Source organism: Enterobacter cloacae complex sp. EB5 (assembly GCF_031432835.1).
Lineage (GTDB): Bacteria > Pseudomonadota > Gammaproteobacteria > Enterobacterales > Enterobacteriaceae > Enterobacter > Enterobacter hormaechei_C.
In genome coordinates, this window is record NZ_CP133860.1 from 4061796 (window position 1) to 4177138 (window position 115343).

The following is a 115343-nucleotide window of genomic DNA, read 5'->3' on the forward strand; positions in this document are numbered from 1 at the left end:
TCAACATCTGACAGAAGGCGCATCTGCCATACTGGATATCGGCTGCGGCGAAGGCTACTACACCGCCACGTTTGCTGACGTGGCGGCTGAGAAGGGTGCCGAAACATACGGGCTGGACGTGTCGAAAGTGGCTATCCGTGCGGCAGCCAAACGCTACTCAGCGGTAACGTTCTGCGTGGCCTCCAGCCACCGCCTGCCGTTTGAGGAAGCGAGTATGGACGCCGTGGTGCGTATCTATGCGCCGTGCAAGGCAGAGGAGCTGGCGCGCGTCGTTAAGCCCGGCGGCTGGGTTATCACCGTCACGCCAGGGCCGCGTCATCTGCTGGAGCTAAAAGGACTGATCTATGATGAAGTTCACCTGCATGCGCCGCACTCTGAACAGCTGGCGGGCTTTGCGTTGAAGCAGGCGCAGTCGGTCGCGTATGAAATGACGTTGCAGGGAAGTGAAGCGGTGGCGTTACTGCAAATGACGCCGTTTGCGTGGCGGGCAAAACCAGAGGTGTGGGAAACGCTGGCAGCGCAGACAGAATTTCGCTGCCAGACGGATTTCAGCATCCATTGCTGGCAGCGCGAAGGTTAACCCGCGAAGTGTGCCCAAAGGATTTGGGCACCAATCCCGATCAACACGATACCGCCCAGAATTTCGGCGCGTTTGCCTAACAGCGGGCCAATGAACCGACCCACCATCATCCCCAGCGTTGACATGATCAGCGTGGCGCAGCCAATCGCCAACGCGGTGGCGATAATATTGACCTGCAAAAATGCCAGACCGACACCCACGGCCATTGCATCCAGGCTGGTTGCGATGGCGGTTGTCACCAGAAGCCAGAAGCCGTGGCGTTGCAGCGGCGCATCGTCTTCATCGCCGTTGCCTCGAAAACCTTCAATCACCATGCGTCCGCCGAGGAACACCAGCAGCACGAAAGCAATCCAGTGATTCCACTCCAGCACAAACTGGCTGGCGAGCATCCCCAGACCCCAGCCGATAAGCGGCGTCAGCGTTTCGATAGCGCCAAAGATGAGACCGGTACGCAGGGCTTCGGAAAATTTAGGTTTATGGAGGGTGGCGCCTTTACCAATAGAGGCGGCAAATGCGTCCATGGACATGCCAAAAGCCAGAAGGATCGTAGCGGAGATATTCATAAGAGCGTCCAGACCGGGGATATCCATATGACACATCACTGCCCCCAGTAAACAGCAGTTGATGTATCTATGGTCTCGCCTGATCGCTTTCGCACAGTAAGTGTGCTGAAAACGATCCGTACGCGCCACGTTTTTCAACGAGTATGTTGACACGTACATTTCCCGCAGGCAGGAAATCGGCTACTCCCCAACGACGGGCGCAACCTTAACATATTTTGAGAATATAAAACAACAACGAAGATGGCTTTATATAGCCACTATATTGATAACGATTTTCATTTAGATTTATGCGTGAAAATATCGTTAATAAATATAAGTTAATTAACAGAGGAGATATAGCACCGGCTATATTGCTGGTTCAAGAATAATGCAATATATAGCCGATGCTATAATGATAACTCATTGAGTTTTGACGAGTAATTTGTATATCTTTTCCAGGTCATCAATATTTTTGACCTGGATGAGCAGGCGGCGTTGTTCTAATTGCATCACCAGAACGCCGTCTTCGGATAAATTCATCTCTTTAATGCGGTTATATTCTATCCAGACATTGGCGAAGAAGAATCCGTGTTTTTTAAAAATGAGTTTTGGCGAGCGGATCCAGAACAGGTAAATCGCCATTAATGCCAGCGCACATAATAACCATGTGGTTAATATTGCGCCTTGGCTGGTCACATTATTGTAAATCAGGATGACTACCAGACCGGCGAAGATAAACGCATCAATGCGTCCACGGCGTAAGAGGGGAAGGGTCAGCAGCGTCTCGCCGTGGCGGCGAGGCATAATGAACTCGTCATAGATCGCGTAAGCCAGAAGGGCAACAATAAACAAAACCAGTACGGTGTCCGTGACAGTCATTCATCCTCCAGATAAAAAGACCGGGGGCAAGCCCCCGGTCGGTAACGCAGTTTATTACAGACCCAGCAGACCGACGGCGTAGCCCGCGATACCGATGACGAAGAAGCCAACGATGATCCACAGCGGGTTGACTTTCTTACGCAGCAGCCACATACAGGCGAAGGTTAACAGCAGCGGTACCAGGCCCGGCATCAGCTGGTCCAGAATGGTCTGCACGGTGGTAACGCGCGTCTGACCATCCTGACCGGTGATCGTCGATACCACCAGCGGGATGTTCACGTGCGTCCACTTGTTAACCAGCGCCCCCATTACAAACAGGCCGAGGATTGACGCCCCCTCAGTCAGTTTTTGCAGGAAGCCGCCGCCCATATCCTTAACGATATCCACCCCTTTACGGTAACCGTACGCCACGCCGTAGTAACGGGTCAGCAGACGCACCGCGTTGAACAGGATGAAGAACAGCAGAGGACCGAGCAGGCTGCCGCTCATCGCGATCCCGGCGCCCAGCGCCGCAAAGACCGGACGCACGGTACCCCAGAAGATCGGGTCGCCCACGCCTGCCAGCGGCCCCATCAGACCAACTTTGATACCGTTGATGGCACCATCGTCGATCTCAGCCCCGTTCGCACGCTGCTCTTCCATCGCCAGCGTCACGCCCAGAACCGGCGCCGCAACATAAGGATGGGTGTTGAAGAATTCCAGGTGACGCTTAATTGCCTGACGGCGTGCTTCGTTGTTTTCCGGATACAGGCGTTTAATGGCCGGCACCATGGAGAAGCAGAAGCCGAGCGCCTGCATACGTTCGAAGTTCCATGAACCCTGAAACAGGTTAGAACGGATGAACACGCCACGAATATCACCCGGAGTGAGTTTTTTCTCAGTGGTAGTTTTTGTCATATCAACCATTTCGCTCACCTGTTAGTCCAGTTCGTTATCGAGATCGTTGTTACCAGCAGCCTGCGCAGGGGCACCCGCGACACGGTTGTATTTCGGGCTGAGCTGGATATAAAGAATCGCCATCACCGCACCAATCACACCCAGCGCAACCAGGTTGAAGTTGGTGAACGCAGCGGTAACGAAGCCGAGGTAGAAAAACGGCATCAGGTAGCCCGCGCGCATCATGTTGATGACCATCGCATAACCGACCACCACGATCATACCCCCGGCGATATTCAGACCGCTGGTGACCACTTCAGGGATCGCATTCAGCATGCCCTGAACTTCGCTGGTACCAACAGAGATCGCCACGATAACCGCAGGGATCGCGATACGCATCGCTTGCAGGAACAGGGAAGAAACGTGGATCCAGGAGAGCGCGGTGAGGTTGCCGTTTTCGGCCGCCTTATCCGCCGCGTGCTGGAAGGCAACGGTAATAGTACGGACGATAATGGTCAGCACCTGACCCGCTGCGGCCAGTGGGATGGCCAGCGCGATACCGGCACCAATACTCTGATGACCAGCGATAACCAGAACGGTTGAAATAATGGACGCCAGCGCGGCATCTGGCGCCACTGCCGCACCGATGTTCATCCAGCCGAGGGCGATCATTTCCAGGGTACCACCGATGATGATACCGGTTTTCATGTCACCGAGTACGGCGCCAATCAACGTACAGGCCACCAGAGGGCGGTGGAACTGAAATTCATCAAGTACGGACTCCATACCCGCAATACATGCGACGATGAACACCAGCACAATCTGAAGAGTAGTAATCTCCATTGCACTTCTCCTATTACATAAGCTCTATATGAAAAACCGGCCCGGGCTTATTTCCCCACTTTGCCGATCAAATCCATCATTTTCAGTTTCTGATCCGTGGAAACCTTACGGGCTTCCAGTTCGATACCGCGTGCATTCAGTTTGTTGAAGGCCTCGATATCTTTCGCATCCACTGAAATCGCGTTGTTGACCTGCGTTTTGCCCTGACGGAATGCCATACCGCCAATGTTAACGGAGGTGATTTTCACGCCGCCTTCAACAATGCGTTCGACGTCTGTCGGGTTGGTGAAGAGAAGCATCACGCGCTCACCCGCATATTTCGGGTTGTTGTAAACGCGGATCATTTTGGCGACATCCACGACGTGCGCGGTGACGCCCGGCGGTGCAACCTGGGTAAGAAGGGTTTTACGGACAGTGTCGGCGGCCACTTCGTCACTGACCACGATGATGCGTTGTACGTTGGTCTCTTTGGTCCAGCGTGTCGCCACCTGGCCGTGGATCAAACGGTCATCAATACGCGCAAGGCCGATAACCATGTAATCGTTCGGACCCATTGGCTTCGCCGGTGCTGCCGCCCTTGGCGCAGCAGGGGCGGGGGCAGGGGCAGGTTTTTCAACCGGCTGCGCTTTCAGCGCCTTCACGCCTTCGCGACCGGTTTCCACCGCCAGCGCCACCAGTTCATCAAAACCTGGATTGTCGTCACGCGCCATCAAGGTTTCCACCAACATCGGAATATTCACCCCGGCGACGACTTCATAATGCTCTTTATCGACGACAATGCGGCTGGCAGCGTTGAACGGGCTGCCGCCCCATGTATCCACGAGAAACAGCACGCCTTTGCTGGTATCCAGCTTCTCAAGCTGAGCAGTGTATTTTTCAATCAGCGTCTCGGCATTTTCACCGGGAACGAAATCGATCCAGCCGACGTTTTCCTGCTCGCCCAACAGCATTTCTGCCGTTTTGAGTAACTGCTCCGCAGCCCAACCATGTGTGCCTATGACAATAGCAATGGTCACTTGCTACCTCCTTTTATTATCATTTATACGTCTGCCAGGCAGGCGTACTGAGAATCGTATTGGCGAACCGAATCGATTCAGATAAGGGTTAGAGTTCAAAAAACTAAGACTTCCGCGAATTATTTTAGATAGTGAAAAAATAATTTATGTGATGAAGATCCGTAATTTAGCTACGCCTTACAGATTTTTCTCTAAGATAATCCGCGTGTGTTACAGAAGTTTGCAAAGGAACGTAAATCTTTGCTAAAAACCAATTGTCTCTGATATGTTTAGCGTCCGTTTAATTATTCAGGAGTATAGGGCTACAGCCCACTATATGGACCGTCACCGACGTCAGTCATCTTCCAGGCCATTCCGCGCCTTAATCACCGGCGATCTTCGCCACGCATCGACTCTCATTCCCTTTGAAATGCCCGACATTAGCGGGGCACCGTTTTGTCATTCCTTTAGCAGGAGCGTGTCATGGAATTCTTAATGGACCCGTCAATCTGGGTAGGCTTGCTTACGCTGGTCGTGCTGGAGATCGTTCTCGGTATTGATAACCTGGTGTTTATCGCCATCCTCGCGGATAAGCTGCCGCCGAAACAGCGTGATAAAGCCCGTCTGATCGGCCTCTCGCTGGCGCTGATCATGCGTCTGGGCTTACTGTCTGTGATCTCGTGGATGGTTACCCTGACGAAGCCCCTGTTCACCGTCATGGATTTCACCTTCTCCGGCCGCGATTTAATCATGCTGGTAGGGGGACTGTTCCTGCTGTTCAAAGCCACAACAGAGCTGCATGAACGGCTGGAAAACCGGCAGCACGATGATGGACACGGTAAGGGTTATGCCAGCTTCTGGGTGGTTGTTCTCCAGATTGTGGTGCTTGATGCGGTCTTCTCACTGGATGCGGTGATTACGGCGGTCGGCATGGTGAACCATCTGCCGGTGATGATGGCGGCGGTGGTGATTGCGATGGCGGTAATGCTGCTGGCGTCGAAACCGCTGACGCGTTTCGTCAACCAGCATCCGACGGTCGTTGTGCTGTGTCTGAGCTTCCTGCTGATGATTGGTCTGAGCCTGGTAGCAGAAGGGTTTGGTTTCCATATTCCGAAAGGCTACCTGTACGCCGCGATTGGCTTCTCGATTCTGATCGAGCTGTTTAACCAGATTGCGCGCCGTAACTTTATTAAGCAGCAGTCGAATCAGCCGCTGCGAGCCCGTACCGCAGATGCGATTCTTCGACTGATGGGCGGGCGTCGTCAGGTGAACGTGCAGGCTGATAACGAGAACCGCAACCCGGTTCCGGTGCCGGAAGGCGCGTTTGTGGAAGAAGAACGCTATATGATCAATGGCGTGCTTTCGCTGGCTTCCCGCTCCCTGCGCGGCATTATGACGCCGCGCGGCGAAATCAGCTGGGTGGACGCCAACCTGAGCGTCGACGAAATTCGTCAGCAGCTGCTCTCTTCGCCGCACAGCCTGTTCCCGGTCTGCCGGGGGGAGCTGGATGAGATCATCGGTGTGGTACGCGCGAAAGAGATGCTGGTGGCGCTGGAAGAGGGCGTTAACGTCGAGGCCGTTGCGGCCGCGTCGCCTGCCATCGTGGTGCCGGAGACGCTGGATCCGATTAACCTGCTGGGCGTGCTGCGCCGTGCCCGCGGGAGCTTTGTTATCGTCACCAACGAATTTGGTGTAGTACAGGGCCTGGTGACGCCGCTGGACGTGCTGGAAGCCATTGCCGGTGAATTCCCTGATGCGGATGAAACGCCGGAAATCGTTGCCGACGGTGACGGCTGGCTGGTGAAAGGCACCACCGACCTGCACGCGCTCTCGCACACGCTGGGCGTCGAAAACGTAGTCAATGATGATGAAGACATTGCCACCGTGGCGGGGCTGGTGATTGCCGTTAACGGGCAGATCCCGCGTATCGGTGATGTGCTGGAGCTGCCGCCGCTGCAAATTACCATCGTCGAAGCCAACGACTATCGCGTTGATATGGTGCGTATTGTTAAAGAGCACTCTGCACACGACGAAGAAGAGTAACGCTATCTAGCGTAACGGCAGTAAGGGCACGATGTGTCCGTTGTGACGGGCTGGCGGAGAGTGACTTTCCGCCAGCCATTTCGGAAACTCGCGCAGCGGCATTGGCCGCGCATACAAGTACCCCTGCAAAATATGTACGCTGTGACGCCGCAGGTAGCGTGACTGCTCCTCGGTTTCCACCCCCTCCGCAACCAGTTCAATATTCAGCCGCTGACCCAGCGCAATAATAATATCCGTTACCGTTGAGTTCACGGCGTCGGTGCCGATCGCGGTGGTGAAGGATTTATCGATTTTCAGCACATCCGGATGCAGTTTTTCTAGCCATGAAAGTGAACTGTTGCCGGTCCCAAAATCATCAATCGCAAGTTTCACCCCTTTGCGGTGCAGCTCACGCACGATGCGGTAATCCACATCCAGCAACGCATCGCGTTCGGTTAACTCGACGATCAACTGTTGTACAGGGTTGGCGTTAAACCAGATGCGGTTGAGATCCCGGATCAGCGTCGCGCGGCGAAAATGGCTGGCGGCCACGTTAATGCCGATATGGAAATCGCGCGAGGCCGGGAAATAGCCTATCTGCCGCACCGTTTCGCTGATGACGTAGCGGGTAAGCGGAACAATCAGGTTATGTTCTTCGGCCAGAGGGATAAAGACATCGGGCGAAATCCATCCCTGACGCGGGTTGTTCCAGCGCAGGAGGATCTCGACGCCGACACATTCCCGGGTGCGGGCATTCACCAGCGGCTGGCAGAAAAGCTCAAACTCCCGGGCCGCAATTCCCATATTGATTTCCCAGGTGAAACTGATGCGCCGCGCGGTGGCGAGCCAGGCGATATAGCCCATCAGTAAGCTGAGCATCAACGCCAGCGGCAGCTGGGTGGGCAGATTTTTCAACGCCATTTCGCCAGGCCCGGGGCCGCTCACCGTGACGCTGAAAGGGTAATGCTGTGACGATTGTTCCAGCAGGGAGGCGTTTTCATCGAAGGTCGGCGTAGTCGTCACCTGTTGCCCATCGCGCAGGAAGTTATCTCCCACTCTCAGGACAACGTCGGTGATCTGCGGCCGCTGCGGCTCGAGAATCATTTTAGTGATGAGATCGATATTCACCACCTCCATCACCCCGTCGTTGCCATCGCCCGCAACGGGAGACCACTGAATCAGTACCGGGCTGCCTTTTACCAGCCACCGGTCGGTCAACAGCAGCAGCCTGGATTCACTGACCGGCAGCTCCGGCACAAACTCACTGACGGGCACATTACGGCTGCCAAAGACGCTTGAGCAATACAGTATTCGGTCTTGAATGAGGGCGATGGAGCGTACGGTCTGGAGGATCGCCGCCTGTTTTCGCAGGATCAGATTTGCTTCGGAACAGGGTATGCCAACCAGTGAAAGAAGCGTTTCCCGCTGGGCCTCTAACGAAAGAAGCACCTTATCAAGCGCACGCACGGTGTGGTGGGTAAAGTCGTGGATCCGATCCTGATTTATGTTGCGCTGTGAAATAAAGCGAATACCCAGCGTCAGGACGAGCGTAACGAGCGCAACCGTGACACAGACGATAACGCGTTTTCGGCGATAGTCTTTAATGATCGTTTGTGCAGTTTGCATGAACGGTCGCCTGTTAAGCACCGGCCGGAAAAGCCAGACGCAACAGTGACAGTGTAGTGGGGAATACGTGAAGCGACGAGACGAGAGGGGAAAATTCGCCCATCCGTTGCAGATGGGCGAAAGGAAGGCTTAGTCGCACTGCACCTTAATGGCCAGACCGCCGCGCGAGGTCTCACGGTACTTCGCGTTCATGTCCTTGCCGGTTTCGTACATGGTTTCAATAACCTTATCCAGCGACACGCGTGGCTCGCTGGTACGGCGCATCGCCATACGGGAGGCGTTGATCGCTTTGACGGAGGCGATGGCGTTACGCTCAATGCACGGCACCTGCACCTGACCGGCAACCGGGTCACAGGTCAGACCGAGGTTGTGCTCCATACCGATTTCCGCCGCCACGCACACCTGCTCAGGGCTTGCGCCCAGCAGCTCCGCCAGGCCAGCCGCCGCCATGGAGCAGGCCACGCCCACTTCACCCTGACAGCCCACTTCAGCGCCGGAGATGGACGCATTCATTTTGTACAGTGCGCCGATAGCGCCTGCCGCGAGGAAATAACGGATATAGATGTCCGGCGTCACGGGCTCAATAAAGTGATCGTAATAGGCCAGCACCGCCGGAACGATACCGCACGCGCCGTTGGTTGGTGCGGTCACCACGCGACCACCCGCGGCGTTCTCTTCGTTAACCGCGAGGGCAAACATGTTCACCCAGTCGACCACGTTCATTGGGTCATTGGAGAACTTGTCGGTGGTGACCAGCATGCGGCGCAGCGCAGAGGCACGACGCGGTACGCGCAGTGGCCCAGGCAGAACGCCTTCGGTGTTCATCCCGCGGTCAATACAGGCGCGCATGGTTTGCCACACGTTAGCAAAATAGTCTTCGATCTCTTTCTTGCTGTGCAGCGCCAGTTCGTTCTGCATCACCATGCCGGACAGGGACAGACCGGTCTCTTTGCAGTAGCCCAGCATCTCGGTGGCCGATTTAAACGGATAGGGCACATTGACGTCGCCCACGCTCTCTTTACCAAAGTGTTCTTCGTCAACGATAAAGCCGCCGCCGATGGAGTAGTAAGTTTTGCTGTAGATCTCTTTTTCGCCACTCCAGGCGTGGATGGTCATGCCGTTTTCATGCAGCGGCAGGTTGTCGCTACGAAAACGCATTCCGTCATCCTGCGGGAAGTCCACTTCGTGCTGGCCGTTAGCCAGCAGCAGGCGACCGCGCGTTTCCACGTCGCGGATAAATGCCGGAATGGCATCAATATCAACAGTGTCCGGCATATTGCCTGCCAGACCCATAATAATGGCGATATCGGTGTGGTGGCCTTTACCCGTTAATGACAGTGAACCGTAAACGTCTACGGCGACACGGGTAACGCTTTCCAGTAATCCTTTTTCGACCAGATCATCGACGAACTGTTTACCGGCCTTCATCGGCCCTACAGTGTGGGAAGAGGAAGGACCAATCCCCACTTTGAACATGTCGAATATACTAATCACTTTCACACTCCTGACAGGGTTACTGGGGTTCCAGTAACGATGTTATAACTGCGCATAGTGTAAGAGGGAACACCAACCTCGGCTTAACTATTCACATGAATTAAACTAATGGTTAACGATGGTTTTGCTAATAGCGCGACGCCGATCGCAAACCTGCCAGAAAAGGGTGGAATGTAAAGTATAGTCAAGGCTTCAGGCCGATTTGCAGGGCCAGCTCACGAATGATGCCTGCCGTCATGCCCCAGACAAAATAATGCTGATACCACGACAGCCAGACCCGATGATCGTGTCCGCGGCGGTGAATATCCAGTGGGTGATAGCGGCCCAGACGGAGGGCCTCTTCCAGCGGCATTTCGAATACCGCTGAAACTTCATCGACGCTGGCGTGATACTGAAGATCGGGCGGAATAATGCCAACGACCGGCGTGACCTGAAAACCGGTTACGCTGTCCACTGGCGGCAGCACGCCGATCACCTCGACCGTCTCCGGGGGGATCGCCACTTCCTCATGCGCTTCGCGCAGCGCGGCGGCAATCAGGGATGCATCGGTGCTGTCCACCGCGCCGCCCGGGAACGCAACCTGACCGGCGTGTTTTCGCATATGCGGTGAGCGCTGGGTAAGCAACAGACCCGGCTGCTCACGACGCACGACCGGGATCAGCACCGCCGCCTGACGTTGATTCAGCGTGGCGCGGCTAACCTGGGGCCGCAGAAGCTGAAAGCGCGACAGAAAATCATCCAGCGTCAGGTTGTCTTTCTTCACCGTGAGTTCTCCAGTTGTTTCAGGATACGATTCACTTTATCAAAGGTTTCCTGATATTCCGCCTCCGCCTGGCTGTCGGCCACAATGCCACCGCCTGCGGAACAGTACAGGTTACCGTCGCAGGCCGTCAGGGTGCGAATAGTTATGCTGGTGTCCATGGTGCCGCACAGACTCACATAGCCGATGCTGCCGCACCAGGCGTTGCGGCGATGCGGTTCCAGTTCATCGATGATCTCCATCGCCCGGACCTTCGGCGCGCCGGTAATGGAGCCGCCCGGAAACGCGGCGCGGAGCAAATCGCAGGCGGTTCGCGAGGCCGGCAGACGTGCGGTGATGGTGCTGACCAGATGATGCACCGCCGGGAATGGCTCCACGACGAACAGCTCCGGCACGCGCACGCTGCCCGGCTCGGCGACGCGGCCAATATCATTGCGCATCAGATCGACAATCATCAGGTTTTCAGCGCGATCTTTCGGCGAGGCCGCCAGCGTCTCCGCCTGCTGGCGGTCGGCGTCGGCATCGGCAAGGCGCGGCAGGGTGCCCTTTATCGGGCGGGTCTGAATCATACCGTCAGCCAGGTGAATAAAACGCTCAGGCGAAAGGCTGAGGATGGCGCCGTGTTCAAGGCGTAAAAATGCGCTGAACGGGGCCTTATTGCTGGCATTGAGGCGGGTAAACGCCTGCCATTCGTCTCCCTCGTATGCAGCCTGGAAACGCTGGGCAAGGTTGACCTGATAACAGTCGCCGCTTTGAAGATACGCCTGCACGCGGGAGAATTTTTCCGCGTATTCCTCCGCGCTCATGTTCGAGCGCCAGCCGGAGGTCAGCATAAAGTGTTCCGGGGCGGCGGGCCGTTGCGCCTCAAGCCAGGCCAGACGCGCCTGCACGTCCCGGTGGCTCAGCAGGGAAACCGTCTGCTTACGGTGATCCACGATCAGCGCCCAGTCATACAGCCCCACCGCCATATCCGGCAGGGAAATATCCGCCTGCGCATGCTCGGGCAGCGTTTCGAAACGGCGACCCAGATCGTAACCAAACAGGCCCAGCGCGCCCCCCTGGAAAGGCAGATCCGGATCCGGTGTGGCAGATAAGCCCAGAGCCTGGATCTCGTTCTGAAGCCGCATCAGCGGATCGTCCGTTGGCGACAGCGCATCGGTCGTCAGCGATTTAACCGGGTCGGCCACCAGAATATCAAATCGGCTGTAGGGGTGATCCGCATGGCCGGAGTGCAGCAGCATGGCAAAAGGAAGGTGGCTCAGACGGGCAAACCAGAACTCGGCGGCGTCTGCACGCCAGGGCAAGGTCATAACAGTGGGGAAGCGCATGTTCATGTATGGCATACTACCGGGCAGCGTGAAATAATTAGCGCGAATAATTTAGCAGGAGTTAACGATGTTTGCAGGTTTACCTTCTCTCAGCCATGACCAACAGCAGAAAGCCGTTGAACGTATTCAGGAGCTGATGTCCCAGGGGATGAGCAGCGGACAGGCAATTTCCCAGGTCGCGGAAGAACTTCGCGCCACCCATACCGGCGAGCGGATCGTGGCGCGCTTTGAGGATGAAGATGAAGAATAACCGGCTTACACTGCCGCGATAATCTTGATCTCAACCTTATATTCCGGTTTCATCAGCGTGGCCTGTACGGTGCAGCGTACAGGCGCGTGACCCGCCACCACCCACGCATCCCAGGCTTTATTCATCGCCGCGAAGTCGTCTTTATTCGCCAGAAAAATTGTCGCATCCAGAATGCGGGATTTATCGCTGCCCTGTTTTTCCAGAACGGCGTCGATCTGCGCCAGGGTGTTCGCGGTCTGCTCGAAGGCGTCAGCGTCCAGATTGGCAGGGACGCCGGTGTAGTACAGCGTCTGGTTGTGGATCACCACATCAGACCAGCGGGCTTCGGCATCAATGCGCGTAATTGTCATAAACGTATCCTCGTTATCTTTCGTCGTCAGGCGGCAAGACTGCCATAATGTTCCGCCGTCGTCACTATTTGGGGTGGCACCGGAGAGAAGGGGCTGACATAATCCCTGTGCAAAAATACAGTGAGAGAACACCGTGGCAGACGATTTTTCCCCAGAAGGTCAGTTAGCACAGGCTATTCCCGGATTTAAACCGCGCGAACCCCAACGTCAGATGGCGCATGCCGTTGCGCACGCTATCGACAAGGCGCAGCCGCTGGTCGTGGAGGCCGGTACCGGTACGGGGAAAACCTACGCTTACCTCGCTCCTGCGCTGCGGGCAAAAAAGAAGGTGATCATCTCTACGGGATCAAAAGCGCTCCAGGATCAGCTCTACAGCCGCGACTTACCCACGGTGGCGAAAGCGCTGAAATACAAAGGGCGTCTGGCCTTGCTGAAAGGGCGTTCTAACTACCTGTGTCTGGAGCGTCTTGAACAGCAGGCGCTGGCGGGCGGCGACCTGCCGGTACAAACCCTGAGCGATGTGATCGTCCTGCGCGCCTGGGCCAACCAGACGGAGGAGGGAGACATCAGCACCTGCGCGAGCGTGCCGGAAGACTCCCCGGCCTGGCCGCTGGTGACCAGCACCAATGACAACTGCCTCGGCAGCGACTGCCCGCTGTATAAAGACTGTTTTGTGGTGAAAGCGCGTAAAACCGCGATGGACGCCGACGTGGTGGTGGTAAACCATCACCTGTTTCTTGCGGATATGGTGGTCAAGGACAGTGGTTTCGGCGAGCTGATCCCGGAGGCGGAGGTGATGATCTTCGATGAAGCCCATCAGCTACCGGACATCGCCAGCCAGTATTTTGGTCAGTCGCTCTCCAGCCGTCAGCTTCAGGATCTGGCGAAAGATATTACCATTGCCTATCGCACCGAACTCAAAGATACCCAGCAGTTGCAGAAATGCGCGGACCGCCTGGCGCAATGCGCACAGGATTTCCGCTTACAGCTTGGCGAGCCGGGGTATCGCGGCAACCTGCGCGAACTGCTCGCAGACAAAAATATCCAGCGCGCGCTGCTGCTGCTCGACGATGCCCTTGAACTCTGTTACGACGTAGCGAAGCTGTCCCTCGGACGTTCAGCGCTGCTGGACGCCGCCTTCGAGCGCGCCACGCTCTACCGTGGGCGGCTGAAGCGGCTGAAAGAGATCAACCAGCCGGGCTATAGCTACTGGTACGAATGTACCTCGCGCCACTTCACCCTGGCGCTCACGCCGCTGACCGTTGCTGATAAATTCAAAGAGGTGATGGCGCAAAAGCCCGGCACCTGGGTCTTTACCTCGGCCACGCTGTCGGTCAATGACGATCTGCACCACTTTACCGAGCGCCTCGGCATTGAGCAGGCGGAATCCCTGCTTCTGCCGAGCCCGTTCGACTATGAGAAACAGGCGCTGCTGTGCGTGCCGCGCAATCTGCCGCTGCCTAACCAGCCGGGTGCGGCGCGTCATCTGGCGGCCATGCTGAAGCCGATGATCGAGGCCAACAACGGGCGCTGCTTTATGCTCTGCACTTCACATGCCATGATGCGCGATCTGGCCGAGCAGTTCCGTGCCACCATGACGCTACCGGTGCTGTTGCAGGGGGAAACCAGCAAAGGCCAGCTGCTCCAGCAGTTTGTCAGCGCGGGTAATGCCCTGCTGGTGGCGACCAGCAGCTTCTGGGAAGGGGTGGACGTGCGCGGCGATACGCTCTCGCTGGTGATTATCGATAAGCTGCCGTTCACATCGCCGGACGACCCGCTCCTGAAAGCGCGCATGGAGGATTGCCGTCTGCGCGGGGGCGATCCGTTCGACGACGTCCAGCTGCCGGACGCGGTCATCACGCTTAAACAGGGAGTAGGGCGACTGATCCGCGACGTCACCGACCGCGGGGTGCTGGTGATCTGCGACAACCGCCTGGTGATGCGTCCCTACGGCGCCACCTTCCTCGCCAGCCTGCCGCCCGCGCCGCGCACGCGGGATATTAAACGCGCGGTCCGCTTCCTGGCGAACCCGACGGCGGAGTAATTCTTCCCGGAGTGTGTTAAGATGCGCGCCATTTTGTGACTGACCATTGCGAGAGCGCGACGACTGATGCGAATTCTGGCTATTGATACCGCGACAGAGGCCTGTTCCGTTGCCCTGTGGAACGACGGTACGACTTTTGCTCATTTCGAAGAGTGCCCACGGGAACACACCCAACGTATTCTGCCCCTGGTAAAAACCATTTTAACCGAGGGCAACACCGCCCTGACTGACCTCGACGCGCTGGCCTACGGCCGTGGCCCGGGCAGCTTTACGGGCGTACGTATCGGGATTGGCATTGCGCAGGGGCTGGCGCTGGGCGCTGACCTGCCGATGATCGGCGTCTCAACGCTTGCGACCATGGCCCAGGGCGCCTGGCGCATGACCGGCGCCACCCGCGTGCTGGCTGCGATTGATGCCCGCATGGGGGAAGTCTACTGGGCGGAGTACACCCGTGACGAAAACGGCGTCTGGCACGGCGAAGAGACGGAAGCGGTGCTTAAACCTGACGCCGTCACCGGGCGCCTGAAACAGCTCTCCGGTGAGTGGGCGACGGTCGGAACCGGCTGGCCGGCATGGCCGGAGATGGCGAAGGACACCGGCCTTACGCTGGTGGACGGTAACATGCTCCTGCCTGCCGCCGAAGATATGCTGCCGATTGCCTGTCAACTGCTTGCCGCAGGAAAAACCGTGGCGGTTGAACATGCTGAACCGGTTTATTTACGAAACACCGTCGCGTGGAAGAAACTTCCTGGCCGCGAGTGAATCTCAGTAACAGGAACTGAGAAAAAGGAGTCGCATCATGGCGGTTCAGACTAAAGTTGTACGCTTTTTTATGGCAGGCGCGGTTGCCATAGCACTGAGCGGGTGCGTCACCGTTCCTGATGCGATCAAGGGCACCAGCCCGACGCCACAGCAGGATCTGGTACGCGTGATGAATGCCCCGGAGCTGTATGTCGGGCAGGAAGCGCGGTTTGGCGGCAAGGTGGTTGAAGTGATAAACCAGCAGGGTAAAACCCGACTGGAGATTGCCACCGTTCCACTGGACGACGGCGCGCGGCCTGTTCTGGGTGAAGCCTCGCGCGGGCGGATCTACGCTGACGTCAGCGGCTTCCTCGATCCGGTAGATTTCCGCGGGCAGCTGGTGACCGTCGTCGGGCCGATTACCGGTTCGGTGGCGGGGAAAATCGGCAATACGCCATACAAATTTATGACCATGCAGGTGAACGGCTACAAACGCTGGCGTATCGCCCAGCAGGTGGTGATGCCGCCACAGCCAATCGATCCGTGGATGTGGGGTCCGCATCCGTATCGTTACGGCTACGGTGGCTGGGGTTGGTACAATCCAGGTCCTGCACAGGTTCAAACAATCGTAACTGAGTAACTTACTGTTATTGTTAGGAAAGAGACAGCGGCTCAGCCGCTGTCTCTGTTTTTTTACGGATAAAACGAAAAAAAAGAGTGACGCGCTTCGCAACCTGCAATCTGAACAATTAATAAACTGGTACGCTGAGTTAATATAATGTTAACAAACTGTTTATTATCGGGGCTGTGATGACGACGAACACTCATTTCAGAGGTGATGCATTGAAAAAGGTTTGGCTTAACCGTTATCCCGCGGATGTCCCTGCGGAGATCAATCCTGACCGTTATCAATCCCTGATTGAATTATTTGAACACTCGGTACGGCGCTACGCTGACCAGCCCGCATTTGTGAACATGGGCGAAGTGATGACCTTCCGTAAGCTGGAAGAGCGCAGCCGGGCGTTTGCGGCCTATTTACAGGAAGGGTTGGGCTTGCAGAAAGGGGATCGCGTCGCGCTGATGATGCCAAACCTGCTGCAATACCCGGTGGCGCTGTTCGGGATCCTCAGGGCAGGGATGATCGTGGTTAACGTTAACCCGCTCTATACCCCGCGCGAGCTGGAACATCAGTTGAATGACAGCGGTGCGGCAGCGATTGTGATTGTCTCCAACTTTGCCCACACGCTGGAAAAAGTGGTTGAAAAAACCCAGGTTAAGCACGTCATCCTGACGCGCATGGGCGACCAGCTCTCTACCGCGAAAGGTACGCTGGTCAACTTTGTCGTTAAATACGTTAAGCGGCTGGTGCCGAAATACCACCTGCCGGATGCCATCTCCTTCCGCCGCGCCCTGCATGCGGGCTACCGGATGCAGTATGTGAAGCCGGAGATCGTGTCTGAGGATCTGGCCTTCCTGCAATACACGGGCGGCACCACCGGCGTGGCGAAAGGGGCGATGCTGACCCACCGAAATATGCTGGCGAACCTTGAGCAGGTTAATGCCACCTACGGGCCGCTGCTGCATCCGGGCAAGGAGCTGGTGATCACCGCGCTTCCGCTGTATCACATTTTTGCGCTGACCATGAACTGCCTGCTGTTTATTGAGCTTGGCGGTCAAAACGTACTGATCACCAACCCGCGCGACATTCCGGGGCTGGTCAAAGAGCTGGCGAAATACCCGTTCACCGCCATGACCGGCGTGAACACCCTGTTTAACGCGCTGCTTAACAATAAAGAGTTCCAGCAGCTCGATTTCTCCACGCTGCACCTCTCTGCGGGCGGCGGGATGCCGGTTCAGCAGGCGGTGGCCGAGCGCTGGGTGAAACTCACCGGGCAGTATCTGCTGGAAGGCTATGGTCTGACGGAGTGCGCCCCGCTGGTCAGCGTTAACCCACATGATATCGACTACCACAGCGGCAGCATTGGTCTGCCGGTCCCGTCGACGGAAGCAAAACTGGTGGATGATGAGGATAACGAAGTGCCTCACGGCGAGCCAGGAGAGCTGTGCGTCAGAGGGCCGCAGGTGATGCTGGGCTACTGGCAACGTCCGGATGCCACGGATGAGATCATCAAAGACGGCTGGCTGCATACGGGCGACATCGCGGTGATGGATGACGAAGGCTTCCTGCGCATTGTCGATCGCAAGAAAGACATGATCCTGGTGTCAGGTTTCAACGTCTATCCGAACGAAATCGAAGACGTGGTGATGCAGCACAGCGGCGTGCTGGAAGTGGCGGCGGTGGGCGTTCCTTCCGGCAGCAGCGGTGAAGCGGTGAAGATATTTGTGGTCAAGAAAGATCCTTCTCTTACCGAGGATGCGCTGATAACGTTTTGTCGCCGTCAGCTGACGGGCTATAAAGTGCCGAAGCTGGTGGAATTTCGGGATGAGCTGCCGAAATCCAACGTCGGGAAGATATTACGACGAGAATTACGTGACGAAGCCCGTGCCAAAGTGGACAATAAGGCCTGAGCTTCACGTTAATCGCCCAGACGCCGGTTAAGCCGGCGTTTTTTATGGGCGCAAACAAAAGAGAGTCCGATTTGAATTACCAGATGATCACTACCAACGACGAGCTGGCTTCGCTGTGCGAGGTGACGCGTGAATTTCCCGCTATCGCCCTGGATACGGAATTTGTCCGCACCCGAACGTACTATCCGCAGCTGGGTCTGATTCAGATGTATGACGGCAAACACGTGTCGTTGATTGACCCCCTCGGCATTACCGACTGGGCGCCAATGCGCGAGCTGTTGCTGGATACCGCCGTGACCAAATATCTGCACGCGGGCAGTGAAGATCTGGAAGTCTTTCTCAACACCTTTGGCATCATGCCGCAGCCGCTGATTGATACCCAGATCCTCGCGGCGTTCAGCGGTCGTCCGCTCTCCTGGGGTTTTGCGGCGATGGTGGAAGAGTACACCGGTTTGACGCTGGATAAGAGCGAATCACGTACCGACTGGCTCGCGCGTCCGCTAACGGCGCGTCAGCTTGAATACGCCGCGGCAGACGTCTTTTACCTTCTTCCAATTGCCGGCCAGCTCATGAAAGAGGCTGAGGCGTCCGGTTGGCTGTCTGCCGCACTGGACGAGTGCCGCATGACGCAGCAGCGTCGCCAGGAAGTGGTTGATCCGAAAGAGGCCTGGCGTGACATCACCAACGCCTGGCAGCTGCGCACCCGCCAGCTGGCCTGTCTGCAACTGCTGGCTGACTGGCGTCTGCGTAAAGCGCGTGAGCGCGATCTGGCGGTTAACTTCGTGGTGCGTGAAGAACACCTGTGGGCGGTGGCGCGCTATATGCCGGGTAGCCTTGGCGAACTGGACAGCATTGGCCTTTCCGGGAGTGAGATCCGTTTCCACGGTAAAACGCTGCTCGCGCTGGTAGAGAAAGCGCAGCAGCTGCCGGAGGACGCACTGCCAGAACCACTGCTTAACCTGATGGATATGCCGGGCTACCGCAAGGCGTTCAAAGATATCAAAGCGCTGGTGCAGACGGTGGCGGGGGAAAGCAAACTGAGTGCCGAACTGCTGGCTTCACGTCGTCAGATTAACCAGCTGCTGAACTGGCACTGGAAGTTGAAACCGCAAAATAGTTTACCGGAGCTGGTCGCCGGATGGCGGGGGGAACTGATGGCCGAACGCCTGAATACCCTGCTGGAAGGGTATCCGCGCTAAAGAATTGTAGCCCCGGTAAGCGCAGCGCCACCGGGGGAATTGCCGGGCGGCGCGATGCTTACCCGGCCTACAAAACCACAAACGGATTAACGCGACTCTTCCGCTTCCGGAAGCGTCACGTTAAGCTCCAGAATCGAAATATCCCCGTCTTTTTGCTCCAGCTGAACGGTGACCATCTCCGGGTCAATCTGCACGTATTTGCAGATCACTTCCAGAATGTCTTTGCGCAGCTGCGGCAGGTAGTGCGGTTCGGCGTCGCTACGACGACGTTCCGCCACAATGATTTGCAGACGTTCTTTTGCGATGTTGGCGGTGCTTTTTTTCCGCGAGAGAAAAAAGTCCAGTAATGCCATAACTTATCCTCCGAACAGGCGTTTGAGGAAACCTTTCTTCTCTTCTTCAATGAAGCGGAAAGGACGTTCTTCTCCCAGCAGACGGTCAACGGTATCCGCATACGCTTTACCCGCGTCTGCCTGTGTATCCAGGATCACGGGCTCGCCCTGGTTAGAGGCGCGCAACACGGACTGATCTTCCGGGATCACGCCAACCAGTTTGATGCGCAGGATCTCCAGCACGTCTTCCATGCTCAGCATGTCACCTTTGTTCACCCGGCCCGGGTTGTAGCGGGTCAGCAGCAGGTGCTCTTTAATTGGCTCCTGGCCATTTTCCGCGCGACGGGATTTCGAGGCCAGAATGCCGAGAATACGGTCGGAGTCACGTACTGACGAGACTTCCGGGTTGGTGGTGATGATGGCTTCATCCGCGAAGTAGAGCGCCATCAGCGCGCCGGTTTCGATACCGGCCGGGGAGTCGCAGACCACGAAGTCGAACTCCATCTTTTTCAGATCGTCGAGCACCTTTTCCACGCCTTCGCGGGTCAGGGCGTCTTTATCACGGGTCTGGGACGCCGGAAGAATGTAGAGGTTCTCGGTACGCTTATCTTTAATCAGCGCCTGGTTAAGGGTGGCATCGCCCTGAATGACGTTCACGAAGTCATACACCACGCGACGCTCGCAACCCATGATCAGGTCCAGGTTACGCAGACCGATATCGAAGTCGATTACGACGGTTTTCTTTCCCTTCTGGGCCAAACCAGTAGCGATGGCCGCGCTGGAGGTGGTCTTGCCAACGCCTCCTTTACCCGAAGTCACAACAATAATGCGTGCCATAGAAATTCCTTGTTAAAAGGGATCAATTTAACGGTTGAACGGTCAAAGCGTTATCTGCCAGTTGCAGACGGGCCGCTTTGCCATAAAATTCGGCTGGGATTTTATCGCTCAGCCAATATTCACCTGCGATAGACACCAGTTCTGCCGTCAGGTGAGTACAAAAAATTTGTGCTTCTCGATCGCCGCTGGCGCCCGCTAGCGCACGCCCACGCATCATACCGTAAACGTGAATATTGCCGTCTGCAATCAGTTCAGCGCCCGCACTGACGTGGCTTGTAACAATCAGATCACAGTTTGGCGCATAAATGCGCTGACCGGAACGAACCGGCAGATCAATCAATCGCGTTTTTGTGACTGGGGCTACATTTTGCGCCGGAGGCGGGGGAGTGGGAACGGTTGCAGGCGTTGCACGCGGAGCTTTTTCTTTGCCCTCGTTTAACAAGGGCAAACCCGCGCGTTCAATTTCGGCTTTTAACTCTGCGTCTTTGCAGCCGCTAATGCCCACGATGCGCAACCCCGTGGAGGCGACGGCCTGCTGGAGCCGCTTCCAGTTAACCGGCCCCTCAAGGTCGCTTACATTGACGACAACAGGAGCATGCTTAAGGAAAGCGGGAGCCTGCGCGATTTTGTCTTCTAACGCCTGACGAATAACCTCGGGTTTTGCATCATGCAAATGAACCACTGATAAGGTGAAGCTACTGCCTTTAAGCTCGATGGGCGTATTTGACATCCTGGCCTTACTCAATTTGCTATTAACCGCAACACATCGCCGCGATATTCCGAAGAGTATCAGGCATGTTATAGTCAGGAGTATATTGAGGCAAGCAACCACCCGTTAATTCAGAGTAAAAACATGTTTTGTGTGATCTACAGAAGTACCAGCCGCGACCAGACCTACCTTTATGTCGAAAAGAAAGACGATTTTTCCCGCGTGCCTGAAGAATTAATGAAAAGCTTTGGCCGACCGCAGCTGGCGATGCTGCTGCCGCTGGACGGCCGTAAGAAGCTGGTGAACGCCGATCTGGAGAAAGTCAAAAAGGCGTTAACCGAGCAGGGCTATTATTTACAGCTTCCGCCGCCACCGGAGAATTTATTAAAACAGCATCTTGAGGTGAGCGGAAAGAAATAAGCCCGGGTCCTTCCGGGAACAACTCATCAACCGATTAGGGGTCGACCATGTATCAACATCATAACTGGCAAGGTGCATTACTGGATTATCCCGTCAGCAAAGTGGTCTGCGTGGGCAGCAACTATGCAAAACATATTCAGGAGATGGGCAGCGCCGTGCCGGAAGAGCCGGTTCTGTTTATTAAGCCAGAAACCGCACTGTGCGATATTCGCCAGCCGCTGGTTCTGCCGCAGGGACTAGGCTCGGTGCACCATGAAGTGGAGCTGGCGGTGCTGATCGGCGCGACGCTGCGCCAGGCAACCGAAGAGCATGTAGAGAAAGCGATTGCGGGTTACGGTGTCGCGCTCGACCTCACGCTGCGCGACGTCCAGGGCAAAATGAAGAAAGCGGGGCAGCCGTGGGAAAAAGCCAAGGGTTTTGATAATTCATGCCCGATTTCCGGTTTCGTTCCGGTGAGTGAATTTACCGACGATCCGCAGAACACGCCCCTCAGCCTGAAGGTCAACGGCGAGATCCGCCAGCAGGGAACGACCGCTGACATGATCCATAAGATCGTTCCGCTGATTGCTTACATGAGCCGTTTCTTCACCCTGAAACCCGGCGACGTCATCCTCACCGGCACCCCGGAAGGTGTGGGGCCGCTGCACAGTGGCGACGAGCTGGACGTCAGTTTTAACGGCCTGTCGCTGAAAACCCGCGTACTGTAAAAGCACCTTGCCGCCTGAAAAGGGCGGCAAAACTTGCATCAACGTGCCAGACTCGTTATAAGGTGCGCTCTATTTTGACGTGTGGACATCCCCGATGAACGACATTCCTTTCTGGCAAAGCAAAACTCTCGACGACATGACCGACGCGGAGTGGGAATCGTTGTGTGACGGCTGCGGGCAGTGCTGCCTGCATAAGCTGATGGATGAAGATTCGGACGAGATCTATTTCACCAACGTTGCCTGCAAGCAGTTAAACATCAAAACCTGCCAGTGCCGCAACTATGAGCGCCGGTTCGAATATGAGCCGGACTGCATCAAGTTAACCCGTGAAAATCTGCCGACCTTTGAGTGGCTGCCGCATACCTGCGCGTATCGCCTGCTGGCGGAAGGAAAAGATCTGCCGACATGGCATCCGCTGTTGACGGGGTCGAAAGCGGCAATGCACGGCGAACGTATTTCCGTGCGCCACATTGCGGTGAAAGAGTCCGAGGTGCGCGACTGGGAAGACCACATTATGAATCACCCTAATCGGTGACAATAAAAAACCCGCCGAGGCGGGTTTTTTATTATTCACAATTGTGTCGGGTGGCGCTGCGCTTACCCGACCTGCAAAACTGACGTTGCCGTTTTGCTTTTACCTTCCAAAAAGATCGCGTTTCTTTGGTTTGAACGGCTGGGCAATCAGCACCAGCAGCGCCACCACAAAGTAGGCGACAAAAATGCCCACCAGCCACTGAGGCATCTCCAGCGTCAGAAATTCCCACTGGCGTACAGAGCAGTCACCGGAAGCCACAAATACCTGCGGCAGCCATTTATCCAGCGGCAGCCAGCTCGGGAAGCGGGCGGCAAAATCGCAGGTCATAAACGGCGACGGGTGAAGCTGCATCTGGGTGTGCTCCCAGGCAAGCGCAATGCCTTTCCCGGCGCTGTACAGCCAGATGGCAATGGCCGCATAGCGTAACGGTGTTTTGGGTGCAATCGCACCTACCAGACCCGCGCCCATAATGCCGAACAGCGCACAACGCTCATAAATACACAGTACGCAAGGTTTCAGCCCCATCACATGCTGAAACCACAGCGCAACCATTTCCAGCGCAAAGGCGGTCAGGGCCATCAACAACCACGCTCCGCGACCGCGTGAGCACTGGTTCAAAAATCGCAACATAATCATTTCCCTGGAACATGCTTAGACAGCGCAGTGTAAACGAATTTTAATGCGCCGCAAGTATACCTGCTTGCAACAACCATTGCGTACAGGGAACGAGAGTAATTTTGATGCACAACAAACCAACCAGGGTAAGCACCAGCGTATACGGCAGCGCCATCCAGACCATTCTTCCATAAGAAAGTCGTATGAGTGGCGCCAGCGCTGAGGTCAGCAGGAAGAGGAATGCCGCCTGACCGTTCGGGGTTGCCACGGAGGGGAGGTTGGTTCCGGTGTTGATCGCCACCGCCAGCAGCTCGAACTGTTCACTGCTGACAATGCCTTGCTCCATCGCGGCTTTGGCCTCATTGATGTATACCGTCCCGACAAAGACGTTATCGGATATAGAGGACAACAGACCGTTAAACAAATAGAACAGCGTTAGCTGCGAATCTGGCGTGGCCTGAAGCACAAACGCGATGATCGGCGCGAACAGATGTTGGTCAATAATCACCGCCACGACGGCGAAAAACACCGCCAGCAGGGCGGTAAACGGCAGCGCTTCGGTAAAGGCTTTTCCGATAGCATGTTCGTCCGTAACGCCGCTCAGGCTGGTTGCAAGGATAATTACCGACAGGCCAATCAGCCCCACCTCGGCAAGGTGGAAGGCCAGCGCAGCGATAAGCCACACGCCGATGAAACCCTGTGCAATCAGGCGCAGCGTCTCCTGGCGCGTGCGCTGTTTGCGGCTCTGCTCGTCAAACTTATGCAGCTCCTGGCGGACCTGATCGGGCAGCTTCGCGCCATAGCCAAAGAGGTTGAATTTTTCGACCAGCACACAGGTGGCTAACCCGCAGACCAGCACGGGCACGCTGACCGGCGCCATGCGCAGGAAAAATTCGCCAAAATGCCACTCAGCCGCTTTGGCGATAATCAGGTTTTGCGGCTCCCCGACCATGGTCATCACGCCGCCCAGCGCCGTCCCCACGCCCGCATGCATCATCAGGCTGCGCAGAAACGCGCGGAACTGCTCGAGCACATCGCGGTTGTGCGCCTCAACGTGGCTGTCGTCCTGCAAGTTATCGCCAGGACGTGACGAGGCCACCCGGTGGTAAATCCCGTAAAAGCCGACGGCGACGCTGATCACCACCGCAACTACCGTCAGCGCATCCAGGAAGGCAGAGAGGAAGGCCGCGGCGAGGCAAAACGCCAGCGAGAGCAGCGTTTTCGACGGAATGCTCAGCAGCAAACGGGTGAAGATAAACAGCAGAAGCTGCTTCATAAAGTAGATCCCCGCCACCATGAAGATCAGCAGCAGCAGGACTTCAAGATTCGAGGCAATCTCGTTTTTAACATGCTCCGCGCTGGTCATGCCAATGACCACGGCTTCCAGCGCCAGCAGCCCGCCGGGCAACAGCGGATAGCACTTCAGCGCCATCGCCAGGGTAAAGATAAACTCGGCGACCAACATCCACCCGGCAACGAAGGGATCCAGCAAAAAGATAACGGGATTAACGACCAGGAATACCAGTAAAGTGAGTTTGTACCAGTCAGGTGACTGACCTAAAAAGTTGCGCCACAGCGCGCGCCCAAATGAAATTTCCACGACAGACGTCCTTTCCCCGTCAAATAAGACAAGACATCAGTATACGCAAAAATGGCGGCAGAGCGGGGGATTAAGCCATTTGTAAATTTCATAAAAATGAAACGGCGATCCCTCTTTTCTGTCTCTGCTGCGCTATCTGCCTCTGCACGCCTCTGGTATGATGAGTGCAATTTGCTAAAGCTGTGTAATGGAAATCTCACTATGGTCATTAAGGCGCAGAGCCCGGCGGGTTTCGCGGAAGAGTACATCATTGAAAGCATCTGGAATAATCGTTTCCCTGCGGGATCAATTCTACCTGCTGAACGCGAACTCTCTGAACTGATTGGCGTCACCCGTACCACGCTGCGAGAAGTGCTCCAGCGTCTGGCGCGCGATGGCTGGTTGACGATACAGCATGGCAAACCCACTAAAGTGAATAACTTCTGGGAAACGTCCGGGCTGAATATTCTGGAAACGCTGGCGCGCCTCGACCACGAAAGCGTACCGCAGCTGATTGATAATCTGCTTTCCGTGCGCACCAACATCGCCACCATTTTCATCCGCACCGCGTTTCGCCAGCACCCTGAAGATGCGCTGAAGGTGCTTGCCACCGCTAATGAGGTGGAAGACCACGCGGATGCCTTTGCGACCCTGGATTACAATGTGTTCCGCGGCCTAGCATTTGCTTCCGGCAATCCGGTTTACGGTCTCATCCTGAATGGAATGAAAGGGTTATATACGCGCATTGGTCGTCACTACTTTGCTAACCCTGAAGCCCGCAGCCTGGCGCTTGGCTTCTACCATAAACTGAGCAAACTCTGCACCGAAGGGCTGCACGATCAGGTCTATGAAACGGTGCGTCGTTACGGCCACGACTCCGGTGAAATCTGGCACCGGATGCAGAAAACGCTGCCGGGTGATTTAGCGATTCAGAGTCGCTGAAATAAAAAACCTCTCGATTGAGAGGTTTTTTTTCGCCCGGTGGCGCTTCGCTTACCGGGCCTACAAAACCCGTAGGCCGGGTAAGGCGTAGCCGCCACCCGGCAACAAACTACAGCGTATTCATCCGCGCCGGACACCGCTCCAGCAGCTCCACGCTGCCATCTTCGTTCTGCTGCTCCAGCAACACGTCAAATCCCCACAGACGATGCACATGCTTCAGCACTTCCTTACGCCCCTTATCCAGCGGCGCGCGGTTGTGCGGAATATAGCGCAACGTCAGGGAGCGATCGCCGCGCAGATCCACGTTCCAGACCTGAATGTTCGGTTCAAGATTACTCAGGTTGTACTGGGACGACAGGCGCGAGCGGATCTCGCGATAGCCCTCTTCGTTATGGATCGCGGAAATCTCCAGGTAGTTGTTGCGGTCATCATCCAGTACGGTAAAGAAGCGGAAATCACGCATGATCTTCGGCGACATGAACTGGCTGATAAAGCTCTCATCCTTAAAATCACGCATCGCGAAGTGCAGCGTTTCCAGCCAGTCGGAACCGGCAATATCCGGGAACCAGTATTTGTCCTCGTCGGTGGGCGACTGGCAAATACGCTTGATATCCTGAAACATGGCAAAGCCGAGCGCGTACGGGTTAATGCCGCTGTACCACGGGCTGTTATATGCCGGCTGGAACACCACGTTGGTGTGGCTGTGCAGAAACTCCATCATAAACCGCTCGGTGACTTTTCCTTCGTCGTACAGGTGGTTAAGAATGGTGTAGTGCCAGAAGGTCGCCCAGCCTTCGTTCATCACCTGGGTCTGCTTCTGCGGATAGAAATACTGGCTCACCTTGCGTACGATGCGCAGGATCTCACGCTGCCACGGCTCCAGCAGCGGGGCGTTTTTCTCCATAAAGTAGAGCAGGTTTTCCTGCGGCTCGGAAGGGTAGCGACGCGCCTCGGCGACGGTTTTCTCCTCTTCACGTTTTGGCAGGGTGCGCCACAGCATATTCACCTGGCTTTGCAGATACTCCTCGCGGCTCTTCTGCCGGGCTTTTTCTTCCTGCAATGAGATCTTCTGCGGACGCTTATAGCGGTCAACGCCGTAGTTCATCAGCGCGTGGCAGGAGTCCAGCAGCTTCTCCACCTCGTCCACGCCGTAGCGCTCTTCGCAGTCGGTAATGTATTTGCGGGCGAAGATCAGGTAATCGACGATGGAGCTGGCGTCCGTCCAGCTGCGGAACAGGTAGTTATTTTTGAAGAACGAGTTATGTCCATAGCAGGCGTGCGCCATCACCAGCGCCTGCATGGTAATGGTGTTCTCCTCCATCAGATAGGCAATACACGGGTTAGAGTTAATGACGATTTCATACGCCAGTCCCTGCTGCCCGTGCTTATACAGCCGCTCTGTCTCAATGAATTTTTTACCAAACGACCAGTGCGGATAGTTAATCGGCATCCCGACGCTGGAGTAAGCGTCCATCATCTGTTCCGAGGTGATGACTTCAATCTGATGGGGGTAGGTATCCAGACGATAGAGTTTGGCCACCCGGTCGATCTCCGCCAGGTAGACATCCAGCAACTCGAAGGTCCAGTCGGGTCCATCGCTCAGACGGGTGCTGTCCCTGGACATGGAATCTAGTGTAGCCATTAGCGCGCCCTCGTTGTTGGTCGCTCTCTCTGACTGGAGAGCCTCCTTTCAAGCATAGATCACCCCATTCAAATACGCGGGGCGCAGAAATTTTTTCTTTGCGATTTCGCGTTTTCGATACGGCAAAAAAAGCGGTGCTCACAGAATTTTCTACTGGTTAAAAATAACGCGCAGCAGGAGATCCCAAATAAGCGCCATCCCCTTATACAGCGGGATATGTGAGTTGAGTCACCATAAAAAAGTCATATGTTGAATAATATTTTCAACTAGGTTATCAATCTGTAATTAGATGATTGTTCTTTTGCTCATAATGGAGTGGCTATGCGTGTTGTCATACTGGGAAGTGGTGTCGTTGGCGTAACCAGCGCCTGGTATTTAAGTCAGGCGGGACATGAGGTTACCGTTATCGATCGCGAATCCGGTCCGGCGCTGGAAACCAGTGCGGCGAATGCGGGGCAAATCTCCCCGGGCTACGCTGCGCCGTGGGCGGCCCCGGGCGTTCCCCTGAAGGCGATTAAATGGATGTTTCAGCGACATGCGCCGCTGGCGATAAGCCTCGACGGCACGCAGTTCCAGCTTAAGTGGATGTGGCAGATGCTGCGCAACTGCGACACCCGCCACTATATGGAAAACAAAGGGCGCATGGTGCGGCTGGCGGAATACAGCCGCGACTGCCTGAAAGCGCTGCGTGCCTCGACGGGCATTGAATATGAAGGGCGTCAGGGCGGTACGCTTCAGCTGTTCCGTACCGCGCAACAGTACGAAAACGCGACCCGCGATATCGCCGTGCTTGAAGATGCGGGCGTACCGTATCAGCTGCTGGAAGCCAGCCAGCTGGCGCAGGTGGAGCCAGCGCTTGCCGAGGTCGCGCATAAGCTGACGGGCGGTCTGCGTTTACCGAACGATGAAACCGGCGACTGCCAGCTTTTCACCCAGCGTCTGGCGCGCATGTGTGAACAGGCCGGGGTGAAATTCCGCTTCAATACTTCTGTCGACAAACTGCTGTCGGAAGGGGAGAAGATTTACGGCGTGAAGTGTGGGGAAGAGGTAATCAAAGCCGATGCCTACGTGATGGCGTTTGGCTCCTACTCAACCGCGATGCTGAAAGGGATCCTGGATATCCCGGTCTATCCGCTGAAAGGCTACTCCCTGACCATTCCTGTGAAAGAGGACAGCGGCGCGCCGGTCTCGACCATTCTTGATGAAACCTACAAAATCGCCATCACCCGCTTCGATAACCGGATCCGCGTCGGCGGCATGGCGGAAATCGTGGGCTTCAATACCGAGCTGCTCAAACCGCGTCGTGAAACGCTGGAGATGGTCGTGGGCGATCTCTTCCCGCGCGGCGGCTTCATTGAGCAGGCAACGTTCTGGACCGGCCTGCGCCCAATGACCCCGGACGGCACGCCGATTGTGGGCCGTACGCCATACAAAAATCTGTGGACCAACACCGGCCACGGCACGCTTGGCTGGACCATGGCCTGCGGTTCGGGCCAGCTGCTGAGCGACCTGATCTCCGGGCGGACGCCGGCAATTCCGTTTGACGATTTGAGCGCCGCACGCTATCAATCAGGGTTTACCCCATCGCGTCCACAACACCTGCACGGCGCGCATAATTAAGGAGTCGCAATGTCCCGTCCTATTCTGGCCCAGCTGGATTTGCAGGCGCTGAAGGATAACCTGCAAATTGTTCGCCGTGCTGCGCCGGGTTCTCGTGTCTGGTCGGTGGTGAAAGCCAACGCCTACGGCCATGGTATCGACCGTATCTGGAGTGCGCTCGGCGCCACCGATGGTTTTGCCTTGCTGAATCTGGAAGAGGCCATCCTGCTGCGCGAGCACGGCTGGAAAGGACCGATCCTGCTGCTGGAAGGATTCTTTCATGCGCAGGATCTGCCTCTGCTGGATAAGTACCGCCTGACGACCAGCGTTCACAGTAACTGGCAGATCAAGGCCATCCAGGACGCGAAGCTGCATGCCCCGCTGGATATCTATCTCAAAGTGAACAGCGGGATGAACCGTCTGGGCTTCCAGCCTGAACGGGTGCACACGGTCTGGCAGCAGCTTCGTGCGCTGAAAAATGTCGGTGAGATGACGCTGATGGCGCACTTCGCCGATGCGGAAAAGCCGGACGGCATTGCCGATGCCATGGTCCGCATTGAGCAGGCGGCAGAAGGTCTGGACTGTCCGCGCTCGCTGTCGAACTCAGCGGCAACGCTCTGGCATCCTGAAGCGCACTACAACTGGGTACGTCCGGGGATCGTTCTGTACGGCGCGTCACCCTCAGGTCAGTGGCAGGATATCGCCAACAGCGGCCTGAAGCCGGTGATGACGTTACGAAGCGAGATTATCGGCGTGCAGACGTTAAAAGCGGGCGATACGGTGGGCTATGGCAGCCGCTATCGGGCAGCGGGCGAGCAGCGCATCGGTATCGTGGCAGGGGGCTATGCAGATGGTTATCCGCGCATCGCCCCGAGCGGCACGCCGGTGTGGGTCGATGGCGTGCGCACCGGCACGGTAGGCACCGTCTCCATGGACATGCTGGCCATTGATTTAACGCCGTGTCCCCAGGCGGGTATCGGGTCACCGGTTGAGCTGTGGGGCAACGAGGTTAAAATTGATGATGTGGCCGCTGCGGCGGGCACCGTCGGGTATGAACTGATGTGCGCGCTGGCGCCAAGAGTGCCTGTTGTGACGGTGTAACTTGTGTGTGTGCCGGGTGGCGCTAACGCTTACCCGGCCTACGTTCGGGGTTTTGTAGGCCGGGTAAGGCGAAGCCGCCACCCGGCAAAAAAGCAGCTACTCCGCCTCCTCCTCCATCGGCCTGACGCCGACTTTACGCACCGCGTTATCTTCTTTCTCCGCTACCGTCCAGATCATCCCGGCAAACTCCACCTGGTCACCGACGACCGGCGCAGCCCCTAATAATTGCTGAATAATTTCACCCAGGGTTTGCTGGTTATCGCGATTCTCCAGTCCACCTTCCAGGCCATAAATCAGCGCCACATCCGCAAAGCGGGCGCTGGCTTCGAGGATAAAATCGCCGAAGAAACGCTGATCCAGCGCCACCGGGGGCGACTGGCTGAACAGCTTGCCGAGGGCAGGCAGGTCGCGCTCGCGGCCAATTACGCAGAGAATATCGTTCTCACGCAGCCGCGTGCTGCCGGTTGGGTGCAGCAGGGCGTTATCCCGGAACAGGGCGGCAATGCGCGTTTCAGCGGGCATATGCAGATCGCGCAGGGACGCGCCCACGCACCACTTATCGGCGCTTAGCTGGTAGACAAACTGTTCCCAGGGATTCTCAGGGTGAATATCCAGCCCCACGCGGGAGACCGGCCAGCCAATGGGCGGTACCACCACTTTGGCTTTTTTCGCCGCCCAGCCCAGCGACGTCCCCTGGAACAGCAGCGACACCAGCACCACGAAGAAGGCGACGTTGAAGAACAGACGGGCGTTGTCCAGCCCGGCCATCATCGGGAACACGGCCAGAATAATTGGCACCGCGCCGCGCAGCCCCACCCAACTGATAAATATCCGCTCACGCAGGTTAAACCCGCGGAACGGCAGCAGCCCGGCAAACACCGACAGCGGACGGGCGAAGAAGATCATCCAGGCCGACAAAAGCAGCGCCGGTACGGCGATAGGCAGCAGGTCCGACGGCGTCACCAGCAGGCCCAGCACCAGGAACATGGCGATCTGCGCCAGCCAGGCCAGACCGTCGAAGTTCTGCAAAATGGCGTGACGGTTGCGAATCGGTCGGTTGCCCAACAGGAAACCGCAAAGGTAAACCGCCAGAATACCGCTGCCGTCCAGCGCGGTGGTGACGGCAAAGATCAGGATCCCGCCGCTCAGGGCCAGCAGCGGGTAAAGGCCGGAAGGCAGCGTAATACGGTTGATCGTCTGCTGTAACAGGTAACCGCCGCCGAGACCAATGATAATCCCGAGGCCAAACTGCTGAAGGATGTGCCAGGCGAACATCCAGCTCAGGCCGGTTTCGTGCTGCTGGATCATCTCAATCAGGGTGATGGTCAGGAACACCGCCATCGGATCGTTGCTGCCGGATTCAATCTCCAGCGTGGAGCCAACGCGTTCGTTCAGCCCCTTGCCGCCGAGCAGGGAGAAAACCGCCGCCGCATCGGTAGAGCCGACAATCGCGCCAATCAGCAGGCCTTCCATTATATCGAGGTTAAACAGCCAGGCCGCCATCATACCGGTCAGGCCGGAAGTGATCAGCACGCCGACGGTCGCCAGAGATAGCGCCGGACCTAAGGCAACGCGAAACGAACTTGCCTGGGTGCGCATGCCGCCGTCCAGCAGAATCACCGCCAGCGCGAGGTTACTCACCATATAGGCGAAAGGGTAATTATCGAAGGGGATACCGCCGATACCGTCGATCCCGGCAAGCATGCCGATAGCCAGGAAAATGACAAGAATAGGTATGCCAAGACGCGATGAAAATGAACTTAATAAAATGCTGAAGGTTACCAGGATGGAACCCAGAATGAAAAGACTGATTATCGCTGTGGCACCCAATGTTGTCTTACTCCCACCTCAATGTGAACGCTGTTATTAAAACCCTAACATATTAACAACGTTAACAGCGTTTTATTGAGGGGGAATAACGGCTTTTTTATGCCTTTAAGACCGGATGACCGCTGATTGTTAAGCGACTGCCTGAATTATCGTGTACAAGGTGCGCCCGGGCACCCAGCGGCAGCGTAACGGTTTGCTGCTCATGGCCGAAATCCAGACCGGCGATCACCGGGATATCCAGGCGGGAACGAATGAAATCAATCATCGTCTCCAGGGAATAGCCCGCATCGTAATCGTTAGGGGCTGAACCGCTAAAACTGCCCAGCACAATGGCCGACTGCCGATCCAGGATCCCGGCGTGATACAGCTGCAACAGCATACGTTCGACGCGGAACGGGTGTTCGTTGATATCTTCCAGCACCAGTATGCCGTCCGCGATCTGCGGCAGCCACGGCGTGCCAATCAGCGACACCAGCATCGCGAGGTTGCCGCCCCACAGCTGTCCTTCACATTCCCAGTACGGTCCATTGCCTTGCCACTCGACGGTAAACGTCGGGTTTTGCAGGGCGCGCCAGAAATGGTCCTGCGTAAACGCATCCAGCTCCAGCGCACCAAAGTTGCCAGCCAGCATCGGGCCGCTAAAGGTAATGACGTTATGCAACGCCAGCAGGCCGAGCTGGATCGCCGTGAAATCGCTGTGTCCGCAGATTAACAGCGGATCCTGCTGCTGGCGCGCGGCCAGCCCGGCCCAGTCGATGCTCTCCAGCAACCGGCTTGCGCCATAGCCGCCGCGCACGGCCAGCACAATGGTGTTTTCACCTTCCAGCGTCGTCAGGCTGTTGATATCGCTCAGTCTCTGCGCCTCCGTACCGGCAAAACGCTGCATGCGGCGGGGGATAATTGTCTGATTTTCTACCTGATGGCCCATTTCCAGCAGGCGCTGAACGCCCCGCTGTGCCGCCTCCTGGTTGATGCAGTAGCCTGACGGTGCGATGAGATGAAACTGAGGCATGGCAATTCCTTGCTGAATGAGAATCTAATTGTCTATATCATGCCGCTTATACGCCGCCTGCTTCAAGGGGCGACGTACCGCGATGACCGGCTATAAGGATAGATGACGTGAAATTGAGATGGTTTGCTTTTTTGATTGTGCTGCTCGCTGGCTGTAGTTCAAAACATGATTATCAAAATCCCCCTTGGAACCCTGAAGTGCCGGTAAAGCGGGCCATGCAGTGGATGCCGATCAGCGAACAAGCCGGGAAGGCCTGGGGCGTGAGCCCGCGTCTGATCACGGCGATCATTGCCGTGGAGTCCGGCGGCAACCCGACGCTGGTGAGTAAATCGAATGCGGTGGGGCTGATGCAGTTAAAAGCCTCGACGGCGGGAAGAGAGGTCTATCGCTACATGGGCTGGAAGGGTCAGCCATCCACCAGCGAGCTGAAAAACCCGGAACGTAATATCTCTATGGGAACCGCTTACCTGAGCATTCTCGAGCATGGCATTCTGAAGGGGATCGACGATCCGGAAGTGATGCAATATGCGCTGGTGGTGTCGTACGTTAACGGAGCCGGCGCGCTGCTCCGAACCTTCTCATCCGATCGCAAAGAGGCGATAGAAGAGATTAACGATATGGATAAAGATGAATTCTTCGAGCACGTTGTGAAGAATCATCCGTCAGCACAGGCTCCACGTTATATCTGGAAAGTACAGAAAGCGATGGACGCCATGTAACGCCTTTGTCGGGCGGCAGCGCGCTGCCCGACGCCTTTCAGCGCACTTTATTCGCGCGTTCCCGCGCTTCACGCTCCAGTGAGAAGATGATGCGCTGTAATTCCCGTTCGGCGCCTGGCCCGACATTCAGAAAGCGAAAGCTCAGTCGCGGCGTGGTAATGGTTTCGTTTTTGCTGTCCACCACCTTGCGTTCGCTGATGGCAATCAGCTGGGCGTCAAACCAGAAGCGTCCCCATCCGCCCATATCCAGCTCAATCTGACTAAAACGCATGCCTTCCACCAGTCCTTCCGGCTTCGGCGTATCCATTAACGCGCCCATCCCGCCCAGTGACAGGTCGAAGAGACGAAAGCGGATCTCTTTTTTATCCGGCATTTTTGCCTTACAGAAATAGGCCGGGTGAAGCGGGGCGCTGATGCGAAAAAACTCGCGGCGTTGCACGAACCAGAGGTTAGCGGGCAGGGGAGCGATAAACGCAGGCAAACCCTGGTACGCGATCGTGGTCAGGCGAGGCAGGACAAACTCGACTTTCGCCCCCTGCGTTTCAGCCATCACCGAGAGGTTTTCTGCCTGTAGCGCGGCACGGTTTTCATCGCTCTGGCTACCCAGATCGACGATCAGGTGTTCTGCCGTCACGTCCAGGATCTTGCTGATAAACTGGCTGGTTGACCAGTTGATGCGCAGCGGCACCTCGCCTTTTTTCAGGTCGCGTAACACCCCTAATACAGCCAGCGGATTTTGTTTCAGGAACTGCTCACTGTAGCTACTCACGCCAGATGGCTCCTCGATAGATGACAGACTGTCTCTGGGTTATCGGCACGCTGGCATGAAACTTAATACAAACGATCTGTTTTTCTCCGCTGATATTGATTTGCTAATGGAAATGATAATAATTGTCGTTCCTAATACCATCTAATAACAAGACGACACTATGAGCACTTCACGTTTTGCGTTATGCGCGTTGGCAGGCGCCGTCACGCTGGCATTGCAAACACAGGCTTTCGCAGAAGAATCCACCATCGTGGTGACAGGCACAGAGCAGGGCAGCGCGCTCCCTGCCTGGACCAACAGCGCCACGAAATCAGCCGTCGCGGAAAGTAAAACGCCGCAGGTGATCAACACCATTGCCGCTAAAGAGATTGAGCAGCGGCACGCCAGTTCGGTAAACGAGATCCTGCGCTATGCGCCGGGCGTTTCCACGGAGGTGCGCGGGAGCACCTCTTACATGAGCGAGTACAAAATCCGCGGGTTCAACGTCGATCAGGAGTTCTACAACGGCCTGCAACTTCCCTATAACGTCACCGGGAACACCAAAGCGCGAATCGATCCGCTGCTGATTGAGAGCGTCGATATTCTGAAGGGGCCGTCATCCGTGCTGTATGGCGGCGGCTCCCCGGGCGGGCTGGTCAATATTCAGAGTAAAAAGCCGCAGAAAGAGGCGAAAACGGAACTGGGCTTTAACACCGGAAACCGCAATCTGAAAGAGGGATACCTGGACTCCACGGGGCAAATCGCGAACAGCGACTGGAACTATCGTCTGCTGGGCAAGGCGACGGAAAGTGACGAGCAGGCGCACACCACGCGCTATGAAAACTATCTGGTGGCCCCCTCCGTGACCTGGCAGCCGGATGACAAAACGCGCCTGACCATTGACGCGCTGGCGCAAAATACGCCGAGCCTGACGCCGTCTGATCCGATGCCGCTTAGCTATCTGCGGTCTAAATACGCCGATCGTCGTGACTATGCCGGGGATGAGTGGAGCGGCTTTAAGCAGCGCCAGTGGATGCTGGGCTACAGCTTTGAGCACGAGTTTGACAGTGGCTGGGGCTTTAACCAGAAAGCGCGCTACTTTGACGTGGACACCCACCAGCGCAGCGCCTATTCCACCGGGACGGGCAGCGAGGTCTACCAGCTAAACCGCTTTGCCTATACCACGGATGAAGATTTACAGAGCTTCAACATTGATAACCAGGTCACCCGAACCGTCGCGCTGGGTGACTGGAAGCATCATCTGCTGGCGGGCTTTGACTACCAGAAGCTGAACTCTCACTTCCATTATCGTTACGCCTCGTCCACACCGGGTATCGATATGCGTCATCCGGATCACTCGCAGATCGATAACGATGCGCTGGGGCTTGAAACCGCGCAGAAAAACCGTCTCAGCTATCAGCAGAATGGCTATTACCTCCAGGATCAGATTGCGTTTGGCGGGCTGAACGTGCTGGCCAGCCTGCGCTATGACGACTACCGTTCTGTCACCACCAACTATCTGCAAAACGGTGACAAAGCATGGGTATCGCAGGATCGCCTCACCAAGCGACTGGGCGCGCTTTATGCCTTCGACAATGGCCTCTCGCCGTTTATCAGCTATTCGGAAGGGTTCGCCCCGGTATCGCCGCAGGGCACGCTGACCGCGAAAGACGTCAAGCCCACCACCAGCAAGCAGGTGGAGGGTGGGGTGAAATACCTGCTGGCGGAATACGCAACCACCTTCACCGCCTCGGTGTTTAACATTCGTCAGAAAAATGTGGTGACCAGCGATCCGGGCTTCCTCAACTATCGCCAGACCGGGGAAGTGGAATCGAAAGGTGCGGAGCTTTCCGCGATGAGTCGTCCAACGGATAACCTGACGCTGATTGCCAACTATGCCTACACCCACGCCATCAATACCGAAGATGACAAGTACCAGGGCAAACGACCGACGCAGGTCCCTGAGAACGCCTTTAATCTGTGGGGGGATTACACCTTTGACAGCACGCCGCTGAGAGGGTTAACGCTGGGGGCAGGGGCACGCTACACCGGGCCGATGGAGATCTCGCCAGCCAACGATGCAGGCAAGCTGGGCGGTACGACGCAGTACGATCTGGCGGCATCCTACCGCATGGGCGAACTGGCGCCATCGCTGGAGGGGCTGACGCTGAAAGCGAGCGCGCAGAACGTCACCAACAAAGAGACGCTCACCTGCTATGACGCGACCAACTGCTGGATAGGCCGCGACCGGACGTTCCAGGTCGGGGCAAGCTACAGCTTCTGAAAAAAGCCCGGTGGCGCTTCGCTACCGGGCCAATCTATGTCACGGAACCGTCCCCTCGCCCCACCGGGGAGAGGGTAAGGGTGAGGGGCGCTACTGCGCCGCCTGTTTCGCAGGTGCAACATCATCGTTCGCCGCAGGCTGATTCTCCGGTACGCTGTCGCACGGCTTCTCTTTCGGACAAACCATGTCCAGCATCCTGAGCGTCACGCCGTTACTCCAGCCGAAACCGTCCTGCAACGGATACTCCCCGCCGCCACCGCCGGTACCGGTCGAAGAGACATCGTACTTCTCAACCAGTTTCTTCTCGCGATCGTAGGTATGCTGAACGTTTTTCAGGAAACGCCAGGTTACGTCCATCGCCACTTTCTGCTGACCATAGTTCTGCAACCCTTCCACCGCGACCCACTGCAACGGCGCCCAGCCGTTCGGCGCATCCCACTGCTGCCCGCTGTTGATGGTGGTGGTAGAAATACCGCCCGGTTTCAGCAGGCGTGACGACGCGGCTGCGGCCACTTTATCGGCGCGATCCTGTGATGCGGCCTTCACATACAGCGGGAAGAGGGCTGCGGCCGTCAGCTGATTACGTACCTTCCTGGTTTTCAGATCGTAATCCGCATACCAGCCCTCTTTATCGTTCCACAGGTGGCTCTCCATGGCTTTCTGGCGTGCGGAGGCCAGCGCATCGTATTTACTTGCGCTGGCGGTATCGCCGTCTTCCTGGCTGGTGCGGGCCAGCAGTTTTTCCATCTTAAACATCAGCGCATTCAGATCCACCGGCACGATGCTGGTGGTGCGGATGGTACCCAGCTTCTGTGGATCGTCCATCCAGCGGGAGCTGAAATCCCAGCCCGAGGCCGCGGCAGAGCGCAGATCGCGGTAAATCTCGGTGGCCGGACGGTTAGGGTTATTTTTGGCGGTGGTCACGTCATCCAGCCACGACTCAGGGCGCGGCGTGTCCCGATCGTCCCAGTAGCGGTTGAGGATCGAGCCATCATCCAGCTTCACCACGCGTTTGTTCGCCTGACCAGGCTGGAGCCCATCAGCCCCCTCCATCCAGTAAGCGTACTCTTTCTCCATCTGCGGACGGTATTTCTTCAACGCGTCGCTGTCATGCGTGGCCAGCAATTCCACCATCAGCGAGAAGAACGGCGGCTGAGAGCGGCTCAGGTAGTAGCTGCGGTTACCGTTAGGGATATGGCCCCAGGTATCAAGCTCGTAAGCGAAGTTGTCCACCATGTCGCCGATCTTGTCCCAGTGGCCGCTCTCGGCCAGCCCCAGCATGGTGAAATAGCTGTCCCAGTAATAGACTTCGCGGAAGCGTCCTCCCGGCACGACATAGGGTTTTGGCAGGGGCAGGAGGGAGTCCCATTTGTTCGCTTTGTCGGTGGTGCGGGTCAGAACAGGCCACAGATCGTCTATGTGTTCGCGCAGGCTCTGGCCCTCAGGGGGAACGTATTTTTCACCCTCCTTTGGCAGGATAAAGTTCATCTCCACGAAGTGGCGCAGGTCAAAACCGGACTGGGTATGCTGCATCCGGTAATCCGCCAGGATGGTTAGCGGGTCGCTTTTGGGAACGGCATCCGCAAAGGTTTTCTGATCCGGGAACAGTCTGGCGCTCTGTACTTCGTTAAAGAGGGGGCCAAGGAGAATATCAGGTGAGCTTTGCTGGCTCGTTGGCTGGTCTTCAGCATAACCAAATGCGGTAACACCGAGTAGTGCGCCTGCCAACGCAAGGGGTAAAAAAGCGGGGCGTCGTGCGCGAGGTCTTATCATCGGTTCGTCTCCTGTCTTCACTGAGCAGCGTGACCGCTGTTGTCAATTACCTGAAAACCTTAGACGAATATCGTTAACTTCGCGTGTTGTATATCCCATTTTTCGCATAACCAGATAATTCGGGTGCGCTTTAACGCTCTCTTTTGCTGTCGCAGGAAGGTCAGATCGCTTCCGGGGGCTGGCTGGCCTCCTTCAGCGCGCCCGGCGCATGCCCGACAATACGCTTAAACGCCCGACTAAACGCCGCCAGCGATCCATATCCCAGACGTAACGCCACCGTTTCAATCGCCTGATTTTCATGGCGAATATACTGTATGGCCAGGCGCATCCTCAGCTCAGTCAGGTACCTGGCTGGCGTGGTGCCCGTGGCAGACAGAAAACGTTCGGCGAAGACGGAACGTGATGTACCGGCTTCTTTTGCCAGATCCGCCACGCTCCAGTTCAGGCCCGGTTGCTGGTGCATGGCGTAAATTGCCCGGCTGAGTCGCGGGTCGCGCAGAACCTGTACCCAGCCCGTGGCTTTACCGCATCCCGCCTCCACCCAGCCGCGTACAATCAATGCGGCAACCACATCGGCAAGGCGAGCAAGGATCCCGGCGAACCCGACCTGGCGCGTCATTGACTCCCGTTCCATCGCCGCCAGCAGCGGATGGATCTCCGGCCAGGTTGACATCAGTCGGCTCACCATCATCACTTCCGGCATGGCCTTTATCAGGGGCTGCATGCCCCCCAGTTCAAAATCCATACATCCGCTGAAGATGATGGTGTTCTCTTTTTCCGGGCTGGGTTCGCAGGTAATGGCGCATACCGAATGGCAAAGGGGTTCGCTCGGGAAAGCGCTGACCGGGGTGATATCCGCGTGTTCATCTGAGAGCAGAACATGGGCATTACCGTTTGGGATAAACAGCGCATCGCCACCGTTCAGTTCGAACGTCGCGCCGCTCTCCATTCGCAGCAGGGCAGTGCCGTGGCTGACAAAGTGGAACTGCGCCTTGCCCGGCGCCTGATGAAAGGCCACGCCAAACGGCGCGCTGGCTTCAATCCGGCGGTATTTCACGCCCGACAGGCGCATACCGCGCAATAATTCGCTGATCAAATCAGGGGACTGAACGGACATGGCGCAACTCCGGACGAATAATCAATAAGTGGAGATTATATGTCATAGATCGTCCAGGGTGAACCCACTATGCTTTTGCGACATTAGTCACATTTATATAACAGGAGTCCAACAAATGAATACCTGTGTCACGGCGAGAGAGGCTGTCGCGCCTGCAAAGCCCGCCTGGCGGGCTGTCTATTCACTGGGGTTGGGAGTTTTCGGTTTGATTACGGCGGAGTTTCTCCCCGCCAGTCTGCTTACCCCGATGGCGGCGAGCCTGGGCGTCACCGAGGGGATGGCCGGACAAGCCGTGACCGCAACGGCGCTGGTGGCGCTGGTCACGGGCTTGCTCATCACCTCTGCCACGAAAAGTATCGACCGCCGCTGGGTACTGATGTTTTTCTCGGTGCTGCAAATCATTTCGAGCCTGCTGGTTGCGTTTGCGCCCACTTTGCACGTTTTGCTGATGGGTCGCCTGCTGCTGGGCATTGCTATCGGAGGATTTTGGGCGATGTCGACCGCCACGGCGATGCGTCTGGTCCCTGCCGATAAGGTCCCGAAAGCGCTGGCGGTGATCTTCTCCAGCGTATCGATTGCTACGGTGGTTGCGGCCCCGCTGGGGAGCTATCTCGGGAGTCTGATCGGCTGGCGTAACGTGTTTATTCTCTGCATTCTGCCGAGCATGCTGGCGCTGCTGTGGCAGCTCTGGGTCCTGCCATCCATGAAGCCGGAGAGTAGCGGTAGCCTGAGTACGTTGTTCCGCGTGCTGCGTCGTCCGGGGATGATTGGCGGGATGCTGGCGACGATCCTTATTTTCAGCGGTCATTTTGCTTTCTTCACCTATCTGCGTCCGTTCCTTGAAACGGTTGGGCAGGTGAGCGTGGAGAGCATCTCGCTGATCCTGCTGGGCTTCGGTATTGCCAACTTTATTGGCACTTCCGTCGCCGGACATCTGCTGGCGCGCAATCTGCGCCTGACGCTGGCGCTTGTCCCGTTCGCGATGGGGATGCTGGCACTCGCTATGGTGCTATTTGGGCATCTGGCGATGGTTGACGGATTGCTGGTAGCGATGTGGGGCTTTGCCTTTGGCCTGGTGCCGGTGGGCTGGTCAACGTGGCTTGCAACCACCGTCCCGGATGAAGCGGAAAGTGCAGGGGGATTGCTGGTGGCATCCATCCAGTTTGCTATCAGCGCGGGGGCGGCCGGTGGCGGGGCGGTATTTGATCTTAACGGTGCCAGCGGGGTCTTTGCCGGAAGTGGTTTCCTGCTGGTCACGGCGATGGTGATTGTGTTTATGGGGGTGAAGGTTAAAGCGGAGTGATGCACTGGCCGGGCGGACGCAAGCGCCACCCGGCTTAAGCCCTACAACCCTTTCTTATCCATCAGCACGGCCAGATCCACCAGACGGTTCGAGAAGCCCCATTCGTTGTCATACCACGACAGGATCTTCACCATATTCCCGCCAATCACCAGCGTTGAAAGCCCGTCGATGATGGATGAGCGCGGGTCGCCCTGATAATCACGGGAGACCAGCGGTTCATCGCTGTAGCCCAGAATGCCTTTCAGCGGCCCGCTGGCGGCAGCCTGACGGAACGCGTCATTCACCTCTTCGGCGGTCACGTTGCGGCTCAGCGTCACCGTCAGATCGACAATCGACACCACCGGAACCGGCACGCGCAGGGAATACCCGGTGAGTTTACCGTCAAGCTCGGGGATCACTTTCCCGAGCGCTTTTGCCGCGCCGCTGGAGTAAGGCACAATGGATAATGCTGCCGCGCGCGCGCCGCGCAGATCTTTTTTCCGGCTGGTCATGCAGCGCCTGGCTGTTGGTGTAGGCATGCGTGGTGTTCATCAGCCCGTGCTCAATGCCAAACTGCTGGTGCAGCACCTGCGCCGCTGGCGCCAGACCATTAGTGGTGCAACTCCCGTTGCTGACCACAAAATGCTGGGCCGGATCGTACAGCGTGTGGTTCACGCCCATCACCACCGTCAGATCGTCATTTTTAGCCGGGGCGGAAATAATGACGCGTTTTGCGCCGCCGCTCGTGATATGTACCGCCGCTTTTTCACGTTCGGTGAAGAAGCCGGTGGCTTCGATTACCACCTCAACGCCAGCGTCTTTCCACGCAATGTTTGCCGGGTCACGTTCACTGAATACGGTGATGCGTTGCCCGTCAACCTGTAGCGCGCCGTCCGCCGCTTCCACAGGCACCGGCAGCGTGCCGAGCAGAGAGTCATATTTCAGCAGATGGGCGAGGGTTTTACTGTCCGTCAGATCGTTAATGGCCACAATCTGGAGATCCGGGTTGCCCAGCGCCGCGCGCAGGACATTACGTCCGATACGGCCGAAACCGTTAATACCGACCTTAACCATGATGCACTCCTTATCTGTGTTGTCTGGAGTTACTGTAGGCGTCAGGTCGGATGGCGTAAATGACAAAAAAGGATCAGATTACGCCATTCTGCGGCAGTGGAAGCGCTGGCGATATTCGCCCGGCGTGAGATGAAGCTGCTTTTCAAAAACGCGGCGCAGGTTGATGCTGGTACCAAACCCGCTTTTTTCGGCAATGACCTCAAGCGGATCCTGGGTCTGCTCCAGAAGCTGCCGGGCGGCGGCCAGGCGCGCTTCGGTGACATAACGGGCCGGAGGCACGCCCACGTCACGCGTAAACACGCGGGTAAAATTGCGCGGGCTCATGGCGACCCGTTCGGCCAGCCTTTCGACGCACAAATCTGCGGTGAGGTTTTGCAGGATCCAGCTTTGCAGTTCGCTGACTGGTCCGGTCGCGCCGGACTGCTCCAGATTATAGCGGCTGAACTGTAGCTGGCCGCCAGGCCGGCGCAGGTACATCACCATATCCTGCGCCACATTGCGGGCGAGGGTGAAGCCGTAATCATCCTCCACCAGCGCCAGCGTCAGGTCAAACCCGGAGCTGACGCCGCCGGACGTCCAGACGGGTCCATCCTGAACATAGAGCGGGCCGCCCTCAACGTTGACCGCAGGATAGCGGGTTTTCAGGGTTTCCAGCAGCCGCCAGTGGGTCGTTGCCCGGCGCCCGTCGAGCAGCCCGGCCTGTGCCAGCAGCAGGGCCCCGCCGCAGACAGAGGCGACGCGGCGCGCATGGGGCGCGGCCAGGTGCAGCCAGTCCACCACGGCGGTACTCTCCTGCTCATTCATGCCGCGACCGGTAATGATGATCGTGTCCAGCGGCTCGCGCGGATCCAGCTCCGGCAGGCGATAGTCCGCCAGCAGGTTCAAGCCGGACTGGCCGTGGATCACCAGGTGAGGCTGGGTGGTGGCGATAATGATGCGATAGCGGGGCTGCTCAAGGCCGTCCGGGTGCAACCGGTTGGCCTGCATCAGAATGTCGGCGATACCGGCGGCCTCAAACAACATGCCACCGTCAGGTACGATAATCAGGATCTTCTTCATGTCCTGAAAAGTACCTTTATCACAAAATAAGTCAAGCGGCAGACGAACACCGTCGCAGAGATAAATGAGGCGTGCCGGGTGAAAGTGTGGAACGGCAAATGTTGGGAAGAAGTAAAAGAAATATGTAGTAACGGTAAAACTTCTTGCGTGTGGTTCACTGTCAACGCCGCTGAAACCCCCAGTTTATGGGCTGCAAGGGAGCGCGCTGAACAATAAAAGAACAAAAAGATGTAGTCAGGCTTAATTATTAAGGCGCAAAAAATAAACCCTGAGGATAATTTCGGGTAGGTTATTTCGGATCGCGAAATTAAATCCCTGCCATTTTCTTCGCCGCCATTTGTTAATGCGGGACGCTCATGCACAATAAAAGTTATCTTTTGAATGCAACAATGAAAATATCCCAGATATATCCCCCAGCGCACAGAAAAAATGAAATTCTACTAATTATGGTAGTGGCGATAATAAGGGGTTACGTTAATGATAGTGGTTCTCTTTTGCCTGTTTAGCCATTAATTTTCATACAGTTACGGACTTAATTCGTCTAAGAAAAAGACGATTTTAGCTAAGTGCGCATTTTTTATGAGATTAATCCTATAATGCATTGGGCGTATCATTAAACGTCATTAAGCAGGCGGGAAATATTGAATTGATGACAAGCTCATGTAAACTTGTCTACCGTTTGTCAAAATATGTCAGGAGCATGCTGGGCCCATTTCTGTCGGGCTCGTGCGGTAGCTATGCCTTAAAATAGTTACCTGCTGAAAATATCCCGACTATTTTAACAATAGCACCTAAGTCAAATTTTATCCCCTCTCTTCATCCTCTAAATATCGCTACGGAAAAGCATATGAAACTGCGCGTATTGTTATCACTTCTGTTTGTTATGGCGGTGGCGGGCTGTAAGGCGCCGCAGAAACCAGCGATCACCGATGATACGATTGTGACCAGCCAGGTGAATGGCATCACGCTGACCCACCGTCACGCTGTTACCCCTCCGGCGGAGTTCACTCAGGTGAATGAACCGTACCGTGCCATGTACCCGGCATCCCTGATGAGCCGTCCTGACTACGGCGGAAAAGTGATCCGTACGCTTGAGACCGGTAAAACTTACGTCGTGCTGGGGCAGGTTGAACATTTCTGGATGGCGCTGGCCGATGAAGGGAGTGAACAGCTGATTGGTTATGTGCCGATGCGTGCCGTAATCAAGGCTGACCAGTACGAAGCGACCGTACGTAAACAGGCACTGCGCCCGAAAGCGCGCAAGAAAACCACCTGTGTTGATGTCGATGGCAACAGCAAAGCCTGCAAAGACAGCGCGAACGGTACCTGGATCCTGAACTAAACGGGTTTCACGAGCATATTTTTATGAATAATAAAAATTTTCATCGGATGTGGTTCCCTTTTTTTGCGTTGATTTTCGCGCTGATCGGTGGTTGTACGTCGTCTTCACACAGCGACCCCTCCCGCTACAATCTTCAGTTTCAGGCTCATCCTCAAATCAATGATTCTGCGCCGCTTAAGGTCAGAGTGTTGCTGCTGAAATCCGATGCGGATTTCATGTCCAGTGACTTCTACTCCTTACAGAACAACGCGTCAGCCACGCTTGGCGCGAATCTGCTGAACAGCGATGTGTTCTTCCTGATGCCGGGCCAGCTTTCGAAAACCCTGAGCGGACAAAGCTCACCGGAAGCGCGCTATATCGGCGTGATGGCGGAATACCAGGCGCTGGACGGCAAAAAATGGCGCGTCTCACTTCCTTTGCCTGTTCCCGGCGAAAACGCGATTTACCAGTTCTGGAAATGGTCCGCAGATGAACTCCAGGCCAGCGTCTTTCTTGACGTAAATGGTATCCGGGTCATCAGCCAGTAACGCCCTTCATAACAGGAAAGAGATCATCATGACGAAAGCAGAAAAGGTCGTCTGGACCGAGGGCATGTTCCTGCGTCCCCACCATTTCCAGCGGACAGAAAGTTACCTCCTCAACCACGTTCGTGAGTGGGGGGCCTTGCAGCGATCGTATCTCTGGGGCTTTCTCGACCTTGAGCTGGATGAAGCGATGCTACGCCAGGGCTGTATTGCCCTCAGCTACTGTAGCGGTTTGCTGCCTGACAGCACCTTTTTCCAGGTTCGCAGCGACCGCAATGGTCCGGCCCCGCTAAAAATCCCCGATAATCTCACCAACGAAAAGGTGGTGCTTGCGCTGCCGGTTCGTCGCGGTGGCCGTGAAGAGGTGATTTTCAGCGAGGAGCCGTCTTCTCTGGCGCGTTTTATTACCTTTGAACAAGAGGTGGAAGACGACAACGCCATGTCGGTCGGGGAGGCGACGGTCCAGTTTGGCCGCCTGCGTCTGACCCTGATGCTGGAGAAAGATCTGACGGCAGAATGGACCGCCATCGGCGTGGCGTACGTTACCGAAAAGCGCAACGACAACCACGTGCGGCTGGATAACAGCTACATCCCGCCAATGCTGAACGCCAATAACAGCCCGCAGCTGTACGGCATGATCAACGACCTGCACGGCTTGCTGGTGCAGCGTAGCCAGCAGATCGGCGGGCGCCTGCGCCAGCCGGGGCGTTTCAATACGTCTGAGATGGTTGAGTTCACGCTTCTCTCGCTGATCAACCGCCACCTTGGCGACGTCTCACATTTAAAAACGCTGCCGCTGCTTCACCCGGAAGCGCTCTGGCGCAGCTGGCTGCCGTTTGCCACGGAGCTCGCCACCTGGACGCCGCAGCGTACCGCAGAGAGCATACTGCCGGTATACGACCATGACGATCTCGCCGTTTGCTTCAGCAAACTGATGCTGATGCTGCGTCAGGGGCTGTCGCTGGTCATGGAAGATCATGCCATCCAGCTGCCGCTGCACGAACGCTCCCACGGGCTGAACATCGCCACCGTGCCGGAGACCAGCATGGTCCGCGAATTTGGCTTCGTGCTGGCGGTAAAAGCCAATGTCCCCGGCGAACACCTGCAAACCCATTTCCCTGCCCAGATGAAGGTTGCGCCAGTGTCGAAAATTCGCGATCTGGTTCAGCTCCAGCTGCCGGGCATCATGCTTCGGGCAATGCCCGTCGCGCCGCCGCAGATCCCGTGGCATGCAGGCTACAGCTATTTCGAACTCGAGAGGGGCAGCGAACTGTGGCACGAGATGGACAAGTCCGGGGCATTCGCGCTGCATCTCGCAGGGGAATTCCCGGGTCTCGATATGGAGTTCTGGGCCATCCGTAGCCCGACAGAATAATAAAGCGAGCGCTTAATATGCAGGAACGACAGGATACCGGCAGTGATGCCGTGTTTACCGGAGCCAGTGGGAACAATCAGCTGGTGGCGGCCGCCAATCCGCTGCTCAATGCGATTCCGCAAATCCGTCATTCGGTTTCCCACGACGATCAGGTCGGGCTGCGCCAGCGCCTGATTGACGAAATTCGCCGTTTCGAGGTGCGATGCCAGCAGGCGGGCTTACCGTATGAAGTGATTGTCGGCGCGCGCTACTGCCTCTGCACGGCGCTGGACGAAGCCGCCGCGCTGACCCCGTGGGGAAGCAGCGGCGTCTGGTCAAGCAATGGTCTGCTGGTGACGTTTCATAACGAAACCTGGGGCGGTGAGAAGTTTTTCCAGCTGCTGGCGCGTCTGTCGCAGAATCCGCGCGAACACATTCTGCTGCTGGAGATGATCAACTACTGTCTGCTGCTCGGCTTTGAAGGTCGCTACCGCGTGCTGGACAATGGCCGGACCCAGCTTGAAACCATCAAACAGCGCCTGTGGCAGATGATCCGTGGCGTGCGCGGCAGCTACCCGCCGCCGCTCTCGCCGCACCCGGAAGATCGCCCCGTACTGCGCAAGCTCTGGCGGCCGATGATCCCACTCTGGGCGTGCGTGGCGCTGGTCGGCTTTATCGCCTGCCTGTTCTATATCGTGCTGAACTGGCGTCTGGGTGATAACACCAGCCCGGTGCTGGCGAAAATTTACCAGTCCCAACTGCCGGAAACCACCTTCCAGCAGCCTGCGCGTCAGCTGCCGGCGGTGCTGAACCTGCGCGGCTTCCTGAAGCCGGAAATTGATGCCGGTCTGGTGGCCGTTAAGGATGAGGCGGATCGCAGCGTGGTGATCCTGAAAGGGGACGGACTCTTTGCCTCGGCCTCAACGGTGGTGCGCGATCGCTATGAGCCGGTCATCGACCGCATCGCCCAGGCGATGAATAACGTCAGCGGCAAAATTCTGGTGGTGGGGTACAGCGACAACGTGCCGATCCGCAGCGCACGCTTCGCCTCTAACTATGAACTCTCGCTTGAGCGCGCCCGTTCGGTGCAAAAACAGCTCCAGGGCAGCCTCTCGCAGCCTGAGCGCGTCAAAGCCGAAGGGCGGGGCGAGATCAACCCGGTAGCGCCAAACACCACGCCTGAAAATCGCGCCCGTAACCGCCGCGTGGAAATTACGCTGCTGGTATCGCCTGACAATACCCAGGCCGAGCTGAACGGATTGCCGCAAGGAAACTAAGGATGCTGACTACTCTACTTTCTATACTGACCAATCGCATTCTGTGGAGCTTCCTGGGCGTAACGGCGCTCGCGGCGGTCATCTGGATGATTGGCCCGCTGTTGTCCATCGTGGATACCCGGCCCCTTGAATCAGAGCAGAACCGCGTCATCAGCATTGCGGTGGTCTACCTGATTTGGGCCCAGAGCCACATTCTGCCGCGGCTGTATAACGCCTGGCTGAACCGTAAGCTGATGGACAAGCTCAACGAAAATACCACCAGCCCGGAGACGGCCGATCCGCAGAAACGTCTGAACAGCGAGGAGCAGATCCTTGCCGGGCGTTTCGATGAAGCCGCCCAGATGCTGAAAAAAGCCCACTTCAGCAAAGCGGGACATGGCGCGCAGTGGACGCAGCGCTTCAGCACGCAGTACCTCTATCAGCTGCCGTGGTACGTCATTATTGGCGCGCCGGGTTCCGGTAAAACCACCGCGCTGGCCAACTCCGGGCTGCAATTCCCGCTGGCGGATCGCTTCGGTAAAACCGCGCTGCGCGGCATTGGCGGCACACGCAACTGCGACTGGTGGTTCACCAACGAGGCGGTTCTGCTGGATACCGCGGGGCGCTACACCACTCAGGAGAGCGAGCAGGTTCAGGACGCCGGGGAGTGGCTGGAATTTATCAACCTGCTGCGTAAATACCGCCGTCGCCAGCCCATTAACGGCGTGATTATCACCATCAGCATTTCCGACCTGCTTACGCAGTCCGCTGAGGCCTCGCGCCAGCAGGCGGTCAACCTGCGCCAGCGTCTCTCCGAGCTGCATGAACAGCTGGGTATTCGCTTCCCGGTGTATGTGATGGTGACCAAAGCGGACCTACTTAAAGGCTTCCGCGCCTGGTTTGCGGATTACGACAAAGCCCAGCGCGACCAGATCTGGGGCTTTACGCTGCCGTGGGAGCAGACCAAACACGCAGATTACGACCTGATGGGCAACTTCCAGCAGGAATTTTCCCTGCTGCAACAGCGTCTGGATGCTGGCCTTCCGGAAACCATGCTCAAAGAGCATGACGCCAAAACCCGTGCGGAAGCCTATCTCTTCCCGCAGGAGTTCGCCGCGCTGCGTCCGCTGCTGGCAGACTACCTGAGCACGGTCTTTGCCCGCTCAAACTTCGAAACCGAATTTTCGCCGCGCGGCATCTACTTTGCCAGCGGCACTCAGGAAGGGATGCCGTTTGACCGCGTGATGGGCGAGCTGAACCGCGCGCTCTCCTTGCCCGAAGGGGAAGAAAGCACGCGCTGGGATTCGGTGAGCAAAGAGGCGCCGATCCCAGGCGCGAAAGGCCAAAGCTTCTTCATTAAAAACCTGCTGCAAAACGTGATTTTCCAGGAAGCGGGCATCGCCGGGGAAAACCGCTGGTGGGAGCTGCGCAACCGCGCGGTGATGTGGTCCGGCTACGCGGCGCTGCTCGCCCTGCTGGTGATCCTGGGTGGCCTGTGGCTGACCAGCTACGCCAAAAATAAAGCCTATCTGGAAGAAGTGGACGCAAAAGTGCCGATGCTGGAGCAGCAGAGCAAGGCGCTGCAAAACCAGCCCCAGCGCGATCTGTTTGCGCTTCTGCCGCTGCTTAACAGCCTGGTGGATCTGCCGAAAAGCGATGCCTTCGACGTTAACGACCCGCCGGTTTCCCGCCGCATGGGGCTTTATCGCGGGGATGACGTCAGCGATGCCTCGCAGTCTCTGTATCAGAAGGCGCTGGATCAGATGCTGCTGCCCGCCGTGGCAATGCACATTACCACCTGGCTGCGCAACGACAACGGCAGCGACGTGGAGTACAGCTATGAGGCGCTGAAAGCCTATCAAATGCTCTACCAGCCGAAGCACTATGACGGCAAATTCCTGCACTCGTGGGTGATGCTCAACCTGCAACGCAACCTGCCGCAGAACGTGACGCAGGCGCAGCTTCAGGAGCTGGAATGGCACCTGACCCAGCTGCTGGAGCCAAAAATTCAGGCTTCACCGTATGCGCAGGATGAGGATCTGGTCGCACGTGAAAGGGCGCTCATCAACCAGCAGCCGCTCTCAACACGCGTATATGGCCGCCTGAAACGTCTGCTGGAGCATGATGAAAACCTGAAGCCGGTTTCGCTTTCAGATCTCGGCGGCCCGCAGAGCGAGCTGGTGTTTTCCCGTAAAAGCGGCAAGCCGGTGAGTGAGGGCGTACCGGGCCTCTATACGCCGGACGGCTACTGGAAGAGCTTCAACGACCAGATCGACAGCGTGACCACCGCCCTGCACGAGGACGACGCCTGGGTACTGGGAGCGACCACCGCCCAGGAAGATAAACAGCAGATCGACAACGCCGTGCGCCAGCTCTACATGCGCGACTTTATCGTCAACTGGGATCGCTTTCTCGCTGACATTCAGCTCAACAACAGCGCCGATCTTTCCCAGCGCATCAACACCGCGCGCCTGCTTTCAGGCACCAACTCGCCGCTGCGCCGTCTGGTGCTTAACCTGAGCAAGGTGCTGACCCTGTCGCGCACTGCGCCAGCGCCGGAAGATGCGCAGAAAGCGGAAGACCAAAGCAACCGCGCCACCCGCACGCTGGAAGCGCTGTTCAGCAACGGTGACAAAGCCCCGACGCAGGGCGCGGTTGTGACGCAGGCGCCTGAGCAACTGGTGACTGACCACTATGCGCCGATGATTGAGCTGGCGCAGCCGCTGGAGAAGGGTGGCAAGACCATCGTCTTTGACGATTTTCTTAAGCAGGTTGACGAGCTTTATCGTTACCTGACCGCCGTTCAGGATGCGGCAAACAGCGGTATGCCTGCGCCGGGCGGGGATGCAATCAGCCGCCTGCAAGCCAGCGCGGGCCGTCTGCCGGGCGGGCTGCAAACCATGTTCAGCAATATGGCCGTCGGCGCCAGCAGCGACACCCAGCGTCGCGATCTGGAGAACGTGCGTAAGCGCATCAACGTGGAAGTGGGTGGGTTCTGCCGTCAGGCGATTGCCGGGCGTTATCCGCTGGTGCGCAGCGCCAGCACCGAGGTGACGCCGGACGATCTCGCCCGCATGTTCGCGCCGGGCACCGGACTGATGGACACCTTTTTCCGCGACAACCTGACCAACAAGGTGGACACCACCCAGGCGAACTGGCGCTTTATGCCGGGCATCGACGGTAAAACGCTGCCGGGCAGCGAAGGGCTGTTGCGTCCGTTCCAGCAGGCGCAGTCTGTCCGCGATGCCTTCTTTGCCAACGGCGCGACCACGCCATCCTTTAAGGTCACGGTGCGCACCGTGCGGATGGACAACACCATTCTGAACCTGACGCTGGACGTGGACGGTCAGCTGCTGCGCTACAGCCACGGTCCGCAGGCGGTGCAGATCATGAACTGGCCGGGGCCGGGCGGGACGAACCAGGTGCGTATGCAGCTCGGTCTGGCCAATGGCAGCACCGCAACGCTGGTGACCAACGGTTCCTGGGCGCTCAACCGCTTTTTCGACAAGGCGCGCACCAGCCCTGGCGCGGGTAGCCTGAGCCGTCAGGCGACCTTCAACGTCGACGGACATCAGGTCACGCTGGAGTTTGCCCCGAACAGCATCCGTAACCCGTTCCAGCTTCCCCGTTTCTCATGCCCATAACCGCAAGGACAGCCGTATGACGAATACCCCTGCGATGAACCGTTATAGCTGGTATGGCAAATTACCCAGCGCCGGAGATTTTTTGCAGCGTCGCTTTCCGGATACCCTGCAACGCCAGTGGTCGCACTGGTTCCAGGTCGGCCTGCTGGCCTGGCAACAGGAAGAGCAGCGCAGCGGCGAGCGCCCGTTTTCTAAAGCCCCGGTGTGGAACTTTGTCGTCCCGCCGATGCTCGGTAGCCAGATGATTCAGATGGGCTGCCTGCTGCCGGGCCGTGACAGCGTAGGCCGCCACTATCCGGTATGCCTGCAACTGAGCTTCACCCCCGCCGAGTGGTCATCCCGCCTGCTCGGGCAGGCTGAAAGCTGGTACCTGCAGCTTGGCCGTCTGGGGCTGCACGCGGTGCGTAACAGCTATTCTGCCTCCCAGCTGGATGAAATGCTGATGACCATCCCGGCGCCCCAGCCGGTTGAGCCGCAAAAGCGTTCCGACATTCTCGACGTGATTGGTTATGACGACGATGGTCAGAGCACGCTGGGCTGGCCGCAGGCGGCGGAGTGTTTTGATCCGCTGCGCCAGACCAGCTACTGGTGGACAAACCGCTGCGACGGCTATCCGCTGTACACCCACGTCCACAGCGGTAACTTCACCGGGCAGCTCTTTACGCTGCTGTTCGATCCGGCAGGCGGCGCCCGTCCGGGCCGCCACGGTCTTTACCCGCCTATGTTTGAATAAGCAGGGATCTTATGAATATCGATGAATTTCTCGCGCCGATAAGCCCCGATAACCCCTGCGGTGAAAACCTGGAGTACGACGCTGATTTCCAGGCCATGGGGCAGGCCAGTCAGGGCAAAGCCGAGCAGCAGTTTGGCGACACCATCATTCCGGCAGAGCCTGCCGACTGGAACACGGTGGAAAAACTCGCCACCAGCCTGCTGGGTCGCACCAAAGATCTTCGCGTCATGCTGGCGTTAACCCATGCCTGGACGCGTCGTCGCGGGCTGGCAGGTTACGCCGACGGGCTACTGCTGGTGCAGGAAGCCCTGTCCCGTTACTGGGAGCAACTTTACCCGCTGCTGGAAGAGTATGGCGAAACCGATCCGTTCTACCGCATTAACGCCCTCGCCGGGCTGAGCGATAAATCTGACCTGACGGTCGCGGTGCGTAACGCCTCACTGCTCCGCTCAAACGGCGATGAGATTTCGCTCCGTGACGCCCAGGCGCTGCTTGACGGCAGTAAAACCGAGCATCCGGATTATCCGGGCGGTCGTCCACGACTGATCGATGAGCTGGCCCGGGGCGATCAGCCCGGCACCGAAGCGGTAATCGTGATCAACGAACGCCTGCTGGCCATCCGCGAACTGCTTACCGGCTATCTCGGGGAAAGTGGCGTCCCGGAGATGGAACAGCTGCTGAAAACCGTCGGGCTGGTTTCCAGCGCCTGTCAGGTGACCGATATCAGCAAGCTGCTGCCGAACCGTGACGCGCAGGCTGACCAGCAAGCCGAGCCGCAGCCGGTGGCCGCGTCGCCCGTTCAGCAGGTGACGGACTGGCGCAGCGTGCAGGTGACCAGCCGCGCCGACGCCCAGCTGATGCTGGAAAAAGCGAAACAGTATTTTGCGCAGTACGAACCCAGCCATCCCGCACCGCTGATGATTGAACGGGTGCAGCGGCTGTCTGAACTCAACTTTATGGACATTATTCGCGACCTGGCGCCAGACGGCGTTAACCAACTGGAAAACATCTTTGGACGCCGCGAATGACGCGTCCTGGCATTATGACGACAGGCATGGAGTCTGCCGTTTCACCTTCACCGCGCATCTTTGATGGAGAACATCATGGCAATGAGTAACAGTGGACAGAAATTCATCGCACGCAACCGTGCTCCCCGCGTGCAGATCGAGTACGACGTAGAGATCTACGGCGCAGAACGCAAAATTCAGCTGCCGTTTGTGATGGGCGTTATGGCCGATCTGGTTGGCAAGCCGGTGGAAAACCTGCCAGCCGTCGACGAGCGTAAGTTCCTGGAAATCGACATCGACAACTTCGACGAACGCATGAAGGCGCTGAAGCCGCGCGTGGCGTTCCAGGTGGATAACACCCTGACCGGCGAAGGTAAGCTCAACGTCGATCTGACCTTCGACAGCATGGACGACTTCCTGCCGGACGCGGTGGCCCGCAAAGTAGAGCCGCTGAACAAGCTGCTGGAAGCCCGTACCCAGCTCTCCAACCTGCTGACCTACATGGACGGTAAAAACGGTGCGGAAGAGCTGATCGCGAAAATTCTCCAGGATCCGACGCTGCTCAAATCCCTGAGCCAGTTGCCAAAAAATGACGAAAGTGCGAAAGGTAGCGAGGAATAATCAATGAGCAACCAGACTCAACAACACGATCAGCAGGCGGGCCAGGCGTTCAGCCAGGACGAGTTCAGCGCGCTGCTGAATAAAGAGTTCCGCCCGAAAACCGATCAGGCGCGCTCTGCCGTAGAAAGCGCGGTTAAAACCCTGGCGCAGCAGGCGCTGGAAAACACCGTGACCTTCTCAAACGATACCTACCGCACCATTCAGAACCTGATTGCCGGTATTGACGAGCAGCTTTCGCAGCAGGTGAACCAGATCATTCACCACGAGGAGTTCCAGAAGCTGGAGAGCGCCTGGCGCGGCCTGAGCTACCTGGTGAACAATACCGAAACCGACGAGATGCTGAAGATCCGCTTTATGAGCATCTCCAAGCAGGAACTGGGCCGCACCCTGAAGCGCTACAAGGGCGTGGGCTGGGACCAGAGCCCGATCTTCAAAAAAATCTACGAGCAGGAGTACGGCCAGTTCGGTGGCGAGCCGTTTGGCTGCATCGTGGGCGACTACTACTTCGACCACAGCCCGCAGGACGTTGAGCTGCTGGGCGAGATGGCGCGCATCGGCTCTGCGGCCCACTGTCCGTTCATCACCGGCACCGCGCCGGGCGTGATGCAGATGGAGTCCTGGCAGGAGCTGGCTAACCCGCGCGACCTGACCAAGATCTTCCAGAACACCGAATACGCTGCCTGGCGTTCACTGCGTGAATCAGAAGATGCCCGCTATCTGGGCCTGGTGATGCCGCGCTTCCTGTCGCGCCTGCCGTACGGCATTCGCACCAACCCGGTAGACAGCTTCGATTTTGAAGAGCAGACCGACGGCGCGAACCACAACAGCTACTCCTGGGCGAACGCGGCCTATGCGATGGCAGCCAACATCAACCGCTCCTTCAAAGAGTACGGCTGGTGCACCTCGATTCGCGGCGTGGAATCCGGCGGGGCGGTGGAAAACCTGCCGTGCCACACCTTCCCGAGCGATGACGGCGGCGTGGACATGAAGTGCCCGACCGAGATCGCCATCAGCGACCGTCGTGAAGCCGAGCTGGCGAAAAACGGCTTTATGCCGCTGGTGCACCGCAAAAACTCCGACTTCGCCGCCTTCATCGGCGCGCAATCCCTGCAAAAACCGGCCGAGTACCACGACCCGGACGCCACCGCTAACGCGCGCCTGGCCTCCCGTCTGCCGTACCTGTTCGCCTGCTGCCGTTTTGCTCACTACCTGAAGTGCATCGTGCGCGACAAAATCGGCTCCTTCCGCGAGCGCGAAGAGATGGAACGCTGGCTGAACGACTGGGTGATGAACTACGTGGACGGCGACCCGGCGAACTCCTCCCAGGAGACCAAGTCCCGCAAACCGCTGGCGGCGGCGGAAGTGCAGGTGCAGGAAATCGAAGACAACCCGGGCTACTACGCCGCGAAGTTCTTCCTCCGTCCACACTACCAGCTGGAAGGTCTGACCGTTTCCCTGCGTCTGGTATCTAAACTGCCATCGCTGAAGACGAAGGACGCGTAATAATAATTGCCGCCGGGGGGCCTTGCCCGGCGTTAGCTTTATAGTATGGAAATTTGAGAGGAAATATGACCGCGAGACCTTCGTTTGTTGCTGCCTGGGCGGCGGCAACACGTATTTACGATGCAAATGATTCTATCGGCAAAGTTAAGCAAGTTATCGGCGGCAAAGTTAAGCACAACTTCGAAATACCGCCAGACGAGGGCGGGTGGTCAAATAGTTGTGCCGTACGCATGAGTTATGTTCTTAACTATACCGGGCATCCCGTTCCGCGTATTGCAAATCTCACGGTATCCGGTGCTGATAATAAATGGTACTTCTACCGCGTAAAGGATGTCATTGCCTGGTTGACGCGTCAGTGGGGTAAACCTGACATGATCGTGAGTTATCCTTCCTTACCCGTTCAGCAATTAGCCAACAAAAAGGGCGTCATTCTGTTTGAGGTACAGGGCTGGAGTGACGCCGCAGGTCATGCAACATTCTGGAATGGTTTAACCTGTTCGGATCACTGTTATTTCAATGCGCCGGAGACGAATTACTCGACGACCAAAGCTAATTTTTGGGAGTTGCCATGAAAAAAATGATTGCTAGTCTACTGTTGCTCACCAGTTCCGCCTCTGTGTATGCAATTGACGATCCGGTGTCGTTTGTCAAAAAAATGCCTTATAAGCAAGTTGTTAAAGACGTTGTTTTTTCTCGCTGCCTGGCACAAGTTGCAGATGATAAAAGCCAGTTTTCTCTGGATGCAGCCCGTAGCAGTAGCGCCTTACTGGAATGGGTGCCTTTCGATATTGAGAATGGCAATGACAAAATTAATGCTCTTATTAATAAATATAAAGGCGCAACCAACGCCTTTCATTCTGAGAGAAAACCCGATGTAAAAGGCGTAACCTTAAACTGCCTGCGTCTTTATCATAGTGACGAACTTAATCAACTTGTTCCTCAATTAATCATCGGAAATCCTGACCGCACCTGGATTCAGGATAATTCACAATAGTAAAAGACTTCACATTCTTTCCTTTCATTCAGGGGGAATGTAAGACTGTCAAATGACACGGGTCGTTTGATATGAGGCAGAGGTAAAATATGGACGGTTTTATTCAGCCCCATGCTTTCCTGTTTGCCATATAAGGGCTTTTTCGAAAGCAATATTGTTCATCCACGAAGAGTAGATATTATGGCTATTGATATGTTTCTGAAGGTCGAGGGTGTTACGGGCGAATCTAAAGATTCTAACCACACCGGCTGGACTGATATTACCTCCTTCTCCTGGGGCGCGTCCCAGCCAGGTAATATGAGCGTTGGCGGTGGCGGCGGTGCCGGTAAAGTTAACTTTAACGACCTGCACGTTAACGCTCTGATCGACAAATCCACTACAGCAATCCTGAAACACTGCGCAAGCGGTAAACACCTGACCAAAGTTGAACTGTCCGTCTGCAAAGCGGGTGGTCAGCAGGTTGAATACACCCGCATCACCCTGGAAGACGTTCTCGTGACTTCCGTTCAGTACACGGGTGCAGACAACGGCGATACCGTTGGCGTGACCTATGCATTCCAGGCTGCGAAAGTGAAACAGCAGTACTGGGAGCAGACCACTGCCGGTGGTAAAGGTGCTGAAAGCAGCGCTGGCTGGAACATCAAAGAAAACAAAGAAGCGTAATTGCGCGCGTGACCGGGGGAGTTTTCCCCGGTCATTATTTACAGAGACTTAATTTCGGTTACAAAGGGATGTCAATATGAGCGTAAAATCAACGGTTGCTCCTGGTTATTGTGTTGTTCAGCAGGCTGGTACGTTAGATTTCCAGGCAAGGCTGCTGTTCAATAAACCAGACAGTGAAGCGGCACGTTATTTTATGCAAGTGAACAGGGACACACGGTGGTTAAAACCCGGGCAAATATTGATCCTTAATGCTCCAGGTGCTGAAAATGCGGTTCAGCTAAAACAATTACAAAATGCAAAGCAAAAGGTTAATGGAGCATTGGCAGAACTGAATACAGATGAAGCTAATTTCTTTAACAAGCATTTTAGTACCATCGCAGCATTAACTAATTTTATGGATAAATCTCTCGGGGTGGTTGCTGATGCAGGTGAAAGGTACTTTAGCGAAATAGAAAAGAAATTAAAAGCTATCGAACTGGCTTATCAAAATCAATACAGAACGCAAGGCACATTAATCGGGCAGCAGTTTTTTGTTGAGAGACAAAAACTTTTTTCTGAGCTGGACGTTTTATTAAATAAGCTGTCCAGACTAACGCTGAAACTGAAACCTTATGAAGAAATCAAGCACGCTTTAGGTTTATCAAGCAGGTCAATTGTCCATGAATGGAGTACTGCGGGTGTTGCCTCGATACGAGGGTATTCAACATATGTAGACAATGCTTCAAAAGCTGCCCGTTTTCTGAAAATGGGAGGATGGCTGGCTATCGGCTTCGCTGGTGCAAACACAACCAATGAAGTTTACGATGCCTGTACAGTAGGTAGAGAGCAGAATTGTTCCAAAGTCGCCGTTAAGAAGTACAGTCAATTCGGGGCCAGTCTTGCGGGCGGGATTTATGGCGGAAAATATGGCGCCATGGCTGGGGCTGGCGTATGTGTTGCATTGGGCGTGGCAACAGGTGGTGTAGGGTTGCTCGCGTGTTCTGTGGTAGGCGCCGCTGCGGGTGGATACATTGGTGGCGAAGTTGCCGGTGGAGCAACTGAGTATGTCATGGATAAACTATGGTGAATGTAGAAAATATTCTTTTATTTCTGATTGTAGTTTTATTTTTACTTGTCGTAATCATGGATCTCATCAGTTCCCGTTATTTTAAAAAACACGAGGCCGAATATAATCAGCTTCTTTCAGAATATCGGCAAAAAGGCTACGATCTCGATCTGGTGACAAATTACGCATCTTTTTTTGGTTCGCTGGCGAACTATCAAAAAATAATCTGGTTTGTTCGTCTTCGCAAAGGCGTGAAGATGAAATTTACCAAAGACAGAAATGTTCAGGATGATGCCTATAAATTCGTTCAGGCTTTACCGGAAGAGAGAATCGGCTGGATATTAAAACTGCATCGACGCTATAAAGCTCAGGCCATACTTTTTACGCTATGGCTGCTTATCGGCATTATTTTCCTGAATGTAGTCAAATAGCTTTAATCAGCCCTTAACCCCCAAACGCTGCCGTTCTCACCCCCGAGAGCGGCAGCGTTTGAGCGCTAATCATACCAGCAGGAATACGCCATGCGATTCACGATTATTTCTACGAAACCCGGTCATCAGCCGCCGCAAAGCAGCTGTGATTTTTATGCCCCGGGCGGCACCATTGGGCGCGGTACGGATAACAATCTGGTGCTGCCGGACAATGACCGCACCATCTCGCGTTTGCAGGCCATCGTTCACGTCGACGCCAGTGGCGAATGCCGCGTCACGAACCGCGGCAGCGTTACCCGCGTGGTACTGAATGATATCCCGCTGGAGCGTGGGCGTCAGGTTGAGCTTCAGGATGGGGATATTCTCGGTATTGATGATTATCGCATTGAAGTCTGCGAACTCATTCATGACACCCAGCCCGTAAGCCGCATGGCGGCAAGCATGCAGCAGGCGCGTCCAGCGGCGACACCTGCACCAGCGCCGCAACCGAAACCGGCCAGCGCCGCGCCTCGCGGAAAAGCTGAACCTACGGCCGTGCCGTCGGAAATCTGGGACAGCCTGATGCAGGAGTTTTCCATCTCCGACAGCATCTCCAGCAACCGGGCAAAACCACAGCCCGCGGCCTCCCACGACCCGTTATCCCAGCCTGCGGCCCCGGAGCGGAATGCCGAAGATCCGCTGGCAATGTTTAACGACGCCGAACCGTCGCTTGAACGTAAAAACGTTGACCCGGACACGCTGTTTAGCGATGAAGCGTTGTTTAAAAAAGAGAGCATCTTTGACGATGTTACCCCTTCGACGCTGGTACAGCCGGACGAAAGCAAACCTGCCCAGTCAAAGGAAGATGCGTCGGACGAACTCGATCCGTTAGCCCTGTTTGGCGGATCGGCGAGCGCACCTGCCGCGCGTCACGATGACCCCCTCGGCCTGATGGGCGGCGCGCCGTTAACCCATCCGGATGAAATCGTGGCCGATAAGCCGGAGCCAAAGCCTGAAGCGCAAGCCGCACAGGAAGAGGATGCGCTGGCCAGCTCACCGCTGTTCGATCCGGAACCGACTGAACCACAGGATGCGCCGCGCGCGGAAGAGGAGCCCGCGCGTCCTGATTACGCTGGCTTCACCATGCCAACGCCGCAGGCCGTGGCGCGCAGCAACGCGCAGGCGCCTAAAGGCCGCCTGCGTATCGACCCGGTTAAAAACGCTGCTTCGCCTGCTGCCTCCGCGCAGACCGGCGAGCGGGGCGAGGTGCTTCAGGGCGAACTGCTGGAGGCGCTGCTGGAGGGCATGGGCCTGAGCGAAATGCAGCCGGTGCCGCAATTCGACCGGGAAAATATGCGTCAGCTGGGTCAGATCCTGGGCATGTTCTCGCAGGGGACCGTGGCGCTGCTCTCCTCGCGCTCCATCCTCAAGCGTGGAGTGAAAGCCGATATGACCATGGTGCTCGACGATGCGAACAACCCGTTCAAACTGTTGCCGACCGGGAAAACGGTGCTGATCCAGATGTTCGGCACGCCGATGCCGGGCTTTATGCCGCCGACCAAATCGGTGCGTGATGCGCTGATCGATCTCCAGGCGCACCAGCTGGGGATGATCTCCGGTATCCGCGCCATTATCGCCGCCATGCTGCAATCCTTTAACCCGGAACAGCTGGAAGAGCAGGCGAAGCAGAACGGGATGACGTCACGCCTGGCGCTGCCGGGCAGCCGTAAAGCCGCGCTGTGGGATTATTTCGTGCGCAGTTATGGCGAGACGGCGGGCGAGATCGAGGACGACTTCCATACCCTGTTTGGCGAAGCCTTCCTCCATGCCTATGACATGGAGGTCAATCAGTACAAAGACTCACAAAGCGGATCGGAAGAAAAATGAATATCGCAACGGCTTCTCTCTCCCGCCAGGGGACGCGCGCCAGCAACCAGGATCAGACGGGAGAAACCATCGGGGAACGTTCAGCCTGCTTTGTCGTCTGTGACGGCATCGCGGGCCTGCCGGGCGGCGAGGTGGCCGCTGAGCTGGCCCGCAACAGCATTATTTCCCGCTTTGACGGCGACAAGCACCTGAATGCGCAGCATATTCGTGACTACGTCCAAACGGCGAACCGCACCATCCTCAGCGAACAACAGGCCGTGCAGGACTATCGCCGGATGGGCACCACGCTGGTCAGCCTGTTTATCGACAGGGATTACCGTCTGGCTTACTGGGCGCACGCCGGAGACAGCCGCCTGTACCTGTTTCGCCGCGGCTGGCTGTGGCATGTGACCACCGATCACAGCCTCGTCCAGCAGATGAAAGATGCCGGGCATCAGACCGACGATCTCAACAGCAACCTGCTGTATCTGGCGCTGGGTATTGAGAATGGCGGACCGGAAGCGAGCTACAGCGATGTCGTGCAGGTTGAGGACGGTGATGCCTTTTTACTCTGCACCGACGGTTTCTGGCACGGCGTCAGCGAAGAGCAGATGAAGCAGTCGCTGCATATGGTCAATACGCCACAGGAGTGGCTGACCTTAATGAACCAAATCATTCAAAAGAATGCCGAACAGGAGGGCAATGCTCAGGATAACTATACCGCCGTGGCGGTGTGGATGGGCAACCCTCAGGACACCACTTTGCTGCATACGCTCTCTGACGCAGCACAATTTCTTCCCTGCGGAACTGATTAGACACACAAGGATTGATATGAAACTTTGGCTATCGGGTTTGGCTCTTCTGACGGTGGCGACCACCGCACAGGCTGAAAACTTCCGCATCGTGCAGTCTCCTGCGCAGAAGCTGGATATCTGGATCGACAACATTAAAGACAATACGCCGCAAAGCTGGTGTAAAGCGGACGTTGCGCTGCGTATCGTGGCGAACGGCAAGAAAGAGGTTTCGGTGCTGGAAAACTTCGTGCCGCGCCTTGGCTCGCTGCTGGAGCACCAGTGCAGCAAGCTGAATACCCTGAACTGGACGCTTAACGATCCGGAAGGCACGACGCTTGCCCGGGGCACAGCGGCTAAAGCGCAGGACTGGGCGCTGGTGGTGAAACAGCAGGAAACGGCGGCGGCAACGACCACCACCTCAGGCGCGCTGCTGCCGCCTGACCAGAATCCGGAGACGCACACCGTGGCGGCAGATCGTACGCCATGGCAGGAGTTCACCCTTCAGGACGGTTGCCACCTGCGCACCTTCTGGGAGGGCGGTTCCTCCGCGCCAGCGCTGTTTATTCCGGATTCCGACACTACCCGCTGCGGCAACGGCAGCTGGCTCAGCGGCCATACCGTGGTGACGCAGAACCGTAACGGGGCGCAGAAAGCGATTCCGGTCATCTACATTCACGGCTTCCCGGTGATGGGGCTGAACAACGCGGTCGATCCTGAAAAGGCGCTGATCACCTCCGTCAACAAAGAGCGCATGGTTTTCAGCACCCCGAACAGCGACCAGAGCTGGATGATCCTGCCGTACGACAGCGCCCTGAACGGCTGGAAGAGCAACGGCACGGTGGCGGTGGAAATCACCCGTGAGATCGCCAGCGACGACGCCAGACTCCAGGCGCGTATCGCAGAGGTGAAGAAGATCTGGAGCGCATGGGTTGCACCGGGCGCGGAGCTGAACGTTGTTCTGATTGACACGCTGCGCCCGCAGCTGCGCGATCCGGCAGTGGGCGCCTGGCGCGCGGCGAATTAAGGAGGGGCTATGAATACGCTTTATCAACGTCTGGCGGGGGAGTCGATTAGCGACGCGCTGCTTCGCCTGGAAGCCGATATCAAAGCCCGTCCGGCGGATGCCGATCTGCGCGCCGCGTTTGTGCAGTTTCTGATCCTCAGCGGCAACTGGGCGCGCGCCCTGACCCAGCTGAAAAGCTGGCTGGCGCTGAAGCCGCAGGCAAAACCGACCGTAACGCTGCTGGAGCAAGCCATTCAGGGTGAACAGCAGCGGGCGCGCGTGTTCGCGGGAGAGGCGCGACCAGCAATGCCCGAGGCGCAGTGGCCGTGGCTGACGACGTTAGCCACGGCGCTGACCGAAAGCGCCGGGAATGCGCAAACGCTGCGTCTGGCGGCACTCGAACAGGCCCCGGCAAGCCGCGGGCAGGTCACGCTGGAGAATGAAGAGAGCCACACCTTTGAATGGCTGATGGACGGCGATGCCCGTCTGGGGCCGGTGTGTGAAACCCTGGTCAATGGCCGCTATTTCTGGGTGCCGTTCTGCGCCATCGACGCGATCCGTTTTCAGGCTCCGGCCAGCGTGACCGATCTGGTGTGGCGTCATGCGCTGGTCCGCCTCACGGACGGCACCGAGCAGGTGTGTCAGATCCCGGCGCGTTATCCGTTTGCTGACGGGGCGCCAGACAGCGTTAAGCTGGGGCGCACCACCGAGTGGCTCCCGCTGGACGATGACGGCGCCCTGTATGAAGGCATGGGGCAGAAAGCCTGGCTGAGCGAGCAAAGCGAAAGCCCGCTGCTTACCCTGAGCCTGGTGACATTTACCTCGGATGGTGCGGATGAGTAATCCCGCTGGCGAAGGCGATCTGCTGCGCAGCGGCTGGCAGGCCCGCAGCAGGCAGGAGAAAGTGGGGGCGCGCGACAAAATGCAGCCTTCACTGCTGGATCGCCTTACGGATAACGATCCGGAAAAAAAACGCGAGTCCGCCAACAGCAATCTGATCACCCACGCCGCGCTGCGTCGTAACGTCCTGCGGGATTTACAGTGGTTGTTTAATACCATCAACCACGATGCCTCCAGCGATCTGAGCGGGCTGACGCAGGTGAGCCGTTCCGTCGTTAACTTTGGCGTCGCGCCGCTGGCGGGGAAAAGAATGTCCGATATCGAATGGCACGACATTCAGCGCAAGCTCACCGAAGCGATTATTAACTTTGAACCGCGGATCCTGCCGCAGGGGCTTCAGGTTCGCTGCGTGTCCGATACCTCCTCGTTAGATCTGCACAACGTTCTGTCTATCGAAATCAAAGGCCGCCTGTGGTGCGTGCCGTATCCGCTGGAGTTTCTCTTTCGCACCGACGTCGATCTTGAGAACGGCCATTTTGAACTGAAGGATGCGGGGTAATTATGGAAAGCAAACTGCTCGAATATTACAACCGTGAACTGGCCTATCTGCGCGAGATGGGCGCAGAGTTCGCCGAACGCTACCCGAAAGTGGCGGGGCGGCTCGGCATGCGCGGCATCGAAGTGGCGGACCCGTACATTGAGCGCCTGATGGAAGGTTTCGCCTTCCTGACCTCCCGCGTGCAGATGAAAATGGACGCCGAATTCCCGCGCTTTTCACAGCGTATGCTGGAGATGATTGCGCCAAATTATCTGGCGCCTACACCGTCGATGGCGATCGCTGAAATTCAGCCCGACAGCAGCCGGGGCGACCTGAGCAAAGGCTTTATTGTGCCGCGCGGCACCATGATGGACAGCCTGGCGCTGAAAAAAACCGGGGTTACGTGCAGCTATACCACGGCGCACGAGGTCAACCTGCTGCCGTTAAAAATTGAGCGGATCGAGCTGGGCGGCGTTCCCGCCGATCTGCCGCTGGCCCAGCTCGGCCTGAGCCAGCGGGGGATCAGCAGCGCCTTACGGATCCGCATTGCCTGCGATGGTCCGCAGCATCTCGGGCACCTGGATTTTGACCGCCTGGAGTTCTTCTTAAGCGGCCCGGACATCGAGGCGCTGAAGCTGCTGGAGCTGGTGATGGAGCACCACGCGGGTATTGTCTGCCAGACGGTTAGCAAGCAGCCCCAGCGCCAGCTGCTGTCGTCTGACGTCCTGCGTCAGGAAGGCTTTGATGCGGACCAGGCGCTGCTCCCGGACGATCTGCGCAACTTCGACGGCTATCGCCTGTTGCAGGAGTACTTTGCGTTCCCGGCGCGTTTTCGCTTCATCAGTTTGAGCGGGCTGAGCAAGCTGATCCAGCGCTGCGAAGACGAAAAAGCGTTTGATATCTTCATTCTGCTCGACAAGAGCGACGATCAGCTGGAGCGCGTGGTGGATGCCAGCCACCTGGCGCTGCACTGCACGCCGGTGATCAACCTGTTCCCGAAAGTGGCGGCCCGGCAGAAGCTGAGCGAAAGCCAGCATGAATACCATCTGGTGGTGGATAACATCCGCCCGCTGGATTATGAAATTTATGCCGTGAAAAAAATCTATGCCAGCGCGGATGGTCAGCGGGACGACCAGACGTTTCGTCCGTTCTGGAGTACCTGGAGTGGCGACGCGGGCAACTACGGCGCCTATTTTTCCCTGCGCCGTGAGCAGCGCGTTCTCTCCGAACACGCGCTGCGCTATGGCACCCGCACGGGCTATATCGGCTCGGAGGTCTTCGTCTCGCTGGTGGATGCGCAGCACGCGCCGTGGCAGGAGAATTTGCGCTACATTTCCGCCGAGGTGCTGTGCACCAGCCGTGACCTGCCGCTGATGCTCCAGCAGGAGCTTGGGCAGTTTATTACGGCCGACTCCATGCCGGTGAAGGCGTTAACCCTGCGTAAAGGCCCGACGCCGCCGCGTCCGGCGCTGGCCGAAGGGTTCAGCACCTGGCGGCTCATTAGCCAGCTGCAAATGAACTACCTCAGCCTGATGGACAGCGAAAACGAAGAGGGCGCAGCCGCGCTGCGTCAGCTGTTAGGGCTGTACGCCAACCTCGCCGAGACGCCGGTTGCCCGTCAGGTGGATGGCGTTCGTCACTGCGTGCTGGAGCCGGTGCACCGCCGCGTGCCTGAACCCGGCCCGGTGGTGTTCGCCCGCGGGATCGGCATCACCCTGACGGTGGACGAACGCGCCTTTTCCGGCGCCAGCCCATGGCTTTTCGGCAGCGTGCTGGAACGCCTTTTTGCCCGCCTGGTCTCCATCAACAGCTTTACGGAGTTCACGCTCAAGAGCCAGCAGCGGGGTGAAATCGGCTACTGGGCGCCGCGCATGGGTAAAAGGGCGCTGGTATGAGTGAAGTTGCCCCTGCAACGCTGCGCGTGCATCGCCTGACGCCGCTGCCCGATGCGTTCTGGCGCGGAGTGCGCGAGACGCCGTGGCGCTACGATCTGTTCCAGCTGTTAAGACGCATTGATGCCCAGGGCGGTGAACGTTACCCGCTGGGGCGCGCGCCGCTGCCTAAATTTGAGCCGCTGCGTATTGGTCAGCAGCCTTCAATGGGCTTTGCGCCGTCAACGGTTGCTGAGGTCCGGCAGCGGGAAGAGAACGGACTGCATGAGGTTTCCATTCTGAGCTTCGGCCTGTTTGGTCCTAACGGCCCGCTGCCGGTGCACATGACTGAGTATGCCCGCGAGCGTATTCATCATCATCAGGATCACAGCCTTAGCGCGTTTGCCGACCTCTTTCACCACCGCCTGACGCTGCTGTTCTACCGCGCCTGGGCGGACGCGCAGCCTGCCGTTTCACTGGATCGCGACGACAACAGGCGCTTCGAAGGGTATCTGGCATCGCTGATTGGCATGGGACAGCCTGCCCAGATGTCGAAAGGCAGCCTGAGCGCGCATGCCCGCTTTACTCACGCCGGGCACCTGATCCGCCACGGGCGGGACCCGGAAGGGCTGGAGAAGATCCTGCGCAACTATTTCAACGTGCCGGTCAGGCTGGTGGCCAACGTCCCGCAGTGGATGCCGCTCTCAACGCGGGAGCAGGCACAGCTGGGCGAGGGGCGTCGCCTGCCGCGCATGGGAGAGTCCGCTTTTCTCGGCATTGCGGTACGCGACGTGCAGCATAAATTTCGGCTTGAGATTGGCCCGTTGAGCGCAGACGACTACAACCGTTTTCTGCCGGGCGAAGGGTGGGTGACCGAGCTGCGCGACTGGGTGCGACAGTACGCCGGGGTGGAATTTGAATGGGAAACACGGGTGATCCTGCGCGCCGATGCGGTGCAGGGCGCCACGCTCGGCAGCGCCGGGCGATTAGGGTATAACACCTGGCTCGGCCTTCAGCCTCAGCCTGTTCCGCGTGGCGATCTGGTGTATCGCGCAGAGCGATAATCCTTCCGTATACCGAATCATTGTTAATGGAAACTAACATGTCAGAAATTAGCCGTGCCGTGCTTTTCGGCAAACTGGATACGCTGTTATTTACCTCTCTGGAAAGCGCGACTGCCTTCTGTAAGCTGCGCGGCAACCCGTACGTTGAGCTGGTGCACTGGCTGCATCAGCTGATGCAGCAGCAGGATGGCGATCTGCAACAGGTCATCCGTCACTTCGCCCTTGATGAACAGCAGCTGACGCGCGATATCGTGGCGGCGCTGGATGCCCTGCCGCGTGGCGCGAGTTCCGTGTCTGATCTTTCCGAGCATATCGACAGCGCCGTCGAGCGCGCCTGGGTCTACGGCTCGCTGAAGTTTGGCGTCAGCCGCATCCGCGGCGGCCATTTGCTGATCGGCATACTGAAAACGTGGAATCTGGCTAACGTGCTGAAAAGCATTTCGGCGCAGTTCACCCGTCTTAACGTCGAGGTGCTGATCGAGCAGTTCGACGCCATTTGCGCCAGCAGCAAAGAGAGCCAGCAGGCCGCCGCCGCTGCGGACGCGCCTGCCGGGGCAGTACCGGCTGCGCAGGGTACGCTGGCGCAGTATGGTCAGGATCTGACGGCGCGCGCCCGGGAAGGGAAAATTGACCCGGTGGTGGGGCGCGATGAAGAGATCCGCCAGATGGTCGATATTCTGATGCGTCGTCGCCAGAACAACCCCCTGCTGACCGGGGAAGCCGGCGTCGGGAAAACGGCGGTGGTGGAAGGGCTGGCGCTGCGTATCGCTGACGGCGATGTGCCGGAGCCGCTGCAAAACGTTCAGCTGTGGCTGCTGGATATCGGCATGCTTCAGGCCGGAGCGGGCATGAAAGGGGAATTTGAGGCGCGCCTCCAGGCGCTGATCAACGAGGTGCAGTCCAGCGCCACGCCGATTATTCTGTTCATCGATGAGATCCACACCCTGATTGGCGCTGGCGGTCAGCAGGGCACCGGCGATGCCGCTAACCTGCTCAAGCCTGCCCTGGCGCGCGGGCAACTGCGCACCATTGGCGCGACCACCTGGGCGGAATACAAAAAATACATTGAGAAAGATCCGGCGCTGACCCGCCGTTTCCAGACCGTACAGGTTCACGAGCCGGACGAAGCCAAAGCCGTGCTGATGCTGCGCAGCACCGTGTCGCCGCTGGAAACCCATCATCAGGTTCTACTCCTCGACGAAGCGGTCAGCGCGGCGGTGAAACTGTCGCATCGCTATATTCCTGCGCGTCAGCTGCCGGATAAAGCGGTGGCGCTGCTGGACACCGCCTGCGCTCGCGTGGCCGTCAGCCAGAGCGCGCCACCTGCCCAGCTGGAAGACTGTCTGCGTCACCTGGCGGCCCTGGACGTGGAGCTGGAGATTGCTGAACGCGAAGCGCGCGTGGGGGCGGGCGATCCGGCGCGTGTAGCGACCTTAACCGCAGAGCGTGACGCGTACGAAACCCAACGCGAAGCCCTGGCCCGTCGCTGGGAAGAAGAGCGCACGCGGGTGCAGGAGATTATCCGTCTGCGTGCCGCGCTGTTTGCGGCGGGTGATGAGGATACGGCTGAACTGCGCGGCCAGCTGGCAGAGCAGCAGCAGGCGCTGAAGACCTTACAGGGTGATGAACCGCTGCTGTTTGCCGCGGTGGATGAGAACGTGGTGGCAGCGGTGGTCTCAGACTGGACCGGCATCCCGCTGGGCCGGATGGTGAAAAATGAGATCGACGCGGTGCTGAATCTGGCCGACACGCTGAACCAGCGGGTTATTGGCCAGCGTCATGGTCTGGATCTGATTGCCCGTCGGGTAAAAACCTCCCGGGCGAAGCTTGACGATCCAAACAAACCGGTCGGCGTATTCATGCTCTGCGGGCCATCCGGCGTGGGTAAAACCGAAACCGCGCTGGCGCTGGCGGAGTCGCTTTACGGCGGCGAGCAGAACGTCATTACCATCAACATGAGTGAATTCCAGGAAGCGCACACCGTTTCGACGTTAAAAGGTGCGCCTCCGGGCTATGTGGGCTATGGTGAAGGCGGCGTCTTAACCGAGGCCGTGCGCCGCCGTCCCTACAGCGTGGTGCTGCTGGATGAAATTGAAAAAGCGCACCCGGACGTGCACGAGATCTTCTTCCAGGTCTTCGACAAGGGCTGGATGGAGGACGGCGAAGGGCGTCACATTGATTTCCGTAACACCATTATTATTCTGACCTCAAACGTCGGCACCGACCTGATCGCAGCCATGTGCGCCGACCCGGAACTGATGCCGGAGCCTGACGCGTTAAGCGGCGCCCTGCGCCAGCCTCTGCTGGAGGTGTTCCCGCCTGCGCTGCTGGGCCGCCTGCTGGTGGTGCCGTATTACCCGCTGAGCGACGAGATGCTGGGGCAGATTGTGCGTCTTCAGCTCAGGCGCATTCAGCGTCGTCTGGAAGAGAATCACAACATTATTTCTGAATTTGACGACAGCGTGGTCGAACAGATTGTTCAGCGCTGTACCGAGGTTGAGTCGGGCGGGCGTATGGTGGATGCGATTCTGACCAATACGTTGCTGCCTCAGATGAGCCAGATTTTACTTACCGCCAGCCGCAGCGACGAGCAGTACCGACGTCTGCATGTCACCTGCGAGCAGGGCGAGTTCCACTGTCAGTTTGCCGCGTAATAATCATCAAGAGAACTGTAAAAGATGACGGATAATGATAACAATCGGACTGTCCCAAACGCGCTCCCGGTCGGGTACCGTTTCAATGAGTTTGAGATAAAAGAGGTGATTGGCGGCGGCGGATTCGGCATCGTCTATCGCGCCTGGGATCACCAGCTCGAACGCACTATCGCTATCAAAGAATTTATGCCTTCCTCCCTCGCCGTGCGCGGCGAGGATATGACGCTGGTGCTGCGCAGCGAGCGCTTCGGCAAAGCGTTTTCTGCCGGTCTGAACAGCTTCATCCAGGAAGCCCGCCTGCTGGCGCGCTTTAACCACCCGAACCTGCTGCACGTCCTGCGTTTCTGGGTGCAAAACGACACGGCCTATATGGGAACGCTGTTTTACAGCGGTACCACGCTGTCCCGTCTGCGCGAAGAAAAACCGGAGCTGATTAACGAGGCGTGGATCCGCCGCATGCTGCCAATGCTGTTTGGCGCCATCAAAACGATCCACGACGAGGGGTATCTGCACCGCGACATCTCGCTGGATAACATTCAGATTCAGGATAACGGCCTGCCGGTGCTGCTCGATTTCGGATCGGCGCGCCGCACCATCGGTAATCTCTCGGATGAGACGGAAACCATGCTGCGTCCGGGGTTTGCGCCTATCGAGCAGTATACCGACGACAATGAAAGCGAGCAGGGACCGTGGACGGATATCTACGCGCTCGGCGCCGTATTGCGCACCCTCATCGTGGGCTCTCCGCCGCCGGTCAGCGTGGTGCGTTCGATTCAGGATACCTGCAAACCGCTGGTGGAGCTGATGCCTCAGGGCTATTCCATTCCGCTGTTACAGGCCATCGACAAGGCGCTGGCGCTGCATATGGAAGACCGTCCGCAATCCATTGAGGAGTTTGCGGCGCTGATCGAGATGCCCGTCGCCGGTATCGACGAGGTGCTTACCGCGAAGAAGACCGGCACGATGCTGGTGCCGGTGGAAGAGGAGGCATCTGCTTCCGCGCTGGACTGGCGACGTTACAAGCTTCCGGGGCTGGTGGCCGCGGGCGTGCTGGTTGGGGTGGTTGCCGGTGCGATGCTGTTCGGCGGCGGCAGTCAGGAAACGCCAGCGCAGACGGCGCAAACGCCTGCCGTGAGCCCTCCGGCTGAGACCTCCGCCCAGGCGGAAACCAGACCGGCCACGGCTGACGTGAGCGAGCCGGTCGCGCCACCGGCTACGGCGCAGCAGAGTGCGCCGCCTGTCGACGCCAGCCCGGTCGCGTTGGTCTATATACGCATGCTTGATGGCGAGACGCTGAAGGTGAACGGCGAGTCTAAAGCGCTGCGTCCGGGGAATAACGGTTACGCATCGCTGAAATTGCCTGCGGGCGAGACCCGCATTGAACTGGAAGGCAATGGAAGAACGCGTACCCAGACGCTGGATATTGCGAAGCCAGGCACCTGGCTTGTGAATCCGTAGGAGTTTAAACAGGAGATACTATGGAAGTGTACGATCTTCGAAGCCAAAGGCTTCGTCCAAAGGAATTCGAAAAGATTGTCTCTCCTGTCTATGCACGGAGCGACGTAGGGCGTGAGTTTGTTGTGGTGCGAGGCGTTTCAAATCCATTTCACAGCATTGATGGTTTAACGTTACGACATCGTTTCGAATTTAATCCTAATGCCGTTTTTGATCCCCTCTATGCGCAAAATCTTAATAAAATAGAGCGGTTAATTGACTCAGGGGAGGTGGTCTTAATAGATCACCGTCAACGGACAAAAGCCCTATATCCCTTTTTCATCTCTGAGTCAGGGGAGTTGTTTTGTGTTGATGAGACGATCTACAACTCAGCTTTTGTGAATTACGTCCTCGAACGTTACCGAAATAATGTCGCTCTATTTGGAAAACCAGCCCCAACGCGTGATTCATTCGTTCCCTCTACCAATAATTACGGACCGGGTTACTGGAAAACTGTTGAAGATGATTATCATGGCACAAAAAATGTTGTGATTATGGCGATTAATCGACTGACGAGCATGGGGGATGAGGGACGAGTATTTGGGTCGGACGGTAAAGATTACATGAATACGTCGCGCGATAAAATTCAGCGCTGGACAGCGCTACCCGGAGATCTGGACGGTGAATCGCGCGTGTTTATATCTGCGAAATCGGTCATCAGACGATACGGAGAACAACGATCCATTTATCAGAAATACCTTGAGAGCGATGATGCCTGGGCAGTAAGTGGTAAATCATGGCAATGGATACCTGGAGTCAGAGAAGAGGATTATGAATTTAAAAAGTAAATTATGGTATTTCTGGGGAAGCATGGATGTACTGGCTCTTTTGCTTTATTCTGTAAACTCACTTCGCCAGGACAGGATCCCCTTCATTTCAGATTTAATCGCGTTCACAGGAACCTCAGATGTAGTTTCAGGAGGCGGTTACTACTTTATCGTAACACTCTTTTTTATATTTGATTTGCTCTTATTACTTTCACTTTTTATTTCAGCTTGGTTGTTTTTTAAGAAAAAAGACGTTGCGATTAAATTTGCCCTTATTCAGGAAGTTTTCCGTCTAATTTCGTTCAGATGTTCGGTTTCTTTTTTCCCACTTCTGGTAAGTGTGTTTGGTATTTCAAGTGTCTGGGTAAATTTAGGATTGTTCGTTATCTCGGAACTGCTAAAAGTATATTCTCTTGTTTACTTAATGGGCAAAAGAAAAAGAACTCATTCACTTTAATATATAAATGACGCTGATGCGTAGATGCGAACCTCTTTTCTGAATCGCATAAGCTAGATGGAATAAAGATTATGCTCAACCGAATTACCGTTCAGCTCCCGGTTGAGGGGCTGCTCTTCTGGAAACTCTCCGGCCGCGAGGCCATGTCCGAGTCGTTCGCGCTGACGCTGACCCTTCTCGGCACGGACGCGCGCATTGACCGCAGCAGGCTGCTGGGCCAGCCGGTCACGGTGACTATCCCCACGCAGAACCTGCTTACCCCCCGCTATATCAACGGCAAGGTGACGCGCGTGGCGGTGAGCGCCGTGGAGCTGACGGGCACCCGTTACGCGGTGTACCAGCTGACGGTGGAGCCGGACCTGTGGCCGATGAAGCGCGACCGTAACCTGCGTATCTTCCAGGGCCAGACGGTACCGCAGATTGTCAAAACCCTGCTGGCTGAACATCAGGTTAACGTTGAGGATAAACTTACCGGCAGCTACCGGGTGTGGGACTACTGCGTGCAGTATCAGGAGTCGAGCCTGGACTTCATCAGCCGCCTGATGGAGCTGGAGGGGATTGCGTACTACTTCAGCCACGAGGCGGACAAGCATACCCTGGTACTGACCGACGCCGCGACGCAGCATCAGCCGTTCAGCGGCTATGAGGTCATTCCTTACCATCAGACGCCGTCCGGCGGCAGTACGGATGAAGAGGGCATCAGCCAGTGGGCGCTGGAGGACAGCGTCACGCCGGGGATTTACAGCCTCGACGACTATGACTTCCGCAAGCCGAACGCGTGGCTTTTCCAGGCGCAGCAGAACCCGGCGTCACCGAAACCGGGCAGCATCGACGTGTACGACTGGCCGGGGCGCTTTGTCGACAAAGGGCACGGAGAGTTCTATGCCCGTATCCGTCAGGAGCGCTGGCAGGTGGAGCATCAGCAGATTCAGGCAACCGCCACGGCAGCGGGCATTGCGCCGGGCCACACCTTTACCCTGACCAACGCGCCGTTCTTCAGTGACAACGGGGAGTATCTGGTGACGGCGGCGGGCTATCACTTCGAGGAGAACCGCTACGCGAGCGGCGAGGGGGAAACCATTCACCGCACCGATTTCACCGTTATCCCGGCGTCGGTGTCGTACCGTCCGGCGCAGAGCACGGCGTGGCCGCGCACCTACGGCCCGCAAACCGCGAAAGTCGTGGGACCGCAGGGGGAAAGTATCTGGACGGATAAATATGGCCGCGTGAAGGTGAAGTTCCACTGGGACCGTCTGGCGAAGGGCGATGACACCAGCTCTTGCTGGGTGCGCGTGTCAAGCGCCTGGGCGGGCCAGGGCTACGGCGGGGTGCAGATCCCGCGCGTCGGCGATGAGGTGGTGGTGGACTTTATCAACGGCGACCCGGACCGTCCGATTATCACTGGTCGTGTCTATAACGAAGCAAGCATGCCGCCGTGGGCGCTGCCGGCTGCCGCGACGCAGATGGGCTTTATGAGCCGGACGAAGGACGGCTCCGTGGACAACGCCAACGCCCTGCGCTTTGAGGACAAGGCGGGCGCAGAGCAGGTGTGGATCCAGGCCGAACGCAACATGGACACCAGCGTTAAAAATGATGAAACGCACACCGTCGGCGGCGCGCGCAGTCATTACGTGAAGAAAAATGAGCTGCATCGTGTTGAAGCGAACCAGATCCAGGCGGTGAAAGGTGGGACCGAAATCCTGACGGGCAAAGGCAAGCTGGATGCGGCGGTGGAGCAGTATGTCATTGCTTCCGGGACGAAGCTGAGGCTGGTCTCAGGTGAGAGTGCTATTGAGCTTAACGCTAACGGCAAGATTAACCTGATCGGCAAAGAGTTTAACTTCTTCGTTGAGGGCGATGGGTATATCACCACGGGCGGTAAGCTGCATCTGAATACCTCTGGCACTAAACCTGGCACAACGGCACCGGGGTCGGGACATAAAGGGGATATTGATGCAGCTGTGCAGGAGAAGTTTTCGCCTGAACAAAGAAAGAAAGGGGCAGGAGCGTCTCCTGTGCCATCAGAGTCTGCAACGAAACCAGCACCTCAAGCTACAGCAAGTAATGCCACTTCAGCACCACCGACTCAAGGTGAGGACAAGTTTTCAAAGATCTCACCTATTATTTTCCAGAATGAAGGCGGATACGTTAATGACCCTAACGACTCCGGGGGAGCTACCAATAAAGGAATTGCGTGGAAAACATGGCAGAAATATGCCAAGGAAGATCTTGGCGTTGAACCCACATTGGATAACCTAAAAAATTTAACCAATGAACAAGCTGAGACAATTTACCGTAAACGTTACTGGGAGCCGTCTGGATTTAACAATCTTAATGATCCTAAACTCGCACTAATGTCTTATGATTGGACCATAACCTCCGGCGGAGCCGGTAAACAAATCCAAAAATTGCTGAACAATGAGTTTGGCCAGCAGTTGATTGCAGATGGGAAAATAGGGCCTAAGACAATAGAAGCAATGAACAGCGTAAGCGACTCAGCGAAACTTACGTCCAGAATAGCGGACATCCGTAAAGAGTATTATGAAAATCTTGTGGTAAATAATTCCAAAAATGCTAAGTTTTTGACAGGTTGGTTAAATCGAGTTGATCGGTGTGCACAGGTGGCTTTGTAATGAATATAAAATTAGTAATGTTATTGATGGTTGCAGGTTTTAATAGTGGTCATGCAATAGCTAAAGATATGTTTTCTGGTCAGTGGAGCGGAGAACAAAAAAATGAGTCAACACTCACTTTACGATTAACTCAAGCTGGTCAAAATGTGAATGGTAGTTATTGTTATGTTACGCAAAACGGTAACCGCATTGACTGTCCCCCAGATGATGAGAGTAATCTAAAGGGTGTTATTGCTGAAAATAGAGCAAATGTGGAATTTAACTCTTCATTTGGTGGTGAAAAGGGACGTGCGAAACTGGAAGTGGTTGGTGATAAAATGATTTGGACTTTAATTACACCGCCACAGAAAGGTGAATATTCTGCTCCGCGGAATTATGAGCTAACAAGAGAGTTAAAGTCATCGGCGTCCGAAAAAAGAATTTTTGATACCGATAAATTCAATATTACTCTAGTAAATAAATGTGGTTCTTTTGAAAGCAACTGCAATGATATGTTTTATCTTGGAATTAGAAAAAGTGATAATAGTACAATATCTTTAGATGGTAAGACTTTAAACGATGCGACAGGAAAATTAATTGGTTCTTTATTTAAGAATGGCGAAATTACCTATACAGTTACCTATAACCCATTAAAATTGGTAGTCAGCAAAGGTGGTCATATTTTAGTTGATCAGCCAGGTCAATGGGTTAATAAGTAGAATCTATTACTAAAGGTCAGTATTCTCTGACCTTTATTTTTGCCTTAACTTTCCTTGATATTAATCATCCCGAGTTCACTTATGAAATACACCCTCCAGGAAGGTTCCTTTACCCTTTTTCCTGCTGCCTGGCAGGACAACAGCATGAACATCATTCGCGATGACGAAAGCGGGCTGTCCGTGGTAGTCAGCCGCGGCGTTATTCCCGATGGCAGCGACTACGAACAAGAGTTTCACCGCCAGTGGGACGTGCTGCGTCCTCAGATGGGTGAGATCGCCCAGAGCGAATTTCAGCACGTAAAAGCCGGGCCTGCCGGCAACATTGATGGGGTAGAAGTTGAGACCACCTTTGACCGTAACGGCCAGCGCCTGTGGCAAAAACAGCTGGCCGTGCAGACGCCAGGCAAACCGGTACTGATGATTTTTACCCTCTCGGCCTTAAAAGCCTTTACGGAAGAGGACGAGGCGCGCTGGAGCGCACTGAAGCAAAGTCTGACGCTAAACGACAACCGGAATGTGTAAGGCATGAGCGATAACAACGCGGCCCGTAAGGGCGACGAGATTATTCACTCCAGCATTTTTGCTGATATAACCAGCATTGTGGCGGAAGGTGCCGCCTATGCGGTGATTGGCGCGGCGGTGGGCGCGGCAGCGACCGTCGCGGCCCCACTGCTGGGAGCCGGGGCCGCAGCGGCAGGCGTGGCGGCGATTGGATCCAGCTGTCTGTTGAGCGGCATTATCGGCGGGGTTCTGGCGAACGTCGCCGGGATCACCGACGATATCAGCAACGCCGCTGAAGGGCTGGGTAACGCGCTTTTCCCGCCGTCGCCCGCGGGCAAAATCACCACCGGTTCGAGCAACGTTCTGACAAATAAACTTCCCGCTGCACGCGCAGCCGGGACGTTAACGCCTGCCGATACCCCGTCCCCGGAGCCTCAGTCGCCGGGCAGCTTTGCCGACTATGCGGGCATGCTGCTCTCCGCTGCCGGACAGTTCGGCAGCGAGATGTGGCAGCCCAGCGTCGCCTCTGCCGCCGCGGGGACCTCGCCACTGGAAGAAGACAAGGTGGCGTGTGATAAACACTCCGGGCCGCAGTATCTGGCGGAAGGCTCGAAAAGCGTCTTCATTAACGGACAGCCTGCGGTGCGCGCAAAAGATCGCACCACCTGCGAGGGCACCGTTTCCGACGACGTCTCCCCTAACGTGATCATCGGCGGTGACACGCTCACGGTCCGCGACATCAAAAGCGGCAAAACGCCGGGTCTGGCGCTGGGGATGATTGCGCTCTCCCTGCTGCGCGGGCGTCCTGGCAAGATCCTGAAAAACATGCCCTGCGCGCTGGCTGCTGCCGGTGGCGGGATGCTGGCGGATATGGCTGTCAACGCCGTGTTCGGCTCCTCGCACCCGGTTCACGCCGCCACTGGCGTGAAGGTGCTGAATGACGACGACGAACTCGATTTCTCGCTGCCGGGGCGCTTTCCGCTGCGCTGGCAACGCAGCTACAACAGCCTGACCACCCGCCAAGGGCTGTTTGGTCTGGGCTGGGCTACCACTTTTGACAGCTATCTGACGCTGGAAGAAAACAACGCCACCTGGTTCGATGAAACCGGGCGCGAGCTGAGCTTTGAACTGCCGCCGGTCGACCGCGCGTTTTACAGCATCAGCGAAGGCATCATTATCCGCCGCAATGAGAGCGGCGACGTGGCGATAGCTGACGATGACGGCGCGGTGTGGCGTCTGTATAAACCGACCCGCGCTAACCCCTCCATCCTGCGCCTGGCCTCCCTCAGCGACGAGTACGGCAACGCGTTGCTGACGGAATGGGATGAGCACGGGCGGCTGGTCGGTCTGCACGATGAGCCGCGAGCGATCGATGTCACCCTGCGCTATGACGATGAACGTTTCCCGCAGCGCGTTACCGCTGCCAGCCATTTTGACGGCAACCAGACATGGCCGCTGATGCATTGGGGGTACGACGCGCGCGGCCAGCTGGCCAGCGCAACGGATGCCTCCGGCGTAGTAACCCGTGAATACCGTTATAACGATGATGGACTGATGGTCTGGCACCGTCTGCCGGGTGGGCTGGAGAGCGAATACCGCTGGCAAAAATTTGACCACTGGCGCGTGGTGGAAAACCGCACCAGCACCGGCGACGGCTGTCGCTTTAGCTACGATTTAGCCGCCGGGCTGACGACCGTCGATCACTACGACGGTCAGACGCGAAAGCATTACTGGAACGCGCAAAACCTGATTGTTCGCTACGTTGACGAGCGCGGTGAGAACTGGCGCTACGAGTGGGATGACAACGAACTCCTCACGCGTCGCATCGATCCGCTGGGTAATGCCGTTACTTTCGTCTATGACGAGATGGGCAACCGGGTGCAGGAGATCGACGCCGATGGCAATACTCGCACCACCACCTGGCTGGAGCACCGTGCGCTTCCGGCGTCCATCATCGAAGCCGACGGTAGCGCCACCCGGTTCCTGTATGACGAACATCATGGGCTGAAACGCGTGGTGGATCCGATGGGGCAGACCACGATGCTGCGTCGGGACGAGTTTGGTCAGGTGGTTGAAGAAGTTGATGCCGCCGGGAACAGCCGCTACCAGGAGTACAACGAAGCCGGGCAGATGGTGCGTGCGACGGACTGTTCGGGCCGTGTGACACAATACCGTTATCATCCGCTGGGCTGGCTGGTGGCTGAGATCCGCGCCGACGGCGAAGAGACGCGTTACCGCTACGACGCCGCGGGGCGTCCGGTGCAGCTCGACCGACCAGAAGGCTGGACCGAGTCGCTCAAATGGAACGAACGTGGCCTGCCGGTGAAGCATGCGGGCGCCGACGGGAAAGAGAGCGAGTTCAGATACGACGAGGCAGGGCGCTTAACCGCCACCCGTAATACGCAGGGTGAAGAGGTGCACCGCCGCTGGGACAGCCGCGGGCGTCTGATTGCCCTGGAAAACGAAAACGGCGAAGCGTATCAGTTCCGCTGGGGCGCGGACTCGCTACTGCTGGAAGAGGTAGGGCTTGATGGCGTGGCCTCGCAGTATCGCTACGATGCCTGCGGGCGTACGATAGCGCGCACCTTTGCCGCCGGACATCCGGAGGCCATTACCCATGCCTTCGCCTGGAGCGCGAGCGGCCAGCTGGTCGCCCGCACCACGCCGGAGGGGCAGACCCGCTACCACTACACCCCGTCCGGACTTTTGAGCCGGATTGGGCTGCATCCCGCGCTTTCAGCCGATGCCTGGAGCGCCGAGGCCGAGCAGGAGCTTGTGTTTGAGTATGACGCGCTCGGGCGCGTCACGCGCGAAACGGGCGAGCACGGGGAGCTGGCGTGGGAGTATGACGCGCTGGGTAACCGCACCTCCGTCACGCTGCCCGATGGTCGGGAGCTGAAACAGTTCTACTACGGCAGCGGGCATCTGCTCAGCATCGCGCTTGATAAGCTCTCGGTCTCCGACTTTACCCGCGACGAACTCCACCGTGAAACCAGCCGTACGCAGGGGCTGCTTACCACACGCAGCGAATACGATCGTCTTGGACGACTGCATCGCCGGGACGTCTTTACCGGCAATGCGCAGCGCCCGTCGCCGCGCCGCTGGTCCCGCCGCTGGGATTACGACTACCGCAATAACCTGGTGCGTGAAGAGCGGGACGATAACCCGTTCAGCTGGTACCGCTGGCAGTACGACAGCACCGGGCGCCTGCTCGTTCAGGACGGCACGCTGCCTGGCCAGGAGCAGTGGCGCTGGGATGCAGCCGGTAACCCGCTCGAAGGCTCTGCTGAGAAGGTCACGCACAACCGTCTGACGCACCTCAACGGCATTCGCTGGCGCTATGACATCCACGGCCGCACCGTGGAGAAGGATAACGGCCAGACCCGCTGGCACTACCGCTACGACGGCGAGCACCGCCTGACGGAGGTCATCAGCCAGCCGCGGGACCGCAACAGGCCGCAGACGCAGGTCAGCTTCCGCTATGACCCGCTCGGGCGACGCATCAGCAAAACGCGACGCCAGATGCTGTTTGGGCAGCCGACCGGCAAGCCGGTCACCACCCGGTTTGTCTGGGAAGGGTTCCGGCTGTTGCAGGAAGTGCACGGGGATGTGCCGCTGACCTACGTCTACAGCGATCAGGACAGCTACGATCCGCTGGCGCGTATCGACGGCGTTGATGCCCCGGAAATCTTCTGGTTCCACTGCCAGCCCAACGGCACGCCGGAGCGGATGACGGATAGCGAAGGGCAGGTGCGCTGGGAAGGCGTGAACAGCGCCTGGGGCAAGCTGCTGCGGGAAAGCGAGACGCAGGTATCAGGATATTCCCAGAACCTGCGTATGCAGGGGCAATACCTGGACCGTGAGACAGGGCTGCACTACAATCTGTTCCGGTATTACGACCCGGACTGCGGAAGGTTTACGCAGCATGACCCGATAGGGCTGGTGGGGGGGATAAACCTTTACCAGTATGCGCCGAATGCGCTGGGGTGGGTGGATCCGTGGGGGTTGGCATTAAAGGGAGTCGACTTTACAGGAAGCCCAGATCTTTTCCCAATCAATGGAACGAAACAAAACATTGTATCTATTACAATGCAAGGAACTCGAGATAGAGATTTCACCGAGGCTTTCAAGGCAGCCGGTATCTCTAAAAGTGAAGCAACCGGATATACATGGCATCATGTCGATGATTTTGACCCAGCCACAGGAAGGACAACAATGCAATTAGTAAAAACTTCTGCGCATGAAGCTACTTTCCCACATAAAGGCTCAGTCTCACAATTCGAGAAATATTTTGGTGTAAAATATGGTTCCCAAGAAGCCATTGCTGTTTCCCATTCTAAAGGCTGGTTGAAGGGGCGTGTTCCGAAAAAATTGCGTGCAAACTGTCACCAGTGAGGTATAAATCTATGAATCATTTCAGTAACTGTGAAAAAAAGATTGGACGTGAAGATATAGCCAAAATAGAAGAGAAGTTATCTATTACTCTTCCGGATGATTTCGTTTCACATTATTTGCAATTTAATGGTGGCACTCCTGAGAAAAGTTGGTGGGGCGATGATGAAGATTTTGAGCCAATAGAGGTGGCATGGTTTAAACCGTTTGTTTATAATAGTCAGACAAATGATGACCCTAGATCTTTAGTTGACGGTTGCTATATCAACATGTTGGGTAGGGAAGTGATTCCTAAAAACCTGCTTCCCTTCGCAAATGATTGGGGAGGAAATTTCTTCTGCCTGGATTTAGATAATTACTCAATTGTATACTTTGCTACAGATTCTTTTGATGAGGATTTGACTATGCAAGAGAATCACACAAAACTTCAAAGATATCTGACAAATTCATTTTCCAACTTTGTTAATGGATTAGTAACAGAAGAAGAGCTTTCTTAAGAAAACTTTAATAATTCAAGCGATTAATTTAATGCGGTTGCTGTTGTTTTGAGATTGTTTTAATAAAACCCTATGGCAAATCATAGGGTTTTATTTCAAAGCAGCATAGCGCGCTTGGTAGTATTAACACACCTGGAACTCCCAAGAAAAATAAATCAGGTTAAAATATGAAAATATCCCAGCTAGCAATAGACAGGTTAAATAAAATTAATTGGTTTATTAATCTTGGTAAGGCAACGACACTCCCTGGGGTTCTCCAGTCTCAGTCCCTTAGCTTTTTTTATAAAAGGCCTGAATAGTGATGAATGGGAGGGTGCACCCGGGAGGCTGTTAATAAAATAACGGGTTATCTCGCAAAAAAACACACTAACAAATATCAATACTGGAATTCTTTGGTCAAAGAAGCTAAGAATGTTGTGGAGAATGATATTATCCAAAAAATAATCTTCCCAGAGTCTGAGAAAAGCTCAATGATTGAGAACTTAAAATGGGATCTTGTCAATTACATGCTTGAAGATGCGTATAGTTCTTTACTACGAGAGCCGTTCTTTTTTAATGGATTGTTTAATGTTTATGAAGCTGGTTATATGCCTTGTGGGTGGTCAGGTATTTGGCCAGCGGGAAAACTAGTTATCTATTGATAGACTCGCAATAAAAAAATCCACGCCAAAGCGTGGATTTTTTCATTCAAAACAAATCAAACGTTAAACAGGAAGTTCATCACATCGCCATCTTTAACGATATAATCTGTCCCTTCCGCACGCATCTTGCCTGATTCTTTCTCGCCTTGCTCACCTTGTTCTCAATAAGCTGTCGATCTTCAATTTAACCCGCGACGAACTCCATCGTGAGACCAGCCGCACCCAGGGGCTGCTGACCACCCGCAGTGAATACGAACGTCTTGGCCGCCTGCATCGCCGGGACGTCTTTACCGGCAATGCCCAGCGTCCGTCGCCGCGCCGCTGGTTTCGCCGCTGGGATTACGACTACCGCAATAACCTGGTGAGTGAAGAGCGGGACGATAACCCGTTCAGCTGGTACCGCTGGCATTACCGCTACGACGGCGAGCATCGCCTGACGGAGGTTATCAGCCAGCCGCGGGACCGCAACAGGCCGCAGACGCAGGTCAGCTTCCGCTATGACCCGCTCGGGCGTCGCATCAGCAAAACGCGCCGCCAGATGCTGTTTGGGCAGCCGACCGGCAAGCCAGTCACCACCCGGTTTGTCTGGGAAGGGTTCCGGCTGTTGCAGGAGGTGCACGGGGATGTGCCGCTGACCTACGTCTACAGCGATCAGGACAGCTACGATCCGCTGGCACGTATTGACGGCGTTGATGCCCCGGAAATCTTCTAGTTCCACTGCCAGCCCAACGGCACGCCGGAGCGGATGACGGATATCGAAGGGCAGGTGCGCTGGGAAGGCGTGAACAGCGCCTGGGGCAAGCTGCTGCGGGAAAGCGAGACGCAGGTATCAGGATATTCCCAGAACCTGCGTATGCAGGGGCAATACCTGGACCGTGAGACAGGGCTGCACTACAATCTGTTCCGGTATTACGACCCGGACTGCGGACGGTTTACGCAGCAGGACCCGATAGGGCTGGCGGGGGGGATAAACCTTTACCAGTATGCGCCGAACACGCTGGGGTGGGTGGATCCGTGGGGGTTGACTCCTAAAACATTAATTCACTACACGACTGAAGAAGGGATGAAAGGTATCACGGAAAGTGGTGTAATAAGACCTTCATCAGGAGATATACACGCCCGTTTCGGGGATGGACAATACTTCACTAATATCAGACCTGAAATGATTGGCGGACGAACACTCAAAGATGTTGGAGGAACTGGAAAAATGTCTCTGGGTCAATTAGCAGCTGATATATATGGTGATGCGAGGAAATTAAAAGGTTTAAGCCATTTTGTCGAAATAGATGTTACTGGCTTAGATGTAATTGAACCCCGGAAAAATACATTTTTGATCTTAAACACAAAAGATCTCGATGTCTCTAAAAGAATTGTTAAAAGTGGGAGGAGTTGTGGTTGAGGTGAAAAAATATTATAAAGGAAGTGTTGATTTTATTGCAGGTGAAGGGACTATTCTCAATGAGTTCATAGGAGAGGTAGCCACGCGACAAATAAATATTATAGATGGTAATTATTATGCTTCTTCCTCTTTGCTAGATAAAAATGAAAAAGTTGGCTTCCTGCTGTATGATGGTAAGAAAAGCGACCTGGACTTAAGTGACGCCGAAGAAATTTCGAATGAGGAATTTGAAGTTTTCTGGCAAACATCAACGAGTTCATTGCAAGAAAAAAAGCGAATAAAATACTTGTTTGGAGATGCTGTGGAACCTTTGAAAAAATCCACAGTTATTGCTCATATTGTGAATAATAAAGGGAAGTGGGGTAAAGGTTTTGTTCTGTCCCTTTCAAATAAATATCCTGCGGCAAAAAAAAGCTATCTTAGTAGCTTCAAAGAAAATAACTCCCCAGAATTAGGGGTGGTTGATTTTGTTATGGTTGATGCTCAGGAGAAGATATTTATTGCTAATATGTATGCGCAGGATGGTATAAAGAAAAATATCAACGACAAAAAACAATACGTATGTTATGACTCTCTGGAAGTTTGTCTTGAAAAATTATCTGACTTTGCTTTAGTGAATCGCCTTTCTGTACAAATGCCAAGGATAGGAGCTGGCCTCGGTGGTGGTGATTGGAATGTTATAGAGTCATTAATACTAAAAAATATTTGCTATAAAATGATTGATTGCAATGTAATAAATTTATGATTTTAAATAAAATTTAACCATATATTATGGTATTTTTGGCGGTTTCTTAGGCAAGGTTTTTTATTTAAAAGGGCAAGAACTTAAGTATGATAATATCTATAATAATATACTATTGAACAAGGAAACGAGTTTCACGATGATAAAAAATACGTCGAGGCTTTAGAGCAATACCAAAAAGCCTGGCAAGCGCTTCCTGAGCCAAAGCTCGAATGGGAACTCGCCAACTGGATCGCTGCCTGCATGTACAGCGCATGTTTTGATCTCGCGGATTACGCTGAGGCAAAGAAATGGGGAAAGACGACATTACGGACACGTGGATCGGATATAGACACTGCACCCTTAATCGATCTCGGCATGGTCTGTTATGAATTGAATCAATTCGAGGAAGCGTATAAATATTTTAACGATGCTTATAATTACGGCAAAGAGCGTGCGTTTCAGGATAGACCTAAAAAATATCTTGAGTTCTATCTGCGCAAAAGGAGATAAGTTCGTTACTCTATAAAAAAATCCATGCCAAAGCGTGGATTTTTTTCATTCAAAACAAATCAAACGTTAAACAAGAAGTTCATCACGTCGCCATCTTTAACGATGTAGTCTTTCCCTTCCGCACGCATCTTGCCAGCTTCTTTCGCGCCTTGCTCACCCTTGTAGGTGATAAAGTCTTCAAACGCGATAGTCTGCGCACGAATGAAGCCCTTCTCGAAGTCGGTGTGGATCTTACCAGCCGCCTGAGGCGCGGTCGCGCCCACAGGGATGGTCCACGCACGCACTTCTTTTACACCAGCGGTGAAGTAGGTTTGCAGGTTCAGCAGCTCATAACCCGCGCGGATCACGCGGTTCAGGCCCGGCTCTTCCAGACCCAGCTCGGCCATGAACTCTTCACGGTCGGCGTCGTCCAGCTCGGCGATATCGGATTCAACGGCAGCGCAAACCGCCACAACCACAGAACCTTCCGCCGCGGCAATTTCACGCACTTTGTCCAGATACGGGTTGTTCTCGAAACCGTCTTCGTTAACGTTGGCGATGTACATGGTAGGCTTCAGGGTCAGGAAGCTCAGGTATTTGATCGCCGCTTTGTCTTCGTCAGTAAGGTTTTTCAGCGCGCGCAGCATGCCCGCGTTTTCCAGCTGTGGCAGACATTTTTCCAGCGCAGCCAGTTCCGCTTTCGCGTCTTTGTCGCCGCCTTTGGCTTTCTTCTGCACGCGGTGAATGGCGCGCTCGCAGGTGTCGAGGTCAGAGAGGGCCAGCTCGGTGTTGATGACGTCGATGTCGTCGGCCGGATCCACTTTGTTGTTAACGTGGATAATGTTGTCGTTCTCGAAGCAGCGCACAACGTGGCCGATCGCTTCGGTTTCACGGATGTTGGTCAGGAACTGGTTACCCAGGCCTTCACCTTTGGATGCGCCTTTTACCAGGCCCGCGATGTCCACGAACTCCATGGTAGTTGGCAGAATGCGCTGCGGCTTCACGATTTCCGCGAGCTGGTCCAGACGCGGATCGGGCATAGGAACAACACCGGTGTTCGGCTCGATGGTACAGAACGGGAAGTTCGCCGCTTCAATACCTGCTTTAGTGAGCGCGTTGAACAGGGTGGATTTGCCCACGTTTGGCAGACCGACGATACCGCATTTGAATCCCATTTCTAAATCACCTTAATATCTTGATAATCAATCCGTTAACGATAACCGATTGAAGAAAAGTAAATAACTACGCCTATTATACACGTAACCCGCATGACGCGCGGTAAAAAAGCCGTATCGGGCGGATTATTGCGCTTTGAAAGCGTGTAAGCGATTTGTCGCTTTGGTTAAGCCGTCTTGCAGCCAGATTTCAGTGCAGCGCGCCGCTTCGTCTACCGCCTCGTCAATCAGTTTTTGTTCGGAAACCGGGGGTTTACCGAGCACGAAACCGACAACTTTGTTTTTATCGCCCGGATGGCCGATTCCCACGCGCAAACGGTGGAAATTCGGGTTATTGCCCAACTTGCTGATGATGTCTTTAAGACCGTTGTGACCGCCGTGTCCGCCGCCCAGCTTGAATTTTGCTACGCCAGGCGGGAGATCCAGCTCATCGTGAGCCACCAGAATTTCATCCGGATTGATGCGATAAAACGTAGCCATCGCCGCCACCGCTTTACCGCTCAGGTTCATAAAGGTGGTGGGCACCAGCAGGCGAACATCCGCGCCAGCAAGGTTGATACGTGAGGTATAGCCGAAGAATTTAGGTTCTTCACGCAGGGGAGCACGTAACCGTTCGGCCAGCAGATCGACGTACCAGGCTCCGGCGTTGTGGCGGGTGGCCGCATACTCCGCGCCCGGGTTGGCGAGGCCGACAATCAGTTTAATCGTCACGATTCAATTCCTAATGGGTTCCAGATCTGGCGCGTAGTTTACTGTCTGGCGCGCCGCTTGACAAAATTCTGCGGTTATCCCGGCGAAATTCGAATAATTACTCATCTGAACAATTAGAATTTCAAGCTGTTCAACGCCTTATTTGTAAACTTTTGTTTGTGCGTTATCCGTAATTGTGATCATTCACGCAACTCATATAAGAGGCGTTGTCTATACTTTACACACAAGGAGAAGGGGCTTTTCCCCTGACAACCCAAAGTTCCGGAGGTGACATATGAAACGCAAAAACGCTTCAATGCTCGGTAACGTGCTAATGGGGTTGGGACTGTTCGTGATGGTCGCCGGTGTCGGTTATTCAATCTTAAACCAATTACCGCAGCTTGACCTCCCACAATACTTTGCGCATGGCGCGGTGCTGAGTATCTTCCTCGGTGCGGTACTGTGGCTCGCCGGGGCGCGCGTGAGCGGACATGAGGAAGTCTGCGATAAATACTGGTGGGTGCGTCATTACGATAAACGATGCCGCCGCGACCAGCGCAAGCATAGCTAGTGCCCCATAAAGAACACCGAAACGACTTCATCTGAAGTCGTTTTTTTTTGCATGACGCATTGACCCTCACGTAACGTAAGGCTTCAGAGTAACGACACTGGCAGAACAAAAGGAGCCGTTATGTTGATACAGGTGGGTGAACTGGCGAAACGTGCCGGGATCACCGTGCGGACTTTGCATCACTACGAGCAAACAGGGCTGTTGTTACCTTCTGCCAGAAGCGCGGCAGGCTACCGGCTTTATAACCTGGCGGATGTGCAGCGTCTGCATATGATCCAGGCGCTGGCAAAAGCCGGACTGGAGCTTGCCGAAATCAGGGATTTTCTGGAACAGCGTTCGCTGACATTAGCCGAATTACTCGACGGGCAAATCACTCTGCTGGACAAGCAACTGCGTAGCATCCATACGCTGCGCAACCGGCTGGTGGAATTGCGTACCGGGCTGACCGACGATGCGACGCCGGATCTGGAATCCTGGCTACAGACTCTGGAGTTAATGAATATGTACGATCGCTGGTTTAGCAAAGAAGAGTTGCAGCAACTGCCGTTTGCGGTAGAGAAAGAGGCGCTGGCGGATATCTGGTCGGGGCTGGTGAGGGAGGTTAAACACTTGCTGGAACAGAACGTCAGCGTCACGGACGCGCGGGCGACCGATTTGGCTTCACGGTGGATGGAACGCCTGGAGCAGGATACCGCAGGCAAACCGGAATTTTTGACCCGCCTGAACGAGATGCACAGCGTGGAGCCGCAGATGCAGGAGCAAACCGGCATTACGCCGGAGATAACTGATTACATCACGCGGGCGTTTGCCGAATCAAAGCTCAGCATCTGGGAGAAATATCTCACTGCCGAAGAGATGGCCTTTACCCGGGCGCACTACTTTGACCGGATGATGGAGTGGCCGCCGCTGGTGGCGAAGCTGCATCAGGCGCAGCGGGATAATCTCAGTCCCGCTTCTGACGATGCGCAAAAGCTGGCAGAAAACTGGCTGGTTTTATTCCAGTCCTATGCGGGAACAAACCCGCAGACCCAGCAAAAATTTCGCCTCGCCATGCAGCAGGAGCCGCATCTGATGAAGGGCACGTGGATGACGCCTGCCGTGCTTGAATGGCTCCAGCAGGCGATCGGGGTGATGATGCAAAGACGCGTCTCTGCATCAGATGACTCACAGATCCGCTAATGCAGCTTCACGGTTAGGGTAGAAGGACAATCGGCCAGGGATCGGCTGCACGCCCGCGCGCGCCATGGTGCGCAGGGGCTGGAATTCAAGGTTACTCACCCGCAGTTCACAGCCTTCCGGCAGGCGGGCAACAAAGCGCTGGAAGGCATCCAGACCGCCGGCATCCAGCACCGGGACGGCATCCCATTTCAGGACCACAATCCGTTTGCCCGCGATGCGGGACGCCAGATCGCTGAACAAACCTTCCGCTGCGGCGAAGAACAGCGGGCCGATCACGCGCAGCACCAGCACATCGTCAGGCACCTCAACGTTAACCGGGGAGAGACGCGTCATCTGCGCGATGCGGCGCATAAAGAGCAGCGAGGCCAGCACAATGCCGACGCTGATGGCGATAACCATATCGAACAGCACGGTCAGCGACATGCAGATCAGCATCACGATAATGTCGTCTTTCGGCGCGCGGCGCAGCAGGTTAACCACCTTATGCGCCTCACTCATGTTCCAGGCCACCATCAGCAGCAGCGCAGCCATGGCAGAGAGTGGAAGCCATGAAAGCAGCGGGGCAAGGATCAGCAGCGCCATGATCACCAGCAGGGAGTGAATGACCGCGGAAACCGGTGATGTCGCGCCCGCACGTACGTTCGCGGCGGAACGCGCAATCGCAGCCGTAGCGGTAATACCGCCGAAGAACGGTGCAACGATGTTCCCCAAGCCCTGGCCGACCAGCTCGCTGTTGGCTTTGTGCTTAGTGCCGGTCATGCCGTCGAGCACGACGGCGCAGAGCAGGGATTCGATCGCGCCCAGCATTGCCATGGAGAATGCGGCGGGCAGCAGAGCGCGAAGGGAATCCCAGCTCAGGGTAAAGCTGGAACCCGGCATGTCCCAAGGCAGAACCAGCTGCGGCAGCAGCTGCGGAATGCCGCTGCCCTGTGAGCCGTCCGCCAGAACATAGTGGAACTGGGAGCCAATGGTGGCGACCTGTCCACCGAGCAGGTTGACGACGCCCATCACCGCGCAGCCCAGCAGCAGAGCGGGCAGATGCCCCGGGAGACGAATGCCTAAGCGAGGCCAGACGATAAGTGTGCCGAGTGTAACGATGCCAATGGCCGCATCGCCCAGGTTGGCCGTCGGCAACGCCATAAACAGCGCGCCCACTTTCTGTAAATAGTGCTCCGGAACATGGGCCATTTGCAGGCCGAGGAAATCCTTAATCTGCATGGTCCCGATGGTAATCCCTATCCCCGAGGTGAACCCCAGCGTTACGGAAAGGGGAATATATTCAATCAGGCGACCAAAGCGGGCCAGACCAAACAGAATTAAAAAGATGCCGGACATCAGGGTGGCAACCAGCAGGCCTGCCAGACCAAACTGTTGGGAAACCGGGTAGAGGATCACCACAAAGGCGGCAGTCGGGCCGGAGACGCTGAAGCGGGACCCGCCCGTCAGCGCAATCACAATCCCCGCAACGGCCGAGGTGTACAGCCCGTACTGCGGCGCGACGCCGCTACCAATCGCCAGCGCCATCGCCAGCGGGATGGCAATAATCCCGACGGTGATCCCGGCTATCAGGTCACGAACAAAGCGTGACGATGTGTATTTCTCTTTCCAGCAGGCGTCGATGAGGGCGCGAAAGGGCAGAACATGTGAGGAGGTTACGTTTTTCACAATTATCTATCATCCGTGTGCGCATCATCTGTCATATGAATGGCAGGTGAAGGAGGCATAAGTCATACAAATAAATACTATAAACAAAAAAACCCGCCGTAGCGGGTTTTTTTGGCCGTGTTCGATCAGTGTTCGAACATTGCAGAGATGGATTCTTCGTTGCTGATACGACGAATCGCTTCGGCCAGCATCCCGGACAGAGTCAACGTACGCACGTTTGGCAGCGCTTTGATCTCGTCGCTCAGTGGGATGGTATCGCACACCACAACTTCGTCAATGACGGAGTTACGGAGGTTGTTTACCGCATTGCCGGAGAAGATCGGGTGAGTGGCGTAAGCGAATACGCGTTTCGCACCACGCTCTTTCAGCGCTTCAGCGGCTTTACACAGCGTACCGCCGGTATCGATCATGTCGTCCACCAACACGCAGTCACGGCCAGCCACGTCACCGATGATGTGCATCACCTGAGAAACGTTAGCGCGCGGACGGCGTTTGTCGATGATCGCCATGTCGGTATCGTTCAGCAGCTTCGCGATAGCACGCGCACGTACCACGCCACCGATGTCCGGAGAAACCACAATCGGGTTGTCCAGATTCAGTTGCAGCATGTCTTCCAGCAGGATTGGGCTGCCGAATACGTTATCAACCGGCACGTCGAAGAAGCCCTGGATCTGCTCTGCGTGCAGGTCAACCGTCAGTACGCGGTCAACGCCGACGCTGGACAGGAAGTCAGCGACAACTTTAGCGGTGATTGGCACACGCGCGGAACGGACGCGACGGTCCTGACGTGCATAGCCAAAGTAAGGAATAACAGCAGTGATACGGCCAGCAGAAGCACGACGCAGCGCGTCGACCATAACAACCAATTCCATCAGGTTGTCATTCGTTGGAGCACAGGTGGACTGGATGATGAAAATATCACCACCGCGTACATTTTCGTTAATTTGTACGCTGACTTCGCCGTCGCTAAAGCGACCTACAGCGGCGTCGCCGAGGGAAGTGTACAGGCGGTTGGCAATACGTTGTGCTAGTTCCGGGGTGGCGTTACCAGCAAAAAGCTTCATATCAGGCACGAGAAGAACCTCAGGCATGCGTCCAGTGGTGGATAGCGTTCGCCGCAAACTGCGGGGCCTAAGCAAACGCTATCCAGGCGGTGTATTAAAGAGCGCGATGCAACGTCTGGAACAGGGTGACGTTGTCACCGAAACTCAGTCTGCGCCAGAATGGCCTGCTGTAGGGGGGAGGTGTTCATCCCGCGTGCTACAAAACCATGCAGCCAAACCGGCGCTTGCTCAAGCACCTGACGGGCGGCGGTTTCGGTGTCAAATTCAGCAAAGACACAGGCCCCTGTACCGGTCAGGCGCGACGGCGCGTATTCTAACAGCCAGGAAAGCACCGCATCAACCTCGCGAAAACGTTTTCTTGCGATATCCTCGCAATCGTTGCTGAATTCACAATTTAATAACGTTTTTATTGACCGTACCGGGGTATTTCTTTTCAGGTCAGGATCTTTAAAGATGACCGGGGTAGGAATGCTCACGCCAGGGTGAACGATCAGATACCATTTTTCCGGCGGATCGACCGGCGTGAGGATTTCACCGACACCTTCAGCGAATGCCGCGTGGCCGCGCACAAACACCGGTACATCGGCGCCCAGCGTCAATCCTAACGCTGCCAGTTCGTCCGTCGTCAGACCGCAGCCCCAGAGGTGGTTAAGCGCCACCAGTACAGTTGCGGCGTTTGATGAGCCGCCGCCAAGACCGCCGCCCATCGGCAGGCGTTTGTCGATACGGATATCCGCACCGCTTCCCGCTGGCAGACGACCCGACGTCGACGCCGTGTTCATCAGCAGGCGAGCAGCGCGCACGATCAGGTTATCGTCATGCGCCACGCCGTCGACCGGCGTCAGCAGGCAAATCTGCCCGTCCTGACGCGGTTCGATGGAGATGGTGTCGCCGTAATCGACAAACTGAAACAGGGTTTGCAGGGTGTGATAGCCGTCAGCGCGCTGCCCGGTAATGTAGAGAAACAGGTTCAGTTTTGCGGGAGAGGGCCAGTGGGTCATCATTTAACGATCCAGTTGTCCATTTTCAGCTTGATACGCTGGCTACCCTGCGTCAGCTCCATATTGGACGGCAGCGACGGTTGCGTCTTGCTGTCATACGCGCTGTACACCACTTTCCAGGTTTTACCGCCCTGGGTGTAGTTCACCTGGCTCAGACGGTATTGATCGTCGAGCGTATAGTCGGTTGCGTCACCCGGCAGGCCAAGGATCCACTGACGCAGACTATTGAGCGGAATCGGCATTCCGGTCAGCTTGCCAATCATCTCTTCGGCGTCGGTTGCCGTGTAGTGCTGGCCTTTGTTATCGGTGATCTGCGCTTCGCCAGGCTTCGCGTTAAGCTCCAGCTCGGTGCTGCCCAGCGGGTTCAGCAGCAGCAGGCGATAGTTGTCCTGACCCGTTTGTTGCCAGAAGAAGCGAGCGTAAACTTTTTGTTCGTCAGAGAGATAAGCAAATGCACCGCGGGTCTGATACTGGCTTAATTTCAGCACGTCCTGCTGGTGCTGACGCCACTGCGGTGAGTCAGGGCTTTTGCCCGGGCCTTTCGGCTGATGAACGGAACAGGCGGTCAGAACCAGGGCCGCCAGAGGCAGCAGGCGAATCATTCGGGTCATAATGATGACAAATCCTTGAGATACGTTGCAGTTATAACTGTTAATGCTAGCGTTGAAGGGTGCCACCGTCTACGTTCAAATTATCTCAAAGCGTGGCGTAAGCTATTACTCCGAAAGGGGGCAGTCTCTTTTATTGATCTCGCGCATCCTGTATGATGCGTCCTGCTAACCTTATTAACGCTGGTACTACTCCCGCTCAACATGACCCTATTAGCACTCGGTATTAACCACAAAACGGCCCCGGTTTCACTGCGAGAACGCGTTACGTTTTCGCCGGATACGCTCGACCTGGCGCTGGACAGCCTGCTTGCACAGCCGATGGTGCAGGGTGGCGTGGTGCTGTCGACGTGCAACCGTACCGAGCTGTATTTGAGCGTAGAAGAGCAGGACAACCTGCACGAGGCGCTGATCCGCTGGCTATGTGACTACCACAACCTCAACGAAGAAGAGCTGCGCAACAGTCTGTACTGGCATCAGGATAACGATGCGGTCAGCCATCTGATGCGCGTGGCCAGCGGTCTGGATTCGCTGGTGCTGGGCGAGCCGCAGATCCTCGGCCAGGTGAAAAAAGCCTTCGCGGATTCCCAGAAAGGGCATCTGAAAGCCAGCGAACTGGAGCGAATGTTCCAGAAGTCATTCTCCGTGGCGAAGCGTGTGCGAACCGAAACCGACATTGGCGCCAGTGCGGTTTCGGTTGCTTTCGCGGCCTGTACCCTTGCCCGTCAAATTTTTGAATCCCTGTCGACCGTCACCGTACTGCTGGTGGGAGCGGGCGAAACCATCGAGCTGGTGGCGCGCCATCTTCGCGAACACAAGGTGAAGAAGATGATCATCGCCAACCGCACCCGCGAACGTGCGCAGGTGCTGGCAGATGAAGTGGGCGCAGAGGTGATTGCGCTGAGCGACATCGATGAACGTCTGAAAGAGGCGGACATTATTATCAGTTCTACCGCCAGCCCGCTGCCGATTATCGGGAAAGGGATGGTCGAGCGTGCGCTGAAATCCCGCCGCAATCAGCCGATGCTGCTGGTGGATATCGCCGTTCCGCGTGATGTCGAACCGGAAGTGGGCAAACTGGCGAACGCCTACCTGTACAGCGTGGATGACCTGCAAAGCATCATTTCGCACAACCTTGCCCAGCGTAAGGCGGCGGCTGTGCAGGCGGAAACCATCGTTGAACAGGAAACCAGCGAATTTATGGCCTGGCTGCGCGCGCAAAGCGTCAGCGAGACTATCCGCGAGTACCGCGGTCAGGCGGAGCAGGTGCGTGATGACCTGACGGCCAAAGCGCTGGCGGCCCTTGAGCAGGGCGGCGACGCGCAGGCGATTATGCAGGATCTGGCCTGGAAACTGACCAACCGCCTGATCCATGCCCCAACCAAATCTCTTCAGCAGGCTGCCCGTGACGGGGACGATGAACGCCTGACAATTCTGCGCAACAGCCTCGGGCTGGAATAGCGCCCTATACCCATTTTCTAAGACAAGGTGCATTTACGCCTATGAAGCCTTCTATCGTCGCTAAACTGGAAGCTCTGCACGAGCGCCATGAAGAAGTCCAGGCGCTGCTCGGCGATGCCGGGATCATTGCCGACCAGGAACGTTTTCGCGCGCTGTCGCGTGAATACGCGCAGTTAAGTGATGTTTCAAAATGCTTTACCGACTGGCGACAGGTCCAGGAAGATATCGAAACCGCGCAGATGATGCTTGACGATCCTGAGATGCGCGAGATGGCGCAGGAAGAGTTGCAGGACGCGAAAGCGCGTTCAGAAGAGATGGAGCAGCAGCTTCAGGTGCTTCTGCTGCCGAAAGATCCGGACGATGAGCGTAACGCCTTTGTGGAAGTCCGCGCCGGTACCGGCGGCGACGAAGCGGCGCTGTTCGCCGGGGATCTGTTCCGTATGTACAGTCGTTATGCCGAATCCCGTCGCTGGCGCGTGGAGATCATGAGCGCCAACGAAGGCGAGCATGGCGGCTACAAAGAAGTTATCGCCAAGATCAGCGGCGACGGCGTGTATGGTCGTCTCAAGTTTGAATCCGGCGGTCACCGCGTGCAGCGCGTGCCTGCGACAGAATCACAGGGACGCATTCATACGTCAGCCTGTACAGTGGCGGTGATGCCGGAGCTGCCAGAAGCGGAACTGCCGGATATCAACCCGGCGGATCTGCGCATCGACACCTTCCGCTCTTCAGGGGCAGGTGGTCAGCACGTTAACACCACCGACTCCGCTATCCGTATTACTCACCTGCCCACCGGGATTGTGGTTGAGTGTCAGGATGAACGTTCCCAGCACAAGAACAAGGCTAAAGCGCTATCCGTGCTGGGCGCCCGTATCCACGCGGCTGAAATGGCGAAACGCCAGCAGGCGGAAGCCTCTACCCGCCGTAACCTGCTGGGCAGCGGCGATCGTAGCGACCGTAACCGTACCTATAACTTCCCGCAGGGTCGCGTAACCGACCATCGCATCAACCTGACGCTCTACCGTCTGGATGAGGCGATGGAAGGCAAGCTCGATATGCTGATTGAGCCTATCGTGCAGGAATACCAGGCCGACCAGCTGGCGGCACTGTCCGAGCAGGATTAATGGATTTTCAGCGCTGGTTACGCCATGCCGCCAGTGAGCTTTCTGCAAGTGAAAGCCCGAAGCGCGACGCCGAAATTCTGCTTGAGCATGTGACGGGTAAAGCCCGCACGTATCTGCTGGCTTTCGGCGAAACCGCGCTAACCGCTGAACAGCTATCGCAGCTGGAGACGCTGCTTGCCCGCCGTAAAACCGGCGAGCCGGTGGCGCATCTGGTTGGCGAACGCGAGTTCTGGTCACTTCCGCTGTACGTCTCAGCGGCCACGCTGATCCCGCGCCCGGACACCGAGTGTCTGGTGGAGCAGGCGCTGGCGCGGTTACCAGCGCAGCCGTGTCAGATCCTCGATCTCGGTACCGGCACCGGCGCGATTGCGCTGGCGCTTGCCAGCGAGCGGCCGGACTGCACCGTGACGGCGGTAGACGTGATGCCGGATGCGGTCGCCCTCGCGCGGCGCAACGTTAAACGGCTGGGGCTGAACAATGTTTCCGTTCTGCAAAGCAGCTGGTTTGCTGCGCTTGAAAGCCGCATGTTCGAAATGATTGTCAGCAATCCGCCCTACATCGACGAAGACGATCCGCATCTCGCGCAGGGCGACGTGCGTTTTGAACCGTTGACCGCGCTGGTCGCTGCGAATGAGGGACTTGCGGATCTCGATCACATTGTGACAACGTCACGACAACATTTGCTTCCCGGTGGCTGGCTGCTGGTGGAACATGGCTGGACGCAGGGAGAGGCGGTGCGAGCGCTGTTTACGCGTGCCGGATACGCTGCCGTGGAAACCTGCCGGGATTACGGCGGCAATGAACGTCTGACGCTGGGGCAGTGGTCATGAGCCTGTTTACGCTGCTGATCTCCGTTCACCTGGTTTCCGTTGCCCTGACCATCGGCTTTTTCATTGCCCGCTACTGGTGGCGCTACAGCAACAATCCGCTGATTAACGCCCGCTGGGTACGCATCGCCCCGCACTGTATCGATACGGTGCTGTTCCTTTCCGGAGCCGGGTTAATGTGGAAAACCGGCTATCTGCCATTTACTGATAAAGGCGCATGGCTGACTGAAAAGCTGTTTGGCGTTATCATCTACATCGTTTTGGGTTTTATCGCGCTTGGGCGTCATCGTCCGCGCAGCCAGCAGACAGGGTTTATCGCCTTTTTGCTGGGTCTGGTGGTGCTGTACATCATCATTAAACTCGCCACCACAAGAATACCGTTACTGGGGTAAGTCATGAGGTCCTTAGCCGATTTCGAATTTAACAAAGTGCCGCTCTGCGATGGTATGATCCTGATTTCAGAGATGATCCGCGACGATTTTACGTCACAGTACGTTTACGCTGAACTGGAGAATCTGGTCAGCCTGGCGCGCGAAGAGATCAATCAGGCACGTCCGCAGGACTGGCAATTAGAGAAGCTAATTGAGCTTTTCTACGGCGAATGGGGTTTCTGCGACACGCGAGGCGTGTACCGCCTGTCTGACGCACTGTGGCTGGACCAGGTGTTGAAAAATCGTCAGGGCAGTGCCGTCGCGTTGGGCGCCATTTTACTGTGGGTTGCGCACGAGCTGGATATTCCACTGGTGCCGGTCATTTTCCCGACGCAGATGATTTTGCGGGCGGAGTGGCTGGACGGTGAGATGTGGTTAATCAATCCGTTTAACGGCGACACGCTGGATGAGCATACGCTGGACGTCTGGCTGAAAGGCAACATCAGCCCGATAGCTGAGCTGTTCAATGAAGATCTTGATGAAGCCGATAACGCCGAAGTGATCCGCAAGCTCCTGGATACGCTGAAGTCTGCGCTGATGGAAGAGCGTCAGATGGAGCTGGCCCTGCGCGCAAGCGAAGTGCTGTTGCAGTTCAATCCGGAAGATCCGTACGAAATCCGCGACCGCGGCCTGATTTATGCGCAGCTCGACTGCGAGCACGTGGCGCTGAATGATTTGAATTATTTCGTCGAGCAATGTCCGGAAGACCCGATCAGCGAGATGATCCGAGCGCAGATCAACGCGATCGCGCATAAACACATTACACTGCATTAATCTTAATTCCGATTCACACCTGAATAAGGCGATCCTATGAAACAAAAAGTGGTTAGCATTGGTGATATCAACGTGGCAAACGACCTGCCGTTCGTGCTGTTTGGCGGTATGAACGTGCTGGAATCCCGCGATCTCGCTATGCGCATCTGCGAACACTACGTGACCGTGACCCAAAAGCTGGGCATCCCGTACGTGTTTAAAGCCTCTTTTGACAAAGCCAACCGCTCCTCCATTCACTCCTACCGTGGCCCGGGCCTGGAAGAGGGGATGAAGATTTTCCAGGAGCTGAAACAGACGTTTGGCGTGAAAGTGATCACCGACGTGCACGAAGCGTCTCAGGCACAGCCCGTGGCTGATGTGGTAGACGTGATTCAGCTTCCGGCGTTCCTCGCTCGCCAGACTGACCTGGTAGAAGCGATGGCGAAAACCGGTGCCGTGATTAACGTGAAAAAACCGCAGTTCGTGAGCCCAGGCCAGATGGGTAACATCGTCGACAAGTTTATCGAAGGCGGTAACGACCAGGTGATCCTGTGCGACCGTGGTTCAAACTTCGGTTATGACAACCTGGTTGTGGATATGCTGGGCTTCACCGTGATGAAGAACGTCTCTAACCAGTCTCCGGTGATTTTCGACGTTACCCACTCCCTGCAATGCCGCGATCCGTTTGGCGCCGCATCTGGCGGGCGCCGTGCGCAGGTGACCGAACTGGCCCGCGCCGGTATGGCAACCGGCCTGGCGGGTCTGTTCATTGAAGCGCACCCGGATCCGGCTAACGCGAAATGCGACGGTCCATCCGCGCTGCCGTTGGATAAGCTGGAGCCGTTCCTGAAACAGATCAAAGCGATTGACGATCTGGTGAAGAGCTTCGACGAGCTGGATACCAGCAACTAATAAAAAAACCCGCTTCGGCGGGTTTTTTTATGGGGCATATTGCCGGGTGGCGCTGCGCTGACCCGGCCTACAAAACCCGTAGGCCCTGCAAGCGAAGCGCCGCTGGGCAAAAAGGCTACGCAAATATCGTCATCAGATACGCAATAAACAGCGCCATATGCGCCGCGCCGTTCAGCACATTGGTGCGGCCGGTGGAGAAGGAAATCTGGCACAGCAGCAAGGATGCCACCATCACAATCATCTCTGGCGCACCCAGCGCAAACTGCAATTCATTCCCCGTCATAAATGCAATCAGCGTCACCACCGGAACGGTAAGAGAGATGGTCGCCAGAACGGAGCCGAAGAACAGATTCATCGCCCGCTGCACCTGATTATTGAGCACCGCTTTCAGCGCTCCCAGGCCTTCTGGCGACAGAATCAACAGGGCCACCAGGAAACCGGTAAAGGCGACCGGCGCGTTCAGTTCAGTTAACAGCGCCTCCAGCGGGTTCGCATTCATCTTGGTGACCGCAATAACGGCAATCAGATGCACGATCAGCCAAACCGTGTGCCACGCGCTGCTGTGGGCCGACGGCTTACCGTGATGCGGGTCATCGTCGTCGCCGTCGTCTTCATGCTCGTAAACAAACAGGCTCTGGTGCGTTTTGGTCTGGATCAGCAGGAACACGCCGTACATCGCCGCGGAAATCAGCGCCACCAGCAGCGCCTGGCCGGTGGTGAAATTGGCGCCCGGCAGCGCCATCGGGAAGACCAGCACAATAATTGCCAGCGGGAACAGGGCGATCAGGTACTGTTTAATGCCAAAGAGGTTCATGTACTGGGTGGCAAATTTGCGACCACCTAATAAAAGTGAAAAACCGACCAGGCCGCCGGTGACAATCATAATGATGGAGTAGAGCGTATCGCGCATTAGCGTTGGCGCGGCGTCGCCGGTAGCCATTAATGCGGAAATGAGACTGACCTCAAGAATCACAACCGAAAGGCTTAAAATTAATGACCCATACGGCTCGCCAAGACGGTGGGCTAAAACATCCGCATGGCGTACCACACTAAATGCACTGGTTAAAATACCCACCAGAGCCAGAATATTGATCCCCACAACCACTGGCAATGACTGACTGCTTCCCCAGAAGAGCAGCACAGCCAGTGCCAGAACCGGGAAAATGAGAGAGGTCTCCTTGTGGCGGGTTTTTACCGCCTCGTGTGTTGCTGTCATGTGTTTCTCCAACAGTGCAGGTGCTTGTAATTATAGATAGATTTTGAGGGTATTAATTTAACAGAAATTTGTTAAATACCCTGTGTTTTTTACTTAATTTTACCCTTTCTGATAATTTTTATGTCTGAGGCTTATAATGACTTATCTCCATGAAATAATTGTTTAATAACAATGCGTTGTATTTTTAAATTGTTCACTTCTCCCTGTCGGGTGGCACGCTGGCGTATCGTCGTCCACACTTATCTTTTAGCCAAAAGAGAGGTTAACGATGCCATACAAATCGAAAAGCGAATTACCGGAGAACGTGCAAAACGTATTGCCTGCCCACGCCCAGGATATCTACAAAGAAGCCTTTAACAGCGCCTGGGATCAGTACAAAGATAAAGAAGATCGCCGGGACGATGCCAGCCGTGAAGAGACGGCGCATAAGGTGGCCTGGGCCGCCGTGAAAAATGACTATGAGAAAGGGGACGATGATAAATGGCACAAAAAGAAATAGCCGTCGAATAATACGCTACCTCCATTTTGACATTTCAGGCGGTTGACCTGCCGCTGTATTGCATCTGGCCCGCGAATTGCTTATCGTTGCTCAACTGCTGTTAAAATGAACAGCACAGAATGCCGGGAAGGCGCATTAAAGATGTCGCAAGGAAGCATGCAGTGGCGGAGGTGGAATGTGTTAACGCGTGATTTCTTGATGAAGGCAGATTGTAAGACGGCATTTGGTGCTATTGAGGAATCGCTTCTGTGGTCGGCTGAACAACGTGCGGCGTCGCTTGCGGCAACGCTGGCCTGCCGCCCGGATGATGGCCCGGTCTGGATCTTTGGTTACGGCTCGCTGATGTGGAACCCGGCGCTCGAATTTGTTGAATCGGCAACCGGAACGCTGCCTGGCTGGCACCGCGCCTTCTGTTTGCGCCTGACCGCCGGACGCGGCAGCGCGTGTCAGCCTGGACGCATGCTTGCACTAAAAGAGGGCGGGCGCACCACGGGCGTGGCATACCGGCTGCCGGATACCACGCTGGAAGATGAGCTGACGCTGCTGTGGAAGCGCGAGATGATCACCGGCTGCTATATGCCCAGCTGGTGCAAGCTGGAACTGGATGACGGGCGCACCGTCAACGCGCTGGTGTTCATTATGGATCCGCGCCATCCGCTGTATGAAGCCGACACCCGAACCCAGGTGATTGCCCCGCTGATTGCCGCCGCCAGTGGACCGCTGGGCACTAACACCCAGTACCTTTTCTCGCTCGATCAGGAGCTGACGCGTCTCGGTATGCAGGACGACTGTCTGAGTGAGCTGGTGGTGAAGGTGAAAGCGCTGCTGGAAGGGAACCCGCTCAGCAATACGCTGCGACCGGGTTTTGCCTGATAATACGCCCGGCTGGCCGGGCGTTTACGGTTATGCCGCCACGTAACTGACGGAATGTTCGAGCGACTGGCTGTGGCTGTCGATCAGCACATCCCAGGTGCCGGTGTAAGGCACCGTCAGCCAGGCCTTATCGTCCTGGACAGTAAGGATATCTGCCTGCGATTGCTTCTGTCCTTTTGTACTCATCAGATGGATGCGGCAACGCTCTGAGCAACGCACCACTACCGTATCCCCGCCAAACAGTTTCAGACTTGTTTTAACTCGTGCCATTTTATACCCCGTCGTTTTTGCCCATCCCGAGCGTGATGTTGTTCACAATTTACTCGTTTCATAACACCAAAGGGGCAGGGGTGGGATGCTGATTTCGATCAAAAAATGGCGCAACGATTAAACAAAAATGACAAAATCCCTGAAACCTTTCAGCGGACGCGCGTTTTCCCTGCTTAACGCGCGTCCGGGAAAAATTATATGCGGAAATGGCCTGCGGTCTCAGCAAGGTCGCCCGCCTGGCTTTGCAGGGCGCTGGCTGCCGCAGCAGACTGTACAACAAGCTCGGCGTTCTGCTGCACCATGCGATCCAGATGCGTCACCGCGTGGTTAATCTCATGGATCCCTTTCATCTGCTCCCGGGTGGCAATGGATATTTCACGCATAATGCCAGACACGCTCCCGACGCTGGCGCGGATCTCATCCATGCTGTCGCCCGCAAGGTGCACAAACCGGGAGCCGGTTGCAACGCTTTCGGTAGTGGAGTCAATAAGGGATTTGATCTCTTTCGCTGCCTGAGCGCTGCGGCTGGCCAGGTTACGTACTTCCCCCGCAACGACCGCGAACCCACGGCCTTGTTCCCCGGCACGCGCCGCTTCCACCGAGGCGTTAAGCGCCAGGATATTGGTCTGGAAGGCGATGCCGTCAATGACGCTGGTGATATCGCCGATTTTCGCGGAAGCTAGTTCGATGGACTGCATGGTGCTGATGGCCTGAGCGACGACGTCGCCTCCACGGGATGCGGCGGCAGAGGCCTTGCTCGCCTGTTCATTCGCTTCTGCTGCCGACTCGTTTGACTGCGTGACGGAGGCCGTGATCTCTTCCACGGCGCTGGCGGTTTCGCGAAGGCTTGATGCCGCCTGCTCGGTACGCCCGGAAAGATCCTGATTACCCGCCGCGATCTCATGCGCGGCGTTTTTCACTGAGGCGCTGGCATCACGCAGCTGGACCATCACCACAGAAAGCTTATCGCTAAAGGCGTTAAATGCCTGCGCGATTTGCGCCACTTCATCGCCCCCCTTATCCGGCAGACGCTGCGACAGATCGTTAGTACCGTTGGCAATGCTGTTCATCGCGTCACGGATACCGGACAGCCGCTTAAGCAGGCGGGCAATCAGGAGATGCATGAGGGCACCGCTCAGCAGGGCGAGGATCGCCAGAGACAGTGCAGATGCTTTAAGCAATGACCGCATCCCGGCGGTGGCATCGCCATTATCAAGCGCCACAACCAGCAGCCAGTGCGTCCCCGGTACGGCGGTGGCCAGGAACGTTTTTTCACGTCCGTTAAACGTTCCGTCAACCAGGTTGCCGCTTTTCAGGGCGGCAAAATCGGTCCCTTTGATCGTCTCCGTAAAAGGCTTAAGCGTCAGCGCAGGATCGCTTCCGGCAATAACGGTGCCGTTGCTGTCCAGAAGCAGTCCGCTGCTGGCCGGGGTCGGGTGAATACCGCGCACGTTAGCTACCACGCTGTCCATCGCCACATCGCCCGCCACCACCGCTTTCAGGGCGCCTTGCTCTTTAACCGGTACCGCGAACGTCACCACCAGTTTCCCGGTGCCCGCGTCCACATAGGGTGCAGTCACTACCGGACCATCAGCGCTGACGGCCTGCTGATACCACGGGCGAAGGGTGGGATCGTAATCAGCGGGTACCCCGGTTGGGTCAGAAAATTTAGCCGTTTTGCTGGCATAACCCACGTAGACGTTGGTGAATCCACCCGCCAGCGCAAGCTGTTTAAACACCGGAACCGGATCGTCGCTGAGCGCGACTGGCTGCGCCGAGGTGATGACGGTCATTTTGCTGTTCACCCAGTCGGCAATCGCCATGTTGTGGCTGGCGCTGGTGCTGGTCAGAATATCGCGCTGCGACTGCTGGTTATCCTGGCGCGTGACCTGAAAGTTAATAATGGTATTAAGAAGAAGGGCGACGACCAGACAGCCTGTCGTCGCGGCAATGATGCGGGCGCGAATGGATCTGAACATAAGTGTAATACCTGCTGTGTTGTTTCCATGCCTATCGGCAACGGCGCAGGTAAACTTGATGCTGAAACCGCGTCCATAAGAAAATAATATTTTTCGCGGGTTATTATTAAAAAGTTAATACTTTATCGGCGGAAAGCGTCCATTCAGCCAGCTCGACCAGCGTGCCAATTTCCACACCATCAATCAGCGGCAGCCCGGTAATGCCGCGCCCGTCGGTACAGGTTTTGCACAGTTTGACCGGAACGTTTTGCGCGGTCAGAATCTCCAGCATTTGTTGAATGTTGTAGCCCTCTGCGGGTTTTTGCCCCTTCAGCCCGGCCGTGACGGCGTCGGACATCAAAAAGAGGCGCAGCTCCAGCTCACTCTCCTTATCGCGCAGCGCGATTGCCAGGCGCAGGCTGTTAAAAAGGGATTCCTGCCATAGGCCGCACCGTTGGCGACGATCACAATCTTCTGCATGTTGACTCCTGTTCTTTGAAAAGGCACGAATATTGCTTCTCGTACCGAAGAATACGTATCGGGGAGAGAAACGATGACGATAGTGGCTGGCAGTTCCCATGGCGCAACCGAATGGTTCCAGCGTGCGAGAATGTTGCGCGAGGAACAGCTCGGCAGACTGGCGCAGCTGGGCGCACTGGTGAACGGCATCAGTCGACTGGTGCATATGCTACAGTGCGAGCGCGGTGCGTCAAATGTCTGGCTCTGCTCGCAGGGCAAATTGTACGCGCCTGAATGCAAGGCCAGCAGGGCCCTGGTGGATGAAAACCTTGCTGTATTGCACCGGCTGTTTAACGAACCGCTGCCGGGCAGCGCCCTCTGCGAACGCATTGCCAGCGCACTGCACGGCCTTGAGACGCTGACGGCGCTGCGTGATGGCGTTACAGGTCAGCGCGTCACCGCGCCGCAGGCGATGGAACACTACAGCCGCATACTGCGTCATCTGCTTAGTATCGTGCCTCAACTCAGCGACAGCATTGACGATCCGCACATCGCGGGCCGATTTGTGGCCCTTTACAGCCTGATGCAGGGCAAAGAACTTGTGGGACAAGAGCGGGCGCTGGGGGCTATTGGTTTCACCCAGGGATTCTTTGACGATGAAACCCGCCAGCGGCTGGTGGATCGCATTGATGGCCAGCAGGCCTGCTTTGAGGTTTTTATCTCCCATTGCACTCCAGACGTGCAGGAGTCATTTACCCTCAACTGCCTGCCGGATCTGGAGACTGAAAAACTCAGGCGTGAAGCGTGCACCCGTCAGCCTCCGGCAGATAACGGCGATACCGCCCTCAAATGGTTTGCCCTGCAAACCGCGCGCCTTGAGCACCTGCGCACGCTGGAAGAGGTGGCAATTGCCGATCTGATGACGGCAGTTGAGGAGCGTCGCTATAGCGAAAACCTGTACGCAGATGATGAGCACGACGATATCCTGGCGCGATTTCCGGATAAACCGCTGCTGCCGCTGGTGCGCCAGCAGGCGCGTGAAATTGAGCAACTCTCCCGTCAGCTTGCTTCCCTGCGCGACACGCTGGAGGAGCGTAAGACCATCGACAAAGCCAAAAGCGTGCTGATGACGCACCAGAACATGAGCGAGGAGCAGGCGTGGAGTGCGCTGCGCAAAATGGCGATGGATAAAAACCAACGCATGGTGGATATCGCCCGTGCGCTGCTCACGGTGAAAAATCTGTGGAAGATACCCCCTGGGGAGTAGTTGCACAGTCAGTGGGCAATTTATGCCTGATTGAGGTGCGTAAAACAGCGCTCTTCTTGCAGAAACCCCCGTAATAGCGGGGATGTAAAGCTGGCATTACCTTTGCATTAACAAATTAACCATTTTCGACGATGCGCCAACGGCGGTGCATGCGTCTTCGGGATAAAGGCGTCCAGCGGTGCTTCAGCACCGTCGGGCGCTTTTTTTTGCCTTTTTTCAGGAGCAATTATGGCGGATTTGTCGAGACGGCGGTTATTGCAGGCCAGCATGCTGGCGAGTGGTGCGATGCTGTTGCCGGGTGTCATGCAGGCCGCATGGGCGGCGGGGTCAGATAAGCCGGAGCAGGATACCGTACGTATCGGGTTTATCCCCCTGACCGATTGCGCGCCCGTGGTTATCGCGGCTCTGAAAGGGTTCGATAAAAAACACGGCATTACCATTGTGCCGACCAAAGAGGCGAGCTGGGCGGCGGTGCGCGACAAGCTGGTGGCGGGTGAACTGGACGCTGCACACATTCTTTACGGCCTGCTGTACGGTCTGGAGCTGGGTATCGCGGGCAAGCCGCAGCAGATGGCGAACCTGATGACCCTCAACCAGAACGGACAGGCCATTACGCTCTCCAGCGATCTGGCGGAGAAGGGCGTTCGTGACCTCAACGGGCTGAAAAAACTGATTGGGCAGCAGGCGCCGGGAACCTACACCTTCGCGCATACCTTCCCGACGGGGACGCACGCCATGTGGCTCTACTACTGGCTGGCCAGCGCGGGCATCAATCCCTTTGACGACGTCCGCACCGTGGTGGTGCCGCCGCCGCAGATGGTGATGAACATGCGCATTGGCAACATGGTCGGGTTTTGCGTCGGCGAGCCGTGGAACGCGCGGGCGATTAACGACCGCATCGGGTTTACCGCCGCCACGTCGCAGTCCATCTGGGCCGATCACCCGGAAAAGATCCTCGGCACCCGACGCGACTGGGTGGCGAAAAATCCGCACACCGCACGGGCGCTGGTGAGCGCCGTGATGGAAGCCGCGCGCTGGATCGAGGCGTCAGCGGAAAACAAACGCGAAACCGCGCAGATCCTCTCGCGCCGCGCCTGGCTCAACTGCAAGGAACAGTATCTCACCGGACGTATGCTCGGCGAGTACGACAACGGGGTCGGTCAGCGCTGGCAGGATGCGCACCCGATCCGTTTCTTCAACGAGGGAGCCGTGAGCTACCCGTATCTCTCCGACGGGATGTGGTTCTTAACCCAGTTCCGCCGCTGGGGCTTGCTCAACGCCGCGCCGGATTACGCGGGTATTGCACAGCGCATTAACCAGACCGCGGTCTGGCAGGAGGCCGCGACCGCCGTGGGCGGCATGTCCACACCGTCATCACCGTATCGCAGCAGCACCCTGATGGACGGCACCGTCTGGAACGGCACCGATCCGGAAGGGTACGCCAACCGCTTCGCCATTCACCGTAAAGGGGCCTGAGTATGCAGCATCTGCAAAATACAAAACCACAAGAGACGTCAGAGAGCGGGGAAGTGATTGTCCTGCCTCCGCTACAGGTTCGCCGTCGTGCGCCAGCCTTTACGCGCCGGATGAATGACTTTTTACAGCGCGTCATCCCGGCGCTGCTCGGTCTCGGCCTGCTGGTGCTGCTCTGGCAGCTGGCGGCGATAAACAGTAAAGGCTTTCCGACGCCGCTCAGCACGCTTGATTCGGCCATGACCCTGTTTGCCGATCCGTTTTATCGCGACGGGCCAAACGATATGGGCATTGGCTGGAACGTGCTGGTGTCGTTGCAGCGCGTCGCCATCGGCTTTGGTCTGGCGGCGCTGGCGGGCATTCCGCTGGGCTTTTTGATTGGCCGCTTCACCTTTTTCTCCCGCATGTTCAACCCGCTGATCGCGCTCCTGCGTCCTGTCAGCCCGCTGGCCTGGCTGCCTATCGGCCTGCTGCTGTTCCAGAAGGCGGAGCCTGCATCGAGCTGGACCATTTTTATCTGCTCCATCTGGCCGATGGTCATTAATACAGCCGAAGGGGTGCGCCGTATTCCGCAGGACTACCTCAACGTAGCCCGGGTGCTGCAACTCTCCGAGTGGACCATCATGCGCCGCATTCTTTTCCCCGCCGTGCTGCCTGCGGTGCTCACCGGGGTACGTCTCTCCATTGGCATTGCCTGGCTGGTGATTGTCGCCGCCGAGATGCTCACCGGAGGTTTAGGCATTGGCTTCTGGATCTGGAATGAGTGGAACAACCTCAACGTCGAAAACATTCTCATCGCCATCGTCATCATTGGCGTGGTCGGGTTGCTGCTGGAGCAGGGGCTGATGCTGATCGCCCGTCGCTTTAGCTGGCAGGAAAAATAAGGAGTGAAGATGAAACCGTTAATTCAGGTCCAGGCCGTGAGCCAGCGTTTTTCCACCGCCAGCGGCGAGTTTCTGGCGCTGCAAAACGTTTCTTTTGATATCCACGAGGGCGAAACCGTCAGTCTGATTGGTCACTCCGGCTGCGGCAAGTCGACGCTGTTAAACCTGATCGCCGGGATCACGCTGCCGACGGAAGGCGGGCTGATTTGCGATAACCGCGAAATCGCCGGGCCGGGGCCCGAGCGCGCGGTGGTGTTCCAGAACCATTCGCTGCTGCCGTGGCTGACCTGCTTCGACAACGTGGCGCTGGCGGTGGATCAGGTCTTCCGTCACACCATGAGTAAGGCCGAGCGCAAAGCGTGGATTGAACACAACCTCGACCGGGTGCAGATGGGCCACGCGCTGCATAAGCGCCCAGGGGAGATCTCCGGCGGCATGAAGCAGCGCGTCGGGATTGCCCGGGCGCTGGCAATGAAGCCGAAAGTGCTGCTGATGGATGAGCCGTTTGGCGCGCTCGATGCGCTGACGCGCGCCCATCTTCAGGACTCGGTAATGCAGATCCAGCAGGCGCTGAACACCACCATCGTGCTCATCACACACGACGTGGACGAGGCGGTACTGCTCTCTGACCGAGTACTGATGATGACCAACGGCCCGGCGGCCACCGTGGGTGAGATCCTGCGCGTCGATATGCCGCGCCCGCGCAACCGGGTGCAGCTGGCGGACGACAGCCGCTATCACCACATGCGCCAGCAGATCCTCCATTTCCTCTACGAAAAACAGCCGAAAGCGGCGTAATGAGGGGGCACGATGCGACTGGTCATTATCGGTAATGGTATGGCGGCAACCCGGCTGATTGCGTCGCTCACCGGGCGTGTTCCCGGTCGTTTCGCTGTCACCGTCATCGGTGACGAGCCGGAGCAGGCATACAACCGCATCCAGCTTTCGCCGGTGCTGGGTGGTGAAAAGCAGGCGGAGCACATCTGTCTGCACGATGAAGACTGGTACACGGCACGAGGCGTGAAGGTGCTGCGAGGAGAAAAGGCGCTCGCAGTAGACGTCAACGCGCGTGAAGTGCATACCTCTGCTCGCACGCTGGGCTGGGATGCGCTGGTTTTTGCCACCGGGTCTACCCCTGTCGTGCCGCCGATCCCCGGGGGCGATGCGCCGCATGTGTTCACCTTTCGCACCCTGGCAGAGACCCGCGCCATCCGGAATATCTCCGGACCGGCGGTAGTGCTGGGCGGCGGCGTACTCGGCGTGGAGGCCGCGGCAGCGCTGGCGCGACACGGTGACAACGTCACGCTCGTGCATCGCGGTCCGTGGCTGATGGAACAGCAGCTGGATCAGCAGGCGGGACTGCTGCTTGACGAGGCGCTGGCGGCGCGGGGCGTACGCTGTGAACTCGCCTCCGGCATCACCGCCATCGCTGACGATGCCGTGACGTTGCTCGACGGACGCCGCATCGCCGCCACGCGCGTGGTCATGGCCACAGGCGTGCAGCCCAACGTCGCGCTGGCAAAAGCCAGCGGCATTCGCTGCGCGCGCGGCATCGTGGTGGATCAGCAGATGCAAACCTCCGTGCCGGATATCTACGCCATCGGCGAGTGCTGCGAAATTGACGGCCAGACGTTTGGCCTGGTCGCCCCCTGTCTGGCGCAGGCGGATATTCTTGCCGCGCGGCTGGCCGGGGAGAACACCGCGTCGTTTACCCTGACCGACAATGGCGTGCGCCTTAAGGTGACCGGTGTGGCGCTGTTCAGCCTCGGACGCGCGACGGCGCAGGCGGACGATGTGGTCTGGAGTTCATGGGACCCGCTGACCCGTCACTATCGACGTTTACTCATCCATCAGGGGGCGCTGGCTGGCGTGCTGCTGATGGGTGACTGCCGCAGCGCGGCAACCTTTACCGATTTACTGGCAACGGCTGCGCCCGCCCACGCGGACTGGCTGTTCGATCGTTTCACAACGCAACCGCAGGTTGCAGGACAGAACGCTATGACAAAACCTACTCTGGTGGTGGTTGGGCACGGTATGGTCGGCCATCATTTCCTCGAAGACTGCGTTAACCGCAATTTGCATCAGCAATATCAGATTATTGTTTTTGGCGAAGAGCGCTATGCGGCCTATGACCGCGTGCATCTGTCGGAATATTTTGGCGGACGCAGCGCGGACTCGCTCTCGCTGGTGGCGGGGGAGTTCTTTGCCGATAACGGCATTGAGCTGCGCCTCTCGCAGCAGATCGTCGCTATCGATCGTGATGCACACGTAGTGCGTACCGCCAGCGGCCATGAGATCCACTGGGACAAGCTGGTGCTGGCGACCGGATCGTACCCGTTCGTACCGCCCGTTCCGGGCAACGATCTGCCGGGGTGTTTTGTCTACCGCACCCTCGACGATCTGGACAACATTGCGGCCCATGCGGCAGGCTCGCGTCGTGGCGTGGTGATTGGCGGCGGCCTGCTGGGGCTGGAGGCGGCAAATGCGCTTAAGCAGCTCGGGCTGGAAACTCACGTGGTGGAGTTTGCGCCAAATCTGATGGCGGTGCAGCTCGACAGCGACGGCGCGGCAATGCTGCGCAAGAAAATTGAGGCGCTGGGCGTAGGGGTGCACACCAGTAAATCGACGACGGAGATTGCCACCGCAGACGACGGGCTGGTGCTGCGCTTTGCCGATGGCGAGCAGCTGGAAACGGACATGGTGGTCTTCTCTGCCGGTATTCGGCCGCAGGACGCGCTGGCGCGCAGCAGCGGGCTGGCTGTCGGCGAGCGCGGCGGGATCTGCATTGACGACGGCTGCCGGACCTCCGATCCGGACGTGATTGCCATCGGCGAATGCGCGCTGTGGGAGGGGAAAATCTTTGGCCTGGTGGCACCAGGCTACCAGATGGCGCGCGTGGCCGCCGCTGTGCTGGCGGGTGAGGAGAAGCGCTTCACCGGCGCAGATATGAGTACCAAACTCAAGTTGCTGGGCGTGGATGTGGCGTCGTTTGGCGATGCCCACGGGCGCACGCCGGGGGCGCTGAGCTACCAGTGGACGCACGGGCCGCAGCAAATCTACAAAAAAATTGTGGTCAGCCACGACAGCAAAACCCTGCTGGGTGGCGTGCTGGTGGGCGATGCCAGCGAATACGCCACGCTGGTGCAGATGATGCTCAACGGCATCAGCCTGCCAAAAGAGCCGGAAACGCTGATCTTACCCGCGTCGTCAGGCAGCGCGCCGAAAGCGCTGGGCGTGGCGGCGCTGCCGGAAAGCGCACAGATCTGTTCGTGTCATAACGTCAGCAAAGGGGATATCTGCCAGGCGGTAAGCGCGGGCGCAACGGATATCGGCGCCATTAAGCAGTGCACCAAAGCGGCGACCGGCTGCGGAGGCTGTAGCGCGCTGGTGAAGCAGGTGATGGAGTTCCAGCTTGCGGCGCAGGGCGTGGAGGTGAAAAAGGATATCTGCGAACACTTCCCGTACTCGCGTCAGGAGATTTACCACCTGGTGCGCGTCAACCATATCCGCACCTTCGACCAGCTTATCAGCCGCTACGGTCAGGGGCACGGGTGCGAGATCTGTAAACCGCTGGTGGGATCGGTATTGGCATCCTGCTGGAACGAGTATCTGCTGAAACCGGCACATCTGCCGTTGCAGGACACCAACGACCGCTATTTCGCCAATATTCAGAAAGACGGAACCTACTCCATCGTCCCGCGGATGCCTGCGGGTGAAGTGACCGCCGACGGGCTGATCGCCATCGGCCAGATCGCGAAACGCTATAGCCTTTACAGCAAAATTACCGGCGGGCAGCGTATTGACCTGTTTGGCGCCACGCTCGAACAGTTGCCGGAAATCTGGCAGGCGCTGGTGGAGGCCGGGTTTGAGACCGGACATGCTTACGGGAAATCCCTGCGCACGGTGAAATCCTGCGTCGGGTCGACCTGGTGCCGCTACGGCGTGCAGGATTCCACCGGCCTCGCGGTCAGGCTGGAGCACCGCTACAAGGGGCTGCGCGCGCCGCACAAAATCAAAATGGCGGTCTCCGGCTGTACCCGTGAGTGCGCAGAGGCGCAGAGCAAAGACGTGGGGGTGATTGCCACGGACAAAGGCTGGAACCTCTATCTGTGCGGCAACGGCGGGATGAAGCCGCGCCATGCGGACCTCTTCGCCAGCGATCTGGACGACGAAACGCTGATCCGCACCGTTGACCGTTTCCTGATGTTCTACATTCGCACGGCAGATCGTCTGCAACGCACCAGTACCTGGATGGATAACCTGGAAGGCGGCCTCGACTATCTGCGCGAGGTGATCCTCAACGACAGCCTGGGGATCGTCCACGAGCTGGAGCAGGAGATGGCCCGGGTGGTGGAGACCTACCAGTGCGAATGGCAAACCACCCTTAACGATCCTGACCGCCTGGCGCTGTTCCGCACCGCGGTGAATGTCCCCGCCGCGGAGGAGAACAAGCGCTGGCAGGAAATTTGTAATATCGACGAGATCCCGGAGCAGGCGGGCATTGGCGCGCATCTTGGGCGCAAACCGATTGCGCTGTTCCGCTTTGGCAAAACCGTTTATGCCCTCGACGATCGGGAGCCGGGCAGCCGCGCGAACGTGCTTTCACGCGGCATTCTCGGTGATGCGGCGGGGGAACCGGTGGTGATCTCGCCGCTCTACAAGCAACGTATTCGTCTGCGCGACGGGTGTCAGGCTGAGAGCGGGGCGCCTGCGGTGCGTGCCTGGCCGGTAAAAATCGAAAACGGCAAGGTGTGGGTTGGAAATGAAGAGCTGGTGATGCGCGCGGAGGCCTCATGACGGAAACCCGGACAACGTGCCCTTACTGCGGGGTGGGCTGCGGCGTGGTCGCCAGCGCAGACGGTGAAAAGGTGAGCATTCGGGGGGATGAAACTCATCCGGCGAATTTCGGTCGTCTGTGCGTAAAAGGATCTGCCCTCGGGGAAACCACGGGGCTACAGGGACGCCTGCTGCGCCCGGTTGTCGATGGCCGGGAGGTGGCATGGCCGCAGGCGCTGGGCGAAGCGGGCGAGCGGCTGCGGAACATCATCAACGAATGGGGGCCGCAGGCGGTGGCGTTTTATGCCTCCGGCCAGCTGTTGACCGAGGATTACTATGCCGCCAACAAGCTGATGAAAGGCTTTATCGGGGCGGCGAACATTGATACCAACTCGCGGCTGTGCATGTCGTCGGCGGTGGTGGGCTACAAGCGCGCCTTCGGTGAAGACGTGGTGCCGTGCAGCTACGAGGACGTGGAAAACAGCGATCTGGTGGTACTCGTTGGCTCAAACGCGGCCTGGACGCATCCGGTGCTGTATCAGCGGCTGGTGCAGGCAAAACACAACAATCCGCAGATGAAAGTGGTCGTGATCGATCCGCGTAAAACCGCCACCTGCGATATCGCCGATCTCCACCTCGCGCTCAGGCCCGGCAGCGACGCCGGGCTGTTTGTGGGGTTGCTCAATCTGATCCAGGGGCGCGGCGAGTGGCCGATCCCTCGCGTGGCGGCGTTTTGCGATCTGCCTTCAGATGAAATTGGCACCTTCTACGACTGGTTTGTCACTGCGCCACGCGCGATCACGCTCTACACCATGGGGATTAACCAGTCCTCCAGCGGCAGCGACAAGTGCAACGCCATCATTAACGTGCATCTTACCAGCGGGAAGTTCAACCGTCCGGGCTGCGGCCCGTTTTCACTGACCGGACAGCCAAATGCCATGGGCGGGCGGGAAGTGGGCGGGCTGGCGAACCAGCTTGCGGCGCACATGAACTTCGAGCCGGACGATCTCTCGCGCGTGGCGCGTTTCTGGGGAACGGAACGGCTGGCGCAGACCCCGGGCCTGATGGCGGTGGAACTGTTTGACGCTATTGCCCGCGGCGAGGTGAAGGCGGTGTGGATCATGGGCACCAACCCTGCTGTGTCACTTCCCGACAGCCACGCGGTGTGCCAGGCTCTGGCGGCCTGCCCGCTGGTCATGGTATCTGAGGTGATGCAGGAGACGGACACCAGCCGGTTTGCCCATATCCGTTTTCCCGCCCTGGGCTGGGGCGAGAAAAACGGCACGGTGACCAATTCTGAACGCCGTATCTCCCGCCAGCGCGCCTTTCTGCCTGCGCCGGGCGAGGCCAGACCGGACTGGTGGATCATCGCCCGGATCGCAGAGCAGCTCGGTTATGGCGATGCCTTCGCCTGGGAACACCCTCAGGAGATATTTTGTGAGCATGCGGCGCTGACGGCGTTTGAAAATAACGGCCAACGGGCGCTAAACCTGCGCGAACTGGCGTCGCTGACGCGAGAGGCGTGGGACGCGCTGGCGCCGTATCAGTGGCATGCCGGTGAGTTCCCGCAACGAACGCTTGTTCCGGTTGACCCGTCCCCGCATGGGGCCAGCGTCGACGAATTGTACCCCTTGATACTGAACACCGGGCGGATCCGCGATCAGTGGCACACCATGACGCGCACGGGGTATGTTCCGCGCCTGATGCAGCATATCGATGAGCCTTTTGTTGAGATGAACGCAACCGATGCGGCGCGCGCCGGGCTGACTGACGGCCAGCTGGCGCGGGTAAGCTCCCCGCGCGGAGTGATGGTTGCCAGAGTACGTATCTCCACCGCGCAGCGTGCGGGCGAGCTGTTTGCGCCGATGCACTGGAACGCGCAATTTGCCAGGCAGGGAAAGGTCAACGCGCTGGTGGAAGGGCGGGTTGATGCCGGGTCAGGCCAGCCGGAGAGTAAACAAACCGCGGTGAGGATCCTGCCCTGGCTACCGGCCTGGCAGGGGGAACTGTATGCCCGGGAGCTGCCAGCGCTGCCGCCGTCGGTCTGCTGGTGGCGTAAAGCCTCACGGCTGACGGTGGCGGCGGAGCAGCCGTTACTGTCGTGGGTCATGGCGTACGCCAGCGGTCGGGGCTGGCAGTTACAGGTGGCACAAACGGGAGAACGCAGCAGCGTGCTCGCCTGGCATCACGGCGAGCTGATGCTGGGCTACTGGGAGGGCCATACGCTGCCAGCGCTGGCGCATGCGTTTATTGAAGAAGCCTTTGCTGCTGCGCCCGTACCACTCGCTGAACGCCATGCGCTGCTGCACGGACAACGGCCGGGCGAAGATGCCAATCCCGGGCGAATTATCTGTAGCTGCTTTAGCGTGGGTGAAAATACGATACGTAAGGCGATAGCCGGAGGCTGTGATTCTGCCGCAGCGCTGGGCGTGAAGCTGCGTTGCGGTACGAACTGCGGCTCCTGCGTGCCGGAGCTGAAAGGGCTGTTGGGATAGTGTAAGGGCGTCGGGTGGCGGCTTTGCACTGGTACGAATTTGTAGATCGGATAAGGGGAAGCCGCCACCCGACGAATCTTTTCAGGATATTCCTGAAATTTCTGTTAAGACTGGTTTTCAGGGCTTATGGCGTTAACATAATAAGTGTTTGTTCATAAACACAGGTTCTGATTGACGACGTTGAAGGCTGTATCGTCCCGCATCCGTTTTTTGCTGTTACTCCCCCTTTTTACGGCTGGAGCCGTTCACGGTGCGCCGAAATCCTTCGTGCAGCAGGCGCAAAATCCGTTTGATAATAACGGCGATAGCCTGCCGGATCTCGGTATGGCGCAACCGACCAGCGAAGGCGAAAAGCATCTGGCTGAAATGGCAAAGGCCTTCGGTGAAGCCAGTATGACCGATAACGGCCTGACGGCCGGGCAGCAGGCGCGACAGTTCGCGTTTGGCAAGGTGCGGGATGTCGTCAGCGGGGAAGTCAACGAGCAGATTGAATCCTGGCTTTCACCCTGGGGAAACGCCAATGTCAATGTGCTGGTGGATGACGACGGCAACTTTAACGGCAGCAGCGGAAGCTGGTTTATCCCCTGGAACGACAACACCCGTTATCTGAGCTGGAGCCAGCTTGGTCTGACGCAGCAGACAGACGGGCTGGTGAGCAACGTCGGGATCGGGCAGCGCTGGGTTGCCGGAAACTGGCTGCTGGGCTACAACACCTTTTACGACAACCTGCTGGAAGACAACCTGCAACGTGCCGGGCTGGGCGCAGAGGCGTGGGGCGAAAACCTGCGCCTGTCGGCCAATTACTACCAGCCGTTCGCTGGCTGGCAGCCGCGTTCCGACATCCGCGAGCAGCGCATGGCGCGCGGGTACGACGTGACGGCCAAAGCCTGGCTTCCCTGGTTTCATCACCTGAACACCAGCGTCAGCTTTGAACAGTATTTTGGCGATAACGTCGATCTGTTTAACAGCGGTACGGGGTATCACAACCCGGTTGCGGTCAACCTGGGGCTGAACTATACCCCCGTTCCGCTGGTCACCCTGACGGCTGCCCATAAGCAGGGGGAGAGCGGCGTTAGCCAGAATAACCTCGGGCTGAAGCTCAACTATCGTTTTGGCGTGCCGCTGGCGAAACAGCTTTCCGCCGGGGAAGTGGCGGCGACGCGCTCGCTGCGGGGCAGTCGCTATGATTCACCTGAGCGCGATAATCTGCCCGTGATGGAATTTCGTCAGCGCAAAACCCTCTCGGTATATCTTGCCACGCCGCCGTGGGATCTTAAGCCAGGCGAAACGGTGATGCTTAAGCTGCAAATTCGCAGCAAGCACGGTATCCGGCAGATCCACTGGCTGGGTGATACCCAGGCGCTCAGCCTGACCTCACCGGCAAACGGCAACAGCAGCGATGGCTGGAGTGTGATCATGCCTGCATGGGATGATTCAGAAGGGGCGAAAAACGCATGGCGGCTTACGGCCGTGGTGGAAGATAAGGATGGGCAGCGTGTCTCCTCCAATGAGATCACGCTTTCCGTGGTGCAACCGCTCGTCGCAATGCCTGCCGACGATCCACGGTGGAAGTTGCTGCCGGATGAGTAAGTTAAAAAATGCGCTCCTGATGCACCCAGACGGCGGCTTCGACGCGGGATTTTAACTTCATTTTTTTCAGCATGTGTTTGACATGCACTTTGACCGTGCTCTCGGTGATGTCCAGACGGCGGGCGATCATTTTGTTCGGCAGCCCCTGGGCAATCAGCTTCAGAATGTCACGCTCGCGCGGGGTCAACTGGCTGACGTCGCGGTCAGACGTGGCGCGGTTCGCACGCAGGCTGGCGGCCAGTACCGGCGTTAACGCTTCACTCAGCACCATCTCGCCTGCGGCAGCCTGTTGCAGCGCCTTGAGCAGATCTTCCGGCTCCATATCTTTCAGCAGATAGCCGTCTGCCCCTCGCTTGAGGGCGGTGACCACGTCTTCTTCATGGTTTGAGACGCTGAAGACCACCACCCGGCCAGAGAGGGATTTCTCCCGCAGCTTGTCGAGGGTTTCCAGGCCATTCATGCCCGGCATGTTGAGATCGAGCAAGATCAAATCAGGATCGAGCGATTCGGCAAGTTCAATACCCTGTTCGCCGTTACTGGCTTCCCCGACGACGGTGATATCTGGCGCCATGCTGACAAGCTGTTTAACGCCAGTGCGCAGCATCGGATGATCGTCAATCAACAGGATAGATGCCGGTTCCTGATTAGTCATGGTTTTCTCCTTGAGCAGTTATGAGGGGCTTTTCGGGTATAAAGGTGACCACAACTTCGGTGCCACCTGACTCTCCCC

General features: G+C 56.8%; 100 protein-coding genes, 4 pseudogenes and 1 riboswitch (2 of these 105 cut by a window edge). Of the genes and pseudogenes, 68 read left to right on the plus strand and 36 right to left on the minus strand.

Features of this window, described 5'->3' with window-relative positions; genetic code table 11:
• Nucleotides 1-580, plus strand: the 3' portion of a protein-coding gene (rlmA, locus tag RHN82_RS19590) for a 23S rRNA (guanine(745)-N(1))-methyltransferase (protein WP_047051758.1). 236 nt of this gene lie to the left of the window's left edge; the window shows 580 of its 816 coding nt (coding positions 237-816); the start codon falls outside the window, past its left edge; its stop codon occupies nt 578-580.
• On the opposite strand, the gene mntP is transcribed toward rlmA, so the two are convergent.
• The 5 genes from mntP to manX all read right to left on the minus strand — a co-directional run bounded on the left by mntP (nt 577) and on the right by manX (nt 4736).
• Nucleotides 577-1143 carry a manganese efflux pump MntP gene (gene mntP, locus RHN82_RS19595; RefSeq protein WP_003859911.1) on the minus strand — a complete coding sequence of 189 codons (567 nt, stop codon included), beginning with the start codon at nt 1141-1143 and terminating at the stop codon, nt 577-579. The two genes, rlmA and mntP, sit on opposite strands and share 4 nt — an antisense overlap.
• 1 nt (nt 1144) lies before the next feature.
• Nucleotides 1145-1344: riboswitch (yybP-ykoY riboswitch) on the minus strand.
• Between the two features lie 198 nt (nt 1345-1542).
• On the minus strand, nt 1543-2001 hold the full coding sequence (locus RHN82_RS19600) for a DUF986 family protein (RefSeq protein ID WP_047051757.1): 459 nt from the start codon (nt 1999-2001) through the stop codon (nt 1543-1545).
• A gap of 54 nt (nt 2002-2055) precedes the next feature.
• The gene (locus RHN82_RS19605) at nt 2056-2907 is read right to left on the minus strand and encodes a PTS mannose transporter subunit IID (RefSeq protein WP_006810994.1); all 852 of its coding nucleotides are present in this window, start codon (nt 2905-2907) and stop codon (nt 2056-2058) included.
• 12 nt (nt 2908-2919) lie between these two features.
• The gene (manY, locus tag RHN82_RS19610; protein WP_003859914.1) at nt 2920-3720 is read right to left on the minus strand and encodes a PTS mannose transporter subunit IIC; all 801 of its coding nucleotides are present in this window, start codon (nt 3718-3720) and stop codon (nt 2920-2922) included.
• 47 nt (nt 3721-3767) lie between these two features.
• Nucleotides 3768-4736, minus strand: coding sequence for a PTS mannose transporter subunit IIAB (gene manX / locus RHN82_RS19615; RefSeq protein WP_047051756.1), 969 nt, complete (start codon nt 4734-4736; stop codon nt 3768-3770).
• A 316-nt stretch (nt 4737-5052) separates the two neighbouring features.
• Between manX and RHN82_RS24580 the strand changes: the two genes are divergently transcribed.
• Together RHN82_RS24580 and yoaE are read left to right on the plus strand one after the other, a co-directional pair.
• Nucleotides 5053-5211 (plus strand): protein YoaL, encoded by a 159-nt coding sequence (locus RHN82_RS24580; RefSeq protein ID WP_370883315.1) that lies wholly within the window; start codon nt 5053-5055, stop codon nt 5209-5211.
• A complete protein-coding gene (yoaE, locus tag RHN82_RS19620) occupies nt 5199-6758 on the plus strand; it encodes a CNNM family cation transport protein YoaE (RefSeq protein ID WP_006810992.1) in 1560 nt (519 codons plus the stop codon). Before RHN82_RS24580 ends, yoaE begins: the two co-directional genes overlap by 13 nt.
• Nucleotides 6759-6764: 6 nt before the next feature.
• Here the strand turns inward: yoaE and RHN82_RS19625 are convergent, their stop codons facing one another.
• The 4 genes from RHN82_RS19625 to pabB all read right to left on the minus strand — a co-directional run bounded on the left by RHN82_RS19625 (nt 6765) and on the right by pabB (nt 11951).
• Nucleotides 6765-8363, minus strand: a complete 1599-nt coding sequence (locus tag RHN82_RS19625) for an EAL domain-containing protein (protein ID WP_047051755.1) — start codon at nt 8361-8363, stop codon at nt 6765-6767.
• Between the two features lie 129 nt (nt 8364-8492).
• A complete protein-coding gene (gene sdaA / locus RHN82_RS19630) occupies nt 8493-9857 on the minus strand; it encodes an L-serine ammonia-lyase (protein WP_047051754.1) in 1365 nt (454 codons plus the stop codon).
• Between the two features lie 184 nt (nt 9858-10041).
• Entirely contained in the window at nt 10042-10620 is a 579-nt protein-coding gene (locus RHN82_RS19635; protein ID WP_003859921.1) for a CoA pyrophosphatase, read from the minus strand.
• Nucleotides 10617-11951 (minus strand): aminodeoxychorismate synthase component 1, encoded by a 1335-nt coding sequence (pabB, locus tag RHN82_RS19640; RefSeq protein ID WP_047051753.1) that lies wholly within the window; start codon nt 11949-11951, stop codon nt 10617-10619. The genes RHN82_RS19635 and pabB overlap by 4 nt, the downstream gene beginning before the upstream one ends.
• Before the next feature lie 61 nt (nt 11952-12012).
• Between pabB and RHN82_RS19645 the strand changes: the two genes are divergently transcribed.
• Complete coding sequence (locus tag RHN82_RS19645) at nt 12013-12195, plus strand: YoaH family protein (RefSeq protein ID WP_003859925.1); 183 nt, start codon at nt 12013-12015, stop codon at nt 12193-12195.
• 5 nt (nt 12196-12200) lie between these two features.
• Here the strand turns inward: RHN82_RS19645 and RHN82_RS19650 are convergent, their stop codons facing one another.
• The gene (locus tag RHN82_RS19650) at nt 12201-12545 is read right to left on the minus strand and encodes a RidA family protein (protein WP_003859927.1); all 345 of its coding nucleotides are present in this window, start codon (nt 12543-12545) and stop codon (nt 12201-12203) included.
• A gap of 133 nt (nt 12546-12678) precedes the next feature.
• On the opposite strand from RHN82_RS19650, the gene RHN82_RS19655 reads away from it, so the two are divergent.
• The 5 genes from RHN82_RS19655 (at nt 12679) to rnd (ending at nt 19058) form a co-directional block, all read left to right on the plus strand.
• Nucleotides 12679-14589: an ATP-dependent DNA helicase gene (locus RHN82_RS19655; protein WP_023303884.1), complete on the plus strand. Its 1911-nt coding sequence runs from the start codon at nt 12679-12681 to the stop codon at nt 14587-14589.
• A 66-nt stretch (nt 14590-14655) separates the two neighbouring features.
• Complete coding sequence (gene tsaB, locus RHN82_RS19660; protein ID WP_047051752.1) at nt 14656-15351, plus strand: tRNA (adenosine(37)-N6)-threonylcarbamoyltransferase complex dimerization subunit type 1 TsaB; 696 nt, start codon at nt 14656-14658, stop codon at nt 15349-15351.
• Between the two features lie 37 nt (nt 15352-15388).
• The gene (locus RHN82_RS19665) at nt 15389-15970 is read left to right on the plus strand and encodes a Slp family lipoprotein (RefSeq protein WP_047051751.1); all 582 of its coding nucleotides are present in this window, start codon (nt 15389-15391) and stop codon (nt 15968-15970) included.
• Nucleotides 15971-16173: 203 nt separating this feature from the next.
• Nucleotides 16174-17859: a long-chain-fatty-acid--CoA ligase FadD gene (fadD, locus tag RHN82_RS19670; RefSeq protein WP_003859933.1), complete on the plus strand. Its 1686-nt coding sequence runs from the start codon at nt 16174-16176 to the stop codon at nt 17857-17859.
• An 83-nt stretch (nt 17860-17942) separates the two neighbouring features.
• Nucleotides 17943-19058, plus strand: coding sequence for a ribonuclease D (gene rnd, locus RHN82_RS19675; RefSeq protein WP_123059263.1), 1116 nt, complete (start codon nt 17943-17945; stop codon nt 19056-19058).
• 86 nt (nt 19059-19144) lie between these two features.
• Here rnd and minE read toward each other — a convergent pair whose 3' ends face one another.
• The 3 genes from minE to minC are packed head-to-tail and all read right to left on the minus strand — an operon-like array spanning nt 19145 to nt 20957.
• A complete protein-coding gene (minE, locus tag RHN82_RS19680) occupies nt 19145-19411 on the minus strand; it encodes a cell division topological specificity factor MinE (protein WP_003859937.1) in 267 nt (88 codons plus the stop codon).
• A 3-nt stretch (nt 19412-19414) separates the two neighbouring features.
• Nucleotides 19415-20227: a septum site-determining protein MinD gene (gene minD / locus RHN82_RS19685; RefSeq protein ID WP_003859938.1), complete on the minus strand. Its 813-nt coding sequence runs from the start codon at nt 20225-20227 to the stop codon at nt 19415-19417.
• A 22-nt stretch (nt 20228-20249) separates the two neighbouring features.
• Complete coding sequence (gene minC / locus RHN82_RS19690; protein WP_047051750.1) at nt 20250-20957, minus strand: septum site-determining protein MinC; 708 nt, start codon at nt 20955-20957, stop codon at nt 20250-20252.
• 123 nt (nt 20958-21080) lie between these two features.
• Between minC and RHN82_RS19695 the strand changes: the two genes are divergently transcribed.
• The 3 genes from RHN82_RS19695 (at nt 21081) to RHN82_RS19705 (ending at nt 22598) form a co-directional block, all read left to right on the plus strand.
• Entirely contained in the window at nt 21081-21356 is a 276-nt protein-coding gene (locus RHN82_RS19695) for a YcgL domain-containing protein (protein WP_006810982.1), read from the plus strand.
• Nucleotides 21357-21403: 47 nt separating this feature from the next.
• Nucleotides 21404-22063, plus strand: coding sequence for a fumarylacetoacetate hydrolase family protein (locus RHN82_RS19700; protein ID WP_015570313.1), 660 nt, complete (start codon nt 21404-21406; stop codon nt 22061-22063).
• Between the two features lie 94 nt (nt 22064-22157).
• On the plus strand, nt 22158-22598 hold the full coding sequence (locus tag RHN82_RS19705; RefSeq protein ID WP_015570314.1) for a YcgN family cysteine cluster protein: 441 nt from the start codon (nt 22158-22160) through the stop codon (nt 22596-22598).
• Nucleotides 22599-22697: 99 nt separating this feature from the next.
• On the opposite strand, the gene dsbB is transcribed toward RHN82_RS19705, so the two are convergent.
• Both dsbB and nhaB read right to left on the minus strand, forming a co-directional pair.
• The gene (gene dsbB, locus RHN82_RS19710) at nt 22698-23228 is read right to left on the minus strand and encodes a disulfide bond formation protein DsbB (protein ID WP_032622423.1); all 531 of its coding nucleotides are present in this window, start codon (nt 23226-23228) and stop codon (nt 22698-22700) included.
• A gap of 46 nt (nt 23229-23274) precedes the next feature.
• Nucleotides 23275-24813, minus strand: coding sequence for a Na(+)/H(+) antiporter NhaB (nhaB, locus tag RHN82_RS19715; RefSeq protein WP_047051749.1), 1539 nt, complete (start codon nt 24811-24813; stop codon nt 23275-23277).
• Nucleotides 24814-25014: 201 nt separating this feature from the next.
• On the opposite strand from nhaB, the gene fadR reads away from it, so the two are divergent.
• Complete coding sequence (gene fadR / locus RHN82_RS19720; protein ID WP_015570315.1) at nt 25015-25734, plus strand: fatty acid metabolism transcriptional regulator FadR; 720 nt, start codon at nt 25015-25017, stop codon at nt 25732-25734.
• Between the two features lie 109 nt (nt 25735-25843).
• Here fadR and RHN82_RS19725 read toward each other — a convergent pair whose 3' ends face one another.
• Nucleotides 25844-27376 carry a SpoVR family protein gene (locus RHN82_RS19725; RefSeq protein ID WP_047051748.1) on the minus strand — a complete coding sequence of 511 codons (1533 nt, stop codon included), beginning with the start codon at nt 27374-27376 and terminating at the stop codon, nt 25844-25846.
• Between the two features lie 321 nt (nt 27377-27697).
• Here RHN82_RS19725 and RHN82_RS19730 point away from each other — a divergent pair, with 321 nt between their 5' ends.
• On the plus strand, nt 27698-28996 hold the full coding sequence (locus tag RHN82_RS19730) for a D-amino acid dehydrogenase (RefSeq protein ID WP_015570317.1): 1299 nt from the start codon (nt 27698-27700) through the stop codon (nt 28994-28996).
• 9 nt (nt 28997-29005) lie between these two features.
• Complete coding sequence (gene dadX / locus RHN82_RS19735; protein WP_047051747.1) at nt 29006-30076, plus strand: catabolic alanine racemase DadX; 1071 nt, start codon at nt 29006-29008, stop codon at nt 30074-30076.
• A 96-nt stretch (nt 30077-30172) separates the two neighbouring features.
• Here dadX and RHN82_RS19740 read toward each other — a convergent pair whose 3' ends face one another.
• Nucleotides 30173-31906: a potassium/proton antiporter gene (locus RHN82_RS19740; RefSeq protein ID WP_017693270.1), complete on the minus strand. Its 1734-nt coding sequence runs from the start codon at nt 31904-31906 to the stop codon at nt 30173-30175.
• 97 nt (nt 31907-32003) lie between these two features.
• Nucleotides 32004-32918, minus strand: a complete 915-nt coding sequence (gene ldcA, locus RHN82_RS19745) for a muramoyltetrapeptide carboxypeptidase (protein WP_047051746.1) — start codon at nt 32916-32918, stop codon at nt 32004-32006.
• Nucleotides 32919-33025: 107 nt separating this feature from the next.
• Between ldcA and emtA the strand changes: the two genes are divergently transcribed.
• A complete protein-coding gene (emtA, locus tag RHN82_RS19750; protein WP_017384310.1) occupies nt 33026-33637 on the plus strand; it encodes a membrane-bound lytic murein transglycosylase EmtA in 612 nt (203 codons plus the stop codon).
• Between the two features lie 37 nt (nt 33638-33674).
• On the opposite strand, the gene RHN82_RS19755 is transcribed toward emtA, so the two are convergent.
• The gene (locus RHN82_RS19755; RefSeq protein ID WP_022651421.1) at nt 33675-34406 is read right to left on the minus strand and encodes a flagellar brake protein; all 732 of its coding nucleotides are present in this window, start codon (nt 34404-34406) and stop codon (nt 33675-33677) included.
• Nucleotides 34407-34566: 160 nt separating this feature from the next.
• Here RHN82_RS19755 and RHN82_RS19760 point away from each other — a divergent pair, with 160 nt between their 5' ends.
• A complete protein-coding gene (locus tag RHN82_RS19760; RefSeq protein WP_047051745.1) occupies nt 34567-36669 on the plus strand; it encodes a TonB-dependent siderophore receptor in 2103 nt (700 codons plus the stop codon).
• A 90-nt stretch (nt 36670-36759) separates the two neighbouring features.
• Here RHN82_RS19760 and RHN82_RS19765 read toward each other — a convergent pair whose 3' ends face one another.
• Together RHN82_RS19765 and RHN82_RS19770 are read right to left on the minus strand one after the other, a co-directional pair.
• Nucleotides 36760-38442 carry an alpha,alpha-trehalase gene (locus RHN82_RS19765; protein WP_047051744.1) on the minus strand — a complete coding sequence of 561 codons (1683 nt, stop codon included), beginning with the start codon at nt 38440-38442 and terminating at the stop codon, nt 36760-36762.
• Between the two features lie 160 nt (nt 38443-38602).
• Nucleotides 38603-39559: an AraC family transcriptional regulator gene (locus RHN82_RS19770; protein ID WP_047051743.1), complete on the minus strand. Its 957-nt coding sequence runs from the start codon at nt 39557-39559 to the stop codon at nt 38603-38605.
• Nucleotides 39560-39674: 115 nt separating this feature from the next.
• On the opposite strand from RHN82_RS19770, the gene RHN82_RS19775 reads away from it, so the two are divergent.
• Nucleotides 39675-40862: an MFS transporter gene (locus RHN82_RS19775; RefSeq protein ID WP_047051742.1), complete on the plus strand. Its 1188-nt coding sequence runs from the start codon at nt 39675-39677 to the stop codon at nt 40860-40862.
• Between the two features lie 41 nt (nt 40863-40903).
• Here RHN82_RS19775 and gap read toward each other — a convergent pair.
• Both gap and RHN82_RS19785 read right to left on the minus strand, forming a co-directional pair.
• A pseudogene (gene gap, locus RHN82_RS19780) lies at nt 40904-41915 on the minus strand (type I glyceraldehyde-3-phosphate dehydrogenase).
• Between the two features lie 78 nt (nt 41916-41993).
• The gene (locus RHN82_RS19785; RefSeq protein WP_045142100.1) at nt 41994-42974 is read right to left on the minus strand and encodes a GlxA family transcriptional regulator; all 981 of its coding nucleotides are present in this window, start codon (nt 42972-42974) and stop codon (nt 41994-41996) included.
• Between the two features lie 847 nt (nt 42975-43821).
• Between RHN82_RS19785 and RHN82_RS19790 the strand changes: the two genes are divergently transcribed.
• From RHN82_RS19790 to RHN82_RS19940, 31 genes are all read left to right on the plus strand, one after another.
• Entirely contained in the window at nt 43822-44316 is a 495-nt protein-coding gene (locus RHN82_RS19790; RefSeq protein WP_006810964.1) for a hypothetical protein, read from the plus strand.
• Between the two features lie 23 nt (nt 44317-44339).
• A complete protein-coding gene (tssJ, locus tag RHN82_RS19795; protein ID WP_015570327.1) occupies nt 44340-44843 on the plus strand; it encodes a type VI secretion system lipoprotein TssJ in 504 nt (167 codons plus the stop codon).
• A 28-nt stretch (nt 44844-44871) separates the two neighbouring features.
• Entirely contained in the window at nt 44872-46215 is a 1344-nt protein-coding gene (tssK, locus tag RHN82_RS19800; RefSeq protein WP_047051741.1) for a type VI secretion system baseplate subunit TssK, read from the plus strand.
• 17 nt (nt 46216-46232) lie between these two features.
• Nucleotides 46233-47471 carry a DotU family type VI secretion system protein gene (locus RHN82_RS19805; RefSeq protein ID WP_047051740.1) on the plus strand — a complete coding sequence of 413 codons (1239 nt, stop codon included), beginning with the start codon at nt 46233-46235 and terminating at the stop codon, nt 47469-47471.
• Between the two features lie 2 nt (nt 47472-47473).
• Nucleotides 47474-51094, plus strand: coding sequence for a type VI secretion system membrane subunit TssM (gene tssM, locus RHN82_RS19810; RefSeq protein ID WP_047051739.1), 3621 nt, complete (start codon nt 47474-47476; stop codon nt 51092-51094).
• Nucleotides 51095-51110: 16 nt separating this feature from the next.
• Complete coding sequence (tagF, locus tag RHN82_RS19815; RefSeq protein ID WP_047051738.1) at nt 51111-51827, plus strand: type VI secretion system-associated protein TagF; 717 nt, start codon at nt 51111-51113, stop codon at nt 51825-51827.
• Nucleotides 51828-51838: 11 nt separating this feature from the next.
• A complete protein-coding gene (gene tssA / locus RHN82_RS19820; protein ID WP_047051737.1) occupies nt 51839-52855 on the plus strand; it encodes a type VI secretion system protein TssA in 1017 nt (338 codons plus the stop codon).
• Nucleotides 52856-52930: 75 nt separating this feature from the next.
• Entirely contained in the window at nt 52931-53455 is a 525-nt protein-coding gene (tssB, locus tag RHN82_RS19825) for a type VI secretion system contractile sheath small subunit (protein ID WP_008502644.1), read from the plus strand.
• Nucleotides 53456-53458: 3 nt separating this feature from the next.
• A complete protein-coding gene (gene tssC / locus RHN82_RS19830) occupies nt 53459-54958 on the plus strand; it encodes a type VI secretion system contractile sheath large subunit (RefSeq protein ID WP_006810956.1) in 1500 nt (499 codons plus the stop codon).
• Nucleotides 54959-55023: 65 nt separating this feature from the next.
• Entirely contained in the window at nt 55024-55530 is a 507-nt protein-coding gene (locus tag RHN82_RS19835; protein ID WP_047051736.1) for a type VI secretion system amidase effector protein Tae4, read from the plus strand.
• Complete coding sequence (locus tag RHN82_RS19840) at nt 55527-55952, plus strand: T6SS amidase immunity protein Tai4 family protein (protein WP_047051735.1); 426 nt, start codon at nt 55527-55529, stop codon at nt 55950-55952. Before RHN82_RS19835 ends, RHN82_RS19840 begins: the two co-directional genes overlap by 4 nt.
• A 180-nt stretch (nt 55953-56132) precedes the next feature.
• A complete protein-coding gene (locus RHN82_RS19845) occupies nt 56133-56615 on the plus strand; it encodes a type VI secretion system tube protein Hcp (RefSeq protein ID WP_014884229.1) in 483 nt (160 codons plus the stop codon).
• Between the two features lie 76 nt (nt 56616-56691).
• A complete protein-coding gene (locus RHN82_RS19850; RefSeq protein ID WP_047051734.1) occupies nt 56692-57681 on the plus strand; it encodes a hypothetical protein in 990 nt (329 codons plus the stop codon).
• Nucleotides 57675-58091, plus strand: coding sequence for a hypothetical protein (locus RHN82_RS19855; protein ID WP_047051733.1), 417 nt, complete (start codon nt 57675-57677; stop codon nt 58089-58091). Before RHN82_RS19850 ends, RHN82_RS19855 begins: the two co-directional genes overlap by 7 nt.
• A gap of 90 nt (nt 58092-58181) precedes the next feature.
• Nucleotides 58182-59957, plus strand: a complete 1776-nt coding sequence (gene tagH / locus RHN82_RS19860; protein WP_047051732.1) for a type VI secretion system-associated FHA domain protein TagH — start codon at nt 58182-58184, stop codon at nt 59955-59957.
• Nucleotides 59954-60751, plus strand: a complete 798-nt coding sequence (locus RHN82_RS19865) for a PP2C family serine/threonine-protein phosphatase (RefSeq protein ID WP_003859969.1) — start codon at nt 59954-59956, stop codon at nt 60749-60751. Before tagH ends, RHN82_RS19865 begins: the two co-directional genes overlap by 4 nt.
• Before the next feature lie 16 nt (nt 60752-60767).
• Nucleotides 60768-61754 carry a hypothetical protein gene (locus RHN82_RS19870; RefSeq protein ID WP_310398409.1) on the plus strand — a complete coding sequence of 329 codons (987 nt, stop codon included), beginning with the start codon at nt 60768-60770 and terminating at the stop codon, nt 61752-61754.
• Nucleotides 61755-61763: 9 nt separating this feature from the next.
• Nucleotides 61764-62576 (plus strand): type VI secretion system accessory protein TagJ, encoded by an 813-nt coding sequence (locus tag RHN82_RS19875; RefSeq protein ID WP_047051730.1) that lies wholly within the window; start codon nt 61764-61766, stop codon nt 62574-62576.
• Nucleotides 62569-63132: a type VI secretion system baseplate subunit TssE gene (gene tssE, locus RHN82_RS19880; RefSeq protein WP_015570336.1), complete on the plus strand. Its 564-nt coding sequence runs from the start codon at nt 62569-62571 to the stop codon at nt 63130-63132. Before RHN82_RS19875 ends, tssE begins: the two co-directional genes overlap by 8 nt.
• Nucleotides 63133-63134: 2 nt before the next feature.
• A complete protein-coding gene (gene tssF, locus RHN82_RS19885) occupies nt 63135-65006 on the plus strand; it encodes a type VI secretion system baseplate subunit TssF (protein WP_047051729.1) in 1872 nt (623 codons plus the stop codon).
• Nucleotides 65003-66046, plus strand: coding sequence for a type VI secretion system baseplate subunit TssG (gene tssG / locus RHN82_RS19890; protein ID WP_047051728.1), 1044 nt, complete (start codon nt 65003-65005; stop codon nt 66044-66046). The genes tssF and tssG overlap by 4 nt, the downstream gene beginning before the upstream one ends.
• 38 nt (nt 66047-66084) lie before the next feature.
• The gene (gene tssH, locus RHN82_RS19895) at nt 66085-68700 is read left to right on the plus strand and encodes a type VI secretion system ATPase TssH (protein WP_023296773.1); all 2616 of its coding nucleotides are present in this window, start codon (nt 66085-66087) and stop codon (nt 68698-68700) included.
• Between the two features lie 24 nt (nt 68701-68724).
• The gene (locus RHN82_RS19900) at nt 68725-70158 is read left to right on the plus strand and encodes a serine/threonine-protein kinase (RefSeq protein WP_047051727.1); all 1434 of its coding nucleotides are present in this window, start codon (nt 68725-68727) and stop codon (nt 70156-70158) included.
• 20 nt (nt 70159-70178) lie between these two features.
• Entirely contained in the window at nt 70179-70982 is an 804-nt protein-coding gene (locus RHN82_RS19905; protein WP_045324994.1) for a hypothetical protein, read from the plus strand.
• Complete coding sequence (locus tag RHN82_RS19910; protein ID WP_032648547.1) at nt 70966-71418, plus strand: hypothetical protein; 453 nt, start codon at nt 70966-70968, stop codon at nt 71416-71418. Before RHN82_RS19905 ends, RHN82_RS19910 begins: the two co-directional genes overlap by 17 nt.
• 71 nt (nt 71419-71489) lie before the next feature.
• A complete protein-coding gene (gene tssI, locus RHN82_RS19915) occupies nt 71490-74051 on the plus strand; it encodes a type VI secretion system tip protein TssI/VgrG (protein ID WP_047051726.1) in 2562 nt (853 codons plus the stop codon).
• A complete protein-coding gene (locus RHN82_RS19920; protein ID WP_053087064.1) occupies nt 74051-74749 on the plus strand; it encodes a hypothetical protein in 699 nt (232 codons plus the stop codon). The genes tssI and RHN82_RS19920 overlap by 1 nt, the downstream gene beginning before the upstream one ends.
• 81 nt (nt 74750-74830) lie before the next feature.
• On the plus strand, nt 74831-75271 hold the full coding sequence (locus tag RHN82_RS19925; protein ID WP_015570343.1) for a DcrB-related protein: 441 nt from the start codon (nt 74831-74833) through the stop codon (nt 75269-75271).
• Nucleotides 75272-75274: 3 nt separating this feature from the next.
• A complete protein-coding gene (locus RHN82_RS19930; RefSeq protein WP_047051725.1) occupies nt 75275-79645 on the plus strand; it encodes an RHS repeat-associated core domain-containing protein in 4371 nt (1456 codons plus the stop codon).
• Between the two features lie 11 nt (nt 79646-79656).
• Nucleotides 79657-80139 carry an SMI1/KNR4 family protein gene (locus RHN82_RS19935; RefSeq protein ID WP_047051724.1) on the plus strand — a complete coding sequence of 161 codons (483 nt, stop codon included), beginning with the start codon at nt 79657-79659 and terminating at the stop codon, nt 80137-80139.
• A 392-nt stretch (nt 80140-80531) separates the two neighbouring features.
• Complete coding sequence (locus RHN82_RS19940) at nt 80532-80780, plus strand: hypothetical protein (RefSeq protein ID WP_224213908.1); 249 nt, start codon at nt 80532-80534, stop codon at nt 80778-80780.
• A gap of 56 nt (nt 80781-80836) precedes the next feature.
• Here RHN82_RS19940 and RHN82_RS19945 read toward each other — a convergent pair.
• A pseudogene (locus RHN82_RS19945) lies at nt 80837-80938 on the minus strand (DUF933 domain-containing protein); the annotation flags it as partial.
• On the opposite strand from RHN82_RS19945, the pseudogene RHN82_RS19950 reads away from it, so the two are divergent.
• Both RHN82_RS19950 and RHN82_RS19960 read left to right on the plus strand, forming a co-directional pair.
• Nucleotides 80926-82179, plus strand: a pseudogene (locus RHN82_RS19950) (RHS repeat-associated core domain-containing protein); the annotation flags it as partial. The pseudogenes RHN82_RS19945 and RHN82_RS19950 sit on opposite strands and share 13 nt — an antisense overlap.
• The gene (locus tag RHN82_RS19960; protein ID WP_048338787.1) at nt 82136-82924 is read left to right on the plus strand and encodes a macro domain-containing protein; all 789 of its coding nucleotides are present in this window, start codon (nt 82136-82138) and stop codon (nt 82922-82924) included. The pseudogene RHN82_RS19950 and the gene RHN82_RS19960, both read left to right, overlap by 44 nt.
• Before the next feature lie 548 nt (nt 82925-83472).
• Here RHN82_RS19960 and ychF read toward each other — a convergent pair.
• Nucleotides 83473-84567 carry a redox-regulated ATPase YchF gene (gene ychF, locus RHN82_RS19965; RefSeq protein ID WP_003856650.1) on the minus strand — a complete coding sequence of 365 codons (1095 nt, stop codon included), beginning with the start codon at nt 84565-84567 and terminating at the stop codon, nt 83473-83475.
• A gap of 126 nt (nt 84568-84693) precedes the next feature.
• Entirely contained in the window at nt 84694-85278 is a 585-nt protein-coding gene (gene pth, locus RHN82_RS19970) for an aminoacyl-tRNA hydrolase (protein WP_008499504.1), read from the minus strand.
• A 274-nt stretch (nt 85279-85552) separates the two neighbouring features.
• Here pth and ychH point away from each other — a divergent pair, with 274 nt between their 5' ends.
• Both ychH and RHN82_RS19980 read left to right on the plus strand, forming a co-directional pair.
• Nucleotides 85553-85828, plus strand: a complete 276-nt coding sequence (gene ychH, locus RHN82_RS19975) for a stress-induced protein YchH (protein ID WP_003856655.1) — start codon at nt 85553-85555, stop codon at nt 85826-85828.
• 120 nt (nt 85829-85948) lie between these two features.
• Nucleotides 85949-87007: a MerR family transcriptional regulator gene (locus RHN82_RS19980; RefSeq protein ID WP_047051594.1), complete on the plus strand. Its 1059-nt coding sequence runs from the start codon at nt 85949-85951 to the stop codon at nt 87005-87007.
• On the opposite strand, the gene dauA is transcribed toward RHN82_RS19980, so the two are convergent.
• From dauA to lolB, 4 genes are all read right to left on the minus strand, one after another.
• On the minus strand, nt 86993-88672 hold the full coding sequence (gene dauA / locus RHN82_RS19985; RefSeq protein WP_047051593.1) for a C4-dicarboxylic acid transporter DauA: 1680 nt from the start codon (nt 88670-88672) through the stop codon (nt 86993-86995). The genes RHN82_RS19980 and dauA overlap by 15 nt on opposite strands.
• A 125-nt stretch (nt 88673-88797) precedes the next feature.
• Nucleotides 88798-89745: a ribose-phosphate diphosphokinase gene (gene prs / locus RHN82_RS19990; RefSeq protein WP_003856663.1), complete on the minus strand. Its 948-nt coding sequence runs from the start codon at nt 89743-89745 to the stop codon at nt 88798-88800.
• Between the two features lie 125 nt (nt 89746-89870).
• Nucleotides 89871-90740, minus strand: a complete 870-nt coding sequence (gene ispE / locus RHN82_RS19995; RefSeq protein ID WP_047051592.1) for a 4-(cytidine 5'-diphospho)-2-C-methyl-D-erythritol kinase — start codon at nt 90738-90740, stop codon at nt 89871-89873.
• Nucleotides 90737-91348, minus strand: a complete 612-nt coding sequence (gene lolB / locus RHN82_RS20000) for a lipoprotein insertase outer membrane protein LolB (protein ID WP_003856665.1) — start codon at nt 91346-91348, stop codon at nt 90737-90739. Before lolB ends, ispE begins: the two co-directional genes overlap by 4 nt.
• 201 nt (nt 91349-91549) lie before the next feature.
• On the opposite strand from lolB, the gene hemA reads away from it, so the two are divergent.
• Genes hemA through kdsA form a run of 6 tightly spaced genes read left to right on the plus strand, consistent with a single transcriptional unit; the run spans nt 91550 to nt 96853 of the window.
• On the plus strand, nt 91550-92806 hold the full coding sequence (gene hemA / locus RHN82_RS20005) for a glutamyl-tRNA reductase (RefSeq protein ID WP_003856666.1): 1257 nt from the start codon (nt 91550-91552) through the stop codon (nt 92804-92806).
• Nucleotides 92807-92847: 41 nt separating this feature from the next.
• Entirely contained in the window at nt 92848-93930 is a 1083-nt protein-coding gene (gene prfA / locus RHN82_RS20010; RefSeq protein WP_023296764.1) for a peptide chain release factor 1, read from the plus strand.
• On the plus strand, nt 93930-94760 hold the full coding sequence (prmC, locus tag RHN82_RS20015) for a peptide chain release factor N(5)-glutamine methyltransferase (RefSeq protein WP_047051591.1): 831 nt from the start codon (nt 93930-93932) through the stop codon (nt 94758-94760). The genes prfA and prmC overlap by 1 nt, the downstream gene beginning before the upstream one ends.
• Entirely contained in the window at nt 94757-95149 is a 393-nt protein-coding gene (gene sirB2, locus RHN82_RS20020; RefSeq protein WP_017384257.1) for an invasion regulator SirB2, read from the plus strand. The genes prmC and sirB2 overlap by 4 nt, the downstream gene beginning before the upstream one ends.
• A gap of 3 nt (nt 95150-95152) precedes the next feature.
• Nucleotides 95153-95962 carry an invasion regulator SirB1 gene (gene sirB1 / locus RHN82_RS20025; protein ID WP_006810913.1) on the plus strand — a complete coding sequence of 270 codons (810 nt, stop codon included), beginning with the start codon at nt 95153-95155 and terminating at the stop codon, nt 95960-95962.
• A gap of 36 nt (nt 95963-95998) precedes the next feature.
• Nucleotides 95999-96853: a 3-deoxy-8-phosphooctulonate synthase gene (gene kdsA, locus RHN82_RS20030; protein WP_032653866.1), complete on the plus strand. Its 855-nt coding sequence runs from the start codon at nt 95999-96001 to the stop codon at nt 96851-96853.
• A 115-nt stretch (nt 96854-96968) separates the two neighbouring features.
• Here kdsA and chaA read toward each other — a convergent pair whose 3' ends face one another.
• Entirely contained in the window at nt 96969-98069 is a 1101-nt protein-coding gene (gene chaA, locus RHN82_RS20035; protein ID WP_003856672.1) for a sodium-potassium/proton antiporter ChaA, read from the minus strand.
• Between the two features lie 268 nt (nt 98070-98337).
• On the opposite strand from chaA, the gene chaB reads away from it, so the two are divergent.
• Together chaB and RHN82_RS20045 are read left to right on the plus strand one after the other, a co-directional pair.
• Nucleotides 98338-98568, plus strand: coding sequence for a putative cation transport regulator ChaB (chaB, locus tag RHN82_RS20040; RefSeq protein ID WP_048982011.1), 231 nt, complete (start codon nt 98338-98340; stop codon nt 98566-98568).
• Nucleotides 98569-98745: 177 nt separating this feature from the next.
• Nucleotides 98746-99441, plus strand: coding sequence for a gamma-glutamylcyclotransferase (locus tag RHN82_RS20045; protein WP_047051589.1), 696 nt, complete (start codon nt 98746-98748; stop codon nt 99439-99441).
• A gap of 30 nt (nt 99442-99471) precedes the next feature.
• Here RHN82_RS20045 and RHN82_RS20050 read toward each other — a convergent pair whose 3' ends face one another.
• From RHN82_RS20050 to RHN82_RS20060, 3 genes and pseudogenes are all read right to left on the minus strand, one after another.
• Nucleotides 99472-99711: a hypothetical protein gene (locus RHN82_RS20050; protein ID WP_015570352.1), complete on the minus strand. Its 240-nt coding sequence runs from the start codon at nt 99709-99711 to the stop codon at nt 99472-99474.
• 194 nt (nt 99712-99905) lie between these two features.
• On the minus strand, nt 99906-101690 hold the full coding sequence (locus RHN82_RS20055) for a methyl-accepting chemotaxis protein (protein WP_047051588.1): 1785 nt from the start codon (nt 101688-101690) through the stop codon (nt 99906-99908).
• Nucleotides 101691-101796: 106 nt separating this feature from the next.
• A pseudogene (locus RHN82_RS20060) lies at nt 101797-102149 on the minus strand (DsrE/DsrF/TusD sulfur relay family protein).
• Nucleotides 102150-102222: 73 nt separating this feature from the next.
• Between RHN82_RS20060 and nasR the strand changes: the two are divergent.
• The 7 genes from nasR to RHN82_RS20095 all read left to right on the plus strand — a co-directional run bounded on the left by nasR (nt 102223) and on the right by RHN82_RS20095 (nt 114613).
• Nucleotides 102223-103395, plus strand: a complete 1173-nt coding sequence (nasR, locus tag RHN82_RS20065; protein ID WP_047051587.1) for a nitrate regulatory protein NasR — start codon at nt 102223-102225, stop codon at nt 103393-103395.
• A gap of 228 nt (nt 103396-103623) precedes the next feature.
• On the plus strand, nt 103624-104871 hold the full coding sequence (locus RHN82_RS20070) for a CmpA/NrtA family ABC transporter substrate-binding protein (protein ID WP_047051586.1): 1248 nt from the start codon (nt 103624-103626) through the stop codon (nt 104869-104871).
• Nucleotides 104872-104873: 2 nt separating this feature from the next.
• Nucleotides 104874-105752, plus strand: a complete 879-nt coding sequence (gene ntrB / locus RHN82_RS20075; protein WP_047051585.1) for a nitrate ABC transporter permease — start codon at nt 104874-104876, stop codon at nt 105750-105752.
• Between the two features lie 9 nt (nt 105753-105761).
• Nucleotides 105762-106550: an ABC transporter ATP-binding protein gene (locus RHN82_RS20080; protein WP_047051584.1), complete on the plus strand. Its 789-nt coding sequence runs from the start codon at nt 105762-105764 to the stop codon at nt 106548-106550.
• Nucleotides 106551-106562: 12 nt separating this feature from the next.
• The gene (gene nirB, locus RHN82_RS20085; RefSeq protein WP_072190032.1) at nt 106563-110549 is read left to right on the plus strand and encodes a nitrite reductase large subunit NirB; all 3987 of its coding nucleotides are present in this window, start codon (nt 106563-106565) and stop codon (nt 110547-110549) included.
• Nucleotides 110546-113023: a nitrate reductase gene (locus RHN82_RS20090; RefSeq protein ID WP_047051583.1), complete on the plus strand. Its 2478-nt coding sequence runs from the start codon at nt 110546-110548 to the stop codon at nt 113021-113023. The genes nirB and RHN82_RS20090 overlap by 4 nt, the downstream gene beginning before the upstream one ends.
• A 171-nt stretch (nt 113024-113194) precedes the next feature.
• Nucleotides 113195-114613: a YchO/YchP family invasin gene (locus tag RHN82_RS20095; RefSeq protein WP_047051582.1), complete on the plus strand. Its 1419-nt coding sequence runs from the start codon at nt 113195-113197 to the stop codon at nt 114611-114613.
• 1 nt (nt 114614) lies between these two features.
• Here RHN82_RS20095 and narL read toward each other — a convergent pair whose 3' ends face one another.
• Together narL and narX are read right to left on the minus strand one after the other, a co-directional pair.
• On the minus strand, nt 114615-115265 hold the full coding sequence (gene narL, locus RHN82_RS20100; protein WP_003856701.1) for a two-component system response regulator NarL: 651 nt from the start codon (nt 115263-115265) through the stop codon (nt 114615-114617).
• Nucleotides 115258-115343 carry the final stretch of a nitrate/nitrite two-component system sensor histidine kinase NarX gene (gene narX / locus RHN82_RS20105; protein WP_047051581.1) on the minus strand. It continues 1711 nt past the right edge of the window, so only the last 86 of its 1797 coding nucleotides appear in the window; its start codon lies beyond the right edge, outside the window; the stop codon is at nt 115258-115260. Before narX ends, narL begins: the two co-directional genes overlap by 8 nt.

Bases quoted from the DNA above. Each gene is read 5' to 3' on its own strand.
- mntP (WP_003859911.1), bottom strand. From the start codon at position 1,143: ATGAATATCTCCGCTACGATCCTTCTGGCTTTTGGCATGTCCATGGAC.
- RHN82_RS19600 (WP_047051757.1), bottom strand. From the start codon at position 2,001: ATGACTGTCACGGACACCGTACTGGTTTTGTTTATTGTTGCCCTTCTG.
- RHN82_RS19605 (WP_006810994.1), bottom strand. From the start codon at position 2,907: ATGGTTGATATGACAAAAACTACCACTGAGAAAAAACTCACTCCGGGT.
- manY (WP_003859914.1), bottom strand. From the start codon at position 3,720: ATGGAGATTACTACTCTTCAGATTGTGCTGGTGTTCATCGTCGCATGT.
- RHN82_RS24580 (WP_370883315.1), top strand. From the start codon at position 5,053: ATGGACCGTCACCGACGTCAGTCATCTTCCAGGCCATTCCGCGCCTTA.
- yoaE (WP_006810992.1), top strand. From the start codon at position 5,199: ATGGAATTCTTAATGGACCCGTCAATCTGGGTAGGCTTGCTTACGCTG.
- RHN82_RS19625 (WP_047051755.1), bottom strand. From the start codon at position 8,363: ATGCAAACTGCACAAACGATCATTAAAGACTATCGCCGAAAACGCGTT.
- pabB (WP_047051753.1), bottom strand. From the start codon at position 11,951: ATGAACATGCGCTTCCCCACTGTTATGACCTTGCCCTGGCGTGCAGAC.
- RHN82_RS19645 (WP_003859925.1), top strand. From the start codon at position 12,013: ATGTTTGCAGGTTTACCTTCTCTCAGCCATGACCAACAGCAGAAAGCC.
- RHN82_RS19650 (WP_003859927.1), bottom strand. From the start codon at position 12,545: ATGACAATTACGCGCATTGATGCCGAAGCCCGCTGGTCTGATGTGGTG.
- tsaB (WP_047051752.1), top strand. From the start codon at position 14,656: ATGCGAATTCTGGCTATTGATACCGCGACAGAGGCCTGTTCCGTTGCC.
- RHN82_RS19665 (WP_047051751.1), top strand. From the start codon at position 15,389: ATGGCGGTTCAGACTAAAGTTGTACGCTTTTTTATGGCAGGCGCGGTT.
- rnd (WP_123059263.1), top strand. From the start codon at position 17,943: ATGATCACTACCAACGACGAGCTGGCTTCGCTGTGCGAGGTGACGCGT.
- minE (WP_003859937.1), bottom strand. From the start codon at position 19,411: ATGGCATTACTGGACTTTTTTCTCTCGCGGAAAAAAAGCACCGCCAAC.
- minD (WP_003859938.1), bottom strand. From the start codon at position 20,227: ATGGCACGCATTATTGTTGTGACTTCGGGTAAAGGAGGCGTTGGCAAG.
- minC (WP_047051750.1), bottom strand. From the start codon at position 20,957: ATGTCAAATACGCCCATCGAGCTTAAAGGCAGTAGCTTCACCTTATCA.
- RHN82_RS19695 (WP_006810982.1), top strand. From the start codon at position 21,081: ATGTTTTGTGTGATCTACAGAAGTACCAGCCGCGACCAGACCTACCTT.
- RHN82_RS19700 (WP_015570313.1), top strand. From the start codon at position 21,404: ATGTATCAACATCATAACTGGCAAGGTGCATTACTGGATTATCCCGTC.
- RHN82_RS19705 (WP_015570314.1), top strand. From the start codon at position 22,158: ATGAACGACATTCCTTTCTGGCAAAGCAAAACTCTCGACGACATGACC.
- dsbB (WP_032622423.1), bottom strand. From the start codon at position 23,228: ATGTTGCGATTTTTGAACCAGTGCTCACGCGGTCGCGGAGCGTGGTTG.
- fadR (WP_015570315.1), top strand. From the start codon at position 25,015: ATGGTCATTAAGGCGCAGAGCCCGGCGGGTTTCGCGGAAGAGTACATC.
- RHN82_RS19725 (WP_047051748.1), bottom strand. From the start codon at position 27,376: ATGGCTACACTAGATTCCATGTCCAGGGACAGCACCCGTCTGAGCGAT.
- RHN82_RS19730 (WP_015570317.1), top strand. From the start codon at position 27,698: ATGCGTGTTGTCATACTGGGAAGTGGTGTCGTTGGCGTAACCAGCGCC.
- dadX (WP_047051747.1), top strand. From the start codon at position 29,006: ATGTCCCGTCCTATTCTGGCCCAGCTGGATTTGCAGGCGCTGAAGGAT.
- ldcA (WP_047051746.1), bottom strand. From the start codon at position 32,918: ATGCCTCAGTTTCATCTCATCGCACCGTCAGGCTACTGCATCAACCAG.
- RHN82_RS19760 (WP_047051745.1), top strand. From the start codon at position 34,567: ATGAGCACTTCACGTTTTGCGTTATGCGCGTTGGCAGGCGCCGTCACG.
- RHN82_RS19765 (WP_047051744.1), bottom strand. From the start codon at position 38,442: ATGATAAGACCTCGCGCACGACGCCCCGCTTTTTTACCCCTTGCGTTG.
- RHN82_RS19770 (WP_047051743.1), bottom strand. From the start codon at position 39,559: ATGTCCGTTCAGTCCCCTGATTTGATCAGCGAATTATTGCGCGGTATG.
- RHN82_RS19775 (WP_047051742.1), top strand. From the start codon at position 39,675: ATGAATACCTGTGTCACGGCGAGAGAGGCTGTCGCGCCTGCAAAGCCC.
- RHN82_RS19785 (WP_045142100.1), bottom strand. From the start codon at position 42,974: ATGAAGAAGATCCTGATTATCGTACCTGACGGTGGCATGTTGTTTGAG.
- RHN82_RS19790 (WP_006810964.1), top strand. From the start codon at position 43,822: ATGAAACTGCGCGTATTGTTATCACTTCTGTTTGTTATGGCGGTGGCG.
- tssJ (WP_015570327.1), top strand. From the start codon at position 44,340: ATGAATAATAAAAATTTTCATCGGATGTGGTTCCCTTTTTTTGCGTTG.
- tssK (WP_047051741.1), top strand. From the start codon at position 44,872: ATGACGAAAGCAGAAAAGGTCGTCTGGACCGAGGGCATGTTCCTGCGT.
- RHN82_RS19805 (WP_047051740.1), top strand. From the start codon at position 46,233: ATGCAGGAACGACAGGATACCGGCAGTGATGCCGTGTTTACCGGAGCC.
- tssM (WP_047051739.1), top strand. From the start codon at position 47,474: ATGCTGACTACTCTACTTTCTATACTGACCAATCGCATTCTGTGGAGC.
- tagF (WP_047051738.1), top strand. From the start codon at position 51,111: ATGACGAATACCCCTGCGATGAACCGTTATAGCTGGTATGGCAAATTA.
- tssA (WP_047051737.1), top strand. From the start codon at position 51,839: ATGAATATCGATGAATTTCTCGCGCCGATAAGCCCCGATAACCCCTGC.
- tssB (WP_008502644.1), top strand. From the start codon at position 52,931: ATGGCAATGAGTAACAGTGGACAGAAATTCATCGCACGCAACCGTGCT.
- tssC (WP_006810956.1), top strand. From the start codon at position 53,459: ATGAGCAACCAGACTCAACAACACGATCAGCAGGCGGGCCAGGCGTTC.
- RHN82_RS19835 (WP_047051736.1), top strand. From the start codon at position 55,024: ATGACCGCGAGACCTTCGTTTGTTGCTGCCTGGGCGGCGGCAACACGT.
- RHN82_RS19840 (WP_047051735.1), top strand. From the start codon at position 55,527: ATGAAAAAAATGATTGCTAGTCTACTGTTGCTCACCAGTTCCGCCTCT.
- RHN82_RS19845 (WP_014884229.1), top strand. From the start codon at position 56,133: ATGGCTATTGATATGTTTCTGAAGGTCGAGGGTGTTACGGGCGAATCT.
- RHN82_RS19850 (WP_047051734.1), top strand. From the start codon at position 56,692: ATGAGCGTAAAATCAACGGTTGCTCCTGGTTATTGTGTTGTTCAGCAG.
- RHN82_RS19855 (WP_047051733.1), top strand. From the start codon at position 57,675: ATGGTGAATGTAGAAAATATTCTTTTATTTCTGATTGTAGTTTTATTT.
- tagH (WP_047051732.1), top strand. From the start codon at position 58,182: ATGCGATTCACGATTATTTCTACGAAACCCGGTCATCAGCCGCCGCAA.
- RHN82_RS19865 (WP_003859969.1), top strand. From the start codon at position 59,954: ATGAATATCGCAACGGCTTCTCTCTCCCGCCAGGGGACGCGCGCCAGC.
- RHN82_RS19870 (WP_310398409.1), top strand. From the start codon at position 60,768: ATGAAACTTTGGCTATCGGGTTTGGCTCTTCTGACGGTGGCGACCACC.
- RHN82_RS19875 (WP_047051730.1), top strand. From the start codon at position 61,764: ATGAATACGCTTTATCAACGTCTGGCGGGGGAGTCGATTAGCGACGCG.
- tssE (WP_015570336.1), top strand. From the start codon at position 62,569: ATGAGTAATCCCGCTGGCGAAGGCGATCTGCTGCGCAGCGGCTGGCAG.
- tssF (WP_047051729.1), top strand. From the start codon at position 63,135: ATGGAAAGCAAACTGCTCGAATATTACAACCGTGAACTGGCCTATCTG.
- tssG (WP_047051728.1), top strand. From the start codon at position 65,003: ATGAGTGAAGTTGCCCCTGCAACGCTGCGCGTGCATCGCCTGACGCCG.
- tssH (WP_023296773.1), top strand. From the start codon at position 66,085: ATGTCAGAAATTAGCCGTGCCGTGCTTTTCGGCAAACTGGATACGCTG.
- RHN82_RS19900 (WP_047051727.1), top strand. From the start codon at position 68,725: ATGACGGATAATGATAACAATCGGACTGTCCCAAACGCGCTCCCGGTC.
- RHN82_RS19905 (WP_045324994.1), top strand. From the start codon at position 70,179: ATGGAAGTGTACGATCTTCGAAGCCAAAGGCTTCGTCCAAAGGAATTC.
- RHN82_RS19910 (WP_032648547.1), top strand. From the start codon at position 70,966: ATGAATTTAAAAAGTAAATTATGGTATTTCTGGGGAAGCATGGATGTA.
- tssI (WP_047051726.1), top strand. From the start codon at position 71,490: ATGCTCAACCGAATTACCGTTCAGCTCCCGGTTGAGGGGCTGCTCTTC.
- RHN82_RS19920 (WP_053087064.1), top strand. From the start codon at position 74,051: ATGAATATAAAATTAGTAATGTTATTGATGGTTGCAGGTTTTAATAGT.
- RHN82_RS19925 (WP_015570343.1), top strand. From the start codon at position 74,831: ATGAAATACACCCTCCAGGAAGGTTCCTTTACCCTTTTTCCTGCTGCC.
- RHN82_RS19930 (WP_047051725.1), top strand. From the start codon at position 75,275: ATGAGCGATAACAACGCGGCCCGTAAGGGCGACGAGATTATTCACTCC.
- RHN82_RS19935 (WP_047051724.1), top strand. From the start codon at position 79,657: ATGAATCATTTCAGTAACTGTGAAAAAAAGATTGGACGTGAAGATATA.
- RHN82_RS19960 (WP_048338787.1), top strand. From the start codon at position 82,136: ATGTCTCTAAAAGAATTGTTAAAAGTGGGAGGAGTTGTGGTTGAGGTG.
- ychF (WP_003856650.1), bottom strand. From the start codon at position 84,567: ATGGGATTCAAATGCGGTATCGTCGGTCTGCCAAACGTGGGCAAATCC.
- ychH (WP_003856655.1), top strand. From the start codon at position 85,553: ATGAAACGCAAAAACGCTTCAATGCTCGGTAACGTGCTAATGGGGTTG.
- RHN82_RS19980 (WP_047051594.1), top strand. From the start codon at position 85,949: ATGTTGATACAGGTGGGTGAACTGGCGAAACGTGCCGGGATCACCGTG.
- ispE (WP_047051592.1), bottom strand. From the start codon at position 90,740: ATGATGACCCACTGGCCCTCTCCCGCAAAACTGAACCTGTTTCTCTAC.
- lolB (WP_003856665.1), bottom strand. From the start codon at position 91,348: ATGACCCGAATGATTCGCCTGCTGCCTCTGGCGGCCCTGGTTCTGACC.
- hemA (WP_003856666.1), top strand. From the start codon at position 91,550: ATGACCCTATTAGCACTCGGTATTAACCACAAAACGGCCCCGGTTTCA.
- prfA (WP_023296764.1), top strand. From the start codon at position 92,848: ATGAAGCCTTCTATCGTCGCTAAACTGGAAGCTCTGCACGAGCGCCAT.
- prmC (WP_047051591.1), top strand. From the start codon at position 93,930: ATGGATTTTCAGCGCTGGTTACGCCATGCCGCCAGTGAGCTTTCTGCA.
- sirB2 (WP_017384257.1), top strand. From the start codon at position 94,757: ATGAGCCTGTTTACGCTGCTGATCTCCGTTCACCTGGTTTCCGTTGCC.
- sirB1 (WP_006810913.1), top strand. From the start codon at position 95,153: ATGAGGTCCTTAGCCGATTTCGAATTTAACAAAGTGCCGCTCTGCGAT.
- kdsA (WP_032653866.1), top strand. From the start codon at position 95,999: ATGAAACAAAAAGTGGTTAGCATTGGTGATATCAACGTGGCAAACGAC.
- chaA (WP_003856672.1), bottom strand. From the start codon at position 98,069: ATGACAGCAACACACGAGGCGGTAAAAACCCGCCACAAGGAGACCTCT.
- chaB (WP_048982011.1), top strand. From the start codon at position 98,338: ATGCCATACAAATCGAAAAGCGAATTACCGGAGAACGTGCAAAACGTA.
- RHN82_RS20050 (WP_015570352.1), bottom strand. From the start codon at position 99,711: ATGGCACGAGTTAAAACAAGTCTGAAACTGTTTGGCGGGGATACGGTA.
- RHN82_RS20055 (WP_047051588.1), bottom strand. From the start codon at position 101,690: ATGTTCAGATCCATTCGCGCCCGCATCATTGCCGCGACGACAGGCTGT.
- nasR (WP_047051587.1), top strand. From the start codon at position 102,223: ATGACGATAGTGGCTGGCAGTTCCCATGGCGCAACCGAATGGTTCCAG.
- RHN82_RS20070 (WP_047051586.1), top strand. From the start codon at position 103,624: ATGGCGGATTTGTCGAGACGGCGGTTATTGCAGGCCAGCATGCTGGCG.
- ntrB (WP_047051585.1), top strand. From the start codon at position 104,874: ATGCAGCATCTGCAAAATACAAAACCACAAGAGACGTCAGAGAGCGGG.
- RHN82_RS20080 (WP_047051584.1), top strand. From the start codon at position 105,762: ATGAAACCGTTAATTCAGGTCCAGGCCGTGAGCCAGCGTTTTTCCACC.
- nirB (WP_072190032.1), top strand. From the start codon at position 106,563: ATGCGACTGGTCATTATCGGTAATGGTATGGCGGCAACCCGGCTGATT.
- RHN82_RS20090 (WP_047051583.1), top strand. From the start codon at position 110,546: ATGACGGAAACCCGGACAACGTGCCCTTACTGCGGGGTGGGCTGCGGC.
- narL (WP_003856701.1), bottom strand. From the start codon at position 115,265: ATGACTAATCAGGAACCGGCATCTATCCTGTTGATTGACGATCATCCG.